This is a genomic window from Caulobacter ginsengisoli (assembly GCF_030814835.1).
Classification (GTDB): domain Bacteria; phylum Pseudomonadota; class Alphaproteobacteria; order Caulobacterales; family Caulobacteraceae; genus Caulobacter; species Caulobacter ginsengisoli.
In genome coordinates, this window is record NZ_JAUSVS010000005.1 from 223,927 (window position 1) to 326,585 (window position 102,659).

Below are 102,659 nucleotides of genomic sequence, written 5' to 3' on the forward strand. Positions count from 1 at the left end.
ACTGCACCGGGTAGCCGAGGACCAGCACCCCGGCATAGCTGACGCCCAGCCATAGCCAGGCGGGCCGGAACCGGCCGTCCTGGAATTGGCGCACCGCCGCCGGGGCGGCGAACATGATCAGGATGACGGCCAGCGCCTGCGGGGCGATGCCCAGCAGCCCCCGCCATTCCACATGCCGGGCGGTCAGCGCCATCTGCAGAAACTCGAGTGGCTGCAGGCTGAACCAGAGGATCATCAGGCCGCAGCCCAGGACGCCGATCCAGAAGGCGACGCTGTTCAGCCAGCGCATTACCCCCGCTCCAGAGGCCGCACCCGGTTGACGTGGCCCATCTTGCGCCCAGCGACCATCTCCCGCTTGCCGTAGAGGTGCAGCCGGGCCTCCGGATCGGCGGCCAGGCGCGGCCAGTCGGCGGCCTCCTCGCCCAGCAGGTTGGTCATCTCCACATGGCCGGTGGCGGCGGTCGAGCCCAGGGGCCAGCCGGCGACGGCGCGGATATGCTGTTCGAACTGGTCGGTGACGCAGCCGTCCTGGGTCCAGTGGCCGGTATTGTGGACGCGGGGGGCGATCTCGTTGACCACCAGCCGGCCGTCGGTGAGCTGGAAGAGCTCGATGCCGATCACCCCGACATAGTCGAGCGCCGCCATCACCTGGGCGGCGATGCGCTCGGCCTGCTCCAGGGTGGCCGACCCGACCGGGGCCGGAGCGCTGGTGCGGCGCAGGACGCCGTTCTCGTGATGGTTCTCGGCCAGGGGAAAGAGGGCGATCTCGCCGTCGCGGCCCCGGGCGGCGATCACCGACAGCTCGCGCACGAACTCGGCCCGGGCCTCCAGTATGGCCGGGGCGCCGTCCAGCCGCGCGAAGGCGGCCGGGGCGTCGGCGGCGTTCTCGACCCAGGTCTGGCCCTTGCCGTCATAGCCGCCCCGGCGGGTCTTCAGCAGGGCCGGGGCGCCGATCTCGGCCAGGGCGATAGCGAGCGCCTCGGCGCTGTCGATGGCCGCGAAGGCCACGGTGGGGGCGCCGGCGGTGTTCAGGAAGGTCTTCTCGTCGACCCGGTCCTGGGCGACGGCCAGGGCCCTGGGATCCGGCGAGACCGTCACGTTGAGCGCCGCAAGTTGTTCGACCGCGGCGGCCGGCACGTTCTCGAACTCGTAGGTGACGACGTCGACCAGTCGGCTGAGGGCCTTCAGCGCCTTGGGGTCGTCATAGGTCGCCACGATGGTCTTCTTGACCACCCGCGAGGCCGGCGAATCCTCGTCGGGGGTGAGGATGACGACGTCGAGGCCCAGCTTGGCGGCGGCCAGGGCCAACATGCGGCCCAGCTGGCCGCCGCCCAGGATGCCGATGGTCGAGCCGGGGGGAAGGGGGGAATCAGCCATCAGTCCTCGACCGTCTCGGCCACCCCGGCGGTCTGGGCCGCCCGGTGCGCCGCCAGCCGCTCGGCCAGGGCCGGATCGGAGAGGGCCAGGATCTGGGCCGCCAGCAGCCCGGCGTTCTTGGCCCCCGCCAGCCCGACCGCCAGGGTGCCGACGGGCACGCCGGCCGGCATCTGGACGATGGAGAGCAGGCTGTCGAGGCCGTTCTGCAGCTTGGATTCCACCGGCACCCCCAGCACCGGCAGCTCGGTCATCGAGGCCGTCATGCCGGGCAGATGCGCCGCCCCGCCGGCCCCGGCGATGATCACCTTGAACCCGGCCGCCTTGGCCCCCTTGGCGAAGGCGAACATGCGGTCGGGGGTGCGGTGGGCCGAAACCACCTTGGCCTCGTACGGAACGCCCAGGGCGTCCAGGCTCTCGGCCGCGCCCTTCAGGGTTGGCCAGTCGGAGCGGCTGCCCATGATGATGGCGACGGCGGGGGTCTCGCTCATCGGTTCGGCATTCTCTTTGCGGAGAGGGGCGTCGAAAGGTCGCCTTGTATAGGCGCCGCTTGTCGGGGAGCAACCGATAGGTCAGATTCGCAGGCAGGGCTGGGGTAAATGATGCGATTGATTCTGCCATGAAGGTCACCGGCGCCAGGGCTGAGACGTTTTCAGCGATGCGTAAACGCGCCCTGACCCAGGCCGGCGTGCAGGTCACCGGCGGCGTCGCGCCGGCCGATAAGACCGCCTTCCTGGGCCTCACCGAAGCCGACCTGACCCCCGCCGTCCAGGGCGCGCTGAAGACCCTGCTGAGCGAGATCGACGACCTGCGCGGCGAGGTCGGCCGGCTGAAGGCCCGCCTGTCGGAGGTCGAGGGCCTGGCCGACCAGGACAGCCTGACCCCCCTGCTCAACCGCCGGGCCTTCATGCGCGAGCTGGGCCGAATCTCGGCCTTCTCGGCCCGCTATGGCTCGCCCGCCAGTCTCGCCTATTTCGACCTCGACGGCTTCAAGGCCGTCAACGACCGCTTCGGCCACGCCGCCGGCGACCAGGCCCTCAAGGCCGTGGCCGACCGCCTGCTGGCCAATGTCCGCGAGAGCGACATCGTCGGCCGGTTGGGCGGCGATGAGTTCGCCGTCATCCTGGTCCAGGCCGACCAGGCCACCGCCGAGGCCAAGGGAGAGGCGCTGAAGCGGGCGATAGAGACTCATCCGGTGGAGCTGGGCGACTGGTCGGCGCCGCTGCATGTCACCGTCGGGGTGCGGGAGATCGAGCCGGGGGCGGATCCGGAGACGGCGCTCGCGGAGGCGGACGCGACGATGTACGTCCGCAAGCGGATCAAAAAAGAAGACACCTGAAATCCTCCCCCGGAGGGGGAGGGGGACCATGCGGAGCATGGTGGAGGGGGTTTAAGCTACATCCAGGCGTCAGGAGAGAACGCGGCCGATAAGCTGCGGGCCCGCGAGAAAAGGGGGTTGTAGAGGCAACCCCCTCCACCACGCCTTCGGCGCGGTCCCCCTCCCCCTCCGGGGGAGGATTTTCTAAAAGCCCAGAACCCTGACTTCCTTCACATGCGGCAACGCCTGGATCTTCGCCAGCACCGGCTCGCTCAGCATCTGGTCGATCCCCACCAGCGCGATCGCGTCGTCCCCCGCCGACACCCGGCCCAGGTTGAAGGTGGCGATGTTCACCCCCGACTCCCCAAGCATCATGCCCAGCGCACCGATGAACCCCGGCTTGTCCAGGTTGTTCACATAGAGCATGGCCGGGCTGAACGGCGCGTCCAGCTCCATGCCCTTGACCTCGATGATCCGCGGCACCCCGCCGATCACCGCCCCGGCATAGGACTTCTCGCCCGCGTCGCTGGTGATGGTGATGCGCATCAGGCTGTCATAGACCGGCGACAGCTCCTGTTTGGACTCCTGCACCGTGACCCCGCGCTCCTTGGCCACGGCGGGGGCGGAGACCATGTTGATCTCGGCCAGCATCGGGCGCAACACCCCGGCCAGAGCGGCGGCGGTCATCGGCTTGACGTTCAGCTTGGCGACCTCGCCGATATAGGCGACCTCGATGGCCTTCAGACCCGGATCGACCATCTGGCCGGCGAAGGCGCCCAGCTTTTCGGCCAGGGCCACGAAGGGCTTGAGCTTGGGGGCCTCGTCCGCCGTGATCGAGGGGCTGTTGAGGGCGTTGGAGACCGCCCCGGTCAGCAGGTAGTCGCTGATCTGTTCGGCCACCTGCAGGGCGACATTCTCCTGGGCCTCCAGGGTGGAGGCGCCCAGGTGCGGGGTGGCGACGAAGTTCTCGGCCCCGAACAGCGGGTTCTCCTTGGCCGGCTCGGTGACGAAGACATCGAAGCCCGCCCCGCCGATATGGCCGCTGTCCAGGCCCGCGCGCAGGGCCTCCTCGTCGACCAGGCCGCCGCGGGCGCAGTTGATGATCAGGACGCCCTTTTTGGCTTTGCCGAGGGCCTCGGCCGACAGGATGTTGCGGGTCTTGTCGGTCAGCGGGGTGTGCAGGGTGATGACGTCGGCCCGGGCCAGCAGCTCGTCCAGCTCGACCTTCTCGACCCCCAGCTCGACGGCCCGCTCGGGGCTGAGGAAGGGGTCGAAGGCCACCACCTTCATCTTCAGCCCGATGGCCCGCTCGGCGACCAGCGAGCCGATATTGCCGCAGCCGATCAGGCCCAGGGTCTTGGCGAACAGCTCCACGCCCATGAAGCGGTTCTTCTCCCACTTGCCGGCCTGGGTGGAGACGTCGGCGGCGGGCAGCTGCCGGGCCAGGGCGAACATCATGGCGATGGCGTGCTCGGCCGTGGTGATCGAGTTGCCGAACGGGGTGTTCATGACGACGACACCCCGGGCCGTGGCGCTGGGGATGTCGACATTGTCGACCCCGATGCCGGCCCGGCCGATGACCTTCAGCCGCTTGCCGGCGGCCAGCACGTCCTTGTCGGCCTTGGTGGCCGAGCGGATGGCCAGGCCGTCATAGTCGCCGATGATCTTGAGGAGCTCGTCCTTGGTCAGGCCGATCTTGACGTCGGCCTCGACGCCGCGCTGGCGGAAGATCTCCACGGCGGCGGGAGACAGCTGGTCGGAAATCAGAACGCGGGGCATGGGAGGAAACCTTTTGGATCTAGTGGAGGGCGGCGCGCGGGGCGCGCTCGGCAAGGATGGCGAGGCCGGTCCGCAAGGGGCTGTCGGCGGTCTCGATGGGCATGACGTCGAGCGACTGGTCGCTGAAATCGTAGTCCTGAACGGCGGTGGCGATGGCCGCCTGGACCTCGCCCCAGGAGCCGTGGCTTTCGACGCCGAGCAGCCAGGTCGGGGCCGCGCGGCCCTCGCGCTGGGCCAGCATCAGGTAGGCGGCGGTGACCTGGAGCAGGGGCTCGAGACCCCTCTGCAGCCGTTCGATGAGCGCGACGGGCTTGTCGAAGGGCAGGCCCAGCTCCAGCCGGCTGGGCCGGGGGGCGATCTCGGGCCGGCCGCCGGCCAGCAGGGCGGTGACCTCGGCCGGGCTGAGCACCACGGTGTAGTCGCCGCCCGGATTGATCTGGAACGGCCCGGGGGCCAGCCAGTCGAACAGGGTGCGGCCGTCCTTGACCATGATCAGGGCGGCGGGGCCATAGGCCGCCACCACCCGCTCGGGCGCGGTGAAGAAGGCCACCGCCATGGTCCCGTCGGGCTGGGGCGCGGCCCGCAGGCCGGGCATGTGGCCCTGCGCGTCAGGCGGGCCCATGGGCGAGACATACAGCTTCTCGGTCAGCAGCCGCTGGCCGAAGGCGACCCGGCGACTGGGGTCGGCGACGGCCTCGGCCAGCCGCCGCTCGATGAGGTTCAGGGGCTCGAACATCAGCTCACCGCCGCATCAGGTTGACGAAGCCGTGCGGCTTGCGCGGTTTGACCACCGCGATCTCCAGGCGGAGGACGTCGGCCAGGTCCGACTTTTCCAGATCGACCAGCTGCAGCGGCCGGTCGAAGTCATAGCCCTGCACGGCCTTGTCGACGGCGGCCTGGACCGCCGACCACAGGCCGACGCTGCGCACGCCCAGCAGCCAGGCCGAACCGGCTTCGCCCGGCCGCCAGGTCACGGCCAGGAAGGCCTCGGCGACCTCGGTCAGCGGGTCCAGTTCGATGTTGAGGCGATTGACCAGCTCGACCGGCGTGTTGGCGGGCCGCCCCACCAGCACGTCCGCCGCCGGCGGCGGCGGCCGGTTCAGCAGGGCGGCCACCTCTTCCCGGGTGATCAGCAGGTCGGGAACCAGGCCGGGATTGAGCGCCAGGGGACCGGGCGCCAGCCATTTGAGCAGGGCGTGGCCGGCCCCGGCCAGCAGCGGCGCGCCGTCGGCCAGGGCCTCGCTGACCCGCTGAGGCGCGGTGAACAGTCCGGCGGCCTCCTGGCCCGAGCTGAGGCGCACGCCATAGACGGCGCCCAGCCCCTGCGACTCCTCCGGCGGGCCCAGGGGCGAGACATAGAGGACGGCGCCAGGCAGGGCGTTCAGCAACTCGGCGCGGCGCGCCGGGTCGCGCGCCGCCTCGACCAGGCGGCGTTCGATGGCATTGAGCGGCTCTATCATGATCAGGCCGCCGCCAGTTCGGCGCTCACTGTGGAGAAGGCCCAGTCCAGCCAGGGGGTCAGGGCCTCGACATCGGCCGTCTCGATGGTCGAGCCGCACCAGATGCGCAGCCCCGGCGGCGCATCGCGATAGCCGCCGATGTCATAGGCCGCGCCTTCCTTCTCCAGCAGCGAGGCCAGCTTCTTGGCGAAATCGGCCTGGGCGTCGGCGGGGAGGGCGGTGATCTTTGGGTCGACCACCTTGAGGCAGACGGAGGTGTTGGAGCGGGTCTCGGGCGCCTCGGCCAGGAAATCGACCCAGGCGGTCCTGGCGACCCAGGCTTCCACGGCGGCGAAGTTGGCGTCGGCGCGGGCGCGCAGGGCCTCCAGGCCGCCCATATCCTTGGCCCAGAGCAGGGCGTCCAGATAGTCCTCGACGCACAGCATCGATGGCGTGTTGATCGTCGCGCCCTCGAAGATCTCGGCGTTGATCTTGCCGCCTTTGGTCAGGCGGAACAGCTTGGGCATCGGCCAGGCGGGGGCATAGCTCTCCAGCCGCTCGACCGCCCGGGGGCTGAGGATCAGCATCCCATGGGCCGCCTCGCCGCCCAGCGCCTTCTGCCAGCTGTAGGTCACGACATCGAGTTTCGGCCAGTCGAGCGCCTGGGCGAAGGCGGCGCTGGTGGCGTCGCAGAGGGTCAGGCCTTCGCGGTCAGCGGCGATGAAGTCGGCGCCCGGGACCCGCACGCCCGAGGTGGTGCCGTTCCAGGTGAACACCAGATCGGCGTCGGGGCGGACCTGGGTCAGGTCGGGCAGGGCGCCGTAAGGGGCGTCCAGCACCTGCACGTCGGGCAGCTTGAGCTGCTTGGTGACGTCGGTCACCCAGTCCTTGCCGAAGGATTCGAAGGCCAGCAGCTGTACGGGGCGGGGGCCCAGCAGCGACCACATGGCCATCTCCATGGCCCCGGTGTCCGAGCCCGGCACGATGCCGATCAGGTAGTCGTCCGGGACCTGCAGTACGATGCGGGTCTGGTCGATGGCGGCCTTGAGGCGCGCCTTGCCGGGCTTGCCGCGGTGCGAGCGGCCCAGCACGGCATTCTTCAGTTGTTCGGGGGTCCATCCGGGGCGCTTGGCGCACGGGCCGGAAGAAAACTCGGGTCGAGCGGGCTTGATAGCCGGCTTGGCGAAGGTCGTCATAGCGATGTCTCCCATCCTTGCAGATGGACTGCATCCCGTTGGGGGGATGTGGCCCGCGCCCGAAGAACCAAAGTTTGCCGCGCCGCACAAGGGGAGATTTTCTGAAGCGGCTTGGAGTTGGGTCTGGGGACGGACTTCAGAAACCAGGATTGATCGAGCCGCAGGGCGACAAGCCGGGCGGCGCGCCCTAACAGGGCGCCATGAACGGGGCGCGAGATTCAAAGGCCGGCAGTGACTGGCTGGTGCTGGCGGCGCTGGTCGTCGCCTGGGGTTCGGCCTTCGCGGCCCTGAAGATCGCCGTCCACGACTTCCCGCCGGCCTGGAACACCGTGGCGCGGCTGTGGGTGGCCACCGCCACCATGCTGATCGTCGCCCTGGCGCGCGGCGAGCGGCCGCCGCGGTTCAGCCTGGCCAAGGACAGCCCCTGGCGGGCCTATGCCTGGGTCGGGTCGGTGGGGCTGGCCATTCCGTTCGTGATGTTCGCCTTCGCCGCCACGCGCCTGCCCTCGGCGGTCAACGCCATCTGCAACGGCGCCTCGCCGCTGTTCACCGCCGCCCTGGCCCAGCTGCTGCTGGCCGACGAGCGGCTGGGGTGGCGGAAGTTCGCCGGGGTGGGGCTGGGCTTTGTCGGTCTGGTGGTGCTGGTGGCCCCGCGCCTGGCGAGCGGCGGCTCGCTGGAGGCCCTGGCGCTGGCCAGCGCCATCTTCGGCGCCTTCCTCTATGCGGTCTCCAACATCATCACCCGCAAGGCGCCGCCGGTCAGCGCTCTTTCCGGCGCCCTGATGATGTGCTCGGTGGGGGCGGTGCTGGCCACGATCTGGGCCGTCGCCACCACGCCGCTGCCGCCCATGCCCTCGGCCGAGGCCTGGGCGGCGGTGACGGCGCTGGGGGTGTTCTCCAGCGCGCTGGGCAGCGTCGGCTATGTCTATCTGGTCCAGCGCCGGGGGCCGGTGTTCATGAGCATGTCGATCTACCTGGCGCCGCTGTGGGCCACGGCCCTGGGCGTGGCGGTGCTGGGCGAGCGCCCCGGCTGGCCGGCCTATCTGGCCCTGGCGTTGATCCTGGCGGGGGTCGGTCTGACGACGACGCCGGCGTTCAGGCGCTAAGGCTCATTCCAGATCGGAGCAATGCGATCCGCGCCTTGACGAGATGAGATGTTATATCATAACTCTTCCTCAGCTCAGTTCGCAGGGGATCCAGCATGGCTCGTCGCCGCCTTCTCTTTTCCACCGCCATGATGGCGGCGTTCGCCGCCTCGATCGCCCATGCGGAGGCCGCCGCCCCCACCGATGTTTCCGAGGTGGTGGTCACCGCCTCGCCCATCGCGGGGGACCCCGACCGCTTCGCGACTATCGTCAACCAGGTGAGCCGCGACGAAGTGCTGAGCAACGGCGGGGCGAACATCGCCGACTCCCTGCGCGACACCCCCGGGGTCGCGGGCACCGGGTTCGCCTCCGGCGCCAGCCGCCCGGTGATACGGGGCATGGACGCCCAGCGGGTGAAAATCGTCGAAAACGGGGAGTCGAGCTCGGACGTCTCGGATGTGGGCCCCGACCATGGGGTGCCGATCGATCCTCTGGCCGCCCAGGATATCGAGGTGGTTCGCGGCGCCGCCACGCTCCGCTACGGCAGCCAGGCGATCGGCGGCGTCGTCAACACGATCAACAACCGCATCCCGCGTCAGCCGACCGACAGCCTCGGCGGAGAAGCCGCGCTCGGCTACGACTCGGTCTCCAGCACGGGGGAAGGCTCGGTCCTTCTCGATGGTGGCGGCGGCCCCTTCGCCTTCCACCTCGACGCCTTCGCCCGTCGCGCCAGCAACTACGACACGCCGCTCGGAACCCAGGACAATTCGTTCTTCCGGGGCAGCGGCTATTCGGGCGGCGCGTCGTACTTCTTCGGCGACGACAGCCGGGTCGGCCTCTCCTTCACCAACTACCAGGCGAAATACGGCATCCCCGCCGACGACACCTTCATCGACATGCGCCAGAACAAGGGGGCTTTCGGCTCCTCGTTTAGGATCGACGCCGGGCCACTGCAGCGGGTGAATGTCGATGTCAGCTATGCGGACTACACCCACAGCGAGATCGACCCGGTCGGGCCCGCGGTGCTGTCCACCTTCAACAACCGGGAATGGGACGGACGGACCGAAGCCCTGTTCGGCCCGATGGGCCCGCTCTCGGCCGCGGCGCTTGGCCTGCAGCTGCAGGACCGCAAGTTCGATGCGCTGGGCGAGGGCGCGGACTATCTGTTGCCGACCCATACCCAGAGCGCCGCCGGCTTTGCCTTCGTCGAGGCTCCGTTCGGCGGCTTCCAGTTGCAGGGCGCCGTGCGGATCGAGGGCGTCCGCATCACCGGAACGCCGGCCTCGGGCATTCCCGCCAGGCTGGACTTCACGCCGGTGAGCGTGTCGGCCGGCTTCACCTACGACCTTACCGACAGCCTGCGCCTGGGCTTGACCGCCTCCAGCGCCGGTCGCGCGCCGGCGCAGACGGAGCTGTTCGCACGCGGCCCGCATGACGGCCCGCAGACCTTCGAGACCGGCAACCCGTTCCTCAAGATCGAACGCGCCAATTCGCTCGAAGCGACGGCCAGATACCGCTTCGGTTCCAAGGGTCGCATCGAGGCGTCCGTCTGGGGAACGCAATTCAACGGCTACATCTATGGCGCCCTCACGGGCCGCACCTGCGATGAGCTCGGGGTTTGCGCCTTTGGCAGTCCGGAGGTGCTCAAGGAGCTGAACTACGGCCAGCGGGACGCGCAGTTCTGGGGCGTCGAGCTGAAGGGCGCGTTCCCGCTCGCCCAGACCGGGGGCGGTGAGCTGGCGTTCAACGTGCTCGGCGACTATGTGCGGGCCCGCTTCGACAACGGCGGCGGCGATGTCCCGCGTATCCAGCCGGGACGCTTTGGCGGCGGGCTCAGCTGGACCAGTCCGTCGCTCGATGCGAACTTCCTGGTCCTGGCCGTGGGGTCGCAGGACCATGTCGGCGTCGCCGATTCCCCGACGGACGGCTACACCTCGGTCGACGCCCAGATCGCCTGGCGGCCCCTCCAAGGCTCCCGCAAGTTCGAGGTGCTGCTGGTCGGGCGCAACCTGGCGGACGAGACCATCCGCAATGCGACAGCCCTCAACAAGGACGACGTCGTCATGCCGGGCCGGGATATCCGCCTCGTACTGCTGACCCGGTTCTAGTCGCCGGCTGGCCGGCCGAGCGGCCCTTTGAGCATGGCGTCGCGGGGAGGAGCGGCGCCAGGCGCAGTCCTTATGGAGCGGCGGGCGTTGTCTGGGCCTCGGCCTTGCGCCGGGCCGCCACCCGCCGGCGCATGGCTACGATGCCGCCGCCCAGCAGGCAGGCCATCAGGCCATAGGTGTCCAGGTTGTTGACCCAGCCGTAGAACAGGTCGTGCGGTTTCTCGATGACGAAGTAGTAGGCGTGCAGGCTGAACTGCACGCCCTGTAGAAGCATCACCGCCGCCAGCCAGAGCGAGGCGTAGCGCAGGGCCACGGCCAGGAAGCCGAAGGCCAGCAGGCCGTCGTTGATCAGCATGGGCACCGCCCCGGCCTCGCGGCTCAGGGTGTGGTCGATCAGCCAGGCGATGATGGAGGAGATCAGGAACATGGCGCCGGACAGGCGCACAGGACGGTCGCCCTTCCACCAGGCAAAGGCCGCGACGGCGATCAACGCCGGCCAGGCCAGGTAGATTACGACGTTGTGCCCCAACATAACTTGCGCCTCTAACCGGAATTAGAGGCGCAAGGGAGTTAAACTATCGCAACCTTTGTCGGCTGGTCGATTTCAGCCGACCTGACGCAGGTCGTGATGCCCCGTTTTCGGGGGGGTGTCGGGCAGCTTGTCGTCGAGGCCGCCCATCGTGGTCCGCAGGCCCATGCGCAGGCGCACGTCGTTCAGTTCGCCATGCATCTCGACCATGGCGGTCCGGGCGGAACCCAGAGCGGCAATGGCTTCGACCAGCTTGGCCTGGGCCGAGTCACCGACAACAGCCGACAGACCGAGGTCGCGGCGTGAAGTGACCATTTCCATCATCAGTTCGGCGGCCTCAAGCATGGCCGCATCCACTGCCTTTTCAGTTGCAAACAATTTCTTTGCAACGCGCTTAGCTACAAAAGCTTTTTCCACTTCAACCTCCATCAGCCCGCAGGCAGACAGATAGTAAACGATTTCTTAATCGCCCAAAAGGTGAATAGATGGTTAAAATGTCGCAGGTTGCGAAATATTAGGAAGACTGCGCGATAACGGCGAATTCCTAGTCTCGGGATTCTCCTCTGGCGCGAATGATCGACACCGATCCCACAACCGACCACGCGCCGTTCCAGGCGCGCATCGCCAGTGTGGCGCTGATCACCACGGTCATCGTGCTGGTCGCCGCCTGCGCCAGCTTCCTGCTGCAGCAATGGGCGGTGTCGGGTCAGGAGACCCGCGCCAACCAGGCCGCGATCAACCGGGTGATCGCCCAGATCGCCGCGCCGGCCCTGGCCCGGGGCGACACCGCCGCCGCCCGCCGGGCGGTCGACGCCGTTTCCCTGGCCCCCAATGTCGTCGCCGTCAGCCTGACCGACAGCCGCGGCCGGCTGATCGCGGTCAAGCAGGCCCAGTCCGGCAAGGCCGCCGTGCCCGCGCCCAACAGCGAACAGACCCTGCAGACCCCGGTCACCCTTGACGGGCGCTCGCTCGGGTCCCTGGTCACCACGATGCAGCCGCCCAGCCTGACGGCGCTGCTGCCGCGCTTCCTGGCCCTGACCATGGCGCTGTTCTTCGGGGCGGCGGGCCTGGCCCTGTTCCTGGCGCGCCTGCTGTCCCGCCGGGTCATCGCCCCGGTCAACCGCCTGTCGGCCGCCATGGGCGAGGTCGCCGCCAGCGGCCGCTTCACCCCCGTGGCCGAGGACGCCGACGACGACCTGTTCCGCAGCCTGGCCCGCAGCTTCAACCATCTGCTCAGCAAGCTGGACGCCAACGACCGCGCCCTGCGCCTGACCATGGAGGACCTGGTCATCGCCAGGGACCAGGCCGACAGCGCCAACGTCGCCAAGTCGCAGTTCCTGGCCAATATGAGCCACGAGATCCGCACGCCGCTGAACGGCGTGCTGACCATGGCCCATGTCATGGATCGCGGCGATCTGTCCGACAAGCAGCGCGAGCGGCTGGCCGTCATCCGCAATTCCGGCGAGGTGCTGCTGTCGGTGCTCAACGACGTGCTCGACCTCTCCAAGATCGAGGCCGGCCGGCTGGACCTGACCGAGCAGGACTTCTCGCTCGACGACCTGGCCGAGGGCTCGCGCGCCGCCCATACCCTGCTGGCGGTCGAGAAAGGCCTGCAGCTGGACCTGGCCGTCGACCCCGAGGCGGGCGGCATCTGGCGCGGCGACGCCGACCGCCTGCGCCAGATTCTCGGCAACCTGCTGTCCAACGCCATCAAGTTCACCGGCAAGGGCCAGGTCAGCGCCCGGTTCTCGGCCCTGCCCAGCCGCGGGCTGCGGCTGGTGGTCCGCGACACCGGCATCGGCATCGCGCCGGAGAAACTGCCCACCCTGTTCGACAAGTTCACCCAGGCCGACAGCTCCACGACCCGCCGCTACGGCGGCACGGGCCTGGGCCTGGCCATCTGCCGCGAGCTGGCCCAGCTGATGGGCGGCACCGTGCGGGCCGAGAGCGTCGAAGGCCAGGGCTCGACCTTCACGGTCGATCTGCCGCTGGCCCGCGGCGTCGCCCGTGTCCAGGCGCCGGTGTCCGAGCCCGCCGCCTCGCCGGCCGACCACCGGCTGCGCATCCTGGCGGCCGAGGACAACGCCACCAACCAGCGCGTCCTGCGTGCGGTCATGGAGCCCCTCGATGTCGACCTCGAAATCGTCCCGGACGGCAAGGCCGCCGTCGAGGCCTGGCAGGCCGGCCAGTACGACCTGATCCTGATGGACATCCAGATGCCGGTGATGGACGGGGTCGCCGCCGCCCGCGCCATCCGCGGCGCCGAGGCCGCCGACGGCCGCCGCCGCATCCCCATCCTGGCCCTGACCGCCAACGCCCTGGTCCACCAGGTCGAGGAATACCTGGCCGCCGGCATGGACGGCCATGTCTCCAAACCCATCGAGCTGGCCCGGCTCTACGCGGCCATCGACCAGGCCCTGGTCCCCCCATCGGAGACCTCGTCCGAAGCGCCGGCCGCCCGGGTCGCCTGAGGGCGTCCGCCCCGTCCCCGCGACACCCTGCCACATGAACGCCGGACAACGCGGCGCTCAGAACCATTTCAGGCCCCAGGTCGTTTCCTGCTCAGGTCAGCCGCGCCCAGCGGTCTGAGTTTCAGCAAGGAGCCGAGCATGAAGAAGATCCTGATCGCCGCGGTCGCCGCTATGACCGTCGGCGCCACCCTCGCCGCTGGGGCCGCCCAGGCCGCCCCCTGGACCCCGATCAACGCCCGCCAGGCGATGCTCGAACAGCGCATCAACATGGCCCAGCGCAGCCACCGCATCTCGTACCGCGAAGCCCAGGGCATCCGCGCCGAGTTCCGCCAGATCGCCCGCCTCGAATACCGCTATCGCCGGACCGGCGGCCTGCAGAACTGGGAACGCGCCGACCTGGACCGCCGCTTCGACGCCCTGTCCATGCGGATCCGCTACGAATCCCGCGACCGCGACGGCCGCCGCTGGTAGCTCCAGCCCCGACCCGTCCGAAACCCCCGCCGGCGACGGCGGGGGTTTTGTCATGGTAACTCCGCCCCCGTAGGGGGCGGACGGCCCGCCCGAGGCGCGCTTGCAGCGCGCCCGTGGCCGGCCAGGTGGGGGTGTTCGGGCAAGGGCTGGGAATAGCCGGCTTCGGCAGGGCTGACTGCAAGACACCCGGCGTCAGACCGGAGAGTCCCAGCCTTTGCCCGAACACCCCCTCCGGATCGCGCTCTGGCGCGATCGTCCTCCCCCTACGGGTGAGGAGTCTAAACCCGCAGCACGCTCTCCACGACGGTCACCGCCCGCCCGCGCAGCAGCACGCGGTCGCCACGATGCTCGCAATCCAGCTCCGCGCCCCGGCCCGGATAGGCCTGGAAGAATTTTAGCGCCGGCCTGCCGAGCTTCTGGGCGAATAACGGGGCCAGAATGCAATGCGCCGAACCCGTGGCCGGGTCCTCCGGAATGCCTGAACCCGGCGCGAAGAAGCGGCTGACCACGTCGAACCCCGAGCCCGCATCGGCCAGGGCCGCCACCGAGATGTTGCCGCGCCCGCCGCTGGCCTCGCCGGCGATGGGCTCCAGGGCGGCCAGGTCGGGGGTCAGGTTCCGCACCGTCGCCTCGTCCTTGAATACCGCCACCAGATAGGGGCCGGCCCAGACCTCGTCCGGCTGCGCGCCCAGCGCCTCGGCCAGCCCGGCCGGGACATCGGTGCGATGCGGCGGCTGGGCCGGGAAATCCATCTCAAAGCCGCCGTCCAGCCGCCGCACGGTCAGCTCGCCCGACTGGCGGGTCACGAAGGTCAGCAAATCGGTCTGGGCGCCCAGCTCGGCGAACAGTGCATGGGCGCTGGCCAGGGTGGCGTGGCCGCAGAGCGGCACCTCGACCTTGGGCGTCCGCCAGCGCAGGCCGAACCGGGCCGGATCCTCGGTCTTCAGCAGGAAGGCGGTCTCGGCCTGGTTGTTCTCGGCCGCCAGGCTGTGCATCCAGCCGTCGTCCGGCCAGGCGGCGAACGGCTCGACCACGCAGGCGGGATTGCCCCGGAAGGGGGCGGAGGCGAAGGCGTCGATGGTCCACTGGCGCATGGCCGGCTCCTCAGGCTTGAGACAATGGCTCAATGCATCGACACAATTGTTGATTCAATTCTTTTATTGTCCTAGTGCCAATATCATGTGGCAACCCTCCCTCGGCGAAACCAGCCAGCCGTTGTTCCAGGCCCTGCTGGGCGTGCTGGGCGATGACATCCAGGCCGGCCGTCTCAAGCCGGGCGACCGCCTGCCGCCGCAGCGCGAACTGGCCCACCGGCTGGGGCTGGGGGTCGGCACGGTGACCCGGGCCTATGCCGAGGCCGAGCGGCGCGGGCTGATCCAGGGCGAGGTCGGCCGGGGCAGCTTCGTCGCCGGCCGCCCCGAGGCGGGCGCCGGACCCATCGACCTGGCCCGCAACCTGCCGCCCCTGGCCGCCGCCCGCCGCGCCCTGCCGGCGGCGCTGGACCGCCTGGCCCGCCGCCGCGATCTGGGCGACCAGCTGGGCTATGCGCCGGGCGCGGGCGACGAGGCCGCGCGCCGCGCCCTGACCGCCTGGATCCGCCGCACCGCCCAATGGGCCGACTTCGATGGCCGGCGGCTGGTCATCTGCGCCGGGGCCCAGCAGGGGACCGCCCTGGCCCTGGCCGCGACCTGCCGGCCCGGCGATCTGGTGCTGGCCGAGTCAGCCACCTTCCATGGGATCAAGGCTATCTGCGCCCAGGCCGGCTATCGCCTGCTGGCCGGCGCGATGGACGGGGAGGGGCTGACCCCGGAGGCGCTGGACGCCGCCGCCGCCCAGGGCGCCAGGGCCGTCTACCTGCTGCCGGTGCAGAACCCGACCGCCCGGGTGATGGCCACGGCGCGGCGGATCGAACTGCTGGCCATCGCCCGCCGCCGGGGCCTGGCGGTGATCGAGGACGACCTCTACGCACCGTTCGCCGCCCTGCTGGGCCGCCCGCCCCTGGCCGCCCTGGCGCCCGACCTGGTCTGGTATGTCACCAGCCTCTCCAAGACCCTGGCGCCGGGCCTGCGCACCGGCTGCGTGGTCGCCCCCGACGATGCGGGCCAGGCCCGGGTGCTGGAAGCCCTGCGCGCCATCGCCTTCGGGCCGCCGGTGTTCGGCCCCCTGGTCGCCGCCGACTGGATCGACAGCGGCGAGGCCGACGCCATCCTGGAGGCGACCCTCGCCGAGCTGACCGCCCGCGCCGACCTGGTCCGCGCCCGGCTGGGCCTGGCGGTGGAGGCCTCGCCCATGGCCGCCCCGCCGCATCTCTGGCTGCCGATGAACGAGCTGGACGCCGAGCGGGTCGCCGGCCGGGCCCTGCGGCTGGGCGTCGAAGTCACCCCGCCGCGCGCCTTCTTCCAGGACGGCTGTCCCCCCACGGGCCTGCGCCTCTGCCTGGGGGCCGAGCCGGACCGCGACCGCTTCCAGGCCGGGCTGGACCGGTTGGCCCAGGCGCTGGGGCCGGACGAGCACCGCGCGGTGGTGTGATGGCGGTCTTCGAACTCGACATCGACGGCCACCGCCTGAGCGACGACCGCCAGGGCTTCGACCTGGACCTGGCCTATGACTGGATCGCCCGCCAGGCCTACTGGGCGACCGGCATCCCCCGCCCGGTCTTCGACAAGGCCATCGCCCACAGCCTGGTCTTCGCCGCCTACGCCCCGGACGGCGCCATGGCCGCCATGGCCCGGGTGATCACCGACCGGGCGACCTTCGGCCTGCTCTGCGACGTCTTCGTCGATCCCGAGCGGCGCGGCCGGCGCCTGGGCAAGGCGATGATGACCTATTTCCACGCCCATCCGGACCTGCAGGGCTTCCGCCGCCGCCTGCTGGCCACCGCCGACGCCCACGGCCTCTACGCCCAGTTCGGCTTCAAGCCGCTGGGCCGTATCGAGCGCTGGATGGAGATCCACGACCCGGACGTCTATCGACACCCCTCCTAATGCAGGGTGCGGCCGGCACTGATCCTCGTCAGATTGGCGGCATGAGCCTGGACCTCAACTTCGGCAAGCTGCTGGGCTTCTCCGCGCTGCTCTGGCTGGTGCTGATCGTGGCCCTGCTGGCCGATCCCGGCGCCTGGACGGCCTGGCAGGTCACCGCCTTCTTCGTCTTCCCTGTGATTTGCACGGCCATCCTCTGGGCCATCGCGCGGCGCGACTGGCGGCTGGAGGCCATCCCCCACGGCCTGATCCACCACACGCTGGGCCGCACCGAGCGGTTCGACTGGCGGGCCATGGGTCCGTTCACCGTCAAGGGCCTGCCGATCGGCCCGAAGGTTCTGGAATTCCCTTATCCCGCCCAGGCCGACGGCTCGGGACCGCCGCGCCGCCTGCTGCTGGTGTTCGGCGACCAGTCGGGCGCCCAGACGGCCGTCACGCTGGAGCGCTTCCGCCGGCTCTATCTGCGGGCCCCGCAGGCGCCGGAACCGGTCGACGCGACGATCCGGCTGGCGATGTCGTGGTTCAGACTGTTCATGCTGCTGCGGCCGGCCTTTCTTGTAGTGGGGATCGGCGCCGGCGCGGCGATGACCTGGCTGCCAGGCGTGGATGTGCGGCTGCTCCTGTTCGGTGTCATCGTCTTGAGCGTGGCGGCCGTGGCGCTCGTGGCGCGCCTGCACAGCCTGACTCTGGGCGACCATGCTCTGGTCCTCACAGGCTGGGGCCGGGAGACGGAGATTTCCTGGATCGCCATCGAGGAAGTCAGGCTCGTCACGGGCGGCGTCTGGCCCTTCCGTCTGCCGGTGCTGGCCCTGACCTGGCGCGGCGACGCCCCGCCGTTCCACAAGACCCGGATCGGCGATCTCTACGGCGACTGGCGGCTGGAAGATCTGCTGCCCCTCATCGACGAGCGCCGCATCGCCGCCTTCGAGGCGATCAACGCCGACGAGCCGCCGTCAGCCCAGCCCACCCCAGTTTCCGGTCGATAGATCCGGCTGCGGGCCAGCCTGCGCGTCCGGGCTCCAAGGGAATCGGCCCTCGCGATCGGACCAGATCAGCTGCAGGCAGGGAAAGTCGTCGCCGTTATAGAACCACCGGTTCCAGCCCAGATATTCCCGATAGTGATCGGTGGAGACGGGCAGCAGAACCGCTTCTGCATTGGCGAACACCTCGCTCGTCGGCCGACTGACCGGCGGCGGACAGCCGGACTTTATGGCTCTGTAGATATCCCAGAGCACGTCATGCCGGGTCTGCTGATTGAGGCCGATGAAGAGGATTTCCGGGTGGCCTGATCCCGACCAGAAGCCCGTGGTGTAGGAAAAACCCGGTCCCTCCTCATCGTCCAGAATGGCGGTGTCGAACCAGCCGTGCTCACCGATGACATCCAGGAACCGTCGTTCCTCGTCGTCCAGACTCTGCGGGTCGAGATCGAAAGCGGTCCGCAAAGGTCAGGCCTCGAACTCGGATTCGAACAGCCGCGTGGCGTCGGCCACGAAGCCTTCGCCCGCTTCCGGCCCGTCTCCGTCGGTGCGGTATTTGACGAACAGCCCTTCCATCCCGGCCGGGACAAACCCGACCAGCATCTCGACCGGCGCGCCCGAACTGTTGCGATAGCCGTGCCGGGTCCCCGCCGGGGCGCGGACGAAATCGCCGGGCCCCAGCGTGGTCACCGTCTCGCCGAGCAGGAACTCCAGGCGCCCGCTGCGGATCAGGAAGGTCTCCTCGCAGGTTCCGTGCCGGTGGGCGCCAAAGCCGGTCTGGTCGCTGGGCGCCACCGTCCACTCCATCAGCGAATAACGGCCGCCGGTGTCCTCGCCGGACACGATGATGCGGGCCCGGTCGGGGCCGTCCTCGAAACTGACGCCGCCAGCGGTGGTGACGATCATGCCGGTTCCTCGATCCTGACCTCGGGCCAGCGCGCCTGGGCCGAGCCGGTGGTCTTGGCCCAGCCCCGGGCCAGGGGCCGGTTGGGGTTGGGGCGCAGCCGCATGGCGAAGACGTCCTCCAGACCGAACGGCGCCTCGATGCGCAGGGAATCGTCTGACCGCAGGGCGACACCGACTCCGAAGGCCGGGCAGACGAAGCGGGTCAGGGCCTCGGCGCTGCTGGAGAGCGGGGCGTAGGGCTCGCCGAAATGGTCCTCGAACCACAGGTGGACGCGGGCCTGGTTGCGCACCTCGACCAGGGCGTCGAGCGGCGGCGGGAACAGGGCGGCGGCGCGCTTGATGGGGATGTCCTCGGCCTCGTAGCTGGTGTCGGCGCCGTCGAAATAGACCAGGTCGTAGTCGCGCACCCCGTAGTCGATGTCGCGGCCGGTCAGGTGATTCCAGACCCGCTGATAGACCGCGCCCGAGACGATCAGCCAGTCGGGCAGGTCCAGATCGCGCGCCAGGGTCAGCACCCGCATCATCGTGGGTGAGGCGCGCAGGATGGCGTCCAGGCGGGCTTCCAGTTCGGTCATCGGTTCCTCAACAGCCAGCCATGATCCAGGGGCCCGTGCCCGGCGCCGAAGCCCGGCGCCGCCAGCATGGCCTGATGCACATAGTCCCAGGCGCGGGCCACCGCCTCGGTGAGCGGCAGGCCCTGGGCCAGGCCCGTGGCGCAGGCGCTGGCCAGGGTGCAGCCGGTGCCGTGGGTGTGGCGGCTCACGATCCGCTCGGCCTCGAACAGGGTCTCGCCATCGGGGGTGATGAGCAGGTCGGTGACCCGGTCCCCCTCCAGATGACCGCCCTTCATCAGCACCGCCTTGGCGCCGGCCGCCAGCAGCGCCTCGCCGGCCCGGCGCAGGCCGTCGAGGTCGGTCACCGTCAGGCCGGTCAGGGCCTGCGCCTCCGGGGCGTTGGGGGTCAGCAGGGCGGCGCGGGGGATCATCAGGCTTCTGACCGCCGCCACCGCCTCGTCCTCCAGCAGCGCCGCCCCGCCCTTGGCCCGCATCACCGGGTCGATGACCGCTGGGGCCGTCGTGCTGTCCAGGATGGCCGCCACGGTCTCGACCATGGCCACCCCGCCCAGCATGCCGGTCTTGATGGCGTCTGCCCCGATGTCGTCCAGCACCGCCCGGGCCTGGGCCGCGACGATGTCGAGGGGGATGGGGTGGACGCCGGTGACCCCCAGCGTGTTCTGCACGGTGATGGCGGTCACCGCCGTGGCCGCATAGCCGCCCAGCATGGTGACGGTCTTGATGTCGGCCTGGATGCCCGCCCCGCCGCCGCTGTCGCTGCCCGCGATGATCAGGACGCGGCCGGGTCGAAGGGAGGGGTTCATGATCCCCGCATAGCCTCGCGGCCCGATCCGCGCCAGCGGGTTTGCAGCCGCCGCCGGCTGTGCGACATGGCTGGCATGGCAGGCAATCTGGACATGGTCGGACTGGCGCTGGCGGGCGCCGTGGGCGCTTTCGCCCTGGTCGCGCTGCGGCGACGGCGGCCCGCCACGACCGCGCCGGCGGTGATCGGGGTCGATCTGATGACCCTGCGGGCCGTGGTCCTGGGGATGGAGGTAGCGGCCAGCCATCTGGTCCGGGGGGCCAGTGTCGAGTGCCTGGGCGACTATCGCAGCGACCCCCGCCGGCTGGTGGTCGAGGTGCTGACCCGGACCGAGGCCGACGCCGACCGCCTGATCGCCGAGGGCGGCCTGGACGGGCGCCTGCGCGAGCTGCTGGGCCGGCACGGCTATCCCGCCGGGGCCATCGCCGAGGTCGGCCTGACCATCCGCTCCCAGCAGCGGCTGGAACGCGAGGCGGCGGCGTTGCGGGAGCAGGAAGACCTGTCCCGCTGGGCGGACTGACCGGGGACCCCGCGCCATGACCGATGACAAGACCATCTCCAAGACCCTGTCCTACTGGCTCCGGCACCGGCCGGACGCGGGCGGCCTGACCCTGGACGCCAACGGCTGGACCAGCGCCGACGCGGTGATGGACGCCCTGATCCGCGAACACGCCATCGACTGGGACCGGCTGATCGCCGTGGTCGAGGACAACGACAAGCAGCGCTTCGAGTTCAGCGCCGACCTGGCCCAGATCCGCGCCCGCCAGGGCCACTCGGTCGAGGTCGACCTGGCGCTCGACCCCGCGGCGCCTCCCGACCAGCTGTTCCACGGCACGGTCGAGCGCTTCCTGGCCGCCATCCGGACCGAGGGGCTGAGGCGCATGCGCCGCCACCACGTCCACCTCTCCGGCGACCTGGAGACGGCCCGCCGGGTTGGCGCCCGGCGCGGGGTCCCGGTGATCCTGACAGTCGACGCGGCGGCCATGGCGGCCGATGGCCATGTGTTCTTCCGGTCGAACAATGGGGTGTGGCTGACCGACGGAGTTCCGGCGCGATATCTGCGGGATTAGGCTTACTCAATACCGCTCATCCCCGCGAAAGCGGGGATGAGCGGATGTGGGTGGTGCTGGCTTTGGGCTTTAGGCCTCAGCGATCGCCGCCGCCACCTTCAGCGCCTGGACCGTCTCGCGCACGTCGTGGACCCGCACGGCCGTCACGCCCGCCGCCGCGCCGGCCAGCGCCGCCGCGATTGAACCGCCCAACCGGCCGTCCGCCTCGCTCGGGTCAATAGCGGCGATGAAGCGCTTGCGGCTGGCGCCCAGCAGGACCGGGTAGCCGTGGGCGACGAGGCGGGGCAGGGCGGCCAGAAGGGCGAGGTTGTGCTGCAGGGTTTTGCCGAAGCCGATGCCGGGATCCAGCCAGATGCGGTCCCTGGCGACGCCGGCCGCCTGGGCCGCCTGCGCCCTCGCCAGCAGGAAGGCCTCGACCTCGCCGACCACGTCGGCATAGCGCGGGGCGTGCTGCATGGTGCGCGGCTCGCCCTGCATGTGCATGAGCACCACCTGGCAACCCAGCTCGGCGGCCATCTCAGGCGCGCCCGGCGTCCCCAGGGCCGTGACGTCGTTCCAGATCGCGGCGCCGGCGGCCATGGCGGCGTGGGCCACGGCGGGCTTGGTGGTGTCGACCGACAGGGGAACGGTCCCGGCCAGGGCCTGGATCAACGGGACGATCCGCCCCAGCTCGACGGCCTCATCGACCGGCTCGGCGCCGGGCCGTGTCGACTCCGCCCCGATGTCCAGCACGTCCGCCCCGTCGGCGATCAGCCGCCGCGCATGGGAAAGGGCGGCTCCCGTTTCCAGGAACCGCCCTCCATCCGAAAAGCTGTCAGGGGTGACGTTGACGATACCCCAGACCGCGGTCATGCGCGGGCTCTAGGCCGTGGCGGTGTCGGGCCGCGGCGAGATCGGCACCGAGACGCTGGGGCCCAGCGGCATCTGCTTGTCGAGGTCGTCGCGCACCGGCGGCACGCCCTTCAGCACGTTGGTGATCTCCTCGCCCGACAGGGTCTCCCATTCGAGCAGGGCCTTGGCCAGGGTGTGCAGGTCTTCCAGCCGCTCGGTGAGGATGCGGCGGGCCTCGACATGGCCCTCGTCGACCAGGCGGCGAACCTCCTTGTCGATGGTCCGGGCGGTCTCTTCCGAGACGTTCTGGGTGCGGGCGACCGAGTGGCCCAGGAAGACCTCTTCCTGGTTGTCGCCATAGGCCACGGTGCCCAGCTCGTCGGAGTAACCCCACTGGGTGACCATGGCCCGGGCCAGGTTGGTGGCGGCCTTGATGTCGCTGCTGGCGCCGGAGGTGATGTTCTCCTTGCCGAAGATCAGCTCTTCCGCCACCCGGCCGGCCATCATGATGGCCAGGCGCGAGGTCATCTGGACGAAGTTCATGGAATAGCGGTCGCCCTCGGGCAGTTGCATGACCATCCCTAAGGCCCGGCCGCGCGGCACGATGGTGGCCTTGTGCACCGGGTCGGCCGAGGGGACGCTCATCGCCACCAGGGCGTGGCCGCCCTCGTGATAGGCGGTGTTGCGCTTTTCCTCTTCGCTCATCGCCATGCTGCGGCGCTCGGCGCCCATCATGACCTTGTCCTTGGCGTGCTCGAAATCGAACATGGTGACCATGCGCTTGTTGCGCCGGGCCGCCGCCAGGGCCGCTTCGTTGACCAGGTTGGCGAGGTCCGCGCCCGAGAAGCCGGGGGTGCCGCGCGCCAGGGTCTTGACGTCGACATCGGCGGCGAGGGGCACGTTGCGCATGTGGACGCGCAGGATCTTCTCGCGGCCGGTGACGTCGGGATTGGGCACCACGACCTGGCGGTCGAAGCGGCCCGGACGCAGCAGGGCCGGGTCCAGCACGTCGGGACGGTTGGTGGCGGCGATCAGGATGATGCCTTCGTTGGCCTCGAAGCCGTCCATCTCGACCAGCAGCTGGTTGAGGGTCTGCTCGCGCTCGTCGTTGCCGCCGCCCAGGCCCGCGCCGCGATGGCGCCCGACCGCGTCGATTTCGTCGATGAAGATGATGCAGGGGGCGTTCTTCTTGGCCTGCTCGAACATGTCGCGCACGCGGCTGGCGCCGACGCCGACGAACATTTCCACGAAGTCGGAGCCCGAGATGGTGAAGAAGGGCACGCCGGCTTCACCGGCCACGGCGCGGGCGATCAGGGTCTTGCCGGTGCCGGGAGGGCCGACCAGCAGGGCGCCCTTGGGGATCTTGCCGCCCAGGCGCTGGAACTTGGCCGGGTCCTTCAGGAAGTCGACGATCTCGGCCAGTTCTTCCTTGGCCTCGTCGACGCCGGCGACGTCCTCGAAGGTGACCTTGTTCTTGTTCTCGGTCAGCAGCCGGGCCTTGGACTTGCCAAAGCCCATGGCGCCCCGGGCGCCGCCCTGCATCTGGCGCATGAAGAAAATCCACACCCCGATCAGCAGCAGCACGGGCAGGGCGTTGAACAGCAGGGAAAGCAGGATGTTGCCGCCGCCCGAATGATAGACGAAGGGCGTGGAGGTCTGGGTCAGGGCCGTCACCAGCGGGCCGCGCGAGTCGGAGGGGGCCTCGGTGATCCAGGTGATCTTGCCGTCCTTGGAGGTGGCCTCGATCTTGTCGCCGGTGAACACGGCCTTGCCGACGCCCCCGGTCGAGATCTTGTTGACCATGTCGCTGTAGCTGACGAGGCCGCTGGTCGCGCCCCCGGCTTTGCCCACACCGCCGCCGCCCTGGGTGAAGACGCTCCAGGCGCCGATCAGCAGAAGGGCGATCACCCCCCAGATGGCCAGATTGCGCAGATTCATCCGCTTCAAACTCTTCCAGTTGTCGCTCGACCTCCCAAGATAGGACGCCGGGCGGGTTTTCGCCATGCGGGCGAGGTGTCACATGTCCGGTTCGCTCTGAACGAGGCCGATCGCCGCGTCAAATCGGGCCATCGTCAGAACCTCGCAGCGAACCGCGCCGCTCCCTGCAAGGATCGGGCAACTCACCGCCCCGGATTGATCCACAATGACCGGGAGGCCGGGGCGTACGGCGGCTGGGAGGCGGGTCAGGGCGGCGCGTTCGGTGGCCGGCAGGCGGCGCGAGAGGCCGGCGAGGGGGCGGACGGTGAGGCCGGGCTGGGTGGCGGTGAGCTCGAACCGGCCGTCCCAGACGATGGGTTGGTTGGGGGGGAGGGGTGTGGGGTCTTGGGACAGTTCGCCGGCGTCGCGGGTGATCAGCACGCGGTCGGGGCGGGCTTCGATACGGGCGCCGGCGAGGGTGGCGGTGAAGGTCTCGGCCGTGGCGAGGCGGTCGGCCAGCCGTTGGAGGCGATCACCACGCGGGGGACGGGTCGTTCCGGCGGCGCAGAGGCAGGCGGCGGCGAGGATTTGCAGGGGCGTCGCGCGGGGAAGCTCAAACCAGCAATCCTCCCCCGGAGGGGGAGGGGGACCATGCGCAGCATGGTGGAGGGGGTCGGTGTGACTTCCACGCCCTGCGGACGCCCGCAGCCGATCAGCCTCGCTCTTTTCTGAACCGTGCAAGTCACACTGACCCCCTCCACCACCCCTTCGGGGCGGTCCCCCTCCCCCTCCGGGGGAGGATTTGCGGGCGCGGGCCCGAGCATACTTCACATCTTCGTTGGCGGGGTCGTCGATCCAGGTTTCGCCGCGTGTTCGCAGCCAGTCGCGGATGTCGTCGCGTGCAAGTCCCAGCATTGGCCTGAAGAGAAACACCCCCCGCCCCTCCGGCCAGGCCGGCGACGGTCCCCATTCCCGCGCATCCGGCACGGTCGAGCCTTCGGCGCGCATCGCCGCGCTCTCGGTCAGGTCGCTGGCGGTGTGGCCCATCAGGATGACCCGCGCGCCGGCCTCGCGAGCGGCGTCCGCCAACAACGCGTGGCGGGCCGCTCGAGCGGCGGCGGGGAGGCCCGTGGCGGGTTTCTCACCGGTCCAGGCCAGGGCCCGAAATTCCAGCCCCAGCCGAGCGGCCGTCTCGCCGCAACGCCGCGTCCAGGCCGCGCTCTGGGGATTGAGCCCATGATCCACCGTCAGCACGACCAGCCGCCGCCGGCCCCAGTCCCGCGCCGCCAGCAGCAGCGCCAGGGAATCGCCGCCGCCGGAGAAGGCGACCGCGACCGGGGCGACCGAGGTCGCCGACAGTCGCCGCCCCAGAATCTTGGCGAAGGCGCTTGCGGGGATCACACCGTGCAGTGGGCCTGGGTGCGGACCTTGGCGGCCTGGGCGGTCACCACCGGCGGGGCCTTGGGATAGTATTTGGCCAGCTGCGCCAGGGTCTGGCAGGCGTCCTGGGGCTTGCCCAGGGCCACCAGGGAACGCGACAGCTCGAGCACCGCGTCGGGGGCCCAGGCGGTCTTGGGCCAGCCGCGGATGGCGGCGATGAAGGCCTGGGCGGCGTCGGCGTTGGCGTTGCGCACGCTGAGCGTCTTGCCCAGCCAGTAGCTGCCCTCGGCGGCCCTGGGGCTGTCGCCATACTGGCGGACGAAGGCGGCGAAGGCGGCCTCGGCGCTGTCATAATCGCCGCTGTCCATGAAGCCCTTGGCCTTGGCGAAGGCCTCGTCGGGGCTGGCCGCGTCGGCCATCGCCGCCTCGGCCTGCTGGGTGGTGTCGGCGGCCTGCTGGGCCTGGGCCTGGGCGGTTTCCAGCTCGCCAAGGCGCTTTTCCAGCCCGGCCAGGCGCTCGATCAGGGCGGCGTTGTCAGACTGGCTGCGGGTCAGGGCCTTCTTGGTCTGGTCCAGGTCGTGGGCCAGGCTCTCGTTGGTGGCATTGAGCTGGGTCAGGGCCTGCTGCAGGTCGTTCATCTTCTCGGTCAGGTCGGCCAGCTGGGTCTCCGACTCGGCCGACTGCACCACCACGGGCTTACCGCTGTCGCGGCCCTGGAAGACGATGGCGCGCAGCTCGCGCACCACCTTTTCCATATTGTCCAGCCGCCGCTTGGAGCGGTCGTCCAGCGGGTCGGTGTCGATGGGGGTCTGGGCGAAGGCCGGCAGGGCCACGGCGCCGACGGTCGCGACGGTCAGCAGGGCGGCGAAGGCCAGGGCGATGGCTGGTTTGAACTTCATGGCTCGATCATGCCCCCAGGCGGTGGACGGAATTGCGGCGTGCATCTTTGGGCCACTCCACAACGAAAAAAGGGGCCCGCGCAAGCAGGCCCCTTGGTTCACTCTGGCCGGGGCGCTCTAGCGGGCGCCGCCGGTGATGACGGTGTGGCCGTTGCGGTTACGCTGATAGGCCTCTTCGGACGAGCCCGGATCGACCGGACGCTCCTTGCCGAACGAGATGGTGGTGATCCGCGCCGCCGAGACGCCGCGGCTGACCAGGTATTCCCGCACCGAGTTGGCGCGGCGGGCGCCGAGCGCCAGGTTGTATTCCGAGGTGCCGCGTTCGTCGCAGTTGCCCTCGATGCGGATGGTCACGGCCGGATACTGCCGCAGCCAGGCGGCCTGGGCGTCGAGCACCGGCATGGCGTCGTCGCGGATCGTGTAGCTGTCGAGATCGAAATAGACGAAATCGCCGACATTGATCACGAAGTCCTGGGTCGAGCCGGGCACCAGCGAGCTGGTCACCGGGCCGGGGCCCTTGGGCGGGGTGTAGGTGGTGCCGGGCGTGGTCGTGCCGGGGGTGGTCGTGCCCGAATCGTAGCCGGACGGCTTCTTGGTGGCGCAGGCAGCCAGGGAAATGGTGGCCACGGCGATCAGCGCCAAACGGGCGGCGCCCTTGGTGTCGAAGGTCATCAATCCCTCCTCTGGGTTTGCGGCGCTCATACTGGCGCCATTCCTAAACATCAGGCGACGGAAAAAACTTCACTTCGCCTCACAATGGTCGATACCAGCGTCCTCGCAACCACAGTTCACTTGGTAAGCGAACCGAACTGCTCAAATCGGGCGCCACTAGTCCAGAAGCGGCGACCAAGCCGGGTCCGATCCCGAGCTCTGATAAGGCGCGGGCTGGACGATGCGGCCGGTCACATCCACGGTCCACAAACGCGGCGCCCCGCCAGACGTTGCCCGCGAGAACATGATCACCCGGCCGTTGGGCGCCCAGGTGGGGCCCTCATCGAGATAGCTGGTGGTCAGGATGCGCTCGTCCGAGCCGTCCGGCCGCATCACCCCGATATGGAAGACCCCGCCCTCCTGCTTGGTGAAGGCGATGAACTTGCCGTCCGGGCTCCAGACCGGGGTGGTGTAGCGGCCCGAGCCGTAGGAGATGCGCCGCACCCCCGAGCCGTCGCCGTTCATCACATAGAGCTGGGGCGATCCCCCACGGTCGGAGTTGAAGACGATCTGGCTGCCGTTGGGGCTGAAGCTGGGCGAGGTGTCGATGCCGGGGTCGGTGGTCAGCCGGGCCTGGCTGCGGCTGCGCAGGTCCATGACCCAGACATCGCTGTTGCCGCCCTTTTCCGCCGAGAAGGCGACGCGGGCGCCGTCGGGCGAGAAGCGGGGCGCGAACACCATGCCGGGGAAGCGGCCGATGGTTTCCTGGCGGCCGGTCTCGATATTGAACAGATAGACGCTCGAACCGGTCGGCCGCAGCGCCATGTAGGTGATCTCCTGGCTGTTGGCCGAGAAGCGCGGCGACATGACGATATAGCTGCCGTCGGTCAGATAGCTGGGGTTGGCCCCATCCTGGTCCATGATGGCCAGCCGCTTGATGCGGTTCAGCCGCCCGCCGCTCTCGGCGACGAAGACGATGCGGGTGTCGAAATAGCCCTTCTCGCCGGTCAGCTTCTCATAGATGGCGTCGGAGATCTTGTGGGCGATCCGCCGCCAGTTCTCGGGGCTGGCCGACATTTCCACCCCCAGCAGGCTCTGCTCGCCCGAGGTGTCCCACAGGAAGAACTTCACCTGCAGCCGGCCGTCCGGGGCCGTGGCGATGCTGCCGCTGACCAGATACTGGGCGTTGATCGCCTTCCAGGACGGGAACAGCGGGTTCTTGGCGGCGCCGATATCGGTCTCGGGGAAGGCGCCGGGGTCGATCGGGTCGAACAGGCCCGAGCGCTGCAGGTTGGCGGAAATCACCTGGGCGATGTCGGACCCGCGGGCCGCGCCGCTGAACGGCACGATGGCGATCGGCACCGGCTTGATGTTGCCGGCGTTGACGTCGATGACCACGTCGTCATTGGAGTTCGGAACCGGTCCGGGCTGGCCTTGGGCCGTGGCGCTTCCCGCGCCGAGCAGGATCAGGGCCGTGGCCAGGGCTGCGATGACTCTCACCTGTTGTCGCTCCTAACTGCACGCCGCCTGGGCGTTGAAGTCCAAGTTCAGGGTCCGGCCGACCAGGGCCGGCGGGACATCGGCATAGGGTTGCCCCGAGACAATGGCCTTTTTGGCGCGCTCGCCGGCGGCCGCCGCGCCGGCCGAGGCGGCGTCCGGCCTGGCCGGGTCGATCTGCAGGCCCGTGCGGCGGTCGATGATGACAGGATCGCCGGCCAGATAGCCAGCCTTGTTCAGCCGGAAGCGGGCGGTGACGTTGGTGATCGCCTCGACCGTGTCGCAGGCCGGGACCCAGCGGCGCTGCATCCGGGCCAGGAAGGCGTCGGGCGCCGGGGCGGCGATCAGCAGGGCGAGGCTGGCCGCGATCATCGACAGGCCTTGTCGGCGTTGAGCTTCACGGCGATGCGGCGGCCCACCAGTTCGGGCGGGACGCCGCGATAGGGCAGGATGCTTTTGAGCGCGCTGTAGGCGCGGACGGCGGCGGCGGCGACGACGCCGCTGCCGGCCGCCCCGGGATCGGTCACGTTGAACACCTTGCCGGTGCGCTCGTCGCTGATTTCGGGTTCGCCCCGGGTCAGGCCCTCGGCGGTGAGGGTGAACTTGACCACCAGCCGCACGCTGTCGCCGCCCTCGACCGCGCAGTTGGGATTCCACTTGCGCTGGATCGCCTCGCCCAGCCCCTCCTTCCAGGGGCAGGGGGTGGTGGGGGAGAGGCAACCGCCGGTCGCGGCCGTCGGGGTTCCAGGTTTCACCCGGGGCGGACCCTGGGCGCCGCCGCTCTTGGTCGCCCCGCCGCCGCCCTTCAGCGACTGGGAGAGCTTGTCCAGGAAGCTGTTATCGGCCGGGGCGCGGTTGCCGACGCCGGGCGTGGCTGGGGCGGTGGGCTTGGACTGCGACTTGGCGGGCGCCGGGGTCGGGATCGGCGCGGGGGTCGGCGGGGTGACCACGGCCGGATCCTCGTTGGGGTCCGGCTCGGGGGTGGAGATGTCCTCGGGGATGTCCGGGACCGGGGCGGGGGTGTTGCCGACCGGGCCCTGGGCGACCAGGGTCACCGGGGTGATGCCGAACGTGCCGCCTCCGGGATCGGTCCTGGGCCAATAGTACCAGGCCAGCCCGAGCAGCAGGATGTGCGCCAGGGCCGAGAACAGGACGGCCGGCAGGATGCTGGTCCGCTCGCGCCGCATCTAGGGAGCCGCTGGCGCCGTCTTATCCGCCTCGCCACTAGAGGGGCCGCCGGAGTCGGTGATCAGGTTGATCTTGGTGAAGCCGCTGGCCTGCAGGGCGCTCATCACCTGGGCGACGATGGTCCAGGAGGCCTTGCCGTCGGCCCGCACATAGATGGGCTTGTCGAAATTCTGCTGCGACAGCGCCTGCATGCGCGGCTTGAGCGAGGCGAAGGGGATCTGCTGCTCGCCGGCATAGAGCGAGCCGTCGGCCCGCACTGTCAGGGTCAGGGGCTCGTTCTGGTCCTGCACCGCCCCGGCCTCGGTCTTGGGCAGCTCGACCTGCACGCCGTTGGTCAGCAGCGGGGCGCTGATCATGAAGATGATCAAGAGCACCAGCATGACGTCGACCAGCGGGGTGACGTTGATCTCGCTCAGCGCCGCGCGGCGGCCCCGTCCGCGCCGGCGGCGACGGCTGGCCCCGCCGGCGGCGGCGAAGGCGTCGGTGGTGGAAAGCGCCATGGCCGCTCAGACCCGCTCGGCCAGGCGCCGCTGGATGGCGGTCGACAGGTCGTCGGCGAAGCCCTCCAGCCGGGCGCCGAACTTGCCGGCGTCGGTCGAGAACTTGTTGAAGGCGATATAGGCCGGAATGGCGGCGGCCAGGCCGATGGCGGTGGCGAACAGCGCCTCGGCGATGGCCGGGGCGACCACGGCCAGCGAGGTGTTCTTGGCGATGGCGATGCCCTGGAAGGCGTGCATGATCCCCCAGACCGTCCCGAACAGCCCGATAAAGGGCGAGGCGGTGGCGACGATGGCCAGGCTGCCCAGGCCGTCCTCGACCTTGGAGCTTTCGCGGGCGATGTGGCTGTCCAGCACCCGGTCGATGCGCTGGATCAACAGGGCCGTCTGGGTGTCGCCCATCTGGGCGTTCTTGGCCCGGGTCTCGCGCCATTCGCGCAGGGCGGCGTTGAGCAGCCGGGGCAGCGGATGCTTGGCGTTGGGACCGGCCTCGGCGGCCACCTCTTCCAGCGGCCGGCCCGAGCCGACCTTGTCCTCGAAACGGTTGGCCTCGGCGTTCAGGGCGCTGATGCGGATGAACTTGTCGACGATCACCGCCCAGGACCACAGCGAGGCCAGGCCCAGGAAGATGATCACCCCTTTGACCACCAGGTCGGCCGAGAGGAACAGGTTGACGAAGTTGAAGCTGTCGGCGGTGATGACAGTCTGTGCGGTCTGGGCGTCCATGATGCTCTAGGGGCTCCCCGGCTCGTCTGTGGCATACAGGGATGCCGCTTTGGTCAAACTATGGCGTGTCTATGCAAAACCAGGGCCGGAGCGCCTCGACAAGCCCTGACGGCGGCTTTCGGGGTTTTCCGTCCAGGGTGATGCAGGCGGCCGACACCTGGGCCTGGGCGATCAGCGCCTCGCCGCAGGTGATGCGCTGGCTGATCAAGAGGCGCGGGCCCTTGACCTGGTCATAGGTGGTGCGGACCAGCAGGGCGTCGTCGATCCGGGCGGCCCGCTTGAAGTCGATCTCCATGCGGGTGATCACGAAGGCGGCCGGGTCGTGGCGTTCCAGCAGGTCGGTGTGCGAGACGCCGGCCAACCGCAGGAAGTCGGACCGGCCGCGCTCGAAATAGCGGACATAGTTGGCGTGATAGACGACGCCGGTGAAGTCGGTGTCCTCGTAATAGACCCGCACCGGCAGCTGGTGCTCGCGGCCTTCGAAACGGCCGGCGGAGGGGGCGAGGTCGGTCATCGCGGCAAGGCTAGCCGACAGCGGGGGTTGAGGTAAGGTGTCCGGCGTGCGCCGGCTGGAACTATTCGACCGTGATCATCCCGCTTCTTGTCTTCCTGTTCGCCGCGAGCCAGCCGCCGGAACCTCATCCCGAGCGCTATCCTCGCTGCCAGCCGGGCGAGCGGCCCTTCGCCGGACTGGAGTGGAGCATCGAGCAGGTCATGGCTCAGGACCGCGTTGTCATCGGCCGCGTCAGGTCGGTGGGCAAGGCGGACTCCGAGAACAGCGAGTTTGCGGGGGATGGCCGAGGCTTCTTCGTCATCCAGCCGACCCTCTATCTCAGGGGGCCGCCGCTGAAGGGGCGCCAGACCGGTCAATACCGCTGGTCCTGGAACGATACCGGCGAATACCTGAACAACACGCCGGCGGTCGGCGACCTCCGCCTGTACATGGCTGTCGGCGGCCGGGGTGGTTGGCGGGATATCGAGGCGATCCTCTGTCTCCCGAGGCCACCTGAGGGGGTCGCCGGATGACACTGCTGATCGCCTTGGCCGGGTTGAGCCTGATCGGCGCGGACGGTGTGGACAGGATCAGAACCTGCGACCCGTCGGAGGTGATCGACAGCGCCGACGGCGTGGTGACGACCGCCGCCGACGTGGTGGGATCCCCCGACCTGGGGCTGGTGCAGGTCGTCGACGTTCAGGTGAAAGATCGCTCGCACGCGCCCTTCGTCGGCCACAACTCCGGGACCTGTCGTGTGAAGGTTATCGCCAGCTATCGCGGCGCCACGCCACCCGAAGGGGTGGACATCGCCTATTCCTGGTTCTGGTCGGACGACGGCGAGGCTACCGGCTTTCTGCCGGAACTGGGCCATGTCTACCTGTTCAGCAGGCTGGACGCCTCCAGCGGCAAATGGTTCGACACCACCCGGATGGAATGCCTGCCGCGTCCGTAGGGAGACGGCGGGAGGGTGCTGGATGACGAAGAGGAAGGTCCATGAGCGTGGGTTTGGTCCTGGCGGCGCACCTGGCCGCCCTGCCGCAGTTCGACCGCGCCAATCTCAAGCCCTGCGCGCCAACCGACAAGGTTTTCAGTGAGAGCGGCCTGACGGCCGAAGCGCTGATGGCGACGCCCGACGTGGCGCTGGCCCAGGTCTCCTGGGTCGACCGCTATTCCCATCAGGATGGTCCAGTGGCGCTGGTCTATTTTGGCCAGGGCGGCTTTCGGGTGAAGCTGGTGCAGGTCCTGGCCGGCAACGCCAAGCGTCCCCCCGTCAACATGACCTTCTATGAATTCGCCGACGACAGCGGCAGTGCGAGCTCGGACAAGCCGGCGATCGGCGACGTCTATTTCTTCCAGACCGGAGACAGTTACTGGCGCCGTGGCGGGACCCTGCTGTGCCTGCCGCAGAAGGCCCCCGCCGCGCCGTGACGCAACGCCGGCGCCCGGCGAGCGTTTCACGCGCAGGGGAGTTTCCGATGCGCAACCTCGCCATTCTCTGCACGATCGCCGCCGCCACCCTAGCCGGCGCCAGCCTCGCGGGACCGGACCCGGTTCCCACCACCAGCCTCTGCCTCGACGTCGGTGGCCAGCCCCGGCCGGTGACCTGCCGCAAGACCGCCAGCCGGCTGACGGTCCAGGACGATATCTGCACCTGCAAGGTCGGGACCCTGGTCACCGTCTCCTACTGCCCGGACGGCGTCACCCCGCCGGCCGAGGACCGCGCCTTCGAGAAGGCCCGCTACGAACTGGCGCAGGACGGCTCGCTGGTCGGCGACCAGTATGAGGGCCGGGATATCTGCGTGCGGAAGTGACTTCTCCTCCCCGCGCAGCGGGGGAGGTGGCTGCCGAAGGCGGACGGAGGGGGCGAGGGCCGTGCGCGAGCTTTCAGCTGCCGCCCTTGCCAACCATCAGACGTCGTGAGCGCGGTCGCCCCCTCCACCACTTCGTGGTCCCCCCCCCCGAAGTCTTTCGCTTCGGGGGAGGAAAAGGAGCTACTCCACGCACTGCCCCGAGCGGTACTGCACGATATAGAGCCGAGCCCAGCGGCTCATGGCCTTGACGTCGAGGTCATAGGGCTTCTGGAAATCGCCGCCGTAGCTGGCGGCCTCGGCCTGGGCCGAGCGGGCGATCATTTCGTCGCAGGCGGTGACGGCGGCGTCGGCCACGATGTCGGTGCGGTCGTCGCTCTTGGCCAGGGCCCAGGCCTGGCGCTGCACGCAGGCCCGGGCCTGCTCGCTGGCGGCCTTGGCCTCCTGGGCCTCGAAGCCCGGCTGGCCGACCATGATCGGGCGCTGCTTGGCGAAGGCCTCGGCGGAGACCTTGGCGGCGGGTGGGGCCTTGCAGGTGCCGTGGCCCTGGCCGCAGGCGGCGAGGGTCGCGGCGGCGAGCAACAGGGTGGCGGTCGCGAAGAATTTCATGGTCGAGGTCTCCCGGTTCCAGGAGAAACACCGGGGAGCTCAAAGAGTTCTCAGGAACCGAGAACGATCTCGGCTTCCAGAGTCTCGGCGAGGAAGGCGATCAGGAAGGCGCGGTCGCCGGTGGCCTGGGCCCGCAGATACCGAACGAGCAGATAGCCCAGGCCGAGCACCACCGGCGTGCCGATCAGGTTGATCCAGGGGCGGCTGCGGCGGCCATAGAGAATCTCGCCATGCAGCAGCCGCGCCATGTCGGCCAGGCTGTGAACGGCGCCCATCAGGATGACGGCCAGCGCGAAGACGATGAAGATCACCGTGAGCGGCGAAACCGCGGCGTGGCAGGCCAGGCGGGTCCCGGTTCCGTCGGGCGTCAGCGGGGCGGTGACCACCGTCTGCAGCGGGTTCTGGTAGAGCAGGCGTTTGCGCACCCAGACGGCGCCGTTGCGCAGTCCGCCGAGCACCGGCGAGCGCACGGTTGTCGCGGAGGGATGATCGACCGCCTGGTTGATCCGGCGCTGGCATTCTTCCACGCTGAGGGGCGAGGTCAGGCTCGCCGGTCGGCCCAGCAGCAGGGCGGCGTACAGCGACGGCTCAAGACGCGCCGTCGGATCGTCGCTCACGCGTCTTCCTCGAACAGCCCCGGCAGCGGCGGCAGCTTGGCCTTGGGCGGCTCCGTCAGCCCCAGATGCCCATAGGCCTTGCCGCAGGCCATGCGGCCGCGGGGGGTGCGCTGGATGAAGCCCTGCTGGAGGAGGAAGGGCTCGATGACGTCCTCGACGGCGTCGCGGGCCTCGGCGATGGCGTAGGCCAGGGTTTCGACCCCGGCCGGACCGCCGCCGTAGTTGTCGATCAGGGCGCGCAGGTAGCGGCGGTCCAGGCTGTCGAGGCCCGCTTCGTCCACTTCAAGGCGGGCCAGGGCCTTGGCGGCGGTCTTCTGGTCGATCACCGGCGAGCCGTCGGCCGAGGCGAAGTCGCGGACCCGGCGCAGCAGGCGGCCTGCCACGCGGGGCGTTCCCCGGGCGCGGGCGGCGATCTCGGCGGCGCCGTCGGGGGCGAGGCTGAGGTTCATCTTGCGGGCGGCCTGGGTGAGGACCTGCTGCAGCTCGTCCTTGCTGTAGAATTCCAGCCGCAGCGGAATGCCGAAGCGGTCGCGCAGGGGGGTGGCCAGCAGGCCCGCGCGGGTGGTGGCGGCGACCAGGGTGAAGGGGGCCAGGTCGATGCGGATCGAGCGGGCCGAGGGGCCCTCGCCGATGACCAGGTCCAGGACATGGTCCTCCATGGCCGGGTAGAGGATCTCCTCGACATTGGCGGCCAGGCGGTGGATCTCGTCGATGAACAGGACGTCGTTGGGCTCGAGATTGGTCAGGATGGCCGCCAGGTCGCCGGCCTTGGCCAGCACGGGGCCGCTGGTCGCGCGGAAATTGACCCCCAGCTCGCGGGCGACGATCTGGGCCAGGGTGGTCTTGCCCAGGCCCGGCGGGCCGAACAGCAGCACATGGTCCAGCGCCTCGCCCCGCTCGCGGGCGGCGTCGATGAAGACCTTGAGGTTGCCCTTGGCCGCCTGCTGGCCGACGAACTCGGCCAGGGTCTGGGGCCGCAGGGCCTTGTCGGGCGCCTCGGCCGGCGCGGCTTCGCCTGAGATAATCCGGGTCAACGGCCCAGCTCCTGCAGCCCGGCCTTGATCAGGGCCTGGACGGTGGCGTCCTCACCCAGGCGCAGGACCGCCTGTTCGATGACGCGACGGGCCTGGGCCTCGTTGACGCCAAGCCCCATCAGGGCGGCGACCGCCTCGCCGGCGGCGCTGGGCGGGGGCGGAGCAGCGTGATGGATCTGAGCGTGGAAGGCGCCGACCGGATCGCTGGTGATCGGCTTGCCCTTCAGCTCGGTGACGATGCGGATGGCCAGTTTCGGCCCTACGCCATTGGCCCGGCCGACGGCGGCCTTGTCCTCTCGGGCCACGGCGCCGGCCAGTTCGGCGGGGCTCAGCACGTCCAGCACCGCCATGGCCGCCTTGGGGCCGACCCCCTGGATGGCGGTCAGCAGCACGAAGGCGCTGCGCTCCTCCCGGGACAGAAAGCCGTAGAGGCGGGGCCCCTGGGCCTCGGACCAGACGTCCTCGATATGCAGCACCGTCTCGTCGCCCAGGGCCGGCAGGCGGCTCAGCGTCCGCACACCGCAGCGCACGACATAGCCCACCCCGCCGACATCGATCAGCGCCTCCTCCTCGCCGGTCTCGGCGACCAGCCCGCGCAGCCGGCCGATCATGCGACGCGGCCCAAGCGGTTGCGGGCCGTGCGGGCGTGCGCATGGGCGATGGCTACGGCCAAGGCGTCGGCGGCGTCGGCCGTAGGTGAGCCGGCGGTCGGCAGCAGCCGGGCGATCATGAAGGCGACCTGGCTCTTGTCGGCCCCGCCGGTGCCGACCACGGCTTTTTTCACCTCCTTGGCGGCGTATTCGGCCACCGAGAGACCGGCCTTGGCCGGCGCCAGCATGCCGGCGGCCCGGGCATGGCCCAGCTTCAGGGTGGAAGAGCCGTTGGCGGTCATGAAGGTCTCTTCGATCGCCGCCTCGTCGGGCCGGTGCGCCTCGATCACCGCCATGATGCCGTCGAACAGGGTCAGCAGCCGCTCGGAAAACGGCAGGGTCTCGGCGGGCGCGACGACGCCATGCGCCACCCAGGACAGCCGCGCCCCGTCCACGGCTATGACGCCCCAGCCGGTCTTTCTGAGGCCGGGATCGATGCCCAGGATTCGAATCGTGTTCGCCATCTGTTCGATAGAATGCGTCAACCATGAAGGAAGCGCAAAATTTCTCCTGCCCCGCCTCGCGGGGTTGCGATCCTGATACCTGTCCTGGCGCGAAAGTCCTTTCACGCCCCTCTTGATAGGTCCGAGCCCGAACCTAACTAACGCCCGTCAGAAGGGCGGTTCTGCCCTCTCGCACCATGGAAAGGAAACTGACCGCGCCGGGTTCCGGCGGGCAATCTCGATAAGGAGTCCATCGATGTTGCAGACCACCTCCCAGACCAAGCCGCCGTTCGAAGGCATCGGCGATGCGCTGAGCCGGCTGCTGCGGCCCGCGATCGGGTTCCAGCACCCCGACGATGTCGTCAAGGACCCCGATCTGCGCCTCGACGAAAAGCGCGCCATCCTCTCATCCTGGGCGTCGGACGCCTGCACGGTGACCGATCAGCCGCACCTGCGCTGGCTTCTGGGCTCGCCCGAGCCTGTCCCGCTCTTCGAAGTCCTGGACGCCCTCGATCGCCTCGAGCGGCGACAGCGCGCGCTCAACCGGTGGCGAGGCCTGGAGGCCACGACCGGAATGGCGGAAGGGTGAACGCGGCGGAGGGAGACGGCGCGGGGCCCTAGCCCAGCTTGGCCATCTCTTCGTCGCTGATGTCGAAGTTGGCGTAGACGTTCTGGACGTCGTCGTCGTCGTCCAGGGCGTCGATCAGCTTCATCAGGCCGGCCGCCGCGTCGCCCTCGACGGGGGTCAGGGTCTTGGGGCGCCAGACGATGGCCGTGGTCGCCGGCTCGCCCAGGCCGCCGCGCAGGGCCTCGATCACCTCGTTCAGGCTCTCGAAGGCGGTCCAGATGGTGTGGCTTTCCTCGTCGCTCTCGACGTCCTCGGCCCCGGCCTCGATGGCCGCCTCCATGACCGCGTCCTCGCTGCCGGCCTTGGCGGGATAGGTGATCTGGCCCATGCGGTCGAACATGAAGCTGACCGAGCCGGTTTCGCCCAGGTTGCCGCCGTTCTTGCCGAAGATGGTCCGCACGTTGGCCGCGGCGCGGTTCTTGTTGTCGGTCATGACCTCGACGATCACCGAGACGCCGCCGGGCCCGAAGCCCTCATAGCGGATCTCGCTGTAGTCGGCCGCCTCGCCGCCCTGCGATTTCTTGATGGCCCGGTCGATGACGTCCTTGGGCATGGACTGGGCCTTGGCGTTGTTCACGGCCAGGCGCAGGCGGCTGTTCATGTCCGGGTCGGGCAGGCCGGCCTTGGCGGCCACGGTGATTTCCCGCGACAGCTTGGAGAACAGCTTGGAGCGCACGGCGTCCGAGCGGCCCTTGCGGTGCTGGATGTTCTTGAATTTGGAATGGCCGGCCATGGCGGTGTCGGGTCGGTTCTGTTGAATGACGAGGCGGCGCTTCTAGCCTCGCGGGCGGCGAAAGGCCAGAGTGGCGCAACCGCGCGCCGCCAATACCGTTTTAGGGCGCGCCGTTATCAGGCCGCTGCCGGAGAGACTGAGATGCCGACCAAGACCGCCGCCAAACCTGCCGCCGCCCGCAAGCCCAAGGCCGCCGAGGACGCGTCGCCGGCCACGGTGGTCAAGCCCGCCGTCATCGAGCCGGACGTCCTGCCCGAGCCCATCGTCACCTGGCAGCCCACCCACAGCGTCGAAGGCGCCCCGCCCATGCGGACCACGACGGCGGTCGGCTATTTCATCCTGGGCGCGGTGGCCATCGCGGCCGTGGCCATCACCGCTGTCGCGATTGATCGGGCGACGCGGGACTAGTCCGGATCGAACTGGATGATCTGTCCGCCCGCGTGCAGGCGGAAGACGCAGTCCTGCGGCGGCGACTGCGCGCGCCAGATGTCCTGCAGGCTGGTCCCGCCGTGCAGGCTGCGCAGGACGGCCCCGGCGACGCCATGCGACACCGCGATGGTCGGGGCGCCGGCCTTCACCGTCTCGTCCAGCCAATCGCCCAGCCGCGCCGCGAAGCCGTCGAACCGCTCGCCGTCCGGCCCGTGGAAGAACCAGTCCAGGCGGGACAGCCCATCCCGCGCGCCGGGCGAATGGCCCTCGATATCCTCGTCGGTCAGGCCGTCCCATTGGCCCAGGCTGATCTCGGCCAGGCGCGGGTCGGTCTCGATGGGACCGGGCCGGCCCAGGCTCAGCGCGATCAGTTCGGCGGTGTGCCGCGCCCGGCCAAGCGGACTGGAGACGATGCGGATGCTCTCGCGATCCTCGACCAGCTTGCTTAGCAAGAGGCCCATCCGCCGGCCCTGCTCGCGGCCCAGTTCCGTCAGCGCCGAGTCGGCGGCGCCCTGGTAGCGGCCTTCGCGGTTGAACTCGGTCTGGCCGTGTCGGACCAGCCAGATCATGGAGCTGCGTCCCTGTCCCAGTGCAAAACGACGACCTGGTCCGAGATGGACCGGCTGGCGGCGGCGGCGTTGCGGATGGCGGCCTTGCCATCCGGCTCACAGCCGATCTTTTCACTGCTCTCGGGCTTTGGGGTCAGGCCCGGGAAGGGTTGATCGGTCGGCGTCGGGTAGCTGTGAACCAGCACGCCTTCCTCATTCCATCTGACGTCGGGTTTGCGCGGGTTGGCGCTCGGTGGACCGCACATCGCCGGCCAGATCTCGGCTTCGGTGATGCGGCCCTGGCTGTCGCGGGTCAGTGGCCTGACGGCCAGATACAGGACCAGGGGACGGGGTTCGCCGCCCAGCTTCCATTGCAGCAACAGCGGCTTGCCGGGGACCAGCAGATAGGTCGCCTCGCCCATGATGATCTCCGCGGCCGGGGTCTTTTCGGTATCGACCACGAACTTCAGGTCGGAGCGACCGACGATGATCCCGGCCGGACAACCCTCAACCTTAGCCGCGACGTCGTCGGCGGTGCAGCGGGGACCCGTCCAGTAGCCGGGCTTGAGCCGGGGCGCGCCGACAGCGTCGGCGCGGGTGAACACCGCCTTCTCCGGGATGACCAGGTTGCACCCGCTCGTCAGCAGGATACCGGCCAGCACCCCCAGAACCCCCGCCAGTCTCACTCGGCCGCCACCTTCGCCTTCGCCAGGTCCGGCATCGTCTCGCTCAGCCGCCCGCCGACCCGGATCGGCTCGACCCGCAGGGCCAGGCCCGTGCGGTCATTGGTCTCGACGAAGACGCCGCACACGGTCGCGGGGCCCTCGGCCGGCTTGTAGCGGCTCTGGCTGATGCGGGTGGTGAAGCGGCGCAGGGGCTCTTCCTTCTGGTTGCCGATGACGCTGTCATAGTCGGCGCAGGCCCCGGCGTCGGTCTGGTAGGCGGTGCCGCCCGGCAGGATCTGGCAGTCGGCCGTCGGCACATGGGTGTGGGTGCCGACCACCAGGCTGGCGCGGCCGTCGCAGAAATGGCCCATGGCCATCTTCTCGCTGGTGGCCTCGGCGTGCATGTCGACGACGATGGCGTCGGCCACCTGGCCCAGCGGCGAGGCTTCCAGCACCCGGTCGACCGCCGCGAAGGGGTCGTCCAGGGCGTCCATGTGGACCCGGCCCAGCAGGTTGATCACCAGGATCTGGCGGCCGGTGCGGGTCTCGAACAGGTTGGCCCCGCGCCCGGGGCAGTCGGCCAGGACCGGATAGTTCAGCGGCCGGATCAGCCGCGGCTCGCGGACGATGTAGGTCAGGGCCTCCTTCTGGTCCCAGCTGTGGTTGCCCAGAGTCAGGCAGTCGGCGCCAGCCTCATAGAGCTCGCGGGCGGTGTTCTCGGTGATGCCGAAGCCGGCGGCGGCGTTCTCGGCGTTGACGATGACGAAATCCAGATCGAGCCGGCGGCGAAGGCCCGGCAGGTGATCGGCGAGGCCGTCCCGGCCGGCCCGGCCGACCACGTCCCCGAAGAAAGCGAAACGCATGGGTAATTAGTCCTTTCGGACCCGGATATACTCTTTTTCGGTCAGAATGGCGTCCAAAGCCTGATCGTGCGGTTCGTCGGGCAACCCGGCGACTTCCTGCCCCGCATAGGCCAGGCCGACGGCGGTAATCGCCCCGGTTTTGCGCAGCGCCTCCAGGGTCCGGTCGAAATGCCCCTGGCCGTAGCCTAGGCGGTGGCCACGCCGGTCGAACGCCAGCAGCGGGACCAGGATCAGGTCGGGGATGACCACCTCGCCGCCGGTCGGTTCGTGGACGCCGAACCCTCCCGCCGCCAGCGCCTCGCCAGGGCTCCAGGCGTGGAACGTCAGGGACGAAGGCTGGTCGCGCGGCGGCGTCACCGGCAGGGCCAGCCGCGCGCCGGCGGCGGCCAGTTTCAGCATCAGGGGCAGGGGATCGATCTCGTCCCGGAACGGCCGGTAGCCGGCGACGATACGGGGGGAGAGGGGCAGGGCGAGGCGTGTCCCCGCGTCCGGCGCGGCGGCGGCCAGCGTGGCGCGCAGGGCGCGCATTCGGGCTCGCAGGTCGCTCTTGGGGTCGGACATCTCCCAATTATGGGAGAAAGGGTGGCGGCGCCACTATGAGCCGTGAAAGCGGATTCAATCCCCTCGGACCTGTTTTGAACAGGTGGGCGCCGTGTGTCCAAGCCCACGAGCCTGGACGGGAACAGCTCCCTTAGAGGTGAATTAAGGTCCCCGGGATGTGAAGCTTTCGACGAACGGAGCAGCAAGACCCGCCACTGAGCAAGATAGGGGCTGAAGGGGGCGAATGAAAGGCGCGTATCACCACACCAGGTTCAAGGCTTCGAGACCGTGAAAATGATAGCGGTCGGCGAAGCGTGGCGAGGCGGCCAGCCGCAGCCCCGGCAGCCGCTCGAACAGCGCCGGCAGGGCGCATTGCAGCTCCAGCCGGGCCAGGGGCGCGCCGACGCAGAAGTGAATGCCGGCGCCCAACGAGACATGGCCGCCGTCCGGCCGCCCGGGCCATAGCCGCTCTGGCGCTTCGAACCGCGCCGGATCGCGGTTGGCGGCGCCGAGCAGCAGGCCGACCACATCGCCGGTTCTGAACGCGATGCCGCCGACCTCGACGTCCTCCAGGGCATAGCGGGTGAAGAGGTGCAGCGGGGCGTCGAAGCGCAGGATTTCCTCGGTCGTGGCGGACTCGCCCGCCAGGGCCGGGTCCAGGCCGGTCTCCAGCAGGGCCTTCACTCCGTTGCCGATGGCGTGGACGGTGGCCTCGTGGCCGGCGTTGAGCAGCAGGATGCAGGTGGAAATGAGCTCGTCGGTGGAAAGCCGCTCGCCAGCCTCCTCGGCGGCGATCAGGTGGCTGATCAGGTCGTCGCCGGGGGCCGCGCGGCGCTGGTCGATATAGCCGCGCAGGAAGTCGCTGAAGGCGACGGTGGCGGCCACGCAGTCGTCCTCGACGGCCCGGTCGGCGTTGAACTGGTAGATGGCGACCATGCGGTGCGACCAGTCGAGCAGCTGGTCGGCCATGTCCGCCGGGACGCCCAGCAGCTCGGCGATGACGACGACCGGGATCGGGGTGGCGAAGGCGGGGATGAGGTCGACCTCGCCGTCGGCCTGGAAGCGGTCGATCAGCTCGTGGGCCAGGGCGGTGATCCGGGGCCTGAGGCGCTCGACGGCCCGCGAGACAAAGGCGCGGTTGACCAGGGTGCGCAGCCGGGTGTGGGCCGGCGGCTCGCGCTCCAGCAGCGAATGGCGCGAGAAGTCGGCGAAGGGTTTGAGGTGCTCTGGCGTCGGCGCGGGGTTCGGCCCCTCGCGGCCGAACCGGCGGTCGCGCAGCAGGGCGTTCACATCGTCGAAGCGGTGGAAACACCAGTGGCCATAGTCCTCCCAGAACACCGCCGGGCCGAGCGGCCGCATGCGCTCATAGGCCGGGTAGGGGTCCTGGACGAAGGCCGGGTCGGTGGGGGATTGCGTGAAACGGCGAGGGTCGTTGGGCGGAAGCGTCATGCGGCAGGTTCCGCCTCGGCCCAGGATGGCGGCTTTCTGCTGTCCGCGAAGATGAAGAGCCCGCGCGCCTGCCGCAGCGCTGGCCCGTCGCTCTGCGCTGGCAGCCGCGTCCAGCGCAGGGCAGGCTTCATGGCCCGGTCGAAGACGCCCGGGGGCGATTGGTCCTCAATCAGGTAGTCTCGAACGCGGCCCTCGCGATCGAACCGCAGCCGGAATTGGACCCACCCGTCCTGACCCCGGGCGAGGGCCAGCAGCGGACGGAGCAGCCGAGGCGGGCGCTGGTAGTTGATCTGGGATTCGGCGGCCGCCGGCGGTGGACGGGCCGGAACCGGCGGCCACAGGCGTTTCAGGAAAAGAGGCAGGAAGAGTCTGAGGACCAGATACCCGGCGACTCTCACAAGGACCGCCACCGGCATGCCCAGCATGACGCCCACGAACTGATGCCGGTCCAGCAGGCTGGCGAACAGCAGGCTGAGCCAGACGCCGAACATCAGCGTCGCCCAGTCTATCCACAACAGTCCGGGACGGCGCCATTTCGGCTCCATCAAACCCGAACCTCGGGCGCCAATGCCACCGCATCGATCTCGATCTTCCAGGCCGGGTCGACCAGCCGCGAGACATAGACCGCCGTCGAGGCCGGGCGGTGTTCGCCCAGGTGCTTCATGCGAGCGGCGCGGACTGAGCCGTCGGGGTCGTCCTCGGCGGCCATGAAGGTGGTCAGCTTGACGATGTCGGTCGGCGGCACGCCCTGGGCGGCCAGCACGGCGACGATGTTGGCGTAGACCTGGTCGGCCTGCTCGGCCATCGAGGTCCCGGCCAGCGAGCCGTCGGGCCGCACCGGAACCTGGCCGGAGACATAGATCAGGCCGCGGCGGGGCGGCGTCTCGACGCTGTGGCTATAGAGGCCGAGCGGCGGCGCGACCGTGGCAGGGTTGGCGAGCTTGAGGGTCATGGGCGCAGTTAAACCCCATCCAGCGGGGCGGGAGAAGGCTTGCCCAGACCGCGCGGCGGGCGCATCCCTGGCAAAAATCGGGGGAAACCATGAAGCGCCTTGTCGTCGCCATCGCCTTGCTGGCGCTCGCCGCCTGTTCCCCCAAGCCTAAGACGGTGGAGGGCCCTCCGGCCGCCGATCCGGCCACCGCCCGCACGATCAGCGGCGGCCAGCTGGTCGGCTTCACCGACAAAGCCAGCGGGGCCCAGGTCTGGCGCGGCGTCCCCTTCGCCGCCCCGCCGGTCGGGCCGCTGCGCTGGCGGGCGCCGCGGCCGGCGGCGGGCTGGAGCGGCCAGCGGGCCTCGACCGCCCAGGCGCCCTGGTGCCCGCAGCAGCTCAGCGCCCTGGACGGCGCCCCCAGGGCCGACTGGGGCAGGGTGGTGGGGCAGGAGGACTGCCTCTATCTCAACATCTACGCCCCGCCGCTGAGCGCGGTGGCGGCCCCGGCGGCGAAGCTGCCGGTGATGGTCTGGATCCATGGCGGCTCCAACACCTGGGGCCGGGCCCAGCAGTATGACGGCGCCGCCCTGGCGGCGCGGTTCAAGGTCGTGGTGGTGGTCATCCAGTACCGCATCGGCGCCCTGGGCTGGATGTCCAGCGCCGCCCTGCGCGAGGGCGGCTCGCTGCCCGAAGACGCCTCGGCCAATTTCGGCACGCTGGACCAGATCCGGGCCCTGGAGTGGGTCAGGCAGGACATCGGCGCCTTCGGCGGCGACGCTTCGCGGGTGACCATCTTCGGCGAGAGCGCCGGCGGCCAGAACGTCGCCGCCCTGCTGGCCAGTCCGCGCGCCAAGGGCCTGTTCCAGCGGGCCATCATCCAGTCCGGCGGCTTCGACTCGACGCCGGTGGCGGAGGCCGAACACACCGACCCCTTCGCCTCCGACAAGGTCGCCCCGTTGATCGTCGGGGCCGGCAAGAGCGTCACCGGCGAGACCCTGCGCGCCGCCCCGCTCAGCGCCGTCTTCGCCGCCTACAGGAGCGACAACTATTCGCCGGTGCGGATGATCAATGACGGGGTGGTGCTGCCGGCCGAGGGCATCCGGGCGGTCATCGACAGGCCCGCGACCTTCAACGCCGTGCCGGTGATCACCGGGACCAACCACGACGAGATGAAGCTGTTCAACGCCCTCAACCCTCGCCAGGTCAATTTCCTGTTCGGCAAGCTGCCGCTGATCCGCGACCAGGGGCTCTACGAGGCGGCCTCGGCCTATCCGACCCGCATGTGGCGGGTGAACGCCGTCGACCGCTCGGCTGACGCCATGACCGCCGGCGGCCACCCCGCCGTCTGGACCTACCGCTTCGACTGGGACGAGGAGGGCAAGGTCCTGGGCGTCGATCTGGGCCGCCTGCTGGGGGCCGGCCACAGCCTGGAGATCCCCTTCGTCTTCGGCCATTGGAGCCTGCTGGGCAGCTTCGACCGGTTCGCCTTCACCAAGGGCAATGCGCCGACCCGCATCGCCCTGTCGGACGCGATGATGAGCTACTGGGTGCAGTTCGCGACGACCGGCGACCCCGGCCGCGGCGTGGATGGCAAGCTGCCCCTGTGGTCGCCCTGGACCGGCGACGCCGCCGCGCCCCGCACCCTGCTGTTCGACACCCCCAAGGGCGGCGGCGTGCGGATGGCGCCGGAGGCCGACAGTGGCGAGAAGATCGTCGATGATCTCTGGAAGGATCCGGCGCTCAAGACCCTGGCCCAGCGCTGCGAAATGATGGCCCGGGTGGTGCGCAACAATCCCGAACTGCGGGGGCTGAACGGCAGCCGTTGCAAGGCGGATTGAGGAGGTCGCCATGCGTCTGTTGTTGTCGGTTCTTGTGCTTTGCCTGGCAGCCTGCGGACCCACGCCGAAGAAGCCGCCGGCCGCACCGGCCGCGCCGGTCTCGCTGTGGGCTACGGTCTGTCATGACAAGGCGGGTCATTTCGCCGCCTGTTCGGCCGACCCGAACGAGTGGCACGAGTGCGTGGCGGCCGACGAATTCGGCCGCTGTCCGGGCGACTCGACCTGTTTCGGCGCGGACAACCGCCAGCTTCCCTGCGAATCGCCATTGGCCTGGGCAACGGTCAGGACGAACGGCAGCTGGCAGCCGGACCCCGCGGTCATTACCCAGCTTGAAAGCCGCGTCGCCCTGCCCAGGCATGACCACGATCTCACCGAATACCGTCGCCGGTATGCGGGGGTCTATGTCGAGGGGCGCAAGATGGTGGCAGGCGTCTACCTCTACCCGCCGCTCGATGCTGAAACCTCCGCCCCCGTGAAACCCGATGCCAGGATCGTCGCCACGCCGGGCGACCTTCCGCCCATGCTGAGCGGCGGTTGCAACGTCGTTGAGGTCTATTTCGATGTGGCGACCGGGACGCCGGCCAGCGTTTTCTGCGACGGCCCGCCCTGACGCCAAAGCCTCGTCGCCACCTCCGGGATTTCCAGGTATTCACCCCGCCATGCGCGCCCAGATCGACCCGTTCCAGGCCATCGGCATCAGCCGCCTGGCCCATAAGCTGAAAGGCGAAGGCCGCTCCATCATCCATATGGAGTTCGGCCAGCCCTCGACCGGCGCGCCCAGGGCGGCCATCGCCACGGCGCACAGGGTGCTGGACAGCGACGGCCTGGGCTATTGGGAGAGCCCGGCTCTGCGGGCCCGCATCGCCCGCCACTATGCCGACCACTACGGGGTCGCCGTCGAGCCCGAACAGATCATCATCACCTGCGGCGCCTCGCCGGCCCTGGTCCTGGCCCTGACCAGCGCCTTCGGGGCGGGGGACCGGGTGGCGCTGGCCCGGCCGGGCTATGTCGCCTACCGCAATACGCTCAAAGCCCTGCACCTGGTCCCGGTGGAGATCCCCTGCGGCGAGGAGAGCCGCTACCAGATCACCGCCGCCCATATCGCCGCCCTCGATCCCGCCCCGGCCGGCGTGATCATCGCCAGCCCGGCCAATCCGACCGGCACCATCATCCCGCCCGAGGATATGGCCGCCATCGCCGCCGTCTGTGCCGAGCGGGACATCCGCATCGTCTCCGACGAGATCTACCACGGCCTCTCTTACGTCGGCCGGGCCCGCTCGATCCTGGAGTTCAATCCGGACGCCCTGGTGATCAACAGCTTCTCGAAATATTTCAGCATGGTCGGCTGGCGGCTGGGCTGGCTGCTCTGTCCGCCGGACCTCACCGACCGCTGCCGCGCCTTCGTCGGCAACCTCTTCCTCACCGCCCCCTCGCTCAGCCAGCATGCGGGCCTGACCGCCATGGACTGCCGCGACGAGCTGGAGGGCCATGTCGAGGTCTATCGCGCCAACCGGGCCCTGCTGCTCGAGGCCTTGCCGAAGCTGGGCCTGCGCAAGATCGCCCCGCCGGACGGGGCCTTCTACATCTATGCCGATGTCGGCCATCTGACGGGCGACAGCCTGGCCTTCTGCGAGGAACTGCTGCGCGACACCGGGGTGGCGACGGCGCCGGGGGTGGATTTCGATCCGGTCGAGGGCAGGCACTTCGTCCGCTTCAGCTTCGCCGTGTCGACAGCGGAGGTCGAAGAGGCCCTGCGGCGGATCACGCCCTGGTTCTCGGCCAGGACAGCGGTGGGCGCGTCAGCGCCTGTAAAATAGTCCACGAACCACACGAACCACACGAACCACACGAACAGGTCGCCGCTCCGTCTTCAGAGGGCAGGGATAGCCAATGAGCGCGCCGTTCGGCGCAAGAGCGTTCGTGTGGTTCGTGTGGTTCGTGGACAAACCTTCCTTCCGCGCCAGCGTCCGACCTGCCGCGGGGTGATTGCCTTCCACGGGCGGAAGCCTATCAATCGCCCCAACAAAACAACTGTTCGAGTTGGGGAAGCGCTTAGATGCACTACAGCGAGCTGAAGACCGCCTGGGCCGAGCTGACCGCGCCGGGGGCGCCCTTCGAGATCGTCACCGTCGAGGTGCGCGGCGTCCCGCTACGGGCCTACAAGAACGCCCCGCCCAACGTGCGGGCCCTGTGGCTGTCGACGGCCCAGTTCGCCGAGCGCGACTACCTGGTCTACCGCGACCAGCACATCACCTACGCCGCCGCCCATCGCATGACCGCCTCCATCGCCAACTGGCTGATGGACCAGGGGGTCAAGCCCGGCGACCGCATCGCCATCGCCATGCGCAACTATCCCGAATGGATGCTGATCTACTGGGCCGCGGTGTCGATCGGCGTGGCGGTGGTGGGCATGAACGCCTGGTGGACCGCCGAGGAGATGGAATACGCCCTCAAGGACTCCGCGCCCAAGGTGCTGTTCGCCGATCCCGAGCGGCTGGCCCGGGTGCTGGAGCGGCCCGGCATGGCCGAGGGGATCAAGCTGGTGGCGGTGCGCACCGACCCGCCGCACGAGCTGATCGACTGGGCGCAGGTGATCGCCCGGGGCGGCGATATGCCCGCCGTCGAGGTGGATCCCGACGCCGACGCCTGCATCTTCTACACCTCGGGCACCACGGGCTTTCCCAAGGGCGCCCAGCTGACCCATCGCGGCTGCATCGCCAACCTGATGAACATGATGTTCTCCGGCCAGGTCCAGACCCTGGCGACCTCGCGGGCGACCGGGGTAGTGGTCGATCCGGCCGCCGCCCCCGTGCCGGTAGCGCTGCTGACCACGCCGCTGTTCCATGTCACCGCCAACAATTGCGGGGCCTATCTGGTCACCGCCGCCGGTGGGACCCTGGTGATGATGTATCGCTGGGACGCCGGCGAGGCGCTGAGCCTGATCGAGACCCACCGGGTGACCGCCATGAGCGGCGTGCCGGTGATGGCGCGGGAGGTGCTGAGCCATCCCGAGTTCGAGACCACCGACACCTCCAGCCTGATGAGCCTGGGCGGCGGCGGGGCGCAGCTGCCCCCCGACCTGGTGGCCAAGATCGACAGCAAGGTCGCCACCGCCCGGCCCAACACCGGCTACGGCATGACCGAGACCTGCGGCATCATCACCTCGGTCAGCGGCGACTTCTTCGTCGACAAGCCCGACAGCGCCGGCCCGGCCATGCCGGCCTTCGAGGTCAAGGTGGTCGACGATGAGGGCCATGCCCTGCCCAGCGGCCAGATCGGCGAGCTGTGGGTGCGCGGGACGCCGGTGATCAAGGGCTATATCAACCGCCCCGACGCCACCGCCGAGAGCATCACCGACGGCTGGCTGCACACGGGCGACGTCGCCCGCATCGACGAGGACGGCTTCATCTATCTGGTCGACCGCAAGAAGGACATGGTCCTGCGCGGCGGCGAGAACGTCTATTGCGCCGAGGTCGAGGCGGCCATCTACCACCATGACGCCGTGGCCGAATGCTGCGTGTTCGGGGTGCCCGACGAGCGGCTGGGCGAGGAGGTCGGGGTCGCCGTCGTCCTGCGCCCCGGCGCGACCCTCTCGGCCCAGGCCCTGCGCGACCACGTCGCCGTCCGCATCGCCAGGCACAAGGCGCCACGCTACGTGTGGTTCATGACCGAGCCGCTGCCGCGGAATGCGAGCGGCAAGTTCCTGCGGCGGGAACTACGGGAGAATCTGCCGGTGGAAGAGGCCGCGTAAAGGAGGGGCTCCCCCTCCGTGGGCCATCGCGGCTTCGCCGCGTGTCCCTCGCTCCCCCTCGCAGGCGAGGGGGAGAGCCGCGTCTACAGCCCTTCAGTAAATCGCGGCTCCTCTCCTCTCTGAGGAGAGGTCGACTCTGAGCGCGACAGCGCGAAGAGCGGGTGAGGAGACTACCCCCCCGCCAGCTTCTCGATCCGCTTGGCGGCGTTCTCCAGCGCCGCGGCCGCCTTGACCTCGACCCGGGCCTGCTCGGTCTGGGCCTTGGCCAGTTCGCTCTGCATGGCGTTCTGGCGCAGGCGCAGGTCGGCCAGTTCGTCGGCCAGCAGCAGCGCGCCCATCAGGAAGAGACGGGTGTCGCCCAGCTGGCCGACGTCCTGGCTCACCTGGCGGACCTGCTGGTCGAACAGCTTGGCCAGCTCGGCCAGGTGGCGTTCCTGGCCGTCCTCGCAGCCGACCACGTAGGGGCGGCCGTTGATCTGCACCGTCAGCTGCGCCATCAGGCGGCCCCCCGCTCTTCGCCCAGGGCCGCGCGGATTTCAGCGATAGCCCGGCCCAGCGCCTCCGACGCCTGGGCCCCGGCCTCTTCCAGCGCCTTCTCCCGGCTGCGGGCGGCGTCCAGCTCGGCGGCCAGGCGCGAGCGGTCGGCGTCGAACAGGCCGCCGGCCTCGGCGCCCGCCTCGGCGACCCGCTCGGTCATCCGCGTTTCCAGCATGGCCAAGGCCCGGTCCAGCCGGCGAACGGCCAGGTCCAGGGCGCTGGGCTCAGACTCTCCTGTCATGGGGCGCTCCGCGGATCATCGCTCCTGTATAGACCGGCAGCGGAAGGCGGGTCTATCCGGCCTTCGCCTCGAGTCGCAGACCAACGCCGTTCAACATGGCCTCCAGCCCGAATTCGAAGCCGCGGTCGCTGTCCGGTTCCAGGCCGGCGGCCTGTTCATGCAAGGTCCAGCCCAGGACGTAACGGCCCAGGGTCATCATCGCGTCGCGCCCCTCCTGGGCGGTGAACCCCGCCGCCTCCAGCCGCCCGACCATGGCCGGATAGCTGAGCACCGGGCTCTTGCCCGTTGGTCGGGCGGCCGAGAGGACCCGCGCCCCGTCCCGCCGCGACAGGGCCACGCGCCGCATCGCCCGGGCGCCCTCGGCCAGCCAATGGCGCCAGTCGCCCGGAAACACCGCCGGATCGGCCGAGGGCATCTGTCCGGCCAGCATGGCCTCGGCCATGTGGTCGTGCAGCTGGGCCATGGTCTTGAAGTGCCAGTAGAGCGAAGGGCCCTGGACGCCCAGCCTGGCCGCCAGCCGCCGGGTGCTCAGGCCCTCCAGCCCCACCTCGTCCAGCAAGGCGAGCGCCGCCTCGACGATAGCCCCCCGCTCCAGCGCCATTCAGCTTCCTTGCTGCGCCCGTCCGCCGGGCGCCGCCACGATCATCTGAATCAGCACCTCTGTCACCTTGGGTTCCAGCCCTTCAGTGTGACCCTTGTCCAGCCGCACCACGTCGGCCACCACCCGCCCGTCCCGGCAGTTCGGATAGACGAAGACCCTGGCGGTCCCCGGCCGGGCGGTCAGGCCCCAGACCGGGTTGGCGTTGGCCTGGCGGGTGGTGTCATAGACCCAGCCGGGCTGGTCATCGACGATGTCCTCGCGGCGCGCCTTGGGCCCGCAGCCGAAGCGGTCGGCCCAGGGCGAGGCGTCGGGCAGGCTGACGATCTCGCGCTCGCCGCTCTCGAAGATGTAGGAGAAGTCGCAGGTCGGGGTCTTGGCCGCGCCGGGACGAGGCGCGTCGGCGGGCGGGGGCGGGGCGTCGGCCGGGCGGGGCGGGCCGAAACCGGGCGGCACCTGGGCCGGGCCGATGCGGCCGCCCGACAGGCTGAGCCAGCCGTCGACCTTGGTCCGGAAATAGTCGGAACAGACGATGCGGTTGGAGGTCATGCCGCCCTGCGAATGGCCGGCCAGCCAGAAGGCCTTGATGTTGGCCTTGCCGAAGGTGTCGAACACCAGGGTCGAGATGTCCTGCAGATAGGCGTCGTCCTCCGCCGCCTGCCAGATGCGGATGGCGGGCATGCCGGGGAACAGCGAGGCCGTGCTCGCCGCGGTCGGGGTGGCGATGACCAGCCGGTACTTCTCCTTGTAGTCGAAGGCCGGGAAGTAGTGGCGCTGCCAGTTGCCGATCGAGCCGGCCCCATGGATGTTGAGGATGAAGATGACCTTCTCGCCCGGCTTCAGGTCGCAGGGATAGTCGAGGAAGAATTTGCGTCCGCTCTTGGGCTCGACGGCGTTGCCCGGCTCCAGGATCAGGGCGCTGGCGCAGTCGGCGCCGTGGCAATGCAGCGGCGGCGGGCTCTCGCAGGTCACCCCGGCCCGCACGTCCGGAGCCGCCATCGCCGGGGCCGCGAAGCCCAACGCAAGTCCGATCAAAGCCATGAGGCCAAGCCTGGATTTCATCATCGCCGTGTCCTTCCCTAGCACTGCTAGGGAGACCTTAAAGCGGCCTCGCCGCCGCCGGCAAGCGATATGTCGCGACCCGGCGGACTTGCGCCGCCGTCTCCCGCGTGCGAACCGGCCCCAGCCGCGCAGCAGAATCTCCAAGGTCACCGCCCATGCCTGCCAATCCCGTCGTCATGGCCGACGCCATCCGGGTCCTCTCGATGGAGGCGGTGCACAAGGCCCGCTCCGGCCACCAGGGCATGCCGATGGGCATGGCCGATGTCGCCACGGTGCTCTGGACCAGGTTTCTGAAATACGACGCCAGCAAGCCCGACTGGGCCGACCGCGACCGCTTCGTGCTGTCGGCGGGCCATGGCTCGATGCTGCTCTACAGCCTGCTGCACCTGACCGGCTTCAAGGCCGTCACCCGCCAGCAGCTGGAAGACTTCCGCCAGTGGGGCTCCAACACCCCCGGCCACCCGGAATACGGCCACACCCCGGGCGTCGAATGCACCACCGGCCCGCTGGGCCAGGGCCTGGCCACCGCCGTCGGCATGGCCATGGCCGAGCGCTCGCTGGCCGCCCGCTACGGTTCGGACCTGGTCGACCACCGCACCTGGGTCATCGCCGGCGACGGCTGCCTGATGGAGGGGGTCAGCCATGAGGCCATCTCCATCGCCGGCCGGCTGAAGCTGAACCGCCTGACGGTCCTCTTCGACGACAACAACGTCACCATCGACGGGGTCGCCACCATCGCCGAGACCGGCGACCAGCTGGCTCGCTTCAAGGCCGCCGGCTGGGCAGTCAAGGCCGTCGACGGCCACAACCACGGCCAGATCGCCGCCGCCATGCGCTGGGCGGTGAAGCAGGACCGGCCGACCCTGATCGCCTGCAAGACCAGGATATCCAAGGGCGCCGGCCCCAAGGAGGCCGACCCCCACAGCCACGGCTACACCCTGTTCGACGAGGAAATCGCGGTGGCCCGCCAGGCCATGGGCTGGACCGCCGAGCCCTTCACCGTGCCGGAAGACATCGAAAAGGCCTGGCGCGCCGCCGGCCGCAAGGGCGCCCGCCACCGCAAGGCCTGGGAAGCCCGCGTCAAGGCCGACCCCAAGGGCGCCGACCTGACCCGCGCCATGAAGGGCGACCTGCCGAAGAACGCCTTCGACGCCCTCGACGCCTATGTCGCCAAGATCGCCGAGAACCCCACCGCCAACGCCACCCGCACCCAGTCGGGCGCGGCCCTGGCCGAACTGACCCCGGCCATCCCCGAGATGATCGGCGGCTCGGCCGACCTGACCGGCTCGAACAACACCTTCGTCAAGGGCATGCTGCCGTTCGACCTGCCCGACTATGCCGGCCGCTATGTCCACTATGGCGTGCGCGAGTTCGGCATGGCGGCGGCGATGAACGGCATGGCGCTGCATGGCGGGGTCATCCCGTATTCCGGCACCTTCCTGGTCTTCTCCGACTACAGCCGCCCGGCCATCCGGCTCGGCGCCTTGATGGGCATCCGGGTCATCCATGTGATGACCCACGACTCCATCGGCCTGGGCGAAGACGGCCCCACCCACCAGCCGGTCGAGCACGTGGCCTCGCTGCGGGCCATGCCCGGCCTGCTGGTCTTCCGCCCGGCCGACGCCATCGAGGCGGCCGAATGCTGGAAGGCCGCGCTGCAGGAGCGGGCCATGCCCTCGGTCATGTGCCTGTCGCGCCAGAAGACCGGCGTGGCGCGCCACAGCGGCGGCGATCTCAGCGCCAAGGGGGCTTACGAGGTTTCCCCGGCCAAGGGCGAGGCCCAGGTCACCCTGTTCGCCTCCGGCTCGGAAGTCGCCATCGCCCTGTCGGCCCAGCTGCTGCTGCAGGCCGACGGGATCGATACCCGCGTGGTCTCCACGCCCTGTTGGGAGCTGTTCGACCGCCAGACCCCCGCCGCCCAGGCCGCCGTCATCGGCAAGGCCTCGGTGCGGGTCGCCGTCGAAGCTGGGGTGCGGATGGGCTGGGAGAAGTTTATCGGCCAGGACGGCGTTTTCGTCGGCATGTCGAGCTTCGGCGCCAGCGCGCCGTATGAGCGGCTCTACAAGGAGTTCGGCATCACCCCGGAAGCCGTGGCCGCCGCCGCCAGGAAGGCGCTCAAGTGAGACGTCTGGGCCTGGCGCTCGCCGCCCTGGCCTTGATCGCCGCCGCGCCGGCGACAGTGCGGCTCAGCGCCACCGCGCTGATGGCCAAGGACTTCTGGGCGACGCCGCGCATCCTGGCGCCCAGCACGCCCCAGACGGCGAAGATCAACGCCGCCCTGGATCGCGCCGACGGCCGGGCCCGCAAGCTGCTGACTGAGTGCAAGTCCGGCGGCGAGAATTTCCTCGAGCGCGGGGTCAGCGTCGACGCCTACGGCCCACGCTTCCTCAGCCTGTTCATCGCCAACAGCATCTATTGCGGCGGCGCCCATCCCGAGACCTGGCAGATCGCCCTGACCTACGACCTGACCACGGGCCGGCCCATCGACTGGGCGCAGTACCTGCCCGCTGACCTGGTCAGCGTCACCGCCCTGGAGGACCAGGGCGACGGCAGCAAGATCGGGGTCCTGAAATCGCCCGCCCTGCTGGCCTGGTATCGCGCCGCCGTGGCCCGCGAGGGGCTGCAGGACAACGCCTGGTGGGCCGAGTGCAAGGACGTCTATGACACCGAGGACCTGGCCCTGGTCCTGTGGATCGACGCCAAGCAGGGCGGGGTGATGGCCCAGGCCTCCTCGCTGCCGCACGCCGTCCAGGCCTGCGTCAGCCCGCAGATGCTCTCCATCGCCGAACTGCGCAAACGCGGCGCCAAGCCGGCGCTAGCGGACGCCATCGCGGCCATGCAGCGCGCGAGGGGCTGGCGGCACTAGAAACTCCTCACCCGTAGGGGGAGGACGATCGCGCCAGAGCGCGATCAGGAGGGGGTCTTCGGGCAGGGGCGGTGGTCGTGGCGGCTGGCCCTCGGACGCCTTGCAAACCGCCCCAGCAGTGCCGGAGAATCCCAGCCCCTGCCCGAACACCCCCACCTGGCCGGCCACGGGCGCGCAGCAAGCGCGCCTCGGGCGGGCCGTCCGCCCCCTACGTGGGCGGAGTTAGGCGCCGAGCTGTTTGCGGAAGGCGGCGAAGTCGATCACCTCCCAGTCCTCGGCGATGCGGCCGCCCGCGATGCGGTGGAAGTGCATGCCGAAGGACGTGACCAGCTTGCCGGTCGGCGGCTCGCCGAAGTAGGAGCCGATATGGCGCCCGGTCGCCGTCCAGCGCACGGCCACCCGGTCGCCGCTTTCGACCAGGTCGTGGATGTCGAGGTGGTAGTCGGCGGTGTTGCTCAGAATCCAGCGGGCGCCCTCCTTGAAATCCGCCAGGCTCAGCGTTCGGCCGTTGGGGTGGTGGCGATAGTCGGGGGTCACCAGGGCGTCCATCTCGTCGAAGGCCTGGCGATTGACCGCGTCCCAGAACCGGCGGACCAGCACTTCGCCAGGACCTTGAGCGGGTTCTGCCAAGGCCGCGCCGGCCACTGCCAGGGAGAGTGGGGCCAGCGGAATGGGCAGCAGCATCAGGCGGCGGCTTGGACGGTTCATGACGGGCTCCCCAGCAGTGTGGGGCAATATGGATCGCGACCTGGGTCCGGCAAGGCGCGGCGCCTTACCGCGAATTCACTCGTCCCGCGCCGCGCCAGGCTTCAACCTCGCAACAACTTTGCCAGATGCGGAAATGTGGCGGTCACACGCCCTCGCCATCCTGGCTGCTTCATCGCAGGGGAGGCGATCCATGACCCGAAACACCCTTCTGGCCGGCGCGGCGCTGCTGTTGGCCCTGACCGGCGCCGCGGTGGCCCAGACCGCCCCGCCCCAAGGGCCGATGGCCGCCGCGCCCGCCGCGCCGGTCCAGCCTCGCCTGGTGGTCGACGGCGTCGCCCAGGCGATCTCCGACAGCTATTTCGACGCCGCCAAGGGCGCCCAGATCGCCGCCAGCCTCGGGGCCGCCGCCGCCAAGGGCGAGTTCGACCGCTTCACCGACCCCCGCGACTTGGCCACGGCTTTGGGGAACTGGCTGCGGCCGCTGGACGCCCATTTCAACGTGGTGTGGAATCCCGCCGCCGGCCCGCCGCCCCAAGGCGGGCCTCAGCGGCGCGCCCCCGATCCCGCCCAGATCGCTCAGCGCGAGGCGGCCGATCGGCGGGCCAATTTCGGCTTCCGGCGGGTCGAGATCCTGTCGGGCAACATCGGCTACATCGACCTGCGCCAGTTCGCCGATTTTGATCCCGAGTCCGCCACCGCCCCCGCCCGCGACGCCGCCGACGCGGCCCTGGCCCTGATCGCCAGGACCGACGCGGTGATCATCGACCTGCGCGACAATGGCGGCGGCTCGCCGGCCATGGTCGGCTATCTGGCCAGCGCCTTCACCCCGGCCGGGGCCAACATCTACAACACCTTCCACTCCCGCGAAGGCGACAGCAGCGAGGCGCCCATCAAGCCCTACGCCAAGCCCCGGCTGGATGTGCCCGTCTACATCCTGACCACCGCCCGCACCGGCTCGGCCGCCGAGGCCCTGGCCTACACCCTGCAGCAGGCCGGTCGGGCGACCATCGTCGGCGAGGCCAGCGGCGGGGCGGCCAACCCGGGCGGCATGGCGCCGGCCGGCAACGGCTTTGCCATCTTCGTCTCGCGCGGCTCACCCGAGAACCCGATCAGCCACAAGAACTGGGAAGGAACTGGCGTCCAGCCCGACCAGCCCGCCCCCGCCGCCCAGGCCCTGATCGTCGCCCGCCGCCTGGCGCTCACGGCCGTGGTCGCCAAGGCCCCGGCCGGTCCGGCCAGGACCGACAGCCAATGGGCGCTGGAGGCGCTCGACGCCGAGGGCAGGCCGCCAGTGGCGCCCGCCGCCGACCTCGCCGGGACCTATTCCGGGGTCAATGTCACCGTGAACGGCGAGGGCCTGCTGCAGCTGCAGCGAGGCCGGCGTCCGCCCCAGGTGCTGCTGGCCCTCGGCGGCGACCTCTTCAACGTGCGCGGCGAGCCCGACCGGCGGCTGCGTTTTGCCCGGGACGACAAGGGCCGGCCGGTGGCGCTAGAATACCTGACCGAAGACGGCAGCCCGGGCCCGAGGCTGCGGCGCGACTGAGGAGGATGCGATGGCCGAGGCGGCAGTGGGGGCGATGTCCCCGTTCTTCATCGTCGCCAACGTCACGCGGACCATCGCCTACTACCGCGATGCGCTGGGCTTCGAAGCGACGTGGCAGACCTCGGAGGAGGATCCCTTCGGCGCGGTGTTGAACCGGGGCGGGGCCCAGCTGATGGTCAAGTCGCATGACGGCCTGGCGCCGATCCCCAACCCGTCCCGCCATCCCTGGATGAGCTGGGACGCCTACGTCTACACCCCCGATCCCGACGCCCTGGCCGCCGAGGTGGCGGATCGCGGCGCGACCTTCGCGGCGGCCCTGACCGATCGCGAAGACGGCCTGCGCGGCTTCGAGATCGCCGACCCGGACGGCTACGTCCTGTTCTTCGGCCGGCCCTGTTAGGGCCAATCGACATTCGCGGAGACGGGATTTCCGGCGCTGCGGGCGGCATGGATGTGGGTTTTGGGGTCGCTTCGCGACAGGAAGATAAGGGTAGGGAAGAAGCGCAAGCGACGGCGCTGTCCCGAGACCCGTCGGCGCTGATCCGCTGATCTCTATCGAGGCGCATCGCGCCTCAACAAGGTCCAGCCAGAGGACGGCCCGCCGCGCCTTGTCCGTTGATCGCCGCCGCTTCCTCTTCTTCTCTACCCTTATCTTCCTGTCGCGAAGCGACCCCAAAAATACCCACGCCTTCCCAAGTCTGGGAGGAACGTCGATTGGGCCCAGGGCGGTCCCCGACACATTCCGATGCGCTTCGTGACCGGGCGCGGGGTTGACTTCGCGGGCTCCAGCCGCAAAACCGCGCCCCACATCACGAAATCGGGAGCGCTGCCACATGACCCTTCGCGTCGCCATCAACGGATTTGGCCGGATCGGCCGCCTGGTCCTGCGCTCGATCGTCGAACATGGCCGCACGGACATCGAGGTCGTCTCGATCAATGACCTTGGCCCGGTCGAGACCAACGCCCACCTGCTGCGCTACGACAGCGTGCATGGCCGCTTCCCCGGAACCATCACCTCGGGCGAGGACTGGATCGATGTCGGCCACGGCAAGATCAAGGTCACGGCCATCCGCGACCCTAAGGAGCTTCCCCACAAGGAACTCAACGTCGACATCGCCTTCGAATGCACGGGCCTGTTCACCGCCAAGGATAAGGCCAGCGCCCACCTGGAGGCCGGCGCCAAGCGGGTCCTGGTCAGCGCCCCCTGCGACAACGCCGACGCCACCATCGTCTACAAGGTCAACCACCAGGTCCTGACCAAGGACGACATCGTGGTCTCCAACGGCAGCTGCACCACCAATGCGCTCGCCCCGGTGGCCAAGGTGCTGAACGACCTGTTCGGCATCGAGCGCGGCTACATGACCACCATCCACGCCTATACCGGCGACCAGCCGACGCTGGACACCATGCATAAGGATCTCTACCGCGCCCGCGCCGCGGCCCTCAGCATGATCCCGACCTCGACCGGCGCCGCCAAGGCGCTGGGCCTGGTGCTGCCGGAACTGAAGGGCAAGCTGGACGGCTCCTCGATCCGCGTCCCGACCCCCAACGTCTCGGTCGTCGACCTGAAGGTCGTGGCCGCCCGCGACGTCACCGTCGCCGAGATCAACGACGCCCTGAAGGCCGCCGCCGCCGGTCCGATGAGCGGCGTGCTGGCCGTCACCGCCGACCCGGTGGTCTCCATCGACCTCAATCACATCGCCGCCTCCTCGACCGCCGCCCTGCCGCAGACGCAAGTCGTGGATGGCAAGTTGGCCCGCGTGCTGAGCTGGTACGACAACGAATGGGGCTTCGCCACGCGGATGAGCGACACCGCGCTGGTGATGGCGAAGTTCCTGTAAGAGCGCCGCGACCAGAATTGCGATAGCGTCCGACTGCGCTGAGGATCGGACGAAGGCGGACGCGACCATGCTCAAATTCTTGAAGAGTTTGCTGGACAGGCTGAGTGGCTCTCCGTCACCCGCGCCGTTGAACGCGTCGCAAGATGCTGAACCGGACTGGGATACAGCTGCGGAAATGCGGGCGTATATCGAGAGGGCGGTTGCGGGTGGCTTCGAGACTCGCGACGAAATCCTCCAAACCTGCGAGGACATGGCGGAGGACATCCTGGACAGACAGCAGTTCCGCAACGATGCGCAAGGCTACCTCGCAGAGCGTCTGCAGGCTCATCGCGCCGAGCAGGCGACCTGGCCTGAGATAACCGACTGCGATCGGCTTGACGCCGCGTTCGCCGCGCTGGAAGCCAAGGGAATCGTATCGAGGCAGAACTTCTCCTGCTGCGGGACTTGTGGCTCCACGGAAATCTGGGACGAGATCGATGCGGCCCGCGAAGCCGGTCTTCCGGCGCGGGGATATGCGTTCTTTCACATGCAGGACACCGAGTCCGCAGTTGAGGGGTACGGTGTGTACTTGAATTATGGTGGGTGCGACGAAGGGGCGCCGGCCCAAGTCGCAATCGGCCACGAGATCGTCGCCCAACTGAACAGCCAGGGTCTCGAAACAGACTGGGACGGTCGGCTTGAACGCAGGATCGGCGTTTCGCTCGACTGGAAACGACGCCGCTCTGCGCTTCACGACTGAGAATTACATCCATGCCCTTCCGCTCCCTCGAAACCGCCGACCTCGCCGGCAAGCGCGTCCTGGTCCGGGTCGATCTCAACGTGCCGATGGCCGACGGTCAGGTCACCGACGATACCCGTCTGCGGGCGGTGTTGCCGACCATCCGGTTCCTCAGCCTGAAGGGCGCCAAGGTCATCCTGCTGGCCCATTTCGACCGGCCCAAGGGCAAGCGCGTGCCCGAGATGAGCCTGGCCCCCGTCGTCGGGCCGCTGTCGGACCTGCTGGAACAGCCGGTGGTCTTCGCCGAGGACTGCATCGGCAAGCCGGCGTACGACGTCATCGTCGGGCTGCAAGACGGCGGCGTCGCCCTGCTGGAAAACCTGCGCTTCCATCCGGGCGAGGAGAAGAACGACCCCGCCTTCGTCACCGAGCTGGGCGCCATCGGCGACATCTATGTCAACGACGCCTTCAGCGCCGCCCACCGGGCCCATGCCTCGACCGAGGGCATCGCCCGCCTGCTGCCGGCCTATCCGGGCCTGGCCATGCAGCGCGAGCTGGAGGCGTTGGACGCGGCGCTGGGCAAGCCGCAGCGGCCGGTGCTGGGCATCGTCGGCGGCTCGAAGGTCTCGACCAAGCTGGACCTCTTGAACAACCTGGTCGCCAAGCTGGACCGCCTGGCCATCGGCGGCGGCATGGCCAACACCTTCCTGGCCGCCCAGGGCGTCGATGTCGGCGCCTCGCTCTGCGAGCACGAGCTGGGCGAGACCGCCCGCGAGATCATGGCCAGCGCCAAGAAGGCCGGCTGCGAACTGCTGCTACCCATCGACGTGGTCACCGCCACCGAGGTCAAGCCGGGCGTCGCGACCAAGACCACCGACCTCGCCGCCATCGGCAAGGACGACCGCATCCTGGACGCCGGGCCGAAGACCACAGAGCGCCTGCTGGCCGCCATGGACGCCAGCAAGACCCTGATCTGGAACGGCCCGCTGGGCGTGTTCGAGGTCCCGCCGTTCGATGTCGCGACCGTCGCGGCCGCCAAACATGCCGGGGCGCTGGCGCGGGCCGGCAAGATCGTGGCGGTGGCCGGCGGCGGCGATACGGTGGCGGCCCTGAATCACGCCGGCGTGGCGGGGGAAATGACCTTCGTCTCAACGGCTGGCGGCGCGTTCCTGGAATGGATGGAAGGCAAGGCGCTGCCCGGCGTCGAAGCGCTGGAAGCTTGAGCGTTTACGGCCGCCGCGCGATCATCGTCGGCCTCGGCGCCGCCGCTATCGCGGCCAACTGCCCGGCCCCGGCGGAGGCCCAGCCTTTGGACGACCTCAACGCCTCGATGAATGACTGGACCTGGGTCGAGCGTTCTGTGGAAGCGGAAGACCTGGCGCCGCGTTTCGGCTTCTACCTGCACGAGGCCATCTACGTCGGCGATCCGAATGACGAAGACGCCGTCCTAAGCGGCGCGAACGACAAGCCGATCGCGTTGCCGACCTTTGCCCGCAAACGGCCGACCTACCCGACCGCCGCCGAGGCGGAAGGTCATGAGGCGGAACTTGCCGCCTATTATCGCACGGTGCTGGCGATGACCGGCCAGCCCGCCGAAGACCAGGAGCAGAATTTCTGGCTCGATCTTGGTCTGTACAGCGAAGCGACCCAGGTGGAGATTCCCTTCGTCATCTGGACCCGGTTGTCGGACATGGCGCCCTTCTCCCAATGGGTGGTTTCCGGCGACGATGGCTCGACCTTTAACGACCTCGACCAGGGCTGGCAGGTGAAGGGCAAGCGGATCGGCGGGCGCATCCACCTGCAGCACTCAGGGTTCGATCAGGGCGGCGAGTTCGCGAATGTCAGCGTCAGTCGGGTCTCGCTGGCCGATCGCCTGGCGACCGAGGAGGCCCGGATGGCGAAGATCATCGGTCGGCTGCGCGACTTGTTGGGGATCGATCCGTGGTCCTGAGCGCCGGCCTCCAGCCTTGATGCAGGCCGCTTGACTCAAAACTCTATATAGGTAGAGTTTATCCATGCCCGCCGCCCCCCGCCGCCTGTCGCCCCAGACCCTCGAGGTGCTCACCGCCTTGGAAGGCGGGGCGGGCGACTGGCTCTACGGCCTGGAGATCGCCGCCGTCACCGGGCTCAAGTCCGGCAGCCTCTATCCGATTCTGGCGCGCCTTGCCGACCATGGCCTGCTGGAGGACCGCTGGGTCGAGTCCGACAGGCCCGGCCGTCCCCGCCGCCACGCCTATCGCCTGACCGGCGCCGGCCGCGCCGCCCTGCGCGCCGCCCGCCTCGATCCCGCCGCCTTTAAGCTCGGAGCCGCCCCGGCATGACCGACCGCCTCGCCGACACCCTGCTGCGCCTGGCCGCGCGCATCGCCCCGTCCGAGCGTCGGCCCTGGATCGAGGCCGTCCGCGCCGAGGCGGACTTGATCGGGGACCGGTCCGAGGCGCTACGCTGGGCGGCAGGGGGCTTGCTGGCGGCAATGGGCTGGGCGGCCCGCAAGGACCTGGTCTTTCTCGCGGCGTTGGCCTTCATGGGCTACTGCGGCCTTCTGTGGGTCCAGGATATCTATCTTCAGGCAGCCGTCGCGAAGGGAGCGCCTTTCCTCGACGCCGCCGTGGCCAGCCAGATCTGGTGCTATCTTCCGATCTCGGCGCTGTTCGCTGCCTGGCGGCCCGACCGGGCGGTCGTCGTCGGGGCCTTGATGCCGCTCTTTGCGTGGATTGTCTTTGTCCGCAGTCTGCTCATGGGCATCCCCAGCCAGTGGTCCTTCGATCTCTGGTGCCTCTACGAGAGTACAAAATACGTCTTTGTCGGAACGGCGCTCGGAGCCGTCGTCGGGTGGGCGCTGAGGCGCGCAGTCCCAAAGCGTCCGACGACGGATTAGCCATCACACGCCCGTGGCGGGCGGGGGTGACTCCGCCTCCGCCGCCGACTAAAACAGCGCCACAAAATTGCCCGCAAGGAGTCTCCCGTGGCCCGCATCACCCTGCGCCAACTTCTGGACCACGCCGCCGAGCACGACTACGGCCTGCCCGCCTTCAACATCAACAACATGGAGCAGGGCCTGGCCATCATGGAGGCCGCCGACGCCGTCGATGCGCCGGTGATCATCCAGGCCTCCAGAGGGGCCCGCAGCTACGCCAACGACATCATGCTGGCCCGGCTGATCGACGCCCTGGTCGAGATCTATCCGCACATCCCGGTCTGCATGCACCAGGACCACGGCAACGGCCCGGCCACCTGCGCCACCGCCATCCAGTACGGCTTCACCAGCGTGATGATGGACGGCTCCCTGGAAGAGGACGCCAAGACCCCGGCTTCCTACGAATACAATGTCGACGTCACCCGCCGGGTGGTCGAGATGGCCCACAGCTGCGGCGTCTCGGTCGAGGGCGAGCTGGGCGTGCTGGGCAGCCTGGAAACCGGCATGGGCGAGGCCGAGGACGGCCACGGCTTCGAGGGCAAGCTGGACCACTCCTCGCTGCTGACCGACCCGGACCAGGCCGTGGACTTCGTCAAGAAGACCCAGGTCGATGCGCTCGCCATCGCCATGGGCACCAGCCACGGCGCCTACAAGTTCAGCCGCCAGCCCGACGGCAAGGTGCTGGCCATGAACGTCATCGAGGAGATCCACCGGCGCCTCCCCAACACCCACCTGGTGATGCATGGCTCCTCCTCGGTGCCCAAGGACCTGCAGGAGATCATCAACGCCTATGGCGGCGAGATGCCCGAGACCTGGGGCGTGCCGATCGAGGAGATCGTCCACGGCATCAAGAACGGCGTGCGCAAGATCAACATCGACACCGACAACCGCATGGCCATGACCGGCGCCATCCGCAAGGTGCTGTCGATGAAGCCCGGCGAGTTCGACCCCCGCGCCTATCTCAAGCCCGCCAAGGAAGCCATGCGCAGGATCTGCGAGCAGCGCTTCGAACAGTTCGGCGCCGCCGGCTGGGCCGGCAAGATCCGGCCGCTGTCGACGGCCGCCATGGCCAAGCGCTATGCGGCCGGCGAACTGAAGGCCCGTATCGACGCGACCAAGGTCGCCGCCGAGTGAGACGCCTGGCGCTCGCCGCGGCCCTGGGCCTCCTGGCGAGCACAGCGCTGGCGCACGAGACCTGGCTGCGGGCCTCCGCGCCCGCCCAGGTCGGCCAACCTCTGGCCCTGGGCCTGACCAGCGGCGCGGACTTTCCCAAGCCCGATGCCGGCCCCAAGCCCGACCGGATCGATCGCCTGAGCCTGGCCATCGACGGCCAGGTTCAACCCATCGAGGTTACCGGGCCGGGCGGCGGCGAGCTGCGGCTCAGCTTCACGCCGCAACGGGCCGGCCTGGCGGTGGTCGCGGTGTCGCTCAAGCCCCGTCCCATCACGCTGGACCCCGCCGAGGTCCCGGAATACCTCGCCGAGGCCGATCCCGGCCCGGAGGTGATCAGCGCCTGGGCTATGCTGAAGCCCAAGGGCGACTGGCGGGAAGTCTACGTCAAGAACGCCAAGCTGCTGGTCTGCGTGGCGCCTTGCGAGGGCAGCCGCGCCGCCATGGCCCCCTCGGGCCAGGACCTGGAATTCGTCGCCCTGGAACCCGGCCCCTCGCCGCGCCGGCTGAACCTGCTGCAGGGTGGCCAACCGGCAGTCAATCGGACGGTCTGGCTGCACCAGCCCGGCGCAGCGCCCCGCAAGCTGACGACCAGCCCCGGGGGCGAGATCGTCCTGCCGGCCGGCCTGACCGGGGAGGTCATGCTGTCCAGCATCTGGCTGCGCCCGCCGGTGTCGATGATGATGTCAGGGCCAGGCGGGTACAAGCCCGGCGATGAGGGGGTCTTCGCTAGCGACTTCGCCTCCATCGTCTTCCAGGCCGGGTCCTAGGGTCCGTACTCAATACCGCTCATCCCCGCGAAAGCGGGGACCCAGGCTTTTTGCCGTTGAGGGCGATTCTGACAGGTCGGGGCGGCTGTAAGTCCGCTACGAAAAACACCTGGGTCCCCGCTTTCGCGGGGATGAGTGGATTGAAGTAGTGATAAGCTCTTGAATTATCTGGGCCATAATTGAGTCTGGGTCCTAGCCCTCGATCGGATTGCCCTTCATCTCCCTGATGAACAACCAGCCGACTACGGCGGTGATCCCCGCCACCGCGACCGGATACCAGAGCCCGAAATAGATATTCCCCGTCGCCGCCACCAGGGCGAATGCCGTGGTGGGCAGGAAGCCGCCGAACCAGCCGTTGCCGATGTGATAGGGCAGGCTCATCGAGGTGTAGCGGATGCGGGCCGGGAACATCTCGACCAGGGCCGCGGCGATCGGGCCGTAGACCATGGTCACCAGCAGCACGAGCAGAAAGAGGATGCCCAGCAGGCGGGGCTTGTCGACCGCCGCGCTGTCGGCCTTGGCCGGATAGCCCGCGGCCTTGAGCGCCGCGCCGAGGTCCTTGCGCCAGGCGGTCTGTCTGTCGGTGAAGTCCTTCTTGGCCAGGCCCGCGCCCTCGAATGAGGGGAACAGCTTGGCGCCGATCTCGACCTGGGCCAGGGAGCCGGGCAGGGCGTCGCGGTTCTGGTAGGAGACCCCGGCCGAGGCCAGGGCCGCCTTGGCGACATCGCAGCTGGAGGTGAACAGGGTCTTGCCGACCGGGTCGAACTGGAACGAGCAGGTGGCCGGATCGGCGATCACCGCCACCGGGGCCTTGGCGCTGGCCGCCGCCAGGGCGGGATTGGCCGCCACGGTCAGGGCGCTGAACAGCGGGAAGTAGCCGATGGCCGCCAGGGCGCAGCCGGCCAGGATGATCGGCTTGCGGCCGATCTTGTCCGACAGCCAGCCGAAGACCACGAAGAAGGGCGTGGCCAGCAAGAGGGCCAGGGCCACCATGCCGTTGGCCAGGGCGTCGTCGACATGCAGGGTCTTGGTCAGGAAGAACAGCGAGTAGAACTGGCCGCCATACCAGACCACCGCCTGGCCGGCGGTGAGACCCACCAGGGCCAGGATGACCAGCTTGAGGTTGCCGCCCTTGGCGAAGGATTCGCTGAGGGGTTTGCGGCTGGTCTTGCCCTCGTCGATCATCTGCTGGAAGACCGGGCTCTCGTTGAGCCTCAGCCGGATCCATAGCGAGACCATCAGCAGCACGATCGAGACCAGGAAGGGCGCGCGCCAGCCCCAGGCGTTGAAGGCGTCCTCGCCGATCTCCTGGCGGATCAGCAGGATGACGATGAGGCTGAGGAAGAGGCCCAGGGTCGCCGTGGTCTGGATCCAGCTGGTGTAGAGGCCGCGCTTGCCCGGCGGGGCGTGCTCGGCGACATAGGTGGCCGCCCCGCCGTATTCGCCGCCCAGGGCCATGCCCTGGATCAGCCGCATGACGATCAGGGCGATGGGGGCGGCGACGCCGATCTGGCTGTAGTCGGGCAGCAGGCCGACCACGAAGGTCGACAGCCCCATCAGCAGCATGGTGACCAGGAAGGTGTTCTTGCGCCCCCAGCGGTCGCCCAGCCGCCCGAAGACGATGGCGCCCAGCGGCCGGACCGCGAAGCCGGCGGCGAAGGCCAGCAGGGCCAGGATGTAGGCGGTGGTGTCGTTGACGCCGGAGAAGAAGTGCTTGGAGATCACCCCCACGAGCGCGCCGTAGAGGTAGAAGTCGTACCACTCGAAAATGGTCCCCGCCGACGCCCCGGCGATGACCAGTCCATGCCCCGTCCCGCGGGCTTCAGCCCCAGCCTGCGCCATCGTCCCCTCCAAGCTCGCGGCGGGACGGTAAGCGGGCTAAGGCCAGTCGGCAATCGGTGGTTGGCGGAGCGGCTACCTATTCACAACTCTCCCCCTCGCTTGCGAGGGGGAGCGAGGGACACGCCGAAGGCGGCGTCCCACGGAGGGGGAGCCTTGCGGCGGTTCAGCCTTCCGCCGGCGCAGGGTGTTTTCCCGGATACGTGGCCGCTGACCTGTCTCCTCACCCGCTCTTCGCGCTGTCGCGCTCAGAGTCGACCTCTCCTCGGAGAGGAGAGGAGTTGGGTTAGTGCAGCGCCTTCGATGGCGACACACGTCTCCAGAAGTTGTCGTTCATCGCCCCGGCGAGGCCCATCCAGCCGACATAGGGGTTGTGGAAGGGGTTATCGACGCCGCCGACCTTGCTGGCCGAGACGCCGAAGGCCGCCGCCGTGCCCAGCGCCGCCGTGGCGGTGGCCACCCGGCCGCCCAGCCGCTTGGGCCCGAGCGCCATCCACAGCACGTTGAAACCGGTCGCCAGGCTCCACAGGGTCAGCGCCCGGGTGCGGGCCTCGCCGCGCGGGGCGTTCCAGACCTTCAGTCCGGACAGGGTCAGGGCCATGAACAGCGGCGGCCAGGCGATGTTGAACATCGCCCGCTGCGGGCTGGACACCGGCGCCTGCAGTTCGGCGTAGTCGGCCATGGTCTCGGGCATGTCGGCCAGCCGCTTGTGGCGGCGGCTGACGATCTCGGCGGCGGCGACGGCGAACAGGGTCAGGCCCACGCCCATGGCGATATGGCCGGCGACGCCGGCGCGGGGCGTGTCGGGCTCGAAGCCTTCCGGTCCCATGTGGGTCCGGCCGAAACTGGTTTCCATACGCTCACCTCCCGGGCGGTTCCCTGGTGGGAACTCGGCAGACCGGATTTGGTTTCCCCGATACGAACCTTCAAGCTACGAGCCTTCAAGCTCGCCCATGGCCGATTGCAGATAATTCTGCTCGCCCAGCGAGGCGACCAGCGACAGCTGGGTCTCCAGGAAGTCGATATGCTCCTCGGTGTCGACGAGGATTTCTTCCAGCACCTCGCGGGTGACGAAGTCGCGCGCCGCCTCGCACTGGGCGACGCCGTCGACCAGGGTCTTGCGGCCGCCCGACTCGATGGCCAGGTCGGCGGCCAGGCATTCGGGCACCGTCTCGCCGATCTTCAGCTTGCCCAGGTCCTGCAGGTTGGGCAGGCCGTCGAGGAACAGGATGCGCTTGATCAGCTTGTCGGCGTGCTTCATCTCGCCGATCGATTCGTCGTAGGTGATCTGGCCCAGCTTCTGGAAACCCCAGTTCTGGTACATGCGGGCGTGCAGGAAATACTGGTTCACCGCCGTCAGCTCGTTGGTGAGCACCGCGTTCAGCGTCTTGATGATCGCCGGATCGCCCCGCATGGCCGTCTCTCCGTTTCAATTCGCGGCGAAACTGAGCCCGACGGCGACTCGCCGCAAGCGAAGAAACCTACTCCGCCGCGTAGCGCAGGGTTTCCTGGCTCTGCTCGATCATCTCGCGCATTTCGCAGACGCAGCGGGCGCACTGCGGCCGGCAGGCCTTGGCCTTGAAGATCTCGGCGGGCCGGCTGGCGCCGGCCGCGATGGCGGCGCGCACTTCGCGCTCGCGGATGCCGTTACAGTTGCAGACGTACACGGGTGGGGAGCCCCTGGGGTCGGTGAGGCTCTGCACATAGAGGCTTGCGAGCGATGTTGCAACTCATTTGCATGTAGCGCGGCTTTCAGCCACGTCGCTTTCAGCCAGGTCGGGGGCCGCATCAGTTATTCTCGGGATGCGCGGACGGCCGCCGGCCCCTATCTGGTCGTGACCGCCACTCCCGGAGTTACTGATGCCCTCGCTGTTCGACCCCATCCAGATCGGCGCCGTCACGCTGAAGAACCGCATCGTCATGGCCCCGCTGACCCGCGCCCGCTCGGGCGTCGAGCGCGTCCCGGGCCCGATGGTGGCCGAGTATTACGCCCAGCGCGCCGGCGCCGGCCTGATCCTCAGCGAGGCGACCTCGGTGACGCCGCTGGGCGTGGGCTATGCCGACACCCCCGGCATCTGGTCGGACGAGCAGGTCGAGGGCTGGAAGCTGACCACCCGGGCGGTGCATGAGGCCGGCGGGCTGATCTTCCTGCAGCTCTGGCATGTCGGCCGCATCTCCGATCCCAGCTTCCATGACGGCGCCGCCCCGGTCAGCGCCAGCGCCATCGCCGCCAGGGGCGATGTCAGCCTGCTGCGGCCCAAGCGGCCCTATCCGGTCCCCCGCGCCCTGTCGCTGGACGAGATCGCCGGGGTGGTCGAGGCCTATCGCCAGGGCGCCGAGAACGCCAAACGGGCCGGGTTCGACGGGGTCGAGCTGCACGGCGCCAATGGCTACCTGCTCGACCAGTTCCTGCAGGACGGCTCCAACAAGCGCACCGACCAATACGGCGGTCCCATCGAGAACCGCGCCCGGCTGATGCTGGAAGCCGTCGACGCGGCCATCTCGGTGTTCGGCGCCGATCGCGTGGGCCTGCACATCGCCCCGCGCGGCGACTCCCACGACATGGGCGACAGCGACCTGCTGGCGACCTTCAGCTATGTGGCCAAGGCCATGCGCGACCGGGGCCTGGCCTTCCTGATGGCCCGCGAGCGCCAGGGCGACGACAGCATCGGCCCCAGGCTGAAGGCCATCTTCGGCGGCCCCTACATCGTCAACGAGGGCTTCACCGGCGAAACCGGCCAGGCCGCCCTGGACGCGGGCGCCGCCGACGCGGTGGGCTACGGCAAGGACTTCATCTCCAACCCGGATCTGCCGGCCCGCCTCAAGGCCGGCGCGCCGCTGACCCCCTGGAACATGGCGACCTTCTATTCGCCGGGGCCGGAGGGGTATGTGGACTATCCGGCGCTGGAGACGGTGGACGCCTGAGGCTAAAGCCCTTCCCCCGCTGGCGGGGGAAGTGGCCTGAGATGCGCAGCATCGAAGGTCGTTGGGGGTCCTTGCGGCGTCGGCGGATTGCACAGCCGTGGGAAAGGGCCCCCAACGACCCTCCGGCTTCGCCGTCGGCCCACTTCCCCCGCCAGCGGGGGAAGGGCTTGGGCGCTCGGCGCAAACCCACTAAACCCCCGCCATGTCCGACTGCCGCCTCTACCTGATCACCCCGCCCGTCATCGACGACCTGGCCGCTTTCGGCCATGCCCTGGCCGCCGCCCTGGACGCCGGCGATGTCGCGGCCCTGCAGGTCCGGCTGAAGGACGCGCCGGAGACCGTCATCGCCGCCCTGGTCGATCTGGTGACCCCCATCTGCCACGGCCGCGACGTGGCGGTGATCCTCAATGACGATCCGGTTCTGGCCAGGAAGCTGGGCTGCGACGGCGTGCATGTCGGCCAGTCCGACATGTCGCTCAAGGAGGCCCGCAGGGTCATGGGCGAGGGCGCGATGATCGGGGTCACCTGCCATGACAGCCGCCACCTGGCCATGGAGGCCGCCGAGAACGGGGCCGACTATGTGGCCTTCGGGGCCTTCTATCCGACCGCCACCAAGGACGCCCCGACCCGGGCCGAGCCCGAGATCCTGACCATCTGGCAGGAGACCATGCAGGTCCCCTGCGTCGCCATCGGCGGGATCACCGCCGACAATGCCGGAGCGCTGGCCAGGGCGGGGGCGGATTTCGTGGCGGTGTCGGCGGGGGTCTGGGCCTGGCCGGACGGGCCGGCGGCGGCGGTCAAGGCGATCACCGCCGCTATTGCAGGCTGAGCCCCGCCAGCTTGTCGGGATTGCGCACCGTATAGACCGCCGCGATGCGGTCCCCGGCGATCTCCAGGGCCATGGTCTGATGGACCGTCCCGTCCGGATGGACCAGGACGATGCCCGGCATGCCGTTGACCCGCGCCAGGCGGGGCGTGACGCCTTCGGGCGGCGGGAATTTGCGCAGCACCCCTTCGATGAGCCGGATGGCCTTCTCCACCCCGAAGATCGGGTTGAGGTTGGCGCTGACCACGCCGCCGCCGTCGGCGTGCATGACCACGTCCTGGGTCAGGATGGCCTTCAGGCCGTCGGCGTCACCGGTCAGGGCGGCGGTCATGAAGGCCTCGGTCAGGCGGCGCTCGGCTTCCGGGTCGGGCCTGGCGCCCAGACGCCCTTGGGGGCGATCCTGGCGGACATGGGTCCGGGCCCTCGCCGCCAGCTGGCGGCAGGCCGCCTCGCTGCGGTCCAGGGCCGCCGCCACTTCCGAGAACGGCCGGTCGAAGACGTCGTGCAGCAGGAAGGCGGCCCGCTCCAGGGGGCTGAGCCGCTCCAGGGTCAGCAGGAAGGCCACCGACAGCTCAGCGTCCAGGTCGGTCTCATCCGGCGCCAGGGCCTCAGCATCCAGCACCGGCTCGGGCAGCCATTCGCCGACATAGACCTCGCGCCGGGCCCGCGCCGCCTTCAGCCGGTCCAGGCAGAGGCGGGTGACGACGCGGTTGAGGAAGGCGCCCGGCTCGCGGACGGTCTGGGCCTCGACCTTGCGCCAGCGCAGCCAGGCGTCCTGCACCACATCCTCGGCCTCGGCGCGCGAGCCCAGCATGCGATAGGCCAGGCCCGTCATCGCCCCGCGCCGCGCCTCGAAGACCGTGTCCGCTGTCATGCCGCCAGCTGGCCTCCGGTCACCACCAGGTCCTCGTCCGCCACCCGCACCTTGGAACAGGCCTTGCCGTGCCCCAGGGCGTATTTGACGGTCGGATAGACCCGCGCCGCGGCCATGGAAAGCGCCAGCGCCGCCAGCCCCTTCTCGCCCCAGCGGCGGACCACCTCGTCGCGCAGCGGATCGGCAGCTTCCAGGTCGCGGGCCAGCGAGGCCAGGGCGAAGCGGCGGGCCAGGCTGGCGTCTGGCCCCATGGCCGCCTCGTCGCCCGTGAGGATGCCCTTGAGGATGCGGCTGGGCAGGCCGGCCTCTTCGGCGATCTTGACGCCGATCTGGGTGCAGGGCCCGCAGTCCTCGGCCATGGTTCCGATCAGCCCGGCGGCGGCGATGGCGGCCGGCGGCGCGCCCTTGCGGTAGCTGCTGAGTTTCTGCACCGCCGAGAAGGCCTGGAAGGCGGCCGGGTCGGCGTCGATCAGCTGGCGCATGTAGCTGACATCGTAGTCGTAGCGTTTCTCGAACCGCCCGATGGCGGCCTTCAGGATGGCTCTCAGCATTTCAGGCTTCCTTTCGCTTCAAGCCGCGCCAGACGATGAGGCTGGCGATGATGGCCGGCAGGAAGACGCCGGCGAAATCGCGCGCCAGGTCCTGGACGGGACGGCCGCCGCATCCGGGGGCGAAGGGCGTGATCAGGTGGATCATGGCGTGCAGATCCAGGAACACCGCCGCCACGAAGACCGCCCCCACCTGCTTGCGGTCCAGCGCCCACCAGCCCAGCCCGCCGGCGCAGGCCAGATTGGCCGCCCCGATGTCGCGGATGAAGTGGCCGTTGAACGGCCCGGTCTGGATTACCCCCGGCACGGCGGGGTACCAGGCGGCGGGGGCCAGCATCATCACCGCCCCGTTCAGCCCCAGGACCACGGGCAATATCCACTTCCACCAGCTGCGCCAATTCTGACGTTGCATGACGCCTCCCATTCCAGTTGCACCGACATGACGAGGCCGGTGGCCGTTTGTGACATGACCCCTCGCTTGCGGCCGCTTTTTCGCGGGCGTAACGTCCGCGCACGACAACTGATTTTGGGGTGGGCGATGCGAGTCGTGGTCCTGAGTCTGGCGTGCCTATTGTCGATGGCCGGCGCTGCGGCGGCGGAAAACTGGCAGCCCTCTCCCGGCGAGACCGGGATTTACTACGACAAGGATTATCTCAAGGTCGACAAGGACACCGGCCTGGTCGTCGGCCGCATGGCCGAGGGCAAGCCGCGCGGGGCCGGCTACAAGGACTGGCCCCCCAGCAAGGGGCCGATCATGCTCTATGCGCTGGACTGCGACGCCGACAAGTTCATGGCCGTGGGCCTGGACATGACCGGGGCCGGCGGCCTGGAGAAGAATTGGCGCAAGGAGGAGAAGATCGAAGACATCTCCGGCGGCGCCGGCCATTGGGGCAAGGAGGCCTGCAAGGACAAGGCGACGTTGCCGGTGGTGGCGCTGCCGTAGAGGCTCCTCACCCGCTCTTCGCGCCTTCGCGCTCAGAGTCGACCTCTCCTCAGAGAGGAGAGGAGGCGCGAACATCCGGAAACGCGCCTCTCCTCCTCGCCTGCGAGGAGGAGCGACAGGCACGCGGCGAAGCCGCGGCGCCTGACGGAGGAGGAGCCTCCCACCGTTCCACAGCCTTCCACGCCGCAAGGTTGCCTTGAAGCCCCCCCGCCTGTAGGTTCCGCGCCCTTTCCCCACCCCCTTCAGGCGCTGATGAAGATCAACGGCAACACCATCAAGCCGGGCATGGTGCTCTCGCACGACGGGGGCCTGTGGGTCTGCGTCAAGTCCGAGGCGGTCAAGCCCGGCAAGGGCGGGGCCTTCGCCCAGTGCGAGCTGAAGAACCTGGTCGACGGCCGCAAGCTCAACGAGCGCTTCCGCTCGGACGACAAGGTCGAGCAGATCTTCCTGGACCGCAAGGAACAGACCTTCCTCTACGCCGAGGGCGAGGAACTGGTGTTCATGGACATCGAGACCTACGAACAGACCAGCCTTTCCCGCGACTTCGTCGGCGAGGACCAGGTCCGCTTCCTGCAGGACGGCATGCAGGTCCAGCTGCAGTTCCACGAGGAACGCCCCATAGGCATCACCCTGCCCGACTATGTGATCCTGACCATCGTCGAGGCCGACGCCACGGTGAAGGGCCAGACCGCCGCCTCGTCCTACAAGCCCGCCAAGGCCGACAACGGCATGCGGATCCTCATCCCGCCCTATATGGAGGCCGGCGAGCGCGTCCTGGTCTCGACCGAGACGGGCGAATACATGCGCCGCGCGGATACCTGACGTGACCACACCCTCCGCCCTTCTGAACGTGATGATCGACGCCGCCCGCAAGGCGGCCAAAGGCCTGGTGCGCGACTTCGGCGAGCTTTCCGAACTGCAGGTCTCCCGCAAGGGTTCGGCCAGCGACTTCGTCACCGCCGCCGACCTCAAGGCCGAGCAGACCCTGTTCGAACTCCTGAACAAGGCCCGCCCCGGCTACAGCTTCCTGGCGGAGGAGCGCGGGCTGATCGAGGGCACCGACAAGACCCACCGCTGGATCGTCGACCCGCTGGACGGCACCACCAACTTCATCCACGCCATTCCGCATTTCGCCATCAACATCGCCCTGGAGCGCGAGGGGACGGTCGTTGCGGCCGTGACCTTCAACCCGGTCGCCAACGAGCTGTTCTGGGCCGAGAAGGGCAAGGGCGCCTTCCTCAACAACGAAAAGCGCCTGCGGGTCGCCGCCCGCACCCGGCTGGACGACGCGGTCCTGGCCACCGGCATCCCCTTCCTGGGCAAGCCCGGCCATGCGCCGTTCCTCAAGGAGCTGCACCAGATCAGCCAGCGGGTCGCCGGCGTCCGCCGCTTCGGCGCCGCCGCCCTCGACATGGCCTGGGTCGCCGCCGGCCGCTTCGATGGCTTCTGGGAGCGGGGCCTGAACCCCTGGGACCTGGCGGCGGGCATGCTGCTGGTGACCGAGGCAGGCGGCAAGGTGACCAACCTCGAGGGCGAGGACGACGTGCTGGGGACCGGCACGGTCCTGGCCGCCAATCTCGAGATGCATCCGCTGGTGCTGGAGAAGCTGAAGGCTGCGGGGTAGGCCCACCTCAAATCCTCACCCGGAGGGGGAGGGGGACCGCGCCGAAGGCGTGGTGGAGGGGGTTGAAGCTACAATCACGCCTGCCTGCAAATCCGCGGCTGATCGGCTGCGCTCTATCCTGACGCCTGGATGTAGCGTCAGACCCCCTCCACCATGCTCCGCATGGTCCCCCTCCCCCTCCGGGGGAGGATTCGCGTAGAGCTTGACCCCGCCATCGAGCCAGGGCGCTAATCCCGCCATGACCCTGACCCGCCGGGCGCTCGCCGCCGTCACCCTGAGCGCCGCCATGGCCCCGACCGCCTTCGCCGCCCAGACCAAGCCCATCGTCATCGGCCATCGCGGCTGCAGCGGCGAGCGGCCCGAGCACACGCCGATGGCCTATCGCCGGGCCATCGAGCAGGGGGCCGACTATATCGAGCCGGACCTGGTGGCGACCAAGGACGGCCATCTGGTCGCCCGCCACGAGAACGAGATCGGCGGCACGACCGACGTCGCCGGCCACGCCGAGTTCGCCGGCCGCAAGACCACCAAGGTCATCGACGGCGAGTCGATCGAGGGCTGGTTCACCGAGGACTTCACCCTCGCCGAACTGAAGACCCTGCGCTGCCGAGAACGCCTGCCCCAGCTGCGGCCGGAAAATGCGAAATTCGACGGCCAGGAGGCGATCTGCACCTTCGAGGAGGTGGTCGCCATCGCCCGGGCCGCCGGCCGGCCGGTCGGGGTCTATCCCGAGATGAAGCACCCGACCCACTTCGCCAAGGTCGGGCTGCCGCTGGAGGACCGGCTGGCCGGCAAGCTCAAGGCCCTGGACCTCAATTCGAAGTCGGCCCTGGTCTTCGTGCAGTGTTTCGAGGTCGGCGCCCTGAAGACCATCCGCCAGAAGACCAAGGCCCGGCTGATCCAGCTCATCGACGCCGAGGGCGGTCCGGCCGACCTGCCGGACCTCAAATACTGGGAGATGCTGATCCCGGACGGCCTGAAAGGCATCGCCGCCTATGCCGACGGCATCGGGCCCAACCGCTCGCTGGTCGTCCCCGACGACGGCGAGGCCTTGATGGATCCGACCACACTGGTTGCCCGCGCTCACGCGGCGGGTCTGGCGGTCCACCCCTGGACGGTGCGGGCCGAGAACTACTTCCTGCCCAGGACCCTGCGGAGGGGCGATGACCTGCGGGCCCATGGCGACGTGGCGGCGGTCTATCGGGCGCTGTTCGACGCCGGTGTGGACGGGTTGTTCAGCGATTTTCCGGGACTGGCCGTCGCGGCGCGGGGCGCCTAGGGGCGCGCCGAAGGAAGCGGCGCGGCGACCTCACCGCTTCTGTCCCTGAACGGCAGCGCCAGCAGGCCAAGCGTGGTCTGCTGGTCCGCGCCGTCCAGGCCGTCCAGGCCATAGACGATGTCGCGGCCGTGGCTCGACGGGGTGAATGTCCCAAACAGCCGATCCCAGATCGAGAAGATGTTGGTGTAGTTTCGGTCGGTGTGCCGCCGGTCCCTGGCGTGGTGGATCTTGTGCATGTTGGGGCTGGAGAAGACGAGCGTGATCGTCGTGTCCAGCCACTGCGGCAGCCTGAGATTGGCGTGCTCGAACAGGCCGTGCAGCGCCGACCAGATGCGATAGATCATGAAGCCGGCCGGCGAGGCGCCGAAGGCAAAGGCGAAAACGGCCAGGAAGACATAGCGGATGACGCTCTCGCCGGGGTGTTGGCGAATGGTCGTGGTCACATCGACCATCGGGTCGGAGTGATGGACCGCATGGAACCGCCACAGGGCCGCAAATCGGTGCATGGTCACGTGGGTCACGTACCAGGCAAGGTCCAGGGCCAGCACCGCCCCGGCCAGCTCCACAACGGGTGGCCAGCCCGTCAGATTGAACAGCCCCCAGCCCTTCGATTGCAGCCAGACCAGGCCCAGCAGCAGCGGGATGTTGAACACCAGGTTGGTGGCGAAGGTCAGGAAGGTCAGGGCCAGGTTCGGCAGAAGATGGCGCCGGCTCCATCCCCCCCGGGCCTGGAGCGGGATCAGCACTTCAATCCCCGACAACAGGATCATCGCCGCCAGCAGCAGCGCCAGGCTCGATAGGTTCGCGGACAGGTTCACCGGCAGGCCTCCAGGCGCATCCCGGCAGGTTCCCGCCTGCCCGGCAGTTCACATAATCGTATTACGTAATTGAATTATGTGAATGCGACCGGCGAGTCAAGGCGATCGCAGGGCCGCGAATAGCCTCCGGACGGTTTCGCGCGCCTCGAGAGCCGTGCCGGCCTGGTCTTCCGCCCTGGCTATGGCCCCGGCGGCCTCGATGAGGGCGCCGAGCATGATCGAGGCCAGCACGTCGGCCGAGCCTTGCCGAATGATCTTCCTGGCGATCAGGGCTTCGAGCGCGCTCCGCATCACCCCGAACCCGTACCGGAGTTCGATTTCGCGCCAGGCCGCGGGACCGATGACGGTCGGCGCGTCGCGGAACACGATCCGCTGCACGTCGGGACGCGCGCAGATTTCCAGCATGGCCTCGACCCCGGCCATCAGCTGTTCCCAGGGATCGGAATGCGTGGCCGCCGCCTGGCCCAGCCCCGTCAGGATGTCGGCCTCGACCGCCTCGGCGACCGCCAGGAACAGGCCTTTCTTGTCGCCGAAATGGTGGTAGACGGCGCCCGTCGTGACCCGGGCCGCGGCGACGATCTCGGCCAGCCCCGCGTCGGCGAATCCTCTCGCCGCGAAGACTGTCCTGGCCTGGCGGATGATCAACGCCCGGGTTGCCTCGGCGTGGGCGTCCCGCCTGCCTGCGCCTGCCATCGACACGCTTTCATGATGTTGCGTAATTCGATTACGCCAGACGCCGGGACCGGCGCAAGCCGGCGGCCGCCCTCTAGCCCGCAAACACCCGGAACCGCTTGGGCGCCAGCTTGACCTTGGCCCCAACCTTCACATGCGCCGGCAGCTCGCGTCCCGACCACTCGACGTCGAACAGCCGGCCGTTGCAGCGGCACTCGACCTTCACCGCCGCGCCGCGCGCCGCCACCGTGGCGACGACGCAGGCCAGGCCCTCGCCGTCCTCGGGGTTCACGTCCACCTCGTGGGGGCGGAAGAAGGCAGTGACCGGGCCGTCGGCGCAGGCCTCCTCCAGCGGGAAGCTGCAGCCCTCGGCCAGCAGGCGGCCGGCCTTGACCTCGCCCTTGATCTGGTTGGCCGCGCCCAGGAAGTCGAACACGAACGGCGTCGCCGGCTGCTCATAGACCTCCTGCGGGGCGCCCAGCTGCTCGATCTGGCCGGCGCTGAGGATGGCCACGCGGTCGGCCAGGTCCAGGGCCTCTTCCTGGTCGTGGGTGACGAAGATGGTGGTCACCCCGGTCTCGTCATGCACCCGCCGCAGCCAGTGGCGCAGCTCGCGCCGCACCTTGGCGTCCAGGGCCCCGAACGGCTCGTCGAGCAGCAGGATGCGCGGCTCGATGGCCAGGGCCCGGGCCAGGGCGACCCGCTGCTGCTGGCCGCCGGAAAGCTGGGCGGGATAGCGGCCGCCCAGGTCCTCGAGCTGGATCAGCCGCAGCAGTTCGGCGACCCGGGTCTTGATGGCCTCGCGGGTCGGGCGCTCCTTGCGGGGGCGAACCTTGAGGCCAAAGGCGATGTTCTCGGCCACGGTCATGTGGCGGAAGAGGGCGTAGTGCTGGAACACCATCCCGGCCTTGCGGGCCCGGGGCGAGAGGGCCAGGAAGTCCTCGTCGTTGAAGCGCACCGAACCGGCGTCCGGCCGGGCCAGGCCGGCCAGGATGCGCAGCAGCGTCGTCTTGCCCGAGCCCGAGGGGCCCAGCAGGGCCAGGAACTCGCCGTCGCGGACCTCCAGCGACACCCCGCGCAGGGCGGGCGTCGAGCCGAATTCCTTGGTGATGTCGGTCAGAGTAAGCGGCATGTGGTCCCTAGTGGCGGCGTGAGGCCGAAAGCTCGCCGGCGTAGCGCCATTCGAGTGCAGTCTTGAGGATTAGGGTGACCAGCGCCAGTCCCGCCAGCACCGAGGCGGCGGCGAAGGCGCCGACGAAATCGTAGTCGTTGTAGAGAATCTCGACATGCAGCGGCAGGGTGTCGGTCAGGCCGCGGATATGGCCGGACACCACCGACACCGCCCCGAACTCGCCCATCGCCCGGGCGTTGCACAGCAGCACCCCATAGAGCAGGCCCCATTTGATGTTGGGGAGGGTGATTTTCAGGAAGGTGGTGAAGCCGCCGGCCCCCAGGGTGATGGCCGCCGACTCCTCGTCGCTGCCCTGCTCCTGCATCAGCGGGATCAGCTCGCGGGCCACGAAGGGGAAGGTGACGAAGACCGTCGCCAGCACCAGGCCGGGCAGGGCGAAGATGATCTTCAGGCCCGAGTCCTGCAGCATGGGCCCGAACCAGCCGTTGGCCCCGAACAGCAGCACCCAGACCAGGCCCGAGATCACCGGCGACACTGAGAAGGGCAGGTCGATCAGGGTGGTCAGCAGGCTCTTGCCGGCGAAGTTGAACTTGGCGATGGCCCAGGCGGCAGCCACCCCGAACACCGCGTTCAGCGGCACCGAGATGCCGGAGACCAGCAGGGTCAGCTTGATGGCCGCCCAGGCGTCGGGCTCCTTGAAGCTGTCCAGATAGGTCTGGACCCCCTTGGCGAAGGCCTCGGTGAACACCACGATCAGCGGGAAGACGATCAGGACGCCCATATAGCCCAGCGCCAGGAACAGCAGGATCAGCCCGGCGCTCGAGCCCGAGCGGGTCTTGAGAAGGGCGGCCATCAGCGCACCTTGCCCCGGCTGGAGAGCCACAGCTGGATCAGGTTGAAGACCAGCAGCACCCCGAACGACAGGCCCAGCATGGCCAGGCCCACCGTGGCGGCGCCGGCATAGTCATACTGTTCCAGCTTGATGACGATCAGCAGGGGCGAGATCTCCGAGACCATCGGCATGTTGCCGGCGATGAAGATCACCGAGCCGTATTCACCGACGGCGCGGGCGAACGCCAGGCCCGTGCCGGTGATCAGGGCCGGGGCGATGGCCGGCAGGATGATGCGCACCGCCCGCTGGATGGCGTTGGCCCCCAGGGTCTCGGCCGCCTCCTCGACGTCGCGGCGCATGTCCTGCATGACCGGCTGCAGGGTGCGGACCACGAAGGGCAGGCCGACGAAGGCCAGGGCGATGACCACGCCCAGCGGGCTGTAGGCGGTCTTGATCCCGACCCTGGCGAACAGCTCGCCCAGGGGGCCGTGGGGGCCGTAGATGGTGGTCAGTGCGATGCCGGCCACGGCGGTCGGCAGGGCGAAGGGCAGGTCGACCAGGGCGTCGACGATCTTCCGGCCCGGGAAATCCTGGCGCACCAGCACCCAGGTGACGATCAGCCCCATCACCGCATTGATCCCCGCCGCCAGGGCCGCCGCCCCGAAGCTGAGGCGCAGCGAGGCCAGCACGCGCGGCTCGCTCAGGGTCTTGAGAATGCCGTGGACGCCGTGCTCCCAGGGCCGCAGCGCCAGGGCCGTCAGCGGGATCAGCACGATGACGCTGAGATAGAAGATGGTGAATCCCAGCGACAGCCCGAACCCGGGCAGCACCCCGGGGTCGCGCCAGAACAGGCGGCGGCGGGCAGTCAGTGCGGCCATCCGTCAGCCGGGCTTGTAGAGGTTGTCGAACAGCCCGCCGTCGGCGAAATGCCGGGCCTGGGCCGCCTTCCAGCCGCCGAAGTCGGCGATGGTCTTCATCGCCAGTTTCGGGAAGCGGTCGGCGTATTTGGCCAGAACCGTCGCATCGGTCGGCCGGTAGTACTGCCCGGCGATCAGCTCCTGGGCGCCGGGGGTGTAGAGGGTCTTGAGATACGCCTCGGCGACCGCCTGCGTGCCGTGCCGCTCGACGATCTTGTCGACCACGGCGACCGGCGGCTCGGCCAGGACCGAGAGGCTGGGCAGCACGACTTCCAGCTTGTCGGCGCCCAGTTCGTCGATGGCCAGATAGGCCTCGTTCTCCCAGGCCAGCAGCACATCGCCCAGGCCGTTCTTGACGAAGGTGTTGGTCGCCCCGCGCGCGCCGCTGTCCAGCACCGGCACATGCTTGAAGAGGTCGGTGACATAGGCCTGGGCGGCCGCCTCCGAGCCGCCGCTCTTGAGACCATAGGCCCAGGCGGCCAGGTAGTTCCAGCGCGCGCCGCCGGAGGTCTTGGGGTTGGGGGTGATAACCTGGACGCCCGGCTTCACCAGGTCGCCCCAGTCCTTGATCGCCTTGGGGTTCCCCTTGCGGACCAGGAAGACGATGGTCGAGGTGTAGGGGCAGCTGTTGTTGGGCAGGCGCCCCTGCCAGTCGGCGGCGATCAGCCCCTTGGCCGCGATGATGTCGATATCGGCCGCCAGGGCCAGGGTGACGACGTCGGCCTCCAGCCCGTCGATCACCGCCCGGGCCTGCTTGCCCGAGCCGCCGTGCGACTGGTTGACGGTCAGCGCGCCCCTGCCCTGGGCCGCCCAGTCCTTGGCGAAAAAGGCGTCGTAGGCCTTGTAGAGCTCGCGGGTCGGATCGTAGCTGACATTGAGCAGGGTCTTGGCGCCCGCCCCGGCCGGCGCCTTGGGCGAACAGGCGGCCAGCGCCGCCGTCCCGAACCCGCCCACGAGGAGCGCCCGGCGGTCCATTCCGTTGATCAAGCTCATCTTGGCCGGCTCCCGTCCCGATCGTCGGCGTGTGGGGCTTAACGTCTAACCGCTATATCCTATGTGTCTAGTAGAGATTATCTGAGGAGGCGCGCAGTTCCCCTCAGCCCCTCCTAACGCGCGAGCGCGGCGTATGGTTCTGTCCAGCTTCCGAACCCCGGTTTCGCGGAACAGGGATCGCCAAAGCCCACCGCCTGGTTCATTATTTTTGGCTGTTGGGGGGAAAACACATGCCCGTGCAATTCACTGAAGGCAGCCTCGGCGGCGCCCCGGCGCCCTCGACCGGCCTGCGCCAGCTCGTCGGCGACTTCGACAACGACGGCGACATCGACTTCTTCGGCCAGCTGGTCGGTTCCGACGCCTATGTCTTCTACCGCAACAACGGCAGCGGCGTCTTCACGGCGATCGCCCAGGCCTCGTCCCCCTTCGCCGGCATCACCTTCCCGGGCAACGTCAGCGACACCTGGCGGGTCGGCGATTTCGATGGCGATGGCGATGACGATGTCTGGGTCATCCAGGCCAACTCGACGGGCCTCTTCTACCGCCAGGCCGCCGGCGTCTTCACCAGCGTTTCCAGCGCCGCCTTCCCGAGCGACCACACGGGGAGCTCCCGGTTCCTGACGGCCGACTTCAACGGCGATGGGGCGGTCGACATCCTCTATCAGACCGGCGGCACGGGTTCGGCCTTCAGCTATTCGGCCAGCAATGGCTCGGGCGGTTTCACCAACGTCGCCCAGGCCAGTTCTCCGTTCGCCGGCCTGACCCTGCCCGACTAGATATCGGCCCACATGTACCGGGCCGGCGATTTCGACGGCGATGGCGATGTCGACATCTGGGTCAGCCGTTCCCTGGTCGGCGGCAGCGGCAACTTCTACTTCCGCAACGACGGCGCCAGTTTCACCTCGGTCAGCGCCTCGACCTTCCCGATCCTGGAGTTTCCCATCCGGGCGGTAAACGGCGACTTCGACGGCGACGGCGATGACGACATTCTCTATCAGGTCAGCGGCAACGGCTCGCTGTTCCGCTATGCGCGGTCCAACGGCGACGGAACCTTTACCGACTTCGCCCAGTCCGCCTCACCCTTCGCCGGGCTGACCCTGCAGGACTTCGGATCCCTCAACTACCGGGTCTTCGACTTCAACGGCGACGGCCGGCTCGATCTGTGGACCGTCGCCAGTTCGACCGCCCATATCTACTATGGCGCCGGCGCCCCGCCGACCCTGGTCAGCGCCACCCCGGCCGACAACGCCACCGGCGTCTCCACCACCGCCGACATCGTCCTGACCTTCGACCAGACGGTCGCCAAGGGAACCGGCAACATCTACATCGTCCGCACCAGCGACGACACGGTGGTCGAGACCATCGACGTGACCAGCGGCCTGGTCAGCGGCGCGGCCGCCGCCTGGACAATCAACCCCTCCATCACCCTGACGGCCGGGACGGCCTATGCGGTGCGGATGGATTCGACGGTGTTTGTCGACACCACCGGCGGGGCCTTCGACGGCATCCACGACAACACCACCCTGAACTTCACCACCGCCGCGGCCGGGGCGGTGGCCAACGACGATACCGCCAGCGTCAATGAGAATGCGGTGCTGTCCACGACGGTCGCTGGCAATGACACCGGCTTCACGACGGTCACCGCGGTCAATGGCAACGCCGCCAGCGTCGGGACCCAGATCACCCTGCCCAGCGGCGCCCTGCTGACGCTGAACGCCAACGGCGCCTACAGCTACGATCCCAACCACATCTACGACTATCTGGGCGGGCCGGCTTCGGGGGCGACCAATCTCAGCACCACCGACACCTTCAGCTACACGGTGAATGGCGGCGATACGGCGACGGTCACGGTAACCATCAACGGTATCGACTCCAGCGGAGACGTGCTGGCCGGCGACGGCGGCGCCAACACCATCACCGGCGGCTCCGGCGACGACATCGTCAATGCCGGCGGCGGCAGCGATAGCCTGACCGGCGGCTCCGGCAAGGACATCCTCTACGGCGACGCCGGTGATGATATCATCGACGCCGGGTCGGAAGGCGACTGGCTGGACGGAGGCCTCGGCGCCGACACCATGTCCGGCGGCACGGGCGATGACACCTATGTCGTCGACGACCCGAACGACGTCACCACCGAAGGCGCGGGCGCGGGCAACGACGTTGTCCGCTCCACCATCAACTGGACCCTTGGCTCGAACATCGAACGGCTGATCCTGGACGGCACGGCCGACATCAACGGCACGGGCAACAGCCTGGCCAACACCATGGTCGGCAACAGCGGCGCCAATATCCTGGACGGTGGCGACGGCGAGGACATCATCAAGGGTGGGGCCGGCGACGACACCCTGCTGGGCGGCAACGGCGCCGACATGCTCTACGGCGGCGACGGGACCGACGACCTGGACGGCCAGGGCGACAACGACCGGCTCGACGGCGGGATCGGCGACGACATCCTGTTCGGCGGCTCGGGCAACGACATCCTGGACGGGGGCGCCGACAACGACACCCTCAACGGCGGTATCGGGGCCGATCAGCTCAACGGCGGAATCGGGACCGACATCCTGAGCGGCGGCGACGGCAACGACGTCATGGACGGGGGAACTGGGGCGGACGCCATGACCGGCGGGCTGGGCGACGACACCTTCTATGTCGACAACGCCGGCGACACGACGGTCGAAGCCGGCGGCGAAGGTTCGGACGTCGTCCGGGCCTCGATTACCTGGACCCTGGCGGCCAACACCGAGATCCTGATCCAGGAGGGCTCGGCCAGCATCGATGGGACCGGTAACGGCCTGGCCAACGCGCTGAACGGCAACGGCGGGGCCAACGTCCTCGACGGCGGCGGCGGCGACGACGTGCTCAAGGGCTTCAATGGCAACGACACGCTGATCGGCGGAACCGGGGCCGATATCCTGGTCGGCGGGGCGGGGACCGACACCTTCAAGGTGCGCCAGGAGTCGGTGATCCAGAGTCATCTCGGCGGGACGGTAGAGGTCGACACGGTCAACGACCTGATCCTGGCGCAGGGGGACAGGCTGGATCTGTCAGCCATCGACGCCGACAGCTCCACTGGGACGGACGACGCCTTTCATCTGGTCGGCGGCTTCACCCACCATGCCGGCGAGATGACGCTGAGCTTTGCGGGCGGGATCACCCTTCTTTCGCTCGACGTCGATGGCGACGGCTCGGCCGACTACCGCATGAAGATCAGCGGCGATGTCCACCTCGATAGCGGCGGCTGGGTCCTGTAGCGAAAGACAATCGCTAAAGCCGTCGCCGCTTGGCGGCCGCCGTCAAACCACCCGGCGAGGCGCGGCCGTCGCCGGGTCGCCGCTATTGGGCGTGCCGGTGGGCTCGATCAGCAGCAGGTGGACCTCCTCCCGCGCCACGGGGCGGTGCTCGACGCCCTTGGGGACCACGAACAGCTCGCCCGGGCCCAGCGAGACGGTGCGGTCGCGCAGTTCGATGTCGAGTTGGACCTTCAGCACCAGGAAGAAGTCGTCGGTGTCCTCGTGGACATGCCAGTGGTAGGGGCCCTCGACCTTGACGACCATGATGTCGTGGCCGTTGAACTCGGCCACGGTCCGGGGGGCGTAGTGGTCGGAAAACAGGGCCAGCTTCTCGGCCAGCACGACCTTGTCCGACATGACATTCGCTCCTCAATCGCCTGGTTCCGATATGGCGTGCGGCGAGGCCGGCGCAAGGCGCGAATCCTCGCCCTTTCCCCTGGACGCCAGGGCCCTGGCGTGACGTACTGCGCCCCACCCATTCTGGGGTGTCGGGGGCCTCTGTCGCCAATGCGTGACGAACTGCACGACCAGCGGCGGCGCAAGATCGTCGAGGCCGCCCGCCAGGTGTTTCTGGGCACCGATTTCGAGCGGGCGACGGTGAACGCGGTGGCCAAGCTGGCGCGGGTCTCCAGCGCCACGGTCTATATCTATTTCGAGAACAAGGACCGCCTGTTCGAGGCCGTCACCGACATAGCGCTCGCCCCCTTCGAGCGGACCTTCGTCGACCTGGAGCCGCTCGACGGCGATCCGGAGACGGTGCTGATGCGCTTCGCCGAGGGGTATTTCCGCTTCCTGGTCGATCCGGGCGTGCGGGGCTTCTACCGCATCGTGGTGGCCGAGGCCGACCATCGGCCCGAGCTGGGGGCGCGGATGCACGTCCTGTCGCACCAGATGTTCGGGGCGGTGCTACGCCGCCGCTTCGCCCGCTTCAACGCCGAGGGGATGCTGGCCATTCCCGACCCGGCCCTGTCGGCCCGGCTGTTCCAGGGCATGCTGGAGCACGCGGCCCTGACCATCCCCCTGTTCCGCGGCTCCGGCGCGCCGCCGCTGCATGAGGAACAGCCCTACTGCACGGAGGTGGTGCGGGTCTTCCTGGCCGGTCATCGCCGGGCCTGAGCGGAAAACGGAGTCTCCGTTTTCCTTTGGCGACCTTGTTTCCCCGCCCTCGCCGACCTTAACGATGCGGCCTGACGCCAAGCATCGTTCAGGTCAGCCTCATGCCGTTCCATCCCGACGTCAACACGGCGACTCTGAACGGGTACAGCGGTTTCGAATTTGTCGGGACCGTCCAGTCCAGCTTCACCGGCAGGTCGGTGGCCTCGATCGGTGACTTCAATGGCGACGGCTATGAGGACTTCATCGTCGGCGCGCCCTACGCCAGCGGCAGCATCAACGCCAGCGGCGTTTCCTATGTGATCTTCGGCCACCCGGGCTTCACGCCGCCCAATTTTCCCACCAGCTACCTGACCGGCTACAACGGCTTCACCATCAACGGCGCCAGCGCCGGCGAGCATGCCGGCCTGTCGGTGGCCGGCGGCGGCGACCTCAACGGCGACGGCTTCGACGACCTGGTGATCGGGGCGCCTGACGCGGGCGGCTACGGCGCACAGGTGGGGGCGGTCTATGTGGTGTTCGGCCATGCCGGCCCCGCGCCTCGCACCCTGGAACTGAGCAGCCTGAACGGGACCAACGGCTTCAAGGTGGTCGGCGCGGCGCTGGGTGATGCTGTCGGTTCGTCGGTCGCCCTGGGCCCGGATATCAACCATGACGGCTTCGCCGATCTGGTCATCGGCGCGCCGGGGACGGACTTCAACGGGACGGACTCCGGTTCGGTCTTTGTGGTGACCGGCCATCCCGGAGCGTTCGCGCCTGTCATCAACCTCAACGCCGGCGCCAACATGCGGCTGGACGGGGTCGCCGCCGGCGATCGCGTCGGCACGGCGGTCAGCGCGGCGGGCGACTTCGACGGCGACAGCTTCCAGGACCTGATCATCGGGGCGCCGGGCACGGGGGCCAATGACGCCGGTTCGGCCTATGTGGTGCTGGGTCCGCTGAACGTCGCGGGCGCCGCCAGCCTGGCGGGGGTGACGGGCATCTTCGGTTTCCGGTTCGACGGGACCTGGTTCTCCAACGGCTTCCGCATCTCGGCGTCCGGGACCGGAGATCTCAACGGCGACGGCTTCGACGACGTGGTCGTGGGGATGTATTCGGCCGGCCCCGGCGGCCAGAGCCAGGGCGCGGCCTATGTCGTGTTCGGCCGGGGCGACTACGCCTATACGACCCTGTCGGCCAGCCAACTGAACGGCTCGAACGGCTTCACGGTCACCGGCTCCGCGGCCGGTGAGTGCCTCGGCTATTCGGTGGCCGGCGCGGGCGATGTCGATGGCGACGGCTTCGACGATCTGCTCATCGGCGAGGGCAACTTCTTGAGCGCCAAGGCCGTCCTGGTGTTCGGACACGGCGGCGCGTTCGCCCCCACCTTGAACACCGCCCAGATCGACGGGACCAACGGTTTTCACTTCACCTCGCCCGGACAGGTTGCTGGTGCGGCGGTGGCCGGAATCGGCGACTTCAACGGCGACGGCTCCGACGACCTGCTGCTGGGCGCCCCGGGGATCGGCGTGAACTTCTCCTTCACCGGCGGCGCCTTCCTGGTGCTCAACCCGGCCCCGCTCATCCCCATCGACAACTTCACGGGCACCATCGCCGACGAGACCCACAGCGGCGGGGCGGGGAACGACAGCCTGAGCGGCGCCGGCGGCAAGGACGTGCTGTACGGCCTGGGCGGCGCCGACACCCTGAACGGCGACGCGGCCAACGACACCCTCTATGGCGGGGCCGGGAACGACACCGTCAATGGCGGGCTGGGCAACGACATCCTAAACGGCGACGACGGCAATGACGGCCTGAACGGCGGCGATGGGGCCGACAAGCTCAACGGCGGGGCGGGGATCGATACGCTGAACGGCGGGGCCGGGGCCGACCAGATGTCGGGCGGCAACGGCGACGACACCCTGAACGGCGGGGCGGACAATGACAGCCTGGATGGCGGCGCGGGCGCCGACGCCATGACCGGCGGGACGGGTAACGACATCTACTTCGTCGACAACGCCGGCGACACGACGGTCGAGCTGGCCGGCGAGGGGATCGACATCGTCCGGGCCAGCCTGGGCTGGACCCTGGGCGCCAATGTCGAGCAGCTCGAACTGCAGGGCTCGGGCGATATCAACGGGACCGGCAACGAGCTGGCCAACCGCCTGGCCGGCAATGCTGGAGGCAATACGCTGAGCGGCCTGGCTGGGGTGGACACCCTCGACGGCGGGGCGGGCAATGACCGCCTCATCGGCGGGACCGGCAACGACCTGATGACCGGCGGCTCGGGCGCGGATGCGTTCGTGGTGCTGGCCGAGAGCGTCTATTCCAGCAGGGCGCCGGCGGGGCGGACGCTGGAGATCGACCAGGTCTACGACCTGAAGGCCTCCGAGAGCGACAGGCTGGATCTGTCGGCCATCGACGCCAATACCGCCACCCTCGTCGATGACCCCTTCCACCTGGTCGGCGCCTTCACCAGGCATGCGGGCGAGATGACCCTGGCCTACACGGCCTCGAGCAACATCACCCTGCTCAGCCTGGATGCCGATGGCGACGGCAAGGCCGACTACCAGATGAAGATCACCGGCGACGCGCATCTGGATAGCGGCGGCTGGGTGCTCTGAGGGGCTGAAAAACGGAGTCTCCGTTTCCCGGTCCAGCCCTTGCCGCCAGCGAACGCTGGTCTGTAATGCGCGCCTCAGGCGGGAAGTTGGCAAGGGGTTAGCGCCAACCGGGATTCCGCCGCCGGACGGAGGACAGTCCCATGACCACCAGCCAACTCGACAAGACCGAGATCAACCCCGTCTTCAACCGCGCCTTCGCGGCCCTCAAGGCCAGGGCGGCCGGGCTGGGCGAGGGCCCGGTGTTCGTCGAGCCGGACTTGGGGCTGGGCGCCCTGCCTGACGGCTCGGGCGTCGCCGACGCCCTGGACCAGTCCCGCTGGGAATGGCTGCACGAACAGCTGGGGCTGCCGCCCCTGCCGCCCCACGACCTGGGCGAGATGGTGGTCCCCATCGCGGTCTTCCATGTCCGCTACCGCGCCCCGGGCCGGCGGCTGGCGCAGGCGGTGCTGCGGGCCCGGCGCGACGACGCCGAGATCGAGCTGCCGCCGGCCGCGGCGTTCGACGAACTGTTCGCCCCGCGCACCGCCTTCGCCGCCAGCGCCGCCCTGCCGCCGGCCTATTGGGGGTTCGAGCGGCGGCCCGACCGCTATCCCGGCCTGAAGGTGCGGTTCCGGCTGTCGCCCGAGCACTTCATCGCCAGCGGTCCGGGGACGGATCTGCCGCCCGGACCGGTCGAGATCGATTTCGACGACGGCGAAGGCTTCCGCTCGCTGAACTGGGGCGACGAGGCGCTGGTCGAATACGAGGCGGCCGGCCAGCAGCGGATCGCCCTGCGGCTTCAGACCCCCACCGGGTCCCTGAACGCGGCCTTCCTGTTCACGGTCGAGGAGGCCTCGGCCCCGCCCGCCGACGAGGTCGCGCCCGTGACCGCCTCGCTGGCCCACGAGAAGCGCCACTACGGCGGGACCCGCCATGTCTACTATGCCTGGGGCAACCGCTCGGGGCGGGTGCAGAAGCCGATCCTGCTGGCCGAGGGCTTCCCGGGCGGGGCCTGGGCCAACGACATCTACGACATCTTCGACGGCAAGACGCCGGGCGGCTGGAACCCCAACGCCAAGCTGGCCAACGAGCTGCGCGACGCCGGCTTCGACCTGATCATCCTGATCTTCGGTACGCCCGGCGCGCCGATCCAGGGCAACGCCATGGTCTATCTGGAAGCCCTGAAATGGATCCGCGACCAGGTCGGCCCCAGCACGGAGATCGCGGCCATGGGCGGCAGCATGGGCGGCCTGATCGCCCGCTACGCCCTCTGCTACGCCGAGACCCACGGGACCGATATCGGCAACGTCACCCGCATGGTCACCTTCGACTCGCCCCATGTCGGCGCCAACGTGCCGATGGCGGTCCAGTACACGGCCCGCTTCTACGCCCACCGCAGCCACAGCTTCCACGACCTGCTCAACTATGCCTGCGCCAAGCAGATGCTGATGCACCAGGTCTGGTACCGCGAGGACGTCGAGGAGGAGGTGGTCAAGGAGGACTACAGGCGCTTCTACGCCGAGCTCGAAGCCATGCGCAAAGACGGCTACCCGACCAGGCCGAAGAAGTATGCGGTCAGCAACGGCCATCTCGAAGGCTTCGACCTGGTCCGGCCCGAGTCCCACGCCCTGACCGTGCGGCGGCGCAGCGGCATCTGCGCCCACTACGAGGCCCATCTGTGGTTCACCGCCAACCGCGCCCCGCAGCCCCGCTACGACTACGCCGACTGCTGGATTTCCGACCGTCCCCACCGGATCGTCGCCTATCTCAAGCCATCCGCCGGCTTCTTCTCCCGCGACGGCTGCGCGGGCGGCTTCGCCAATCACGTCGAGAAGGCCAAGGACGCCCTCTCGCCCTTCGGGGCCTTCCCCGAGGGCTATATGACCACCGGCCGCAACTGCTTCGTGCCGGCCTACAGCGCCCTGGGGGTCAAGTGGGCGGGCGACGCCCATCAGTTCAAGCCCAGCCAGCACCGGGGCCGGACCCCCTTCGACGACTGGTACGCGCCGGCGACCAACCAGTGGCACTGCACCATCGACAAGAGCATCAAGGAGTGGGTGCTGGGTCTGTTTTCCAGGCACGCGGCGGAAACCGAGACCCTCGAGGCGGCGGTCTGACCGCCCCCGCGCTGGTCGTCAGGCCGAGCGCAGCCTGACCAGACGGGGCGTCTCGCGCCGGGAGAAGTCCCGCATCCAGGCGTCCCAGGGCGGGGCGTCCGCCGCCGGCGCGGCGTCCCAGCCCACGGCCTCGCGGGCGCTGATGATCAGGCCGGCGAAATAGAGGGCGTAGAAGGTCTCGACCTCCTCGCGCATGAAGTCGGTCATCACCGCCTCGCCCGGGCGCGGGCCGGGTTCCAGGAAGCCGGTGGCCTCCACGTCGCGCAGCAGGCGCAGCATGTGGGTGCGCGAGACCGAGCAGCGGCGGGAGAGGTCGGCCAGGTTGATGGCGATCGGCCGCCGGGGCGGGAAGTCGTCGTCCGGAGCGGCCTGGGAGAGCAGGTTGTAGAGGGCGGGCATGCCGGCCGTGCGGCGGGCAAAGAGGTGCAGCGACGGGCGCTCGGCGTCATGCACCCGGGCCGAGGCGCGGATGCCCTCGCCCAGCCGGCGGACCAGGGCCTGGAACACCCGTGGCTCGTCCCAGCGGTCCAGGGCCGCGGCGACGCTGGGATCGAGCATGGCGGCCCCCTCGACGTCCTGGCGCATGCGGCGGCGGAAGGCCTCCATCATCCGGGCCGTGGGGCGGTAGGCCCGCATCCGGGCGTCGTCGATGGCGTAGGGCAGCAGCTCGACATAGCCGATGACCCGCAGCTGGATCAGCACCGCATAGGCGGTGCCGGGGCTGAGCAGGTTGGCCTCGACGCAGAGGTCGCGCAGCCGGGCATGGGTCAGGCCGCCCTCGGTGGCGTCCAGGTAGAGGGCCCAGACCGCGCAGACCCAGCGGCTGGTGTCGCGCAGGGCCCGGAACATCAGCGCATCGGTGCGGTAGAGCTCGGCCGAGGCGCGGGCGGCTCTGCGGGCGGCCTCGGCGAAGCGGGGATGGGCGCGCAGGGCGTCGGTCACCGACCTGGGGATACGTTCTCCGGCCTCTTCCTGCCGGCGGACCTCGCGCTCGTCCATGCTCGCCCCCCGGCGACGATGGTTCCCGCTGGAACTCTAGGTCGTTAGCCGGTCCGAGGCGAGGCCTTCTACTCCGCCGCCCCCAGCAGCAGGTCGGCCTTGTCGCCCATGCCGGCCAGGTCGGCGATGCTGGTCGACTCGAACACCTCGGCCAGGGCGTCGCGGCCCTTGAGCATGGCCTTGCGGATGCGGCAGGCCTCAACGTCGGGGCAGTCCTCGCAGGCGCGGTAGGCGGTGCGCGAGGCGCAGGGGATCAGGGCCAGCGGGCCGTCCATGACCCGGATGACGTCGGCCAGGTTGATCTGGTTGGCCGGCCGGGCCAGCACATAGCCGCCCTCGCGGCCGCGCTGGCTGACCGCCATGCCGGCCCGCTTCAGCGAGACCAGGATCAGTTCGAGAAACTTGCGGGGCAGGGACCCCTGGGCGGCGATCTCGCCGGTCGACAGCGAGTCCGGGGCGGCCTGGGCCAGGGCGATCAGCGCCCGGATGCCGTAGAGCGCCTTCTTGGACAGCATGTTCATCGGACGGAAGGTCCTCAAAATCCGCAGAGGCGGAGTCGGTATATGGGTTTAATCCGATCTGACTCCTAGTCTATCCCCCAATACGTCGCGGATGTGTGGGCGGCCCCTTACCCCGCCGGCCATTGAACGCTACCGTGGCCGCATTCAAACATCCGTATGGAAGATCGATGCCCTTCAAGCGCGTGCTGATCGCCAACCGCGGCGAGATCGCCATCCGGATCGCCCGGGCGGCCGCTGACCTGGGGATGAGCAGCCTGGCGGTCTATGCCGAGGACGACGCCGACTCGCGGCACGTGCGGGCGGCCGATGCGGCCGTGGCGCTGGAGGGGACGGGGGCCAGGGCCTATCTCGACATCGACGCGATGATCGACGCGGCCAAGGCGGGCGGCTGCGACGCCGTCCATCCCGGCTATGGCTTCCTGTCCGAGAACGCCGCGTTCGCCCGGGCCTGCGCGGCGGCGGGGCTGACCTTCGTCGGGCCCTCGCCGGAAGCGCTGGAGACCTTCGGCGACAAGGCCGCCGCCCGGGCCCTGGCGGCGAAGTGCGGGGTGCCGCTGCTGGCCGGGACCGGGGCGCTGGACCTGGCCGGGGCCAAGACCTTCTTCGCCAAGACCGGGCCGATGATGCTCAAGGCCATCGCCGGCGGCGGCGGGCGGGGCATGCGGGCGGTGCGCACCGCCGCCGAAGTCGAGCCGGCCTTCGCCGCCTGCCAGCGCGAGGCCGAGGCGGCGTTCGGCGACGGGGCGGTCTATGCCGAGTGGCTGGTCGAGCAGGCCCGCCACATCGAGGTGCAGGTGGCGGGCGACGGCGAGGCGGTGATCGCCGTGGGCGAACGCGACTGCTCCATCCAGCGCCGCCACCAGAAGCTGATCGAGATCGCCCCCGCCTTCGGCCTGACCAGCCGCCAGCGGCTGTCGCTGCACGCCGCCGCCGTGAAGCTCTGCGAGGCGGCCGGCTACCGCACCCTGGCCACGGTGGAATTCCTGGTCGACGCCTCGCCCAAGGCTCGCGGCGACGGCTTCGCCTTCATCGAGACCAACGCCCGCCTGCAGGTCGAGCACACCGTCACCGAGGAGGTCACCGGGATCGACCTGGTCCGCGCCCAGTTCCTGCTGGCCGGCGGCGCCAGCCTGGAGGAGGCGGGCCTGACGGAAACCCCCGAGCCGCGCGGCTATGCCATCCAGGCGCGGGTCAATCTGGAGACCTTGCAGGCCGACGGATCCACCGCCCCAAGCGGGGGCCTGATCGGCGCCTACGAGCCGCCGGCCGGGCCGGGGGTGCGGGTCGACGGCTATGGCTATGCCGGCTACCTGACCAGCCCCAACTACGACTCCCTGCTGGCCAAGGTCATCGTGCGCGGCCCGACCCTGGCCGACGCCGCCGCCCGCACGGCCCGGGCATTGGGCGAGTTCCGGGTCGAGGGGGTGGAGACCAACGCCCCCCTGCTGCGCGCCATCCTGGCCCGGCCCGAGGTTGCCGACGGCCGGGCGACCACCCGGTTCCTGGAAGACCACCTGGGCGAGGTGCTGGCCGACGCCGCCCTGCTGCAGCCGCGCGGCTGGGCCGGTTCCGCGACCGCGACGGCGGCCCCGGTCTTCGAAACCCTGGACGGCGCCGAGCCCGTCACAGCGCCGCTGCAGGCGACGGTCGGAGCCATCGAGGCCGCCGAGGGCGATCTGGTTCACGCCGGCCAGATCATCGCCATCCTCGAAGCCATGAAGATGGAGCATGTCGTCGTCGCGCCCATGGGCGGCCGGGTCGTGCGCATCGCCGCCGCCAAGGGCGAGACCCTGCTGAAGGGCGCTCCCATCCTCTTCCTGGAGTCCGCCGATGTCGCCGGCGTGGGCGAGGCCGCCGCCGTCGCCCAGGACCTGGACTTCATCCGCCCCGACCTGGCCGAGGTCATCGAGCGGCACGGCTTCACCCTCGACGAGAACCGCCCCGACTCGGTGGCCCGCCGCCGCAAGACCGGCCACCGCACGGCGCGGGAGAATATCGACGACCTGCTCGATGCCGACAGCTTCATTGAATACGGCGCCCTGACCATCGCCGCCCAGCGCCGCCGCCGCACCCTGGACGACCTGATCCGATCGACCCCGGCCGATGGCCTGATCGCCGGCATCGGCACGGTCAACGCCGCCGACTTCGGGCCGGAGAAGGCGCGGGTCGCGGCCCTCTCCTACGACTTCACCGTCCTGGCGGGCACACAAGGCCACATGAACCACAAGAAGACCGACCGTCTGCTCCATATCGTCGAGGAGCAGAAGCTGCCGGTGGTCTGGTACGCCGAGGGCGGCGGCGGGCGGCCAGGCGATACCGACGGCACCGGCGTGGCGGGGCTGGACGTCACCACCTTCGGCAAGTTCGCCGAACTGTCGGGCGAAGTCCCCAAGATCGCCATCGTCGCCGGCCGCTGCTTCGCCGGCAACGCCGCCATCGCCGGCCTCTCCGAGATCATCATCGCCACCAGGGACTCCAACCTCGGCATGGGGGGCCCGGCGATGATCGAGGGTGGGGGCCTGGGCGTCTTCAAGCCCGACGACATCGGCCCCAGCCACATCCAGTGGGCCAACGGCGTCATCGACGTCCTGGCCGATGACGAGGCCCACGCCACGGCCCTGGCCAAGCAGGCCCTGGGCTATTTCCAGGGCCATCTGACGGAGTGGTCCTGCGTCGACCAGCGCACCCTGCGCGCCGTCGTTCCGGAGAACCGGCTGCGGGTCTATGAGGTGCGGAACGCCATCGAGGCCATCGCGGATGCCGGGACCTTCCTGGAACTGCGGCGCGGCTTCGCGGCCGGCATGATCACCGGCTTCGTCCGTATCGAGGGCCGGCCCATGGGCCTGATGGCCAACGACCCGCGCCATCTGGGCGGGGCCATCGACTGCGACGGGGCCGAGAAGGCCGCCCGCTTCCTGCAGCTCTGCGACGCCTTCGACCTGCCGGTCCTGTCGCTCTGCGACACCCCCGGCTTCATGGTCGGGCCCGAGAGCGAGGCCGCCGCCGCCGTCCGCAAGGTCTCCCGCCAGTTCATCGCCGGGGCCAAGCTGGGGACGCCCCTGTTCTGCATCGTGCTGCGCAAGGGCTATGGGCTCGGCGCCCAGGCCATGGCCGGCGGCGGCTTCCATTCGCCGGTGTTCATCGCCGCCTGGCCGACCGGCGAGTTCGGCGGCATGGGCCTGGAGGGGGCCATCAAGCTGGGCTACCGCAAGGAGCTGGAGGCCGAGACCGACCCGGTCAAGCAGAAGGCCCTCTATGACAGCCTGGTCGCCCGCCTCTACGCGGCCGGCAAGGCCACCAGCATGGCCTCGGCCCTGGAAATCGACGCGGTCATCGACCCGGCCGAGACCCGGCGGTGGATCATGCGGGGGCTGCAGTCGTGTCCGCCGCGCAAGCGGCCGGCGCGGCGGTGGGTCGACAGCTGGTAGGGCTTGGCGCTAGGCTTTGCCTGGCCGCCAGTTCGCCTTGTCGGCAAGGGTATCAAGTCAGGCGCCCCGGGGGAAAATCATGTCCGCAAGAACTTGGCCGGCGACGCTGGCGATTGCCGCTGTGTTGGCCCTTGGAGCCGCCGCCGCGCCACAGTCCGCCGCCGCGCGCGCCGCCGCGGTAGCACCGGCGGGCGATACTCAGGCGCAGGCTAACGAGATCGCTGAGATCATGTTCGGCATTATCGACCTGCGCGCCTTGATTACTCAGGGTTTCCAGGAGGGAATGGCTGGTGATGACGTCTTCTCGTTTCGACCCGAGTGGAAAGGCCTCCTTACTGAAGCCGCAGTCGAGGAATTTGATCATGATCGGCCTGTCCTGATCGGGATTTTCGGCCGGATGCTGTCTCAAAACCTGACGCCCGAGGAAATCAGGGTCGGCCTCATCATGATGCGCGACCCGGCTGTGCAAAAGGACTTTGCAGATGGCGCCGCGGGCCGACCGGTGGATAGCAAGGCGCCAAATTATGGTCGCGAATACCGTAAGGCCGCCGCAACGCCCGCCGGCGCCAGCTTCATTAGGAAGTTGGACAGCATGGACACCTTCTCTGGCGCCACCCAAAAGGAAATGATCATCGAACTGCTGCCCGGGATCATGCGGCGCTTCGGCGAGAAGGCGGAAGCCCTGGAGGCTGGCAGGCGGGCCGGCTAGGCGATGATGTCCGGGGTCATCTGACCCTCGAGCATGGTGATCTGGTCGCGCAGGATCAGCTTCTGCTTCTTCAGCCGGGCGACCTGCAGCTGGTCGACCATCGGCGCCGCCTCCAGGGCCGAGACGGCCGCGTCGAGGTCCTGGTGCTGCTGGCGCAGGACCACGAGCTTGGACCGGATCTCCATGTTGGGAAACGGGATCGGGCCTTCGTCGTCGGTCATGGCGGCCTTGGTCTCCCCTCACGTGGCAGGCGAATCTAGCAGAGGCGCGGGGGCCTAGGCCAGTGCGGCGGCGAGCTCGGCGATGGCGATTTTCGGCGGGGCGTCGTTGCGCCAGGCCTGGGCGGCGCGGTTCAGGGCCAGGGTCAGGTCGACGGGCCCCGCCGCCTGGCCGGCCAGGGCCTCGAAGCTCTCCATCAGCACCCGCTCGGACCGCAGCTCCGCCGCCTTGACGTCCTCGCGCAGGTCCAGCCGCGCCTGGTCGCCGACGCCGGGCATGGCCGTCTTCAGATCGCGGCGGACATGGCGCAGGGGCCAGAGCACCGTCGTCTCCCAGGCCTTGCCGATCTCCACCGCCTGGGCCAGGGCCGCGTCATCGGGATCGGCCCAGGCCGCCCACAGCAGCAGCGAGGTGTTGAGGCCGTGACCGTCCTGGGCCTTGAGGCAGGCCTCGGCGACGCCCGGCCGGTCATAGGCTTTCAGCGTCCAGTCCCAGAGGGCCATCAGTTGTCACCCCGGATCGGCGCGATATCCTCGCCCCAGCGTTTCACCGGGCTCCAGGCCAGGCCGAACAGGTCCAGCGCCCGGCCCACCGACTGGTCGACCATCTCCTCCAGGCTCTGGGGCCTGGCATAGAAGGCCGGCAGGGGCGGGGCGATCACCGCCCCCATCTCGGCCAGCCGGACCATCGTGCGCAGATGGCCCAGATGCAGCGGCGTCTCGCGCACCATCAGCACCAGCGAGCGGCGCTCCTTGAGGGTGACGTCGGCGGCCCGGGTCAGCAGGGACGAGGTCACCCCGCTGGCCACCTCGCTCATGGTGCGCACCGAGCAGGGGGCGATGATCATGCCCAGCGTCTTGAATGAGCCGGAGGCCACGGCCGCCCCGATATCGCCGGCCTTGTGGACCACATCGGCCTTTTTGTTGGCGTCGGCGACGGTCAGGCCGGTCTCCTGGGCCAGGGTCAGGGCCGCCGCCCGCGACAGAATCAGATGGCTCTCGATGCCCAGATCGCGGCAGGCGTCCAGGGCCCGCAGGCCATAGACGACGCCCGACGCGCCAGAAATTCCTACCACCAGCCGAGGCCTGTCTTCGCCCGCCATGCCTTGTACCGTTTGACCTTGAGCCCGAAATGGCCTCGCCATTGGCGCCAAATGGACACCGCAGTGCAAGCATATGTGATCTGACAGCCGCACGCAGCGGGTGTTCACTTACCCCGCCCACTGACGAGGAGACGCACCACATGGCGCTCGATGCCCGCATCCGCGAACTCGGCAACCGTCACCAGAACCTCGAACGCAAGATCGAAGAGGAAATCAGCCACCCCGCCGCCGACGACCTGATGATCAAGGAACTGAAGCGTCAGAAACTACGACTTAAGGAGCAGCTCGAGAGCCTACGGGGCCAGCTGCACTAGACAAGGAAGAGGCCGCGGTCTTGCCCCCGCGGCCCCATCTTTCTTTTTGAGGACCGTCAGCCCTCACCATCGGTGAGGACGTGTGACCCCTAGTCCGCTCTCCTAGTCCTCATCGTCACCCAGATCGTCGTCATCCTCGCTGGCCGGCTTGTTGCCGAACAGCGAGGCGGCGGTGTGCTGCTGGGGCCGGCGCTCTTCCTCTTCCTCGTGGTCCGGCGCGCCGGTCTCGGAGGCGGGCAGCAGGGTCGGGCCTTCCGGCGCGACGATGCCCTTCTTCAGGTCATCCTTGGTCTTCTTGTCGGCGGCCTTGCGGACCAGGGCGTCCAGTTCCAGTTGGCCGACCAGGCCCAGGGTCACCGGATCGACCGGCTTGATGTTGGCGCTGTTCCAGTGGCTGCGGCTGCGCACGGTCTCGATGGTCGCCTTGGTGGTGCCCAGCAGCTTGGAGATCTGGGCGTCGGTGACTTCCGGGTGGTTGCGCAGGAACCAGGCGATGGCGTCCGGCCGGTCCTGGCGGCGCGACACCGGGGTGTAGCGCGGGCCCTTCTTGACCGGCTTGAGCAGTTCGGCGTGACGGCTCTTCTGGGCCTTCATGCGGTAGGCGGGGCTGGCCCCGGCCTTGTCCAGCTCCTCGCGCGACAGCTGGCCGTTGGCGATCGGGTCGGCGCCGCGGATGTCGCGCGCCACTTCACCATCGGCGATGCCGCGCACTTCCAGCGGGTGCAGGCCACAGAAGTCGGCGATCTGCTCGAAGGTCAGCGAGGTGTTGTCCACCAGCCAGACGGCGGTGGCCTTCGGCATCAGGATAGGGTCGGCCATTCTCAGGACTCCATGGAGCGGGGCTCCAGAAACGACGGCGCCCGGCCTTTCGGCCGGGCGGGTTATTGAATTCACCGTATAAGACCAATTGTTCCGGAAGGAAACGGGGGTTGATGAGCTACTCCGCCCCCGGCGGGGGCGGACGGCCGCTCCGAGGCGCGCCCGAGCGCGCCCGTGAGCAGCCAGGTGAGGGTTTAGAGGGCCGTGCGATGATCGCGGCCATGTTTCCGCAGCCGCTGCGCCAGGCGCCAAGCCCACAGCTCCGCGACTATCACAATCTGACGCCGCACGGCCTTGGAAACCCTCACCGGACCTCGCTCTGGCGAGGTCGTCCGCTCCCGCCGGGAGCGGAAAGCTTCACCCCCGCCCGATGAACGGCATCTTCGTCGCGGCCACGGTCATGAACTGGACATTGGCCTCCAGCGGCAGGCCGGCCATGTAGAGCACCGCGTCGGCGACGATCTGCACGTCGATCACCGGCTCGGGCGCCAGCGAGCCGTCGGCCTGGGGGACGCCCCCGGCCATGGCCCGGGTCATCTCGGTGCCGGCGTTGCCGATGTCGATCTGGCCCACGGCTATGTCGAAGGGCCGTCCGTCCAGGGCCGCCGAGCGGGTCAGCCCGGTGATGGCGTGCTTGGTGGCGGTGTAGGCGACCGAGCGGGGCCGGGGCACATGGGCCGAGATCGAGCCGTTGTTGATGATCCGTCCGCCGCGCGGGTCCTGGGCCTTGAACTGGCGGAAGGCGCCCTGGGTGCAGAGGAAGGCGCCGGTCAGGTTGATGTCCACCACCCGCCGCCAGTGGGCGATGTCCAGGTCCTCCAGCGGCACGGGCGGCGCCCCGGTCCCGGCATTGTTGAACAGCAGGTCCAGCCGGCCGAAGCGGTCCTGCACGGCGGCGAACAGCGCCTTCACCGCCTCTGGGTCGGCCACATCGGTGGGAACCGCCAGGTGTCGGTCAGGATCGGCCAGGGCGGCGCGGGTTTCCTCCAGCGCCTCGGGCCGACGGCCGCAGAGCACGACCGACCAGCCGGCCTTGGCCAGGGTGACAGCCACGGCCCGGCCGATGCCGGACCCGGCCCCGGTGATCAGGGCGATGCTCATACCGTCAGCACCACCTTGCCCAGGTGGCTGCCGCCCTCCAGCACCGCGTGGGCCTTTGCCGCCTCGGCCAGCGGGAAGGTCTGGTCGACCACCGCCTTGACCTTGCCCGAGGCCACCCAGGGCCACACCACCCGCTCGATCTCGCCGGCCAGCCGCGCCTTCTCGTCGGCCGAGCGCGGGCGCAGGGTCGAGCCGGTCAGCACGGCGCGCTTCTGCATCAGGGCCAGGACCGGCACCTCCAGGTTCGAGCCGCCCAGCGAGGCGATATAGACGATCCGGCCGCCGACGTTCAGCGCGCCCAGGTTCCTGGCGAAATAACTGGCCCCGACCATGTCCAGCACCACATCGACCCCGCCGGCCTCGCGGGCGATGGCCTCGAAATCCTCCGACGAGGCGTCGACGGCGATGTCGGCCCCCAGCGCCTTGGCCTGGGCGGCCTTGTCGGCGCCGCGGCCGGTGGCGATCACCTTCGCCCCGGCGGCCTTGGCCATCTGGATGGCGGTGACGCCGATGCCGGAGGTGGCGCCGTGGACCAGCAGGGTCTCGCCAGCCTTCAGCGCCCCGTGCTCGAAGACGTTGGCGTAGACGGTGAAGACGGTCTCGGGCAGGCCCGCGGCCTGCACGAAGTCCAGGCCACCCGGGATGGGCAAAGCATGCCGGGCGTCGACCACGGCAAATTCGGCATAGCCGCCGCCGCCCAGCAGGGCGCAGACCCGGTCGCCGACCTTCCAGCGCCCGGCGGCCTTGACGACTTCGCCGGCGACTTCCAGTCCCAAAGTGGCCGGGGCGCCCGGCGGCGGCGGATAGAAGCCCAGCCTTTGCAGCAGATCGGGACGGTTGATCCCGGCCGCCCGGACCCGGATCAGAATCTCGCCCTCGCCCGCCACGGGAATGTCCGTGATTTGCGGTTTCAGCGCCTCGGCGGGGCCTTTTCCGCCCTCGATGGCAATGGCGGTCATGGTCGTCTGGGTCATCTTCGAGTCCTCCCGCGCCCCTTGCGCAACAGCCCTTGCGGGGGTCTGATAGCCCCTAATAAGGCGTCTACGCCAGGGAGGAGGAGCCCATGAGCGAAGAACCCGCCAGCACTCGGCTGCAGAGGGGACAGACCCTGCACGAGGCGGCCCGGGAGGACCTGGAACTGTATGGCGTCGAAGAGCTGGAGGAGCGGATCGCCGCCCTGCAGGCCGAAATCGCCCGCACCCAGGCCCAGATCGACAAGCGCCACGCCACCCGTTCGGCGGCCGATGCGCTGTTCAATTTCAAGCAGGACTAGAAAAAGGGGCTTCGCCGCAAATTAACTTCCTGTTTGGCATGCTGGTTGCAGCCGTGGGGCCAAGCGGGTCGCACCCCGCGGTGTAAGGGAAGGGCGATTTGTCCATGAAGGAATTCGGCGCGCCGGTATCGGCGCCGTGGCGGGCTGGGGTGATTTCCGACTTCGCCCGCTCCGAACTGTTTGACCGCACCTTCCAGGAAGGCATGGACCTGGTCGAGGAGACGGCCGCCTATCTGGACGGCTCTGGCCGCCAGGACTCCAAGCTGCTGTCCCGCAACGCCGCCCTGGCCTACGCCTCGGAGAGCATGCGGCTGACTACCCGCCTGATGCAGGTGGCCTCCTGGCTGCTGGTGCAGCGGGCGGTGCGCGAGGGCGACATGGCCCCTGAGTCCGCCTGTGACGAACGCTATCGGCTGGGCGAGGAAGCCGGGGTCGACGAACGCTCCGCCGCCGAGGACCTGCCCTACGGTCTCCTGGAACTGCTGGACCGCTCCAGCCGCCTCTATGACCGGGTGCGTCACCTGGACAAACGGATGTATGTCGAGGCGACCGAGATCGAGGCGCCGCATCCGGTGCTGGCGCAGATGAGCCGGCTGCAGGACGCGTTCGGGGGGATTTAAGTGCTGTTCGATCCTCCCCCGGAGGGGGAGGGGGACCGCCGCGAAGCGGTGGTGGAGGGGGTCAGCCCCCACATCCACGTCGATCCAGCGTATCTCAGCCGATCCGCCGCGCCCTATCCTGACGCCTGGATGTAGCTCAAACCCCCTCCACCATGCTCCGCATGGTCCCCCTCCCCCTCCGGGGGAGGAATTCCAGGCACGAAAAAAGCCGGCCGCGTTTCCGCAGCCGGCTTTCCAGCCCCAGGGCTGAGATAGCCCTTACTTCTTGCCGGTGAACCCGGCGAACTTGGCGTTGAAGCGCGACACGCGGCCGCCGCGGTCGAGCATGGCGTGGCCGCCGCCGGTCCAGGCCGGGTGGGTCGAGGGGTCGATATCCAGGTTCAGGACAGCGCCTTCCTTGCCCATGGTCGAGCGGGTCTTGTAGGTGTCGCCATTCGTCATCACCACGGTGATGAAGTGATAGTCGGGATGGGTGTCTTGTTTCATCGGGCGGTCCAACCGACTTAAGTGTCGACTAAATGAGGGATCGCGGGCCAACCCGCGAAGAGGCGCGGCTATAGCGAAGCTGCGCCGACAAGGCAAGGGGCCGAGCTTATGACGGACGCCGCGACCGGCGAAATCCAGGCTGAGGGCCGGCCCAGCGCCGGCGCCGAGCTGGCGGTCAGCCTGCGGGAGGCCGCGGCCAAGCGCCCCAAATCGCGCGACGTCAAGAATCTGCGCCACCTGGTTCCGTTCCTGCGCGCCCACTGGGGCTGGGGGCTGGGGACCCTGACCTTCCTGGTGCTGTCCAGCGGCGCGACCCTGGCCTTCCCCTGGGCGGGCCGGCAGATCGTCGACCGCGGCTTCGCCTCGCCCGGCGCGCTCAACCAGGTCTTCCTGCTGGTCGGCCTCGTCACCTTCACCCTGGCGCTGAGCACGGCGCTGCGATTCTACTGCATCACCCGGCTGGGCGAGCGGGTCGTCGCCGACATGCGCAAGGCGGTCTACAGCCATGTGCTGACCCTCGATCCCGCCTTCTTCCTGAAGACGCGCACGGGCGAGGTGCTGTCGCGGATGACCACCGACATCACGCTCATTGAAACCTTGGTGGGGGCGGGTCTCTCCATCGCCCTGCGCAGCCTGGTCACCATGGTCGGCGCCGTGGCCCTGCTGGCCTTCGTCAGCCTGAAGCTGACCCTGTTCGTGCTGCTGCTGGGGCCCGTCGTCATCGCCCCGATGTTCATCCTGGGACGGCGGGTCCGCACCCTGACCGTCGAGGCCCAGGACCGCTTCGCCGACGCCGTCGGCTATGCCGGCGAGAGCCTGGACGCCCTGGAGACCGTGCAGGCCTTCGGGCGCGAGGCGGCCACCGGCCAGCGCTTCGGCGCCGCCGTCGAGTTCGCCTTCGCCAAGTCGATGCGGCGCCTGCGGGCCCGGGCCAGCATGACGGCCCTGGTCATGTCGCTGGTGTTCGGCGGGGTGGGCCTGATCCTGTGGTTCGGGGCCCATTCGGTGCTGGACGGCACGCTCACCAAGGGCGCCCTGACCCAGTTCGTGCTGCTCTCGGTGCTGTCGGCCGGTTCGGTGGGCTCGCTCGGCGAGGTCTGGGGCGAGGTGCAGAAGGCGGCCGGGGCCATGCAACGCATCTCCGAGCTGCTGGCCTCCAAGCCCAACATCGCCGCCCCGGCCAACCCCGTGGCCATGCCCAGCCCGCCGCGCGGCGAGGTCAGCTTCGAGAACGTCGTCTTCAGCTATCCCGGCCGCCCGGACCTGCCGGCCCTCAACGGCTTCGACCTGGCGGTGAGGCCTGGCGAGACCGTGGCCCTGGTCGGCCCGTCCGGGGCCGGCAAGTCGACGGTCTTCCGCCTGCTGCTGCGTTTCTACGATCCCACCAGCGGCCGGGTGCTGATCGACGGCGTCGACCTGACCCAGGCCGACCCGGTCGAGGCCCGCCAGCGCATGGCCCTGGTCGCCCAGGACGCGGCGCTGTTTTCCGGCTCGGCCATGGACAACATCCGCTTCGGCAGGGCCGAGGCCAGCGATGACGACGTCCGCGCCGCCGCCAGGGCCGCCGAGGCGGGCGGCTTCATCGAGGCCCTGCCGCAGGGCTTCGCCACCCCGGTCGGCGAACGGGCCAAGACCCTCTCCGGCGGCCAGCGCCAGCGGCTGGCCATCGCCCGGGCCCTGGTGCGCCAGGCGCCCATCCTGCTGCTCGACGAGGCCACCAGCGCCCTGGACGCCGAAAACGAGCGGCTGGTCCAGAAGGCGCTGGACGACGCCATGGACGGCCGCACCACCCTGGTCATCGCCCACCGCCTGGCGACCGTACTGCGGGCCGACCGCATCGTGGTCATGGACGGCGGCAAGGTGGTCGAGGTCGGCACGCACGGCGAGCTGATGACCAAGAGCGGCCTCTACGCCAAGCTGGCGCGGCTGCAGTTCGCGGCGGACGCGGCGTGAATCCCCGTCGTCTGTCAAACCCACGGCCGTCATCCTAGGCCTTGTTGTACGGACCGGGGACATGCCTGACGGGTGTTCGGGGACATAGCTGACACATCATTGGCTGGATTTGCTCTTGAGG

The 102,659-nt window shown here is 69.3% G+C and carries 115 protein-coding genes and 1 other RNA gene (1 of these 116 running past the window's edge); 49 read left to right on the top strand and 67 right to left on the bottom strand.

The genetic code is table 11. The annotated features are described in order from the left end of the window. The 3 genes in view from QO010_RS14300 to purE are tightly spaced (each overlapping or abutting the next) and all read right to left on the bottom strand, a layout consistent with a single transcriptional unit that may run on beyond the window. Positions 1-289 carry the 5' portion of a hypothetical protein gene (locus QO010_RS14300; RefSeq protein ID WP_307350190.1) on the bottom strand. Its footprint begins 32 nt before the window's first position, so 289 of the gene's 321 nt are visible here — the first part of the coding sequence; its start codon is at positions 287-289; its stop codon lies beyond the left edge, outside the window. Then, entirely contained in the window at positions 289-1,377 is a 1,089-nt protein-coding gene (locus tag QO010_RS14305; RefSeq protein WP_307350192.1) for a 5-(carboxyamino)imidazole ribonucleotide synthase, read from the bottom strand. Before QO010_RS14305 ends, QO010_RS14300 begins: the two co-directional genes overlap by 1 nt. Next, a complete protein-coding gene (gene purE / locus QO010_RS14310) occupies positions 1,377-1,865 on the bottom strand; it encodes a 5-(carboxyamino)imidazole ribonucleotide mutase (protein ID WP_307350193.1) in 489 nt (162 codons plus the stop codon). Before purE ends, QO010_RS14305 begins: the two co-directional genes overlap by 1 nt. Before the next feature lie 128 nt (positions 1,866-1,993). Here purE and QO010_RS14315 point away from each other — a divergent pair, with 128 nt between their 5' ends. Next, positions 1,994-2,713 carry a GGDEF domain-containing protein gene (locus QO010_RS14315; protein WP_307350195.1) on the top strand — a complete coding sequence of 240 codons (720 nt, stop codon included), beginning with the start codon at positions 1,994-1,996 and terminating at the stop codon, positions 2,711-2,713. A 183-nt stretch (positions 2,714-2,896) separates the two neighbouring features. On the opposite strand, the gene serA is transcribed toward QO010_RS14315, so the two are convergent. The 4 genes from serA to QO010_RS14335 are packed head-to-tail and all read right to left on the bottom strand — an operon-like array spanning position 2,897 to position 7,106. Beyond that, positions 2,897-4,471, bottom strand: coding sequence for a phosphoglycerate dehydrogenase (gene serA, locus QO010_RS14320; RefSeq protein WP_307350197.1), 1,575 nt, complete (start codon positions 4,469-4,471; stop codon positions 2,897-2,899). A 19-nt stretch (positions 4,472-4,490) separates the two neighbouring features. Beyond that, positions 4,491-5,207, bottom strand: a complete 717-nt coding sequence (locus QO010_RS14325) for an enhanced serine sensitivity protein SseB C-terminal domain-containing protein (RefSeq protein WP_307350199.1) — start codon at positions 5,205-5,207, stop codon at positions 4,491-4,493. A gap of 4 nt (positions 5,208-5,211) precedes the next feature. Beyond that, positions 5,212-5,931, bottom strand: coding sequence for an enhanced serine sensitivity protein SseB C-terminal domain-containing protein (locus QO010_RS14330; protein ID WP_307350200.1), 720 nt, complete (start codon positions 5,929-5,931; stop codon positions 5,212-5,214). Between the two features lie 2 nt (positions 5,932-5,933). After that, positions 5,934-7,106, bottom strand: a complete 1,173-nt coding sequence (locus QO010_RS14335) for a phosphoserine transaminase (protein WP_307350201.1) — start codon at positions 7,104-7,106, stop codon at positions 5,934-5,936. A gap of 200 nt (positions 7,107-7,306) precedes the next feature. Between QO010_RS14335 and QO010_RS14340 the strand changes: the two genes are divergently transcribed. After that, positions 7,307-8,212, top strand: coding sequence for a DMT family transporter (locus QO010_RS14340; protein WP_307350202.1), 906 nt, complete (start codon positions 7,307-7,309; stop codon positions 8,210-8,212). Positions 8,213-8,307: 95 nt separating this feature from the next. Next, the gene (locus tag QO010_RS14345) at positions 8,308-10,299 is read left to right on the top strand and encodes a TonB-dependent receptor (RefSeq protein ID WP_307350203.1); all 1,992 of its coding nucleotides are present in this window, start codon (positions 8,308-8,310) and stop codon (positions 10,297-10,299) included. 70 nt (positions 10,300-10,369) lie between these two features. On the opposite strand, the gene QO010_RS14350 is transcribed toward QO010_RS14345, so the two are convergent. Further along, positions 10,370-10,831: a hypothetical protein gene (locus QO010_RS14350; RefSeq protein WP_307350205.1), complete on the bottom strand. Its 462-nt coding sequence runs from the start codon at positions 10,829-10,831 to the stop codon at positions 10,370-10,372. Between the two features lie 72 nt (positions 10,832-10,903). Beyond that, positions 10,904-11,245: a hypothetical protein gene (locus tag QO010_RS14355; RefSeq protein WP_307350206.1), complete on the bottom strand. Its 342-nt coding sequence runs from the start codon at positions 11,243-11,245 to the stop codon at positions 10,904-10,906. A gap of 155 nt (positions 11,246-11,400) precedes the next feature. Here QO010_RS14355 and QO010_RS14360 point away from each other — a divergent pair, with 155 nt between their 5' ends. Both QO010_RS14360 and QO010_RS14365 read left to right on the top strand, forming a co-directional pair. After that, positions 11,401-13,299, top strand: a complete 1,899-nt coding sequence (locus QO010_RS14360; RefSeq protein WP_307350208.1) for an ATP-binding protein — start codon at positions 11,401-11,403, stop codon at positions 13,297-13,299. Between the two features lie 138 nt (positions 13,300-13,437). Next, positions 13,438-13,770 (top strand): hypothetical protein, encoded by a 333-nt coding sequence (locus QO010_RS14365; RefSeq protein ID WP_307350209.1) that lies wholly within the window; start codon positions 13,438-13,440, stop codon positions 13,768-13,770. A gap of 278 nt (positions 13,771-14,048) precedes the next feature. On the opposite strand, the gene QO010_RS14370 is transcribed toward QO010_RS14365, so the two are convergent. Continuing rightward, the gene (locus QO010_RS14370; RefSeq protein WP_307350211.1) at positions 14,049-14,864 is read right to left on the bottom strand and encodes a PhzF family phenazine biosynthesis protein; all 816 of its coding nucleotides are present in this window, start codon (positions 14,862-14,864) and stop codon (positions 14,049-14,051) included. Positions 14,865-14,949: 85 nt separating this feature from the next. On the opposite strand from QO010_RS14370, the gene QO010_RS14375 reads away from it, so the two are divergent. Genes QO010_RS14375 through QO010_RS14385 form a run of 3 tightly spaced genes read left to right on the top strand, consistent with a single transcriptional unit; the run spans position 14,950 to position 17,737 of the window. Continuing rightward, a complete protein-coding gene (locus tag QO010_RS14375) occupies positions 14,950-16,299 on the top strand; it encodes an aminotransferase-like domain-containing protein (protein WP_307350213.1) in 1,350 nt (449 codons plus the stop codon). Beyond that, a complete protein-coding gene (locus tag QO010_RS14380; protein WP_307350215.1) occupies positions 16,299-16,754 on the top strand; it encodes a GNAT family N-acetyltransferase in 456 nt (151 codons plus the stop codon). Before QO010_RS14375 ends, QO010_RS14380 begins: the two co-directional genes overlap by 1 nt. 41 nt (positions 16,755-16,795) lie before the next feature. Then, positions 16,796-17,737 (top strand): hypothetical protein, encoded by a 942-nt coding sequence (locus tag QO010_RS14385; RefSeq protein ID WP_307350217.1) that lies wholly within the window; start codon positions 16,796-16,798, stop codon positions 17,735-17,737. Here the strand turns inward: QO010_RS14385 and QO010_RS14390 are convergent. The 4 genes from QO010_RS14390 to thiD are packed head-to-tail and all read right to left on the bottom strand — an operon-like array spanning position 17,705 to position 20,012. Further along, positions 17,705-18,193 carry a DUF4262 domain-containing protein gene (locus QO010_RS14390; protein WP_307350218.1) on the bottom strand — a complete coding sequence of 163 codons (489 nt, stop codon included), beginning with the start codon at positions 18,191-18,193 and terminating at the stop codon, positions 17,705-17,707. The two genes, QO010_RS14385 and QO010_RS14390, sit on opposite strands and share 33 nt — an antisense overlap. A gap of 3 nt (positions 18,194-18,196) precedes the next feature. Continuing rightward, positions 18,197-18,634, bottom strand: a complete 438-nt coding sequence (locus QO010_RS14395; RefSeq protein ID WP_307350220.1) for a cupin domain-containing protein — start codon at positions 18,632-18,634, stop codon at positions 18,197-18,199. Next, positions 18,631-19,209: a nucleotidyltransferase family protein gene (locus QO010_RS14400; RefSeq protein WP_307350222.1), complete on the bottom strand. Its 579-nt coding sequence runs from the start codon at positions 19,207-19,209 to the stop codon at positions 18,631-18,633. The genes QO010_RS14395 and QO010_RS14400 overlap by 4 nt, the downstream gene beginning before the upstream one ends. Further along, positions 19,206-20,012, bottom strand: coding sequence for a bifunctional hydroxymethylpyrimidine kinase/phosphomethylpyrimidine kinase (thiD, locus tag QO010_RS14405; protein ID WP_307350224.1), 807 nt, complete (start codon positions 20,010-20,012; stop codon positions 19,206-19,208). Before thiD ends, QO010_RS14400 begins: the two co-directional genes overlap by 4 nt. Positions 20,013-20,087: 75 nt before the next feature. Between thiD and QO010_RS14410 the strand changes: the two genes are divergently transcribed. Further along, a complete protein-coding gene (locus QO010_RS14410; protein ID WP_307350226.1) occupies positions 20,088-20,531 on the top strand; it encodes a hypothetical protein in 444 nt (147 codons plus the stop codon). Positions 20,532-20,547: 16 nt separating this feature from the next. Then, complete coding sequence (locus tag QO010_RS14415) at positions 20,548-21,081, top strand: RNA 2'-phosphotransferase (RefSeq protein WP_307350228.1); 534 nt, start codon at positions 20,548-20,550, stop codon at positions 21,079-21,081. A gap of 69 nt (positions 21,082-21,150) precedes the next feature. Here QO010_RS14415 and folP read toward each other — a convergent pair whose 3' ends face one another. From folP to ybgC, 11 genes are all read right to left on the bottom strand, one after another. Next, positions 21,151-21,933 carry a dihydropteroate synthase gene (gene folP, locus QO010_RS14420; protein WP_307350230.1) on the bottom strand — a complete coding sequence of 261 codons (783 nt, stop codon included), beginning with the start codon at positions 21,931-21,933 and terminating at the stop codon, positions 21,151-21,153. 9 nt (positions 21,934-21,942) lie between these two features. Then, positions 21,943-23,916 (bottom strand): ATP-dependent zinc metalloprotease FtsH, encoded by a 1,974-nt coding sequence (gene ftsH / locus QO010_RS14425; RefSeq protein WP_370873760.1) that lies wholly within the window; start codon positions 23,914-23,916, stop codon positions 21,943-21,945. Positions 23,917-23,928: 12 nt separating this feature from the next. Then, positions 23,929-25,227, bottom strand: coding sequence for a tRNA lysidine(34) synthetase TilS (tilS, locus tag QO010_RS14430; RefSeq protein ID WP_307350399.1), 1,299 nt, complete (start codon positions 25,225-25,227; stop codon positions 23,929-23,931). Beyond that, positions 25,227-26,108, bottom strand: a complete 882-nt coding sequence (gene ybgF, locus QO010_RS14435) for a tol-pal system protein YbgF (RefSeq protein ID WP_307350234.1) — start codon at positions 26,106-26,108, stop codon at positions 25,227-25,229. The genes tilS and ybgF overlap by 1 nt, the downstream gene beginning before the upstream one ends. A gap of 117 nt (positions 26,109-26,225) precedes the next feature. Further along, entirely contained in the window at positions 26,226-26,780 is a 555-nt protein-coding gene (pal, locus tag QO010_RS14440; protein WP_307350236.1) for a peptidoglycan-associated lipoprotein Pal, read from the bottom strand. Between the two features lie 156 nt (positions 26,781-26,936). After that, a complete protein-coding gene (gene tolB / locus QO010_RS14445) occupies positions 26,937-28,259 on the bottom strand; it encodes a Tol-Pal system beta propeller repeat protein TolB (protein WP_307350237.1) in 1,323 nt (440 codons plus the stop codon). Between the two features lie 12 nt (positions 28,260-28,271). Then, positions 28,272-28,628 carry a hypothetical protein gene (locus tag QO010_RS14450; RefSeq protein WP_307350239.1) on the bottom strand — a complete coding sequence of 119 codons (357 nt, stop codon included), beginning with the start codon at positions 28,626-28,628 and terminating at the stop codon, positions 28,272-28,274. Continuing rightward, on the bottom strand, positions 28,625-29,443 hold the full coding sequence (locus QO010_RS14455; protein ID WP_307350241.1) for a hypothetical protein: 819 nt from the start codon (positions 29,441-29,443) through the stop codon (positions 28,625-28,627). The genes QO010_RS14450 and QO010_RS14455 overlap by 4 nt, the downstream gene beginning before the upstream one ends. Beyond that, a complete protein-coding gene (locus QO010_RS14460) occupies positions 29,444-29,944 on the bottom strand; it encodes an ExbD/TolR family protein (RefSeq protein WP_307350243.1) in 501 nt (166 codons plus the stop codon). 6 nt (positions 29,945-29,950) lie between these two features. After that, the gene (gene tolQ, locus QO010_RS14465) at positions 29,951-30,667 is read right to left on the bottom strand and encodes a protein TolQ (protein ID WP_307350245.1); all 717 of its coding nucleotides are present in this window, start codon (positions 30,665-30,667) and stop codon (positions 29,951-29,953) included. Between the two features lie 58 nt (positions 30,668-30,725). After that, the gene (gene ybgC / locus QO010_RS14470) at positions 30,726-31,181 is read right to left on the bottom strand and encodes a tol-pal system-associated acyl-CoA thioesterase (RefSeq protein WP_307350246.1); all 456 of its coding nucleotides are present in this window, start codon (positions 31,179-31,181) and stop codon (positions 30,726-30,728) included. A gap of 71 nt (positions 31,182-31,252) precedes the next feature. Between ybgC and QO010_RS14475 the strand changes: the two genes are divergently transcribed. From QO010_RS14475 to QO010_RS14490, 4 genes are read left to right on the top strand one after another with little or no spacing between them, the layout of a single operon-like run. Then, complete coding sequence (locus QO010_RS14475; protein WP_307350248.1) at positions 31,253-31,693, top strand: hypothetical protein; 441 nt, start codon at positions 31,253-31,255, stop codon at positions 31,691-31,693. After that, positions 31,690-32,115 carry a hypothetical protein gene (locus QO010_RS14480; protein WP_307350250.1) on the top strand — a complete coding sequence of 142 codons (426 nt, stop codon included), beginning with the start codon at positions 31,690-31,692 and terminating at the stop codon, positions 32,113-32,115. The genes QO010_RS14475 and QO010_RS14480 overlap by 4 nt, the downstream gene beginning before the upstream one ends. Positions 32,116-32,156: 41 nt before the next feature. Continuing rightward, positions 32,157-32,591, top strand: a complete 435-nt coding sequence (locus QO010_RS14485; protein ID WP_307350251.1) for a hypothetical protein — start codon at positions 32,157-32,159, stop codon at positions 32,589-32,591. A 47-nt stretch (positions 32,592-32,638) separates the two neighbouring features. After that, positions 32,639-32,974, top strand: a complete 336-nt coding sequence (locus tag QO010_RS14490; RefSeq protein WP_307350252.1) for a hypothetical protein — start codon at positions 32,639-32,641, stop codon at positions 32,972-32,974. Between the two features lie 180 nt (positions 32,975-33,154). Here QO010_RS14490 and QO010_RS14495 read toward each other — a convergent pair whose 3' ends face one another. The 5 genes from QO010_RS14495 to ruvC are packed head-to-tail and all read right to left on the bottom strand — an operon-like array spanning position 33,155 to position 36,345. Then, a complete protein-coding gene (locus tag QO010_RS14495) occupies positions 33,155-33,580 on the bottom strand; it encodes a hypothetical protein (RefSeq protein ID WP_307350253.1) in 426 nt (141 codons plus the stop codon). A 50-nt stretch (positions 33,581-33,630) separates the two neighbouring features. Beyond that, complete coding sequence (locus tag QO010_RS14500) at positions 33,631-34,197, bottom strand: hypothetical protein (protein WP_307350255.1); 567 nt, start codon at positions 34,195-34,197, stop codon at positions 33,631-33,633. After that, the gene (gene ruvB / locus QO010_RS14505; protein WP_307350256.1) at positions 34,194-35,231 is read right to left on the bottom strand and encodes a Holliday junction branch migration DNA helicase RuvB; all 1,038 of its coding nucleotides are present in this window, start codon (positions 35,229-35,231) and stop codon (positions 34,194-34,196) included. The genes QO010_RS14500 and ruvB overlap by 4 nt, the downstream gene beginning before the upstream one ends. Then, positions 35,228-35,842: a Holliday junction branch migration protein RuvA gene (ruvA, locus tag QO010_RS14510; RefSeq protein WP_307350257.1), complete on the bottom strand. Its 615-nt coding sequence runs from the start codon at positions 35,840-35,842 to the stop codon at positions 35,228-35,230. The genes ruvB and ruvA overlap by 4 nt, the downstream gene beginning before the upstream one ends. Continuing rightward, positions 35,839-36,345 carry a crossover junction endodeoxyribonuclease RuvC gene (gene ruvC / locus QO010_RS14515; RefSeq protein WP_307350258.1) on the bottom strand — a complete coding sequence of 169 codons (507 nt, stop codon included), beginning with the start codon at positions 36,343-36,345 and terminating at the stop codon, positions 35,839-35,841. The genes ruvA and ruvC overlap by 4 nt, the downstream gene beginning before the upstream one ends. Before the next feature lie 235 nt (positions 36,346-36,580). Between ruvC and QO010_RS14520 the strand changes: the two genes are divergently transcribed. Beyond that, the gene (locus QO010_RS14520; RefSeq protein WP_307350259.1) at positions 36,581-36,913 is read left to right on the top strand and encodes a hypothetical protein; all 333 of its coding nucleotides are present in this window, start codon (positions 36,581-36,583) and stop codon (positions 36,911-36,913) included. 28 nt (positions 36,914-36,941) lie between these two features. On the opposite strand, the gene QO010_RS14525 is transcribed toward QO010_RS14520, so the two are convergent. Next, entirely contained in the window at positions 36,942-37,685 is a 744-nt protein-coding gene (locus QO010_RS14525; RefSeq protein ID WP_307350260.1) for a YebC/PmpR family DNA-binding transcriptional regulator, read from the bottom strand. 141 nt (positions 37,686-37,826) lie between these two features. Here QO010_RS14525 and QO010_RS14530 point away from each other — a divergent pair, with 141 nt between their 5' ends. Continuing rightward, entirely contained in the window at positions 37,827-38,093 is a 267-nt protein-coding gene (locus tag QO010_RS14530; RefSeq protein WP_307350262.1) for a hypothetical protein, read from the top strand. Here the strand turns inward: QO010_RS14530 and QO010_RS14535 are convergent. From QO010_RS14535 to QO010_RS14570, 8 genes are all read right to left on the bottom strand, one after another. Further along, on the bottom strand, positions 38,090-38,683 hold the full coding sequence (locus QO010_RS14535) for a histidine phosphatase family protein (protein WP_307350264.1): 594 nt from the start codon (positions 38,681-38,683) through the stop codon (positions 38,090-38,092). The genes QO010_RS14530 and QO010_RS14535 overlap by 4 nt on opposite strands. Further along, on the bottom strand, positions 38,680-39,348 hold the full coding sequence (locus tag QO010_RS14540; RefSeq protein ID WP_307350265.1) for a hypothetical protein: 669 nt from the start codon (positions 39,346-39,348) through the stop codon (positions 38,680-38,682). The genes QO010_RS14535 and QO010_RS14540 overlap by 4 nt, the downstream gene beginning before the upstream one ends. Then, positions 39,345-40,190: a TIGR00282 family metallophosphoesterase gene (locus QO010_RS14545; RefSeq protein ID WP_307350267.1), complete on the bottom strand. Its 846-nt coding sequence runs from the start codon at positions 40,188-40,190 to the stop codon at positions 39,345-39,347. Before QO010_RS14545 ends, QO010_RS14540 begins: the two co-directional genes overlap by 4 nt. A 6-nt stretch (positions 40,191-40,196) precedes the next feature. Further along, a complete protein-coding gene (locus tag QO010_RS14550; RefSeq protein WP_307350268.1) occupies positions 40,197-40,751 on the bottom strand; it encodes a 5-formyltetrahydrofolate cyclo-ligase in 555 nt (184 codons plus the stop codon). Positions 40,752-40,774: 23 nt separating this feature from the next. Beyond that, positions 40,775-40,939, bottom strand: a non-coding RNA gene (gene ssrS / locus QO010_RS14555) — 6S RNA. Positions 40,940-40,988: 49 nt separating this feature from the next. After that, positions 40,989-42,179 (bottom strand): cytochrome P450, encoded by a 1,191-nt coding sequence (locus QO010_RS14560; RefSeq protein WP_307350270.1) that lies wholly within the window; start codon positions 42,177-42,179, stop codon positions 40,989-40,991. Further along, complete coding sequence (locus QO010_RS14565; protein WP_307350272.1) at positions 42,176-42,724, bottom strand: energy transducer TonB; 549 nt, start codon at positions 42,722-42,724, stop codon at positions 42,176-42,178. The genes QO010_RS14560 and QO010_RS14565 overlap by 4 nt, the downstream gene beginning before the upstream one ends. Further along, positions 42,724-43,131 carry a RidA family protein gene (locus tag QO010_RS14570; protein WP_307350274.1) on the bottom strand — a complete coding sequence of 136 codons (408 nt, stop codon included), beginning with the start codon at positions 43,129-43,131 and terminating at the stop codon, positions 42,724-42,726. Before QO010_RS14570 ends, QO010_RS14565 begins: the two co-directional genes overlap by 1 nt. Before the next feature lie 89 nt (positions 43,132-43,220). On the opposite strand from QO010_RS14570, the gene QO010_RS14575 reads away from it, so the two are divergent. The 4 genes from QO010_RS14575 (at position 43,221) to QO010_RS14590 (ending at position 48,699) form a co-directional block, all read left to right on the top strand. Then, complete coding sequence (locus QO010_RS14575; RefSeq protein ID WP_307350276.1) at positions 43,221-44,948, top strand: carboxylesterase/lipase family protein; 1,728 nt, start codon at positions 43,221-43,223, stop codon at positions 44,946-44,948. A gap of 10 nt (positions 44,949-44,958) precedes the next feature. Continuing rightward, positions 44,959-45,558, top strand: a complete 600-nt coding sequence (locus QO010_RS14580) for a hypothetical protein (protein ID WP_307350278.1) — start codon at positions 44,959-44,961, stop codon at positions 45,556-45,558. 49 nt (positions 45,559-45,607) lie between these two features. Next, a complete protein-coding gene (locus QO010_RS14585) occupies positions 45,608-46,765 on the top strand; it encodes a pyridoxal phosphate-dependent aminotransferase (protein WP_307350279.1) in 1,158 nt (385 codons plus the stop codon). Positions 46,766-47,004: 239 nt separating this feature from the next. Continuing rightward, the gene (locus QO010_RS14590) at positions 47,005-48,699 is read left to right on the top strand and encodes a class I adenylate-forming enzyme family protein (RefSeq protein WP_307350281.1); all 1,695 of its coding nucleotides are present in this window, start codon (positions 47,005-47,007) and stop codon (positions 48,697-48,699) included. Between the two features lie 170 nt (positions 48,700-48,869). On the opposite strand, the gene QO010_RS14595 is transcribed toward QO010_RS14590, so the two are convergent. From QO010_RS14595 to QO010_RS14610, 4 genes are read right to left on the bottom strand one after another with little or no spacing between them, the layout of a single operon-like run. Beyond that, a complete protein-coding gene (locus QO010_RS14595) occupies positions 48,870-49,196 on the bottom strand; it encodes a cell division protein ZapA (protein ID WP_307350282.1) in 327 nt (108 codons plus the stop codon). Continuing rightward, positions 49,196-49,477 carry a DUF4164 family protein gene (locus tag QO010_RS14600; RefSeq protein ID WP_307350283.1) on the bottom strand — a complete coding sequence of 94 codons (282 nt, stop codon included), beginning with the start codon at positions 49,475-49,477 and terminating at the stop codon, positions 49,196-49,198. The genes QO010_RS14595 and QO010_RS14600 overlap by 1 nt, the downstream gene beginning before the upstream one ends. Before the next feature lie 52 nt (positions 49,478-49,529). Continuing rightward, positions 49,530-50,078, bottom strand: a complete 549-nt coding sequence (locus tag QO010_RS14605) for a TetR/AcrR family transcriptional regulator C-terminal domain-containing protein (RefSeq protein WP_307350285.1) — start codon at positions 50,076-50,078, stop codon at positions 49,530-49,532. Beyond that, entirely contained in the window at positions 50,079-51,116 is a 1,038-nt protein-coding gene (locus QO010_RS14610; protein ID WP_307350286.1) for a hypothetical protein, read from the bottom strand. It lies immediately after the preceding gene. Positions 51,117-51,292: 176 nt separating this feature from the next. Here QO010_RS14610 and tkt point away from each other — a divergent pair, with 176 nt between their 5' ends. Beyond that, positions 51,293-53,260 (top strand): transketolase, encoded by a 1,968-nt coding sequence (gene tkt / locus QO010_RS14615; protein WP_307350288.1) that lies wholly within the window; start codon positions 51,293-51,295, stop codon positions 53,258-53,260. Next, positions 53,257-54,003, top strand: a complete 747-nt coding sequence (locus tag QO010_RS14620; protein WP_307350290.1) for a hypothetical protein — start codon at positions 53,257-53,259, stop codon at positions 54,001-54,003. The genes tkt and QO010_RS14620 overlap by 4 nt, the downstream gene beginning before the upstream one ends. A gap of 222 nt (positions 54,004-54,225) precedes the next feature. Here the strand turns inward: QO010_RS14620 and QO010_RS14625 are convergent, their stop codons facing one another. Continuing rightward, positions 54,226-54,711, bottom strand: coding sequence for an ester cyclase (locus QO010_RS14625; protein WP_307350292.1), 486 nt, complete (start codon positions 54,709-54,711; stop codon positions 54,226-54,228). A 190-nt stretch (positions 54,712-54,901) separates the two neighbouring features. On the opposite strand from QO010_RS14625, the gene QO010_RS14630 reads away from it, so the two are divergent. The 10 genes from QO010_RS14630 to QO010_RS14675 all read left to right on the top strand — a co-directional run bounded on the left by QO010_RS14630 (position 54,902) and on the right by QO010_RS14675 (position 63,670). Then, entirely contained in the window at positions 54,902-56,254 is a 1,353-nt protein-coding gene (locus QO010_RS14630) for a S41 family peptidase (RefSeq protein ID WP_307350294.1), read from the top strand. Positions 56,255-56,264: 10 nt separating this feature from the next. Further along, positions 56,265-56,654, top strand: coding sequence for a VOC family protein (locus QO010_RS14635; protein WP_307350297.1), 390 nt, complete (start codon positions 56,265-56,267; stop codon positions 56,652-56,654). A gap of 433 nt (positions 56,655-57,087) precedes the next feature. Beyond that, entirely contained in the window at positions 57,088-58,095 is a 1,008-nt protein-coding gene (gene gap, locus QO010_RS14640; protein ID WP_307350299.1) for a type I glyceraldehyde-3-phosphate dehydrogenase, read from the top strand. A 67-nt stretch (positions 58,096-58,162) separates the two neighbouring features. After that, complete coding sequence (locus tag QO010_RS14645; protein WP_307350301.1) at positions 58,163-58,834, top strand: DUF6891 domain-containing protein; 672 nt, start codon at positions 58,163-58,165, stop codon at positions 58,832-58,834. An 11-nt stretch (positions 58,835-58,845) separates the two neighbouring features. Then, positions 58,846-60,036: a phosphoglycerate kinase gene (locus QO010_RS14650; protein WP_307350303.1), complete on the top strand. Its 1,191-nt coding sequence runs from the start codon at positions 58,846-58,848 to the stop codon at positions 60,034-60,036. After that, positions 60,033-60,764, top strand: a complete 732-nt coding sequence (locus QO010_RS14655) for a hypothetical protein (RefSeq protein WP_307350305.1) — start codon at positions 60,033-60,035, stop codon at positions 60,762-60,764. The genes QO010_RS14650 and QO010_RS14655 overlap by 4 nt, the downstream gene beginning before the upstream one ends. Positions 60,765-60,828: 64 nt before the next feature. Beyond that, entirely contained in the window at positions 60,829-61,134 is a 306-nt protein-coding gene (locus QO010_RS14660; protein ID WP_307350307.1) for a PadR family transcriptional regulator, read from the top strand. Next, a complete protein-coding gene (locus QO010_RS14665; RefSeq protein ID WP_307350309.1) occupies positions 61,131-61,691 on the top strand; it encodes a hypothetical protein in 561 nt (186 codons plus the stop codon). Before QO010_RS14660 ends, QO010_RS14665 begins: the two co-directional genes overlap by 4 nt. Positions 61,692-61,778: 87 nt before the next feature. Further along, the gene (fba, locus tag QO010_RS14670; protein WP_307350312.1) at positions 61,779-62,864 is read left to right on the top strand and encodes a class II fructose-bisphosphate aldolase; all 1,086 of its coding nucleotides are present in this window, start codon (positions 61,779-61,781) and stop codon (positions 62,862-62,864) included. Beyond that, positions 62,861-63,670 carry a hypothetical protein gene (locus QO010_RS14675; RefSeq protein WP_307350314.1) on the top strand — a complete coding sequence of 270 codons (810 nt, stop codon included), beginning with the start codon at positions 62,861-62,863 and terminating at the stop codon, positions 63,668-63,670. Before fba ends, QO010_RS14675 begins: the two co-directional genes overlap by 4 nt. Positions 63,671-63,862: 192 nt before the next feature. Here the strand turns inward: QO010_RS14675 and QO010_RS14680 are convergent, their stop codons facing one another. The 4 genes from QO010_RS14680 to QO010_RS14695 all read right to left on the bottom strand — a co-directional run bounded on the left by QO010_RS14680 (position 63,863) and on the right by QO010_RS14695 (position 67,176). Next, positions 63,863-65,512, bottom strand: a complete 1,650-nt coding sequence (locus QO010_RS14680; RefSeq protein ID WP_307350316.1) for an MFS transporter — start codon at positions 65,510-65,512, stop codon at positions 63,863-63,865. Between the two features lie 283 nt (positions 65,513-65,795). Continuing rightward, a complete protein-coding gene (locus tag QO010_RS14685; RefSeq protein WP_307350318.1) occupies positions 65,796-66,365 on the bottom strand; it encodes a tryptophan-rich sensory protein in 570 nt (189 codons plus the stop codon). A gap of 75 nt (positions 66,366-66,440) precedes the next feature. After that, positions 66,441-66,923, bottom strand: a complete 483-nt coding sequence (gene bfr, locus QO010_RS14690; RefSeq protein ID WP_307350321.1) for a bacterioferritin — start codon at positions 66,921-66,923, stop codon at positions 66,441-66,443. Positions 66,924-66,990: 67 nt separating this feature from the next. Further along, positions 66,991-67,176, bottom strand: a complete 186-nt coding sequence (locus tag QO010_RS14695) for a (2Fe-2S)-binding protein (protein ID WP_307350324.1) — start codon at positions 67,174-67,176, stop codon at positions 66,991-66,993. Between the two features lie 193 nt (positions 67,177-67,369). On the opposite strand from QO010_RS14695, the gene QO010_RS14700 reads away from it, so the two are divergent. Next, on the top strand, positions 67,370-68,434 hold the full coding sequence (locus QO010_RS14700) for an alkene reductase (RefSeq protein WP_307350326.1): 1,065 nt from the start codon (positions 67,370-67,372) through the stop codon (positions 68,432-68,434). Positions 68,435-68,636: 202 nt separating this feature from the next. Further along, positions 68,637-69,263: a thiamine phosphate synthase gene (gene thiE / locus QO010_RS14705; RefSeq protein WP_307350328.1), complete on the top strand. Its 627-nt coding sequence runs from the start codon at positions 68,637-68,639 to the stop codon at positions 69,261-69,263. Here the strand turns inward: thiE and QO010_RS14710 are convergent. From QO010_RS14710 to QO010_RS14720, 3 genes are read right to left on the bottom strand one after another with little or no spacing between them, the layout of a single operon-like run. Continuing rightward, the gene (locus QO010_RS14710) at positions 69,250-70,134 is read right to left on the bottom strand and encodes a sigma-70 family RNA polymerase sigma factor (protein ID WP_307350330.1); all 885 of its coding nucleotides are present in this window, start codon (positions 70,132-70,134) and stop codon (positions 69,250-69,252) included. The genes thiE and QO010_RS14710 overlap by 14 nt on opposite strands. After that, positions 70,131-70,685, bottom strand: a complete 555-nt coding sequence (locus QO010_RS14715) for a hypothetical protein (RefSeq protein WP_307350332.1) — start codon at positions 70,683-70,685, stop codon at positions 70,131-70,133. The genes QO010_RS14710 and QO010_RS14715 overlap by 4 nt, the downstream gene beginning before the upstream one ends. A 1-nt stretch (position 70,686) precedes the next feature. Then, positions 70,687-71,094, bottom strand: coding sequence for a hypothetical protein (locus QO010_RS14720; RefSeq protein ID WP_307350334.1), 408 nt, complete (start codon positions 71,092-71,094; stop codon positions 70,687-70,689). A gap of 165 nt (positions 71,095-71,259) precedes the next feature. On the opposite strand from QO010_RS14720, the gene QO010_RS14725 reads away from it, so the two are divergent. From QO010_RS14725 to QO010_RS14740, 4 genes are all read left to right on the top strand, one after another. Then, positions 71,260-71,625 carry a hypothetical protein gene (locus QO010_RS14725; protein WP_307350336.1) on the top strand — a complete coding sequence of 122 codons (366 nt, stop codon included), beginning with the start codon at positions 71,260-71,262 and terminating at the stop codon, positions 71,623-71,625. A 252-nt stretch (positions 71,626-71,877) separates the two neighbouring features. Further along, positions 71,878-72,447, top strand: coding sequence for an elongation factor P (gene efp, locus QO010_RS14730; protein WP_442320008.1), 570 nt, complete (start codon positions 71,878-71,880; stop codon positions 72,445-72,447). A 1-nt stretch (position 72,448) separates the two neighbouring features. Continuing rightward, positions 72,449-73,249: an inositol monophosphatase family protein gene (locus QO010_RS14735; RefSeq protein WP_307350338.1), complete on the top strand. Its 801-nt coding sequence runs from the start codon at positions 72,449-72,451 to the stop codon at positions 73,247-73,249. A 238-nt stretch (positions 73,250-73,487) separates the two neighbouring features. Next, positions 73,488-74,528: a glycerophosphodiester phosphodiesterase gene (locus QO010_RS14740; RefSeq protein ID WP_307350340.1), complete on the top strand. Its 1,041-nt coding sequence runs from the start codon at positions 73,488-73,490 to the stop codon at positions 74,526-74,528. Here the strand turns inward: QO010_RS14740 and QO010_RS14745 are convergent. From QO010_RS14745 to QO010_RS14770, 6 genes are all read right to left on the bottom strand, one after another. Further along, on the bottom strand, positions 74,525-75,346 hold the full coding sequence (locus tag QO010_RS14745) for a sterol desaturase family protein (RefSeq protein ID WP_307350341.1): 822 nt from the start codon (positions 75,344-75,346) through the stop codon (positions 74,525-74,527). The genes QO010_RS14740 and QO010_RS14745 overlap by 4 nt on opposite strands. Positions 75,347-75,442: 96 nt before the next feature. After that, positions 75,443-76,039 (bottom strand): TetR/AcrR family transcriptional regulator, encoded by a 597-nt coding sequence (locus QO010_RS14750; RefSeq protein WP_307350342.1) that lies wholly within the window; start codon positions 76,037-76,039, stop codon positions 75,443-75,445. Between the two features lie 73 nt (positions 76,040-76,112). Further along, entirely contained in the window at positions 76,113-77,150 is a 1,038-nt protein-coding gene (locus QO010_RS14755; RefSeq protein ID WP_307350343.1) for a sulfate/molybdate ABC transporter ATP-binding protein, read from the bottom strand. 7 nt (positions 77,151-77,157) lie between these two features. Next, a complete protein-coding gene (gene cysW / locus QO010_RS14760) occupies positions 77,158-78,003 on the bottom strand; it encodes a sulfate ABC transporter permease subunit CysW (RefSeq protein WP_307350344.1) in 846 nt (281 codons plus the stop codon). Then, the gene (gene cysT, locus QO010_RS14765; protein WP_307350345.1) at positions 78,003-78,860 is read right to left on the bottom strand and encodes a sulfate ABC transporter permease subunit CysT; all 858 of its coding nucleotides are present in this window, start codon (positions 78,858-78,860) and stop codon (positions 78,003-78,005) included. Before cysT ends, cysW begins: the two co-directional genes overlap by 1 nt. Before the next feature lie 3 nt (positions 78,861-78,863). Then, positions 78,864-79,892, bottom strand: coding sequence for a sulfate ABC transporter substrate-binding protein (locus QO010_RS14770; RefSeq protein ID WP_307350347.1), 1,029 nt, complete (start codon positions 79,890-79,892; stop codon positions 78,864-78,866). Between the two features lie 230 nt (positions 79,893-80,122). Here QO010_RS14770 and QO010_RS14775 point away from each other — a divergent pair, with 230 nt between their 5' ends. Continuing rightward, a complete protein-coding gene (locus QO010_RS14775; RefSeq protein ID WP_307350348.1) occupies positions 80,123-80,668 on the top strand; it encodes an FG-GAP-like repeat-containing protein in 546 nt (181 codons plus the stop codon). Between the two features lie 12 nt (positions 80,669-80,680). After that, positions 80,681-83,143 carry an FG-GAP-like repeat-containing protein gene (locus QO010_RS14780; protein ID WP_307350350.1) on the top strand — a complete coding sequence of 821 codons (2,463 nt, stop codon included), beginning with the start codon at positions 80,681-80,683 and terminating at the stop codon, positions 83,141-83,143. Between the two features lie 42 nt (positions 83,144-83,185). Here the strand turns inward: QO010_RS14780 and QO010_RS14785 are convergent, their stop codons facing one another. Next, positions 83,186-83,539, bottom strand: a complete 354-nt coding sequence (locus tag QO010_RS14785) for a cupin domain-containing protein (RefSeq protein WP_307350352.1) — start codon at positions 83,537-83,539, stop codon at positions 83,186-83,188. Positions 83,540-83,689: 150 nt separating this feature from the next. Between QO010_RS14785 and QO010_RS14790 the strand changes: the two genes are divergently transcribed. From QO010_RS14790 to QO010_RS14800, 3 genes are all read left to right on the top strand, one after another. Continuing rightward, positions 83,690-84,298, top strand: a complete 609-nt coding sequence (locus QO010_RS14790) for a TetR/AcrR family transcriptional regulator (RefSeq protein ID WP_307350354.1) — start codon at positions 83,690-83,692, stop codon at positions 84,296-84,298. 101 nt (positions 84,299-84,399) lie between these two features. Continuing rightward, positions 84,400-86,898 carry a M10 family metallopeptidase C-terminal domain-containing protein gene (locus QO010_RS14795; protein WP_307350355.1) on the top strand — a complete coding sequence of 833 codons (2,499 nt, stop codon included), beginning with the start codon at positions 84,400-84,402 and terminating at the stop codon, positions 86,896-86,898. Positions 86,899-87,038: 140 nt separating this feature from the next. Further along, entirely contained in the window at positions 87,039-88,994 is a 1,956-nt protein-coding gene (locus QO010_RS14800; protein ID WP_307350356.1) for a PGAP1-like alpha/beta domain-containing protein, read from the top strand. 18 nt (positions 88,995-89,012) lie between these two features. Here QO010_RS14800 and QO010_RS14805 read toward each other — a convergent pair whose 3' ends face one another. Both QO010_RS14805 and QO010_RS14810 read right to left on the bottom strand, forming a co-directional pair. Continuing rightward, positions 89,013-89,993, bottom strand: a complete 981-nt coding sequence (locus QO010_RS14805; RefSeq protein WP_307350358.1) for a hypothetical protein — start codon at positions 89,991-89,993, stop codon at positions 89,013-89,015. A gap of 68 nt (positions 89,994-90,061) precedes the next feature. After that, entirely contained in the window at positions 90,062-90,514 is a 453-nt protein-coding gene (locus QO010_RS14810) for an RrF2 family transcriptional regulator (protein ID WP_307350360.1), read from the bottom strand. Between the two features lie 167 nt (positions 90,515-90,681). Between QO010_RS14810 and QO010_RS14815 the strand changes: the two genes are divergently transcribed. Further along, the gene (locus QO010_RS14815) at positions 90,682-93,942 is read left to right on the top strand and encodes an acetyl-CoA carboxylase family protein (protein WP_307350362.1); all 3,261 of its coding nucleotides are present in this window, start codon (positions 90,682-90,684) and stop codon (positions 93,940-93,942) included. 79 nt (positions 93,943-94,021) lie between these two features. Beyond that, a complete protein-coding gene (locus QO010_RS14820; RefSeq protein ID WP_307350364.1) occupies positions 94,022-94,651 on the top strand; it encodes a hypothetical protein in 630 nt (209 codons plus the stop codon). Here the strand turns inward: QO010_RS14820 and QO010_RS14825 are convergent. From QO010_RS14825 to QO010_RS14835, 3 genes are read right to left on the bottom strand one after another with little or no spacing between them, the layout of a single operon-like run. Beyond that, positions 94,648-94,872 (bottom strand): YdcH family protein, encoded by a 225-nt coding sequence (locus QO010_RS14825; RefSeq protein ID WP_307350366.1) that lies wholly within the window; start codon positions 94,870-94,872, stop codon positions 94,648-94,650. The genes QO010_RS14820 and QO010_RS14825 overlap by 4 nt on opposite strands. 54 nt (positions 94,873-94,926) lie before the next feature. Further along, entirely contained in the window at positions 94,927-95,373 is a 447-nt protein-coding gene (locus QO010_RS14830; protein ID WP_307350369.1) for a TIGR02444 family protein, read from the bottom strand. Further along, complete coding sequence (locus QO010_RS14835) at positions 95,373-95,972, bottom strand: UbiX family flavin prenyltransferase (protein WP_307350371.1); 600 nt, start codon at positions 95,970-95,972, stop codon at positions 95,373-95,375. Before QO010_RS14835 ends, QO010_RS14830 begins: the two co-directional genes overlap by 1 nt. A gap of 140 nt (positions 95,973-96,112) precedes the next feature. Here QO010_RS14835 and QO010_RS14840 point away from each other — a divergent pair, with 140 nt between their 5' ends. Beyond that, on the top strand, positions 96,113-96,286 hold the full coding sequence (locus QO010_RS14840) for a YdcH family protein (protein WP_307350374.1): 174 nt from the start codon (positions 96,113-96,115) through the stop codon (positions 96,284-96,286). Between the two features lie 102 nt (positions 96,287-96,388). On the opposite strand, the gene QO010_RS14845 is transcribed toward QO010_RS14840, so the two are convergent. The 3 genes from QO010_RS14845 to QO010_RS14855 form a co-directional block, all read right to left on the bottom strand. Further along, positions 96,389-97,105 carry a DUF1013 domain-containing protein gene (locus QO010_RS14845; RefSeq protein WP_307350375.1) on the bottom strand — a complete coding sequence of 239 codons (717 nt, stop codon included), beginning with the start codon at positions 97,103-97,105 and terminating at the stop codon, positions 96,389-96,391. A 357-nt stretch (positions 97,106-97,462) separates the two neighbouring features. Then, positions 97,463-98,206, bottom strand: a complete 744-nt coding sequence (locus QO010_RS14850; RefSeq protein ID WP_307350377.1) for an SDR family oxidoreductase — start codon at positions 98,204-98,206, stop codon at positions 97,463-97,465. Then, positions 98,203-99,180, bottom strand: a complete 978-nt coding sequence (locus QO010_RS14855; protein ID WP_307350379.1) for an NAD(P)H-quinone oxidoreductase — start codon at positions 99,178-99,180, stop codon at positions 98,203-98,205. Before QO010_RS14855 ends, QO010_RS14850 begins: the two co-directional genes overlap by 4 nt. Positions 99,181-99,269: 89 nt before the next feature. Here QO010_RS14855 and QO010_RS14860 point away from each other — a divergent pair, with 89 nt between their 5' ends. Beyond that, positions 99,270-99,479, top strand: coding sequence for a DUF1192 domain-containing protein (locus QO010_RS14860; protein ID WP_307350381.1), 210 nt, complete (start codon positions 99,270-99,272; stop codon positions 99,477-99,479). Positions 99,480-99,583: 104 nt separating this feature from the next. After that, the gene (rcdA, locus tag QO010_RS14865) at positions 99,584-100,099 is read left to right on the top strand and encodes a protease adaptor protein RcdA (RefSeq protein WP_307350383.1); all 516 of its coding nucleotides are present in this window, start codon (positions 99,584-99,586) and stop codon (positions 100,097-100,099) included. 258 nt (positions 100,100-100,357) lie between these two features. Here the strand turns inward: rcdA and rpmE are convergent, their stop codons facing one another. After that, positions 100,358-100,585 (bottom strand): 50S ribosomal protein L31, encoded by a 228-nt coding sequence (rpmE, locus tag QO010_RS14870; RefSeq protein ID WP_307350385.1) that lies wholly within the window; start codon positions 100,583-100,585, stop codon positions 100,358-100,360. Positions 100,586-100,693: 108 nt separating this feature from the next. Here rpmE and QO010_RS14875 point away from each other — a divergent pair, with 108 nt between their 5' ends. Further along, a complete protein-coding gene (locus tag QO010_RS14875) occupies positions 100,694-102,538 on the top strand; it encodes an ABC transporter transmembrane domain-containing protein (RefSeq protein WP_307350387.1) in 1,845 nt (614 codons plus the stop codon). Positions 102,539-102,659 lie beyond the last annotated feature (121 nt).

What these genes read in the sequence shown, in the direction of transcription:
- QO010_RS14305 (WP_307350192.1), bottom strand. Translation starts at nt 1,377, where the DNA reads ATGGCTGATTCCCCCCTTCCCCCCGGCTCGACCATCGGCATCCTGGGC.
- purE (WP_307350193.1), bottom strand. Translation starts at nt 1,865, where the DNA reads ATGAGCGAGACCCCCGCCGTCGCCATCATCATGGGCAGCCGCTCCGAC.
- QO010_RS14315 (WP_307350195.1), top strand. Translation starts at nt 1,994, where the DNA reads ATGAAGGTCACCGGCGCCAGGGCTGAGACGTTTTCAGCGATGCGTAAA.
- serA (WP_307350197.1), bottom strand. Translation starts at nt 4,471, where the DNA reads ATGCCCCGCGTTCTGATTTCCGACCAGCTGTCTCCCGCCGCCGTGGAG.
- QO010_RS14325 (WP_307350199.1), bottom strand. Translation starts at nt 5,207, where the DNA reads ATGTTCGAGCCCCTGAACCTCATCGAGCGGCGGCTGGCCGAGGCCGTC.
- QO010_RS14330 (WP_307350200.1), bottom strand. Translation starts at nt 5,931, where the DNA reads ATGATAGAGCCGCTCAATGCCATCGAACGCCGCCTGGTCGAGGCGGCG.
- QO010_RS14335 (WP_307350201.1), bottom strand. Translation starts at nt 7,106, where the DNA reads ATGACGACCTTCGCCAAGCCGGCTATCAAGCCCGCTCGACCCGAGTTT.
- QO010_RS14340 (WP_307350202.1), top strand. Translation starts at nt 7,307, where the DNA reads ATGAACGGGGCGCGAGATTCAAAGGCCGGCAGTGACTGGCTGGTGCTG.
- QO010_RS14345 (WP_307350203.1), top strand. Translation starts at nt 8,308, where the DNA reads ATGGCTCGTCGCCGCCTTCTCTTTTCCACCGCCATGATGGCGGCGTTC.
- QO010_RS14350 (WP_307350205.1), bottom strand. Translation starts at nt 10,831, where the DNA reads ATGTTGGGGCACAACGTCGTAATCTACCTGGCCTGGCCGGCGTTGATC.
- QO010_RS14360 (WP_307350208.1), top strand. Translation starts at nt 11,401, where the DNA reads ATGATCGACACCGATCCCACAACCGACCACGCGCCGTTCCAGGCGCGC.
- QO010_RS14365 (WP_307350209.1), top strand. Translation starts at nt 13,438, where the DNA reads ATGAAGAAGATCCTGATCGCCGCGGTCGCCGCTATGACCGTCGGCGCC.
- QO010_RS14370 (WP_307350211.1), bottom strand. Translation starts at nt 14,864, where the DNA reads ATGCGCCAGTGGACCATCGACGCCTTCGCCTCCGCCCCCTTCCGGGGC.
- QO010_RS14375 (WP_307350213.1), top strand. Translation starts at nt 14,950, where the DNA reads ATGTGGCAACCCTCCCTCGGCGAAACCAGCCAGCCGTTGTTCCAGGCC.
- QO010_RS14380 (WP_307350215.1), top strand. Translation starts at nt 16,299, where the DNA reads ATGGCGGTCTTCGAACTCGACATCGACGGCCACCGCCTGAGCGACGAC.
- QO010_RS14385 (WP_307350217.1), top strand. Translation starts at nt 16,796, where the DNA reads ATGAGCCTGGACCTCAACTTCGGCAAGCTGCTGGGCTTCTCCGCGCTG.
- QO010_RS14395 (WP_307350220.1), bottom strand. Translation starts at nt 18,634, where the DNA reads ATGATCGTCACCACCGCTGGCGGCGTCAGTTTCGAGGACGGCCCCGAC.
- QO010_RS14400 (WP_307350222.1), bottom strand. Translation starts at nt 19,209, where the DNA reads ATGACCGAACTGGAAGCCCGCCTGGACGCCATCCTGCGCGCCTCACCC.
- thiD (WP_307350224.1), bottom strand. Translation starts at nt 20,012, where the DNA reads ATGAACCCCTCCCTTCGACCCGGCCGCGTCCTGATCATCGCGGGCAGC.
- QO010_RS14410 (WP_307350226.1), top strand. Translation starts at nt 20,088, where the DNA reads ATGGCAGGCAATCTGGACATGGTCGGACTGGCGCTGGCGGGCGCCGTG.
- QO010_RS14415 (WP_307350228.1), top strand. Translation starts at nt 20,548, where the DNA reads ATGACCGATGACAAGACCATCTCCAAGACCCTGTCCTACTGGCTCCGG.
- folP (WP_307350230.1), bottom strand. Translation starts at nt 21,933, where the DNA reads ATGACCGCGGTCTGGGGTATCGTCAACGTCACCCCTGACAGCTTTTCG.
- ftsH (WP_370873760.1), bottom strand. Translation starts at nt 23,916, where the DNA reads ATGGCGAAAACCCGCCCGGCGTCCTATCTTGGGAGGTCGAGCGACAAC.
- ybgF (WP_307350234.1), bottom strand. Translation starts at nt 26,108, where the DNA reads ATGAAGTTCAAACCAGCCATCGCCCTGGCCTTCGCCGCCCTGCTGACC.
- pal (WP_307350236.1), bottom strand. Translation starts at nt 26,780, where the DNA reads ATGACCTTCGACACCAAGGGCGCCGCCCGTTTGGCGCTGATCGCCGTG.
- QO010_RS14450 (WP_307350239.1), bottom strand. Translation starts at nt 28,628, where the DNA reads ATGATCGCGGCCAGCCTCGCCCTGCTGATCGCCGCCCCGGCGCCCGAC.
- QO010_RS14455 (WP_307350241.1), bottom strand. Translation starts at nt 29,443, where the DNA reads ATGCGGCGCGAGCGGACCAGCATCCTGCCGGCCGTCCTGTTCTCGGCC.
- QO010_RS14460 (WP_307350243.1), bottom strand. Translation starts at nt 29,944, where the DNA reads ATGGCGCTTTCCACCACCGACGCCTTCGCCGCCGCCGGCGGGGCCAGC.
- tolQ (WP_307350245.1), bottom strand. Translation starts at nt 30,667, where the DNA reads ATGGACGCCCAGACCGCACAGACTGTCATCACCGCCGACAGCTTCAAC.
- ybgC (WP_307350246.1), bottom strand. Translation starts at nt 31,181, where the DNA reads ATGACCGACCTCGCCCCCTCCGCCGGCCGTTTCGAAGGCCGCGAGCAC.
- QO010_RS14480 (WP_307350250.1), top strand. Translation starts at nt 31,690, where the DNA reads ATGACACTGCTGATCGCCTTGGCCGGGTTGAGCCTGATCGGCGCGGAC.
- QO010_RS14485 (WP_307350251.1), top strand. Translation starts at nt 32,157, where the DNA reads ATGAGCGTGGGTTTGGTCCTGGCGGCGCACCTGGCCGCCCTGCCGCAG.
- QO010_RS14490 (WP_307350252.1), top strand. Translation starts at nt 32,639, where the DNA reads ATGCGCAACCTCGCCATTCTCTGCACGATCGCCGCCGCCACCCTAGCC.
- QO010_RS14495 (WP_307350253.1), bottom strand. Translation starts at nt 33,580, where the DNA reads ATGAAATTCTTCGCGACCGCCACCCTGTTGCTCGCCGCCGCGACCCTC.
- ruvA (WP_307350257.1), bottom strand. Translation starts at nt 35,842, where the DNA reads ATGATCGGCCGGCTGCGCGGGCTGGTCGCCGAGACCGGCGAGGAGGAG.
- ruvC (WP_307350258.1), bottom strand. Translation starts at nt 36,345, where the DNA reads ATGGCGAACACGATTCGAATCCTGGGCATCGATCCCGGCCTCAGAAAG.
- QO010_RS14520 (WP_307350259.1), top strand. Translation starts at nt 36,581, where the DNA reads ATGTTGCAGACCACCTCCCAGACCAAGCCGCCGTTCGAAGGCATCGGC.
- QO010_RS14525 (WP_307350260.1), bottom strand. Translation starts at nt 37,685, where the DNA reads ATGGCCGGCCATTCCAAATTCAAGAACATCCAGCACCGCAAGGGCCGC.
- QO010_RS14530 (WP_307350262.1), top strand. Translation starts at nt 37,827, where the DNA reads ATGCCGACCAAGACCGCCGCCAAACCTGCCGCCGCCCGCAAGCCCAAG.
- QO010_RS14535 (WP_307350264.1), bottom strand. Translation starts at nt 38,683, where the DNA reads ATGATCTGGCTGGTCCGACACGGCCAGACCGAGTTCAACCGCGAAGGC.
- QO010_RS14545 (WP_307350267.1), bottom strand. Translation starts at nt 40,190, where the DNA reads ATGCGTTTCGCTTTCTTCGGGGACGTGGTCGGCCGGGCCGGCCGGGAC.
- QO010_RS14550 (WP_307350268.1), bottom strand. Translation starts at nt 40,751, where the DNA reads ATGTCCGACCCCAAGAGCGACCTGCGAGCCCGAATGCGCGCCCTGCGC.
- QO010_RS14560 (WP_307350270.1), bottom strand. Translation starts at nt 42,179, where the DNA reads ATGACGCTTCCGCCCAACGACCCTCGCCGTTTCACGCAATCCCCCACC.
- QO010_RS14565 (WP_307350272.1), bottom strand. Translation starts at nt 42,724, where the DNA reads ATGGAGCCGAAATGGCGCCGTCCCGGACTGTTGTGGATAGACTGGGCG.
- QO010_RS14570 (WP_307350274.1), bottom strand. Translation starts at nt 43,131, where the DNA reads ATGACCCTCAAGCTCGCCAACCCTGCCACGGTCGCGCCGCCGCTCGGC.
- QO010_RS14575 (WP_307350276.1), top strand. Translation starts at nt 43,221, where the DNA reads ATGAAGCGCCTTGTCGTCGCCATCGCCTTGCTGGCGCTCGCCGCCTGT.
- QO010_RS14580 (WP_307350278.1), top strand. Translation starts at nt 44,959, where the DNA reads ATGCGTCTGTTGTTGTCGGTTCTTGTGCTTTGCCTGGCAGCCTGCGGA.
- QO010_RS14585 (WP_307350279.1), top strand. Translation starts at nt 45,608, where the DNA reads ATGCGCGCCCAGATCGACCCGTTCCAGGCCATCGGCATCAGCCGCCTG.
- QO010_RS14590 (WP_307350281.1), top strand. Translation starts at nt 47,005, where the DNA reads ATGCACTACAGCGAGCTGAAGACCGCCTGGGCCGAGCTGACCGCGCCG.
- QO010_RS14595 (WP_307350282.1), bottom strand. Translation starts at nt 49,196, where the DNA reads ATGGCGCAGCTGACGGTGCAGATCAACGGCCGCCCCTACGTGGTCGGC.
- QO010_RS14600 (WP_307350283.1), bottom strand. Translation starts at nt 49,477, where the DNA reads ATGACAGGAGAGTCTGAGCCCAGCGCCCTGGACCTGGCCGTTCGCCGG.
- QO010_RS14605 (WP_307350285.1), bottom strand. Translation starts at nt 50,078, where the DNA reads ATGGCGCTGGAGCGGGGGGCTATCGTCGAGGCGGCGCTCGCCTTGCTG.
- QO010_RS14610 (WP_307350286.1), bottom strand. Translation starts at nt 51,116, where the DNA reads ATGGCTTTGATCGGACTTGCGTTGGGCTTCGCGGCCCCGGCGATGGCG.
- tkt (WP_307350288.1), top strand. Translation starts at nt 51,293, where the DNA reads ATGCCTGCCAATCCCGTCGTCATGGCCGACGCCATCCGGGTCCTCTCG.
- QO010_RS14625 (WP_307350292.1), bottom strand. Translation starts at nt 54,711, where the DNA reads ATGAACCGTCCAAGCCGCCGCCTGATGCTGCTGCCCATTCCGCTGGCC.
- QO010_RS14630 (WP_307350294.1), top strand. Translation starts at nt 54,902, where the DNA reads ATGACCCGAAACACCCTTCTGGCCGGCGCGGCGCTGCTGTTGGCCCTG.
- QO010_RS14635 (WP_307350297.1), top strand. Translation starts at nt 56,265, where the DNA reads ATGGCCGAGGCGGCAGTGGGGGCGATGTCCCCGTTCTTCATCGTCGCC.
- gap (WP_307350299.1), top strand. Translation starts at nt 57,088, where the DNA reads ATGACCCTTCGCGTCGCCATCAACGGATTTGGCCGGATCGGCCGCCTG.
- QO010_RS14645 (WP_307350301.1), top strand. Translation starts at nt 58,163, where the DNA reads ATGCTCAAATTCTTGAAGAGTTTGCTGGACAGGCTGAGTGGCTCTCCG.
- QO010_RS14650 (WP_307350303.1), top strand. Translation starts at nt 58,846, where the DNA reads ATGCCCTTCCGCTCCCTCGAAACCGCCGACCTCGCCGGCAAGCGCGTC.
- QO010_RS14660 (WP_307350307.1), top strand. Translation starts at nt 60,829, where the DNA reads ATGCCCGCCGCCCCCCGCCGCCTGTCGCCCCAGACCCTCGAGGTGCTC.
- QO010_RS14665 (WP_307350309.1), top strand. Translation starts at nt 61,131, where the DNA reads ATGACCGACCGCCTCGCCGACACCCTGCTGCGCCTGGCCGCGCGCATC.
- QO010_RS14680 (WP_307350316.1), bottom strand. Translation starts at nt 65,512, where the DNA reads ATGGCGCAGGCTGGGGCTGAAGCCCGCGGGACGGGGCATGGACTGGTC.
- QO010_RS14685 (WP_307350318.1), bottom strand. Translation starts at nt 66,365, where the DNA reads ATGGAAACCAGTTTCGGCCGGACCCACATGGGACCGGAAGGCTTCGAG.
- bfr (WP_307350321.1), bottom strand. Translation starts at nt 66,923, where the DNA reads ATGCGGGGCGATCCGGCGATCATCAAGACGCTGAACGCGGTGCTCACC.
- QO010_RS14700 (WP_307350326.1), top strand. Translation starts at nt 67,370, where the DNA reads ATGCCCTCGCTGTTCGACCCCATCCAGATCGGCGCCGTCACGCTGAAG.
- thiE (WP_307350328.1), top strand. Translation starts at nt 68,637, where the DNA reads ATGTCCGACTGCCGCCTCTACCTGATCACCCCGCCCGTCATCGACGAC.
- QO010_RS14710 (WP_307350330.1), bottom strand. Translation starts at nt 70,134, where the DNA reads ATGACAGCGGACACGGTCTTCGAGGCGCGGCGCGGGGCGATGACGGGC.
- QO010_RS14715 (WP_307350332.1), bottom strand. Translation starts at nt 70,685, where the DNA reads ATGCTGAGAGCCATCCTGAAGGCCGCCATCGGGCGGTTCGAGAAACGC.
- QO010_RS14720 (WP_307350334.1), bottom strand. Translation starts at nt 71,094, where the DNA reads ATGCAACGTCAGAATTGGCGCAGCTGGTGGAAGTGGATATTGCCCGTG.
- QO010_RS14725 (WP_307350336.1), top strand. Translation starts at nt 71,260, where the DNA reads ATGGCCGGCGCTGCGGCGGCGGAAAACTGGCAGCCCTCTCCCGGCGAG.
- efp (WP_442320008.1), top strand. Translation starts at nt 71,878, where the DNA reads ATGAAGATCAACGGCAACACCATCAAGCCGGGCATGGTGCTCTCGCAC.
- QO010_RS14740 (WP_307350340.1), top strand. Translation starts at nt 73,488, where the DNA reads ATGACCCTGACCCGCCGGGCGCTCGCCGCCGTCACCCTGAGCGCCGCC.
- QO010_RS14750 (WP_307350342.1), bottom strand. Translation starts at nt 76,039, where the DNA reads ATGGCAGGCGCAGGCAGGCGGGACGCCCACGCCGAGGCAACCCGGGCG.
- QO010_RS14755 (WP_307350343.1), bottom strand. Translation starts at nt 77,150, where the DNA reads ATGCCGCTTACTCTGACCGACATCACCAAGGAATTCGGCTCGACGCCC.
- cysW (WP_307350344.1), bottom strand. Translation starts at nt 78,003, where the DNA reads ATGGCCGCCCTTCTCAAGACCCGCTCGGGCTCGAGCGCCGGGCTGATC.
- cysT (WP_307350345.1), bottom strand. Translation starts at nt 78,860, where the DNA reads ATGGCCGCACTGACTGCCCGCCGCCGCCTGTTCTGGCGCGACCCCGGG.
- QO010_RS14770 (WP_307350347.1), bottom strand. Translation starts at nt 79,892, where the DNA reads ATGAGCTTGATCAACGGAATGGACCGCCGGGCGCTCCTCGTGGGCGGG.
- QO010_RS14775 (WP_307350348.1), top strand. Translation starts at nt 80,123, where the DNA reads ATGCCCGTGCAATTCACTGAAGGCAGCCTCGGCGGCGCCCCGGCGCCC.
- QO010_RS14780 (WP_307350350.1), top strand. Translation starts at nt 80,681, where the DNA reads ATGTACCGGGCCGGCGATTTCGACGGCGATGGCGATGTCGACATCTGG.
- QO010_RS14785 (WP_307350352.1), bottom strand. Translation starts at nt 83,539, where the DNA reads ATGTCGGACAAGGTCGTGCTGGCCGAGAAGCTGGCCCTGTTTTCCGAC.
- QO010_RS14790 (WP_307350354.1), top strand. Translation starts at nt 83,690, where the DNA reads ATGCGTGACGAACTGCACGACCAGCGGCGGCGCAAGATCGTCGAGGCC.
- QO010_RS14795 (WP_307350355.1), top strand. Translation starts at nt 84,400, where the DNA reads ATGCCGTTCCATCCCGACGTCAACACGGCGACTCTGAACGGGTACAGC.
- QO010_RS14800 (WP_307350356.1), top strand. Translation starts at nt 87,039, where the DNA reads ATGACCACCAGCCAACTCGACAAGACCGAGATCAACCCCGTCTTCAAC.
- QO010_RS14805 (WP_307350358.1), bottom strand. Translation starts at nt 89,993, where the DNA reads ATGGACGAGCGCGAGGTCCGCCGGCAGGAAGAGGCCGGAGAACGTATC.
- QO010_RS14810 (WP_307350360.1), bottom strand. Translation starts at nt 90,514, where the DNA reads ATGAACATGCTGTCCAAGAAGGCGCTCTACGGCATCCGGGCGCTGATC.
- QO010_RS14815 (WP_307350362.1), top strand. Translation starts at nt 90,682, where the DNA reads ATGCCCTTCAAGCGCGTGCTGATCGCCAACCGCGGCGAGATCGCCATC.
- QO010_RS14820 (WP_307350364.1), top strand. Translation starts at nt 94,022, where the DNA reads ATGTCCGCAAGAACTTGGCCGGCGACGCTGGCGATTGCCGCTGTGTTG.
- QO010_RS14825 (WP_307350366.1), bottom strand. Translation starts at nt 94,872, where the DNA reads ATGACCGACGACGAAGGCCCGATCCCGTTTCCCAACATGGAGATCCGG.
- QO010_RS14830 (WP_307350369.1), bottom strand. Translation starts at nt 95,373, where the DNA reads ATGGCCCTCTGGGACTGGACGCTGAAAGCCTATGACCGGCCGGGCGTC.
- QO010_RS14835 (WP_307350371.1), bottom strand. Translation starts at nt 95,972, where the DNA reads ATGGCGGGCGAAGACAGGCCTCGGCTGGTGGTAGGAATTTCTGGCGCG.
- QO010_RS14840 (WP_307350374.1), top strand. Translation starts at nt 96,113, where the DNA reads ATGGCGCTCGATGCCCGCATCCGCGAACTCGGCAACCGTCACCAGAAC.
- QO010_RS14845 (WP_307350375.1), bottom strand. Translation starts at nt 97,105, where the DNA reads ATGGCCGACCCTATCCTGATGCCGAAGGCCACCGCCGTCTGGCTGGTG.
- QO010_RS14850 (WP_307350377.1), bottom strand. Translation starts at nt 98,206, where the DNA reads ATGAGCATCGCCCTGATCACCGGGGCCGGGTCCGGCATCGGCCGGGCC.
- QO010_RS14855 (WP_307350379.1), bottom strand. Translation starts at nt 99,180, where the DNA reads ATGACCCAGACGACCATGACCGCCATTGCCATCGAGGGCGGAAAAGGC.
- QO010_RS14860 (WP_307350381.1), top strand. Translation starts at nt 99,270, where the DNA reads ATGAGCGAAGAACCCGCCAGCACTCGGCTGCAGAGGGGACAGACCCTG.
- rcdA (WP_307350383.1), top strand. Translation starts at nt 99,584, where the DNA reads ATGAAGGAATTCGGCGCGCCGGTATCGGCGCCGTGGCGGGCTGGGGTG.
- rpmE (WP_307350385.1), bottom strand. Translation starts at nt 100,585, where the DNA reads ATGAAACAAGACACCCATCCCGACTATCACTTCATCACCGTGGTGATG.
- QO010_RS14875 (WP_307350387.1), top strand. Translation starts at nt 100,694, where the DNA reads ATGACGGACGCCGCGACCGGCGAAATCCAGGCTGAGGGCCGGCCCAGC.